This is a genomic window from Pseudomonas sp. GW823-FHT02C05, assembly GCF_058797595.1.
Map to the genome: position 1 here is coordinate 2,261,881 of NZ_JBXAJU010000001.1, position 112,111 is coordinate 2,373,991.

A 112,111-nucleotide genomic window follows, 5' to 3' on the forward strand; every position below is an offset into this window, starting at 1 on the left:
TCGTCAACTGCAACCTGCAACGCCTCGATGGCCCGGTACGGGGCAACGCCAAGGTCATCCAGGAGTTCGAAAGCCTGTATCGCGCCGCCGGCTGGAACGTGATCAAGGTGATCTGGGGCAGCGGCTGGGACGCGCTGCTGGAGAAGGACCGCAGCGGCCTGCTGCGCCAGCGCATGATGGAGTGCGTGGATGGCGACTATCAGAACTACAAGTCGCAGAACGGCGCCTATGTGCGCGAGCATTTCTTCGGCAAGTACCCGCAATTGCTGGAGCTGGTGGCCGATCTCTCGGACGAGCAGATCTGGAAGCTCTCCCGGGGCGGCCACGACCCGCTCAAGGTCTATAACGCCTATGCCGCCGCAGTACGCCACAGCGGCCGGCCCACGGTGATCCTGGCGAAAACCGTCAAGGGCTTCGGCATGGGCGAGGCCGGCGAAGGCCAGAACATCAACCACCAGTTGAAGAAGATGGGGGCCGAGGCAGTGAAGGCCTTCCGTGATCGCTTCGAACTTCCGGTCAGCGATGAGCAACTGGCTGAAATGCCCTACCTCAAGCCCACGGCGGACAGCACGGAAGGCCGTTACTTCGCAGCCTGTCGCAGCCGCCTGGGGGGCTATGTGCCGGCTCGCTACAACGACTGCGCACCGCTGCAGATCCCGGCCCTGGAAGCCTTCGCCACCCAGCTCAAGGACACCGGCGACCGGGCGATCTCCACCACCATGGCCTTCGTGCGCATCCTCGGCACCCTGCTCAAGGACCCGCAGATCGGCAAGCGGGTGGTGCCGATCGTGCCTGACGAGTCGCGCACCTTCGGCATGGAAAGCCTGTTCCGCCAGATCGGCATCCACTCGGCGGTGGGCCAGCTCTATACCCCACAGGATGCCGGGCAACTGAGCTACTACAAGGAGAGCAAGGACGGCCAGATCATGCAGGAGGGCCTGAACGAATCCGGGGCGATTTCCTCATGGATCGCCGCCAGTACCTCCTACAGCAACCACCAGGTCATGACCCTGCCCTTCTACATCTTCTATTCGATGTTCGGCTTCCAAAGGATCGGTGACCTAGCCTGGGCCGCCGGCGATGCGCGGGCCCGGGGCTTCCTGCTGGGCGCCACTTCCGGGCGCACCACGCTGATGGGCGAAGGCCTGCAGCACGACGACGGCCACAGCCATATCCTCGCCTCGGTGATCCCCTGCTGCATCTCCTACGACCCGACCTTCGCCTATGAACTGGCGGTGATCATCCATGAAGGCATGCAGCGCATGTATGTGCAGCAGGAGGATGTGTATTACTACATCACCCTGCTCAACGAAAACTACCCGCAACCGGCCATGCCCGAAGGTGCTCGCGAAGGCATTCTCAGGGGCTTGTACCGCTTCAGCTCAAGCACCGCCCAGGGCGCCAAAGCCCCGCGGGTGCAACTGATGGGCAGCGGCTCGATCCTGCGCGAGGTGATCGCCGCCGGGCAGCTGCTGGAGAAGGACTTCGGGGTGCAGAGCGACATCTGGAGTGCTACCAGCCTCACCGAACTGCGCCGCCAGGGCCTGGCGGCGGAGCGCTGGAACCTGCTGCATCCGCAGCAGCCTCGGCGAGCGGCCTATGTCGAGCAATGCCTGGAAGGCCATCAAGGCCCGCTGGTGGTGGCCACCGACTACATGAAACTGTTCGCCGACCAGATCCGCCCCTTCGTCGAGGGTCGGCGCTTCGTCGCCCTGGGCACCGACGGCTTCGGCCAGTCCGATACCCGGGAAAACCTGCGGCAGTTGTTCGAGGTGGACCGGCATTTCATCGCCCTGGCGGCGTTGAAAGCCCTGGCCAATGACGGGGAGATACCCTACAGCCAGGTCGGCGAAGCCTTGAGCCGCTATCGGATCGACGCTGAAAAAGTCGACCCGAGCTCGGTCTAGGAGCCTTAGTGCCCGCTGCTCGGCAGGGCCGGAATCGGCTCGCTGGGCGGCGGCAGGTTGCTGGCCGGTGGCGGCGTGACGGTTTGTGTGGCGGGCGCTGGCTCGCTGCTGGCTGCCGGCACTATCGGCGCCGCCTCGGCCGGAGGAGCCAGGGGTTGCGAGACCGCAGGCTCAGGCTCGGTGGCGGGTGCCGGCGCGGCCACAGGGGCAGGCTCGACCACTGGCTGCGCCTTGGGCTCGGGCTTGGCTGGCGCCTCGGGCTTGTTCTCGGGAACCCCGAGGTCGGCCTTGGGTTTCTCTTCGATATGCGCCGCCTTCTTCGCTTCCTGGGGCAGGAACAACTCCACCAGGGCGAAATAGCGGTCATAGAACTTGGCCGAGGACACGGTTTCGCTGGCCACCTTGACCATCGAATCATCGGTAGAGCCGATCGGCATCGACACCGAGCCCAGCACGCCCACGCCGAGGCTGGCCGAGTTGTTCACCTTCTTCAGCGCATAGCGGTCCTGCAGGGCGTTGGCGAACATCGTCGAACGCTGGTCGCCGCTGCCGTCCTGGGCACAAACCACGTTGAAGCTGATTTCCAGGTGGGTCTCGCCGGTCTGCTGGAAGCTCTTGTGGCCGCTGACCAGCTTCGGATCGTTGCTGGTGATGATGTAGCCCTGGCTGAGCAGGGCACGCCGCGCGGCCTCACAAGAGGCGGCATCGCTCACCGGGTAATTGCGCGAAAACGTGCCGGAATCATCGAAGCTTTCGTGCTCGTAGATGGCGGTCTTGTGCGACGAACAGCCGGCCACCGCAGACAGCAGCAACACCCCGGCCGTGGCGCGCAGATGAAATGATTTAAACATCGAGAATCCTGAGGAAAACGCTCCGGCGCGTATTGTGCAACAGATCAGCGTCCCGCAGCGCGGGTAATTGGTGCCTTAAATTTCTCATCAGTTTACTGACCACTGTTTGCCGGAAAAAGTCGCTCGCTCAAGTGCTCGATCAACACCCGCAGCTTGGCCGCTGCATGCCGGCTCGAGGGCCACAACACCCAGAAGGCGCCGTTGTGCTCCAGGTATGGGTCGAGCACGGTTTGCAACTCGCCACGGCGCACCGCGGCCTGGACCATGAAGTCCGGCAGGCAGGCAATGCCCAGCCCGCTGCGCGCCGCGTGCTCCACCGCCTCGATGGAGCTGCTGGTCAGGCGAGTGGGCAGCACCGGCTCCGGCGCATCCGCTTGAACCTTGAAGGGCCAGGCCTCGAGCTTGCCGGTGTGGTGAAAGGTATGCCGCAGGCAGGAGTGACTGCGCAATTCCTGCGGGGTCTGCGGCACGCCGCGCTGCTGGAAATAGCCGGGGCTGCCCACCAGCACCATGCGAAAGCGCCCCAGCTGCCGGGCCAGCAACCGCGAGTCCTTGGGGTTGCCGGTGCGCACTACCAGGTCGAAACCCTCTTCCACCACATCCACCATGCGATCGGAGAGGTCGATATCCAGCTCGATCTGCGGATAGCGTTGCATGAACTCGGCCAGTACCGGCATCAACAACCCATGGACCTGCGGCGCGCTGACCCGCAGCTTGCCCACCGGCGCGCTGGAAGAGTCACATAGCTGGAACTCCGCCGCCTCGACTTCGGCGGCGATCCTGCGGCAGCGTTCGAGGAATCCGGCGCCTTCGGCGGTGAGGCTGATGCTGCGGGTGGTGCGATGAAACAGACGCGTCTCCAGGCGCTCCTCCAGACGGGCAATACTTTTGCCAACCGCCGAGGAAGAGACTCCCAGAAGGCGCCCCGCTTCGGTGAAGCTGCGGGTTTCCGCCACCTGCATAAACACCGGGATACTGCCGAGCCAGTCCATCGCGTCGCTCCGAAATTAAGGACACCTGTGTCCGATAAGTTCGGAACCTTAGCCTATTTTTCCGCCATGAACAGCGCCCTACCCTAGGCCCCTCACTTCCGAACCCACCCATCGGGGCCTTTCCATGAGCAATTGCGTCAATGCCTGCGAACCCTTGCAAGTACCTGCCACAACCCACGAACGCCTGCCTGTCGGCGGCCTGCTGGCCCTGGCCACTGCCGGGTTCATCACCCTGATGACCGAAACCCTGCCCGCCGGCCTGCTACCGCAGATGAGTGCCGACCTGGGCGTGTCTGCAGCGCTGATCGGCCAACTGGTGACCGTCTACGCCCTGGGCTCACTGCTGGCGGCCATTCCGCTGATCCTCCTCACCCAGGGCTGGCGGCGCCGGCCCCTGCTGCTGATCGCCATCGGCGGTTTCGCCGTGGTCAACAGCATCACGGCCCTCTCCACCGAATACAGCCTGATCCTGGTGGCGCGCTTCTTTGCCGGAGTCTTCGCCGGCTTGCTCTGGGCCCTAGTGGCAGGTTATGCCAGCCGCATGGTGGCGCCACACTTGCAGGGCCGGGCGATTACCCTGGCCATGCTCGGCGCGCCGCTGGCGCTGTCGGTGGGCATGCCCGCCGGGACCTGGCTGGGCGCCCTGCTGGGCTGGCGCATGAGTTTCGCCGTGATGACTGTGCTGACCCTGGGCCTGATCGGCTGGGTACTGGTGCAAGTGCCGGACTTCCCCGGGCTGCGGGCGCAGAAGCGGCTGTCGCTGAGTCGTGTCCTGACCCTGCCGGGGATCCGGCCGGTGCTGTTCGTGACCTTCGCCTATGTGCTGGGCCACAACATTCTCTACACCTACATCGCGCCTTTTCTTGAGCCGGCCGGGCTTGGCGGGGAAATCGAGCGGGTGTTGCTGGTGTTCGGCCTGGCCGCCTTGCTGAGCATCTGGCTGGTGGGCCTGCTGATCGACCGCTGGCTGCGTGAGCTGGTACTGGCCAGCTGTCTGCTGTTTATCGGCTCGACCCTGCTGCTGGGCCTGCTTGGCGACCGGCCACTGGCAATCTATGGGGCAATCGCTATCTGGGGGCTGTCCTTTGGCGGCATGGCCACCTTGCTGCAGACTGCGCTGGCCAAGGCCGCCGGCGAGCACGCCGATACCGCGCAGTCGATGCTGGTGACCCTGTGGAACCTGGCAATCGCCGGTGGGGGCCTGGGCGGCGCGTTGCTGCTGCAGGGGCCGGGCGTGGCCACCTTCCCCTGGGTGATTGCCGCCCTGTTGCTGGTGACCCTGCTGGTGGCGATGAACGCCCGGCGCCAGGGCTTCCCTGCCCGAGCTTAAAATCCGGCGCCCGGCTCGGGTGGCCGGGGCTCCAGCACCAGGGCTCGTGAAAGAATGCCTAGCCTCGCGAAGCAGGGTTCGCCGGCAAGGCGCCCTCTACCTTCGCCCCTGCACTGGAGCGGGCTTTACGGCTGCGTACCAGCGGCCAGAACAACTCTTGCGTCCAGCTCACGGGTGCCAAGTGTTCGATGCCATAGGCAACGGGCCGGCGCCGAGTGATCTTCGCCGTACCAAACAGCACATCCCAGAGGAACAGCAGGTTGCCGAAGTTGCCCTTGTAATGGGTCACACCATCCTCGGCGCTCAGGCCGTGGTGCGCCGAATGGGTGGACGGCGTAGAAAAGACCCGCTCCAGCAACCACATCAGCGGCCGCAGAAAACCGATGCGGTACAGCTTGTCATCCCAGGCCACACTGCTGTGAGCGGCGAAGATCACCGTCATCTTGAGAATCAGGTAACCGTAGTAGACCGGCGCCAGCCCCAGATAAATCAGCACTCCCGAGAACCAGATGCCGGGCATCAGCAGGTAATAGAAGCTGTTGTTGCGGTAGACGATGCGAATGCTCATGTAGGGCGCCGAATGGTGCGCGCGATGCAACGCGTACAGCGCCGGTACGCGGTGGGTCAAGCGGTGCCACCAGTACTGGGTCATGTCATCGAAGACCAGGAACAGCAGCAGGCCGAGTACCCAGGGGATCTGTACCAGTGCTCCCTTTGCTTCGGGCAGCGATAGCTGCATGAGCGCGCCGCTGGCCCACATCACCAGGGGAAAGGTCACACCGAGCAACAGGCTTGAACCCACCGCCTCGATCAACACATCACGGCGCTGGCCGCGAGGTTGGCCAAAGGCCGAACAGGTGATTTCCAGGAGGATGAAAAACACAAAGATCGCCGAAACGATCAGCAGCGGGTTGTTGGTCAGCAGGTCGTGGTTCATGGCATTCTCGCTCTTATCCTTGTGGGCATCGCCCCACCATTAGAGATCAGCAAGGCAGCCCGCTCTATGCGCGAACTGGACAGAATTCCGCGAGATCCGGCCAAGGGCACGGCCCCGCGTTTCCATCGCGGGCGCCTGGGTGAAGTCCTGCAACGCTTTCTCGATGACCAGAACACCGGCCCCCAGCAGGACTACAACCTGCTGCAGCTGGAGCAGCTGTGGCGCGCCGCGGCAGCGCTGGAGCCGGCCATCGGCCTCAAGCTGTTCGAACGCTTCACTCCCCAGGACTGGCACGTGATCGCCCACGCCAGCCTGTACTGTCCGGATGTCGCCGCGTCCATGGCGTTCTGGGTGCGCTACGCGCCCTTGGGTTCGGATACCGACCGGGTACAGCTGGTGGCGGATACCCGGGGGGCCGGTGTCGAGGTTGATATCGACACATCGGCGCAACTCGGCCGCTACCTGATCGAGCACTATGGCGTCATGTCCATCACTCAGTTGCGCCGGGGCACCGGCCTTGCGGTGCAGCCAGTACTGGCCTGCTTCAGCCATCCACGCCCGGCCTATCACGCGCAGTACCATCACTGGTTCGGCGAGCGGATCGAATTCGATTGCCCGGCCAACCGTTTCTACTTCGACCCGCAAACCCTGCAACTGCCACTGCAAACCCGCCACGCCGGCATGCTGGAACTGCTGAGCGAGGAGCTGGATCGACGGGTGGCCCTGCACCGGCGACAGAGCGGTTGGGCCGCCAAGGTGGCTGCGGCTTGTCGCCAGGCCCTGGCCGCCGGCCACTCACCAACCCTGGAAAGCCTTTGCGCGCAACTGCATCAAACCCCGCGAACGCTGCGGCGACGCCTGGACGAACAGGGGTTGAGCTTTCGCGAATTGCTCGACCAGACCCGCGCCGAGCTGGAAATGCACCTGCAACTGCAAGGCGAATCCCGGGCCCAGATTGCCCTGCAGTTGGGCTACAACGATCAGGCGGCCTACCTGCATGCACGCAAACGCTGGAAGAACGCCCTTGGCTGAGTTTTTTTCCAGCCCAAAAAAAGACCCCGGCATTGCGGCCGGGGTCTTTTCAACACTGTGGGTCAGGCATCAGTAACGCTTGATGTCCGCCTGGTTTTCCAGCTGCTTGCGGTAGGCGGCAAAGTCTTGCTGCCCTACCCGCGAGGCCAGGAAGCGACGGTATTGAGCTTTCTCTTCCTCGGTCGGCGCAGCGGCTTCGTTGACACCATTGAGCTGCAGCACCAACAGGTTGCCATTAGGCAGGGTCACGCTGGTGAAGGTCGGTTTGTCCTTGGACTCAGGCTTGGTCATGCGGAACAGCGCCTGCAGCACGGTCGGATCGATCCCTTCCTGGCCACGGGTCACGGCGTGCGCGACTTTCCAGTCCTGGCCATCCACCGGCTTGTTCAGCGCGGTCTTGCCGTCGCGCAGGCTGGCGATCAGTTCTTCAGCCTTGGTCTTGGCCGCGGCGCTGGCGTGCTCTTTGGCCAATTGCGTGCGAATGGCACTGGCAACGCTTTCCAGTGGCAGTTGCTCAGGTTTGCGGTGTTCCTTGGCACGCAGCACTACCACGGTTTCCGGGTCCAGTTCGATGGCGGTGCTATTGGCACCCTCATCGAGGACTTCGGTGCTGAACGCCGCTTGTATCACGGCGCGGTTGGCTGCGATGCCGTCACCACCTTCACGACCGAATGGCGCGGAAGTGTGGACAGTCAGCTTCAGGTCCTGGGCCGGTTGTGCCAGATCGGACGCTTCGAACGACGAGTCTTCCAGTTGCTTGGTGGCCTCGACGAAACGCTGCTCGACCTGCTGGGTCTTCAGATCCCGGGTCAGCTTGCCCTTGAGGCTGGCGAAGCTTGGCACTTCCGGCGCTTCGACACCCAGCAGCTTGATCAGGTGGAAACCGAAGTCGGTACGTACCGGCGCCGATACCTGGTCCTTGTTCAAGGCGTACAGGGCTTTCTCGAAGGTTGGGTCATAGACGCCAGGACCTGCGAAACCCAGGTCGCCGCCGTTGCTGGCCGAACCCGGGTCCTGGGAGAACTCCTTGGCCAATGCCTCGAAGCTTTCGCCCTTGGCCAGACGTGCCTGGATCTCTTCGATCTTGGCCTTGGCCTGGGCCTCATTCACCTTGTCATTGACTTCGATGAGGATGTGCGCGGCGCGGCGTTGCTCGGACAGGTTGGCAATTTCCTTCTGATACAGCGCTTGCAGGTCCTCGTCCTTGACGCTGACCTGATCGAAGAAGGCGGCCTTCTTCAATTCGATGTAATCAATCACCACCTGGTCCGGAGTCATGAACTCCTTGGCGTGCTGGTCGTAGTACGCCTTGACCTCGTCGTCGGTCAGCTTGACCGCTGCCGGGTCGGCCTTGATGGTCAGGGAAGCGAAATCACGGGTCTGCTTTTCCAGACGGGCGAATGCCAGCACCTGGGCGTCGGTGACAAAACCGCTGCCTGCCAGACCGGCGCGTACCTGGCCGATCAGCATTTCCTGAGTCAGCATCTGGCGAAATTGCAGGCGGGTGTAACCCAGTTGACGGATCACCTGGTCGAAACGTTCGGGGCTGAACTTGCCATCAACCTGGAACTCCGGCGTTTGCAGAATGACCTGGTCCAGCGCACCCTCGGAGAACGCGAACTTGGAATCCTGCGCACCTTGCAGCAACAGCTTGCGGTCGATCAGCCCTTTGAGAGCAGCTTCGCGCAGCATCTTCTCGTCCAGCAGGGAAGCATCGAAGTCTTTGCCCAGCTGCTGCATCAACTGACGACGTTGCATGTCGACGGCCTGGCTCAACTCGTTCTGAGTGATTTCCTCACCGTTGACCTTGGCCGCGTCCTGATTGTGGGTAGTGGCCTTGAAAATGGCATCGAATCCCGTCAACGCCAACAGCGCGACGATAACCCCGATGATGGTTTTGGCAATCCAGCCTTGTGAATTGTCCCTGATATTCTGCAGCATGCGTCCCCCAGAAACGGTTGTACTTCAAGTTGAGCAACCGTGGAGCGTGGGTAGAGTCCGGATAGAAGAAAGGCGCATCCGAGGATGCGCCTTCTCGTAACTGGCGGAGCGGACGAAGGTTAAACCCGCGACCCTCGGCGTGAACCGGTGGTAGACCGGTTGACTAGCGCCCCGCTGCCAGATCAGGCATGACCCCGACCCGGATGGGCAAAGACCCTGAAGAAACTTAGTTAACGGCTTCTTTCAGTGCTTTACCGGCTTTGAAACCTGGCTTTTTAGCAGCAGCGATTTCCAGAGTCTTACCGGTCTGTGGGTTACGACCGATACGCGCTGGACGATCAGTTACGGAGAAAGTACCGAAACCAACCAGCACCACAGAGTCACCGGCCTTCAGAGCGCCAGTAACGGATTCGATTACTGCGTCCAGCGCACGGCCAGCAGCAGCTTTCGGGAGATCAGCAGATGCAGCGATAGCATCAATCAGTTCCGACTTGTTCACTCTAAGTCCCCTTATATATCTATGAGTATGATTCTAAGTTTTTTGGTGAAAGCAAAAACGAGTGCTGAATGGCCTACAGACACTTAAGAGCCGCTTTATAACAAGGGCTCTAAAAAGCTGTCAAGGAAGCCCCCCAGGCTAATGCGTACTAATGCGTGCTAATTCTTTCCTTAGAGTCAGACTCGCGTTTTTCGTCCTTTGCGACTATCTCGGGAGCCACATCCGGCAAGGGCTCCGGCGCGTATTGCAGCGCAATTTGCAGGACTTCGTCAATCCATTTAACCGGTTTAATCTGCAGATCCTGCTTGATATTGTCAGGAATTTCTTTCAAATCGCGAACATTCTCTTCCGGAATGATCACTGTCTTGATTCCACCCCGATGAGCGGCGAGTAATTTCTCTTTCAACCCGCCGATAGCCAATACCTGACCACGCAGAGTGATCTCGCCTGTCATTGCCACATCAGCCCGCACCGGAATGCCGGTCAGCGCCGAAACCAGCGCTGTGCACATGCCTACACCCGCGCTGGGGCCGTCTTTCGGGGTCGCTCCTTCAGGCATGTGGATGTGGGTGTCGCGCTTCTCGTGGAAGTCCAGGGGAATGCCCAGGCTCTTGGCCCGGCTGCGCACCACGGTCAGTGCTGCAGTGATCGACTCGACCATCACATCGCCCAGGGAACCGGTCTTGATCAACTGGCCCTTGCCCGGAACCACAGCGGCTTCGATGGTCAGCAGTTCACCGCCCACTTGAGTCCATGCCAACCCGGTCACCTGACCGATCTGGTCTTGCTGCTCGGCCAGGCCGTAGCGGAATTTGCGCACGCCGAGGAAGTGCTCCAGCAGGTCGGAAGTGACCTTCACCGAGAAGCGCTTTTCCATCGCATGCTCTTTCACCGCCTTGCGGCAGACCTTGGCAATCTGCCGCTCCAGGCCGCGTACGCCAGCCTCGCGGGTGTAGTAGCGAATGATGTCGCGGATCGCATCCGGCTCGAATTCCAGCTCGCCCTTTTTCAGGCCGTTGGCCTGAATCTGCTTGGGCGAGAGGTACTTGACCGCGATGTTGATCTTCTCGTCCTCGGTGTAGCCAGGCAGACGAATCACCTCCATCCGGTCCAGCAAGGCCGGCGGAATATTCATCGAGTTGGAGGTGCAGAGGAACATCACATCGGACAAGTCGTAATCGACTTCCAGGTAGTGATCGTTGAAATTATGGTTCTGCTCGGGGTCCAGCACCTCGAGCAATGCCGAGGCCGGATCACCGCGCATATCGCTGCCCATCTTGTCGATTTCGTCGAGCAAGAACAGCGGGTTGCGCACCCCCACTTTTGTCATCTTTTGAATCAATCTTCCTGGCATCGAACCGATATAGGTCCGACGATGCCCACGAATCTCCGCCTCGTCACGCACGCCACCCAGGGCCATGCGTACGAACTTGCGGTTGGTAGCGTTGGCGATCGACTCCGCCAAGGAGGTTTTACCCACCCCAGGAGGCCCCACCAGGCACAGTACCGGGCCACGAATCTTTTTCACCCGCTTCTGTACGGCGAGGTATTCGAGAATCCGTTCCTTGACCTCTTCCAGGCCATAGTGGTCGGCATCGAGAATATCTTCGGCACGTGCCAGATCGAGACGAACCTTGCTCTGTGCCTTCCACGGCACCTGAACCAGCCAGTCGATATACGAGCGAACAACAGTAGCCTCGGCGGACATCGGCGACATCTGCTTGAGCTTGTTCAGTTCGGCCTGAGCCTTGGTCATCGCGTCTTTTGGCAGGCCTGCGGCATCGATACGCTTTTTCAGCTCCTCGATTTCGTTGTGCCCTTCGTCGCCATCACCCAGTTCTTTCTGAATGGCCTTCATCTGCTCATTCAGGTAGTACTCGCGCTGGCTGCGCTCCATTTGCTTCTTGACGCGACCACGGATGCGCTTTTCCACTTGCAGCAGATCGATCTCGGCGTCCAGCAATGCCAGGACATGCTCGACCCGAGCGGACAGATCGATGATCTCGAGGATTTCCTGCTTCTGCTCGATCTTCAACGCCATGTGCGCAGCCATGGTATCCACCAGGCGGCTTGGCTCATCAATGCTATTGAGGGACGACAGCACCTCGGCAGGGACTTTCTTGCCCAGTTGCACGTACTGCTCGAACTGGGACAGCAGACTGCGAACAAACACTTCCGACTCACGGTCAGGAGCATCGACTTCGTCAATCAGGGAGACTTCGGCACGGCAATGGCCATCAACTTCGCTGAAGCGCTCAACAGCACCACGCTGTTCGCCTTCAACCAATACCTTGACGGTGCCATCAGGCAATTTGAGCAACTGCAAGACAGTCGCAATGGTACCTACGCGATAGAGTGCATCTTCACCGGGATCGTCATCAGCAGGGTTTCTCTGCGCCAGCAAGAGAATCTGCTTGTCGCCCGTCATCGCTGCCTCGAGGGCTTCGATCGACTTCTCGCGCCCCACGAACAGCGGGATAACCATGTGCGGATAAACCACAACATCACGCAATGGCAGGAGAGGCAATTCGATGGTTGTCTTCATGATTTCGCCTCTACGGCGGCCGTAAGGCCGTAAACAGATGGAAGTAAGCTTGAAACCAAGATGGGGGCTGCCTGGAAAAAAAACAAGCTCAAAGACAGCACTTTAAGGCGCTAAAAACAAAGGGGCCCGAAGGCCCCTTCTTTCATTCCAACAGCGCGACGCTTACGCGTCTGGCGCCGCCTTGGCCGTCGGCTCACTGTTCTCATAGATGTACAGTGGCTGGGACTTGCCTTCAATAACGCTTTCGTCGATCACTACTTTACTCACCTCGGACTGCGAGGGGATTTCATACATAGTGTCGAGCAGAACACCTTCAAGAATGGAGCGCAGGCCACGAGCACCAGTCTTGCGTTCAAGGGCTCGCTTGGCGACGGACTTCAAGGCATCGGTACGGAACTCCAGGTCAACACCTTCCATCTCGAACAACTTGGCGTACTGCTTGGTCAAGGCGTTCTTCGGTTCGGTGAGGATCTGAATCAATGCCGCTTCGTCCAACTCATCCAAGGTCGCCAGGACAGGCAGACGACCGACGAATTCCGGGATCAGACCGAACTTGACCAGATCGTCAGGCTCGACTTCACGCAGGGATTCACCGACTTTCTTGCCTTCTTCCTTGCTGCGAACTTCTGCGTTGAAACCGATGCCGCCCTTGGTGGAACGGTTTTGAATAACCTTTTCCAGACCCGAGAACGCACCACCACAGATGAACAGGATGTTACGGGTATCGACCTGCAGGAATTCCTGCTGCGGATGCTTGCGACCACCTTGCGGCGGAACAGAGGCAACCGTGCCTTCAATCAACTTCAACAGGGCTTGCTGAACGCCTTCGCCGGAAACATCCCGGGTAATCGAAGGGTTGTCAGACTTGCGGGAAATCTTGTCGATCTCATCGATGTAGACAATGCCCATCTGGGCCTTCTCTACGTCGTAGTCGCACTTCTGCAGCAACTTCTGAATGATGTTCTCGACGTCTTCCCCCACATAACCGGCTTCGGTCAGGGTAGTGGCATCGGCGATGGTGAAAGGTACATTCAACAGGCGAGCCAGGGTTTCGGCCAACAGCGTCTTACCCGAACCTGTAGGGCCGATCAGCAAGATGTTGCTCTTGCCAAGTTCGACGTCGTCACTCTTCTTGTCACGCTGGTTCAGACGCTTATAGTGGTTGTACACCGCTACTGCTAGAACCTTTTTTGCACGCTCCTGACCAATCACATACTGATCAAGGATGCCGCTGATTTCTTTAGGCGAAGGCAATTTATGCGCGCTGCTCTCGGCCTGTGCTTCCTGCACCTCCTCACGGATGATGTCATTGCACAGGTCGACGCACTCGTCGCAGATAAAGACCGAGGGGCCGGCAATCAATTTGCGCACTTCATGCTGGCTTTTGCCACAGAAGGAGCAATAAAGCAGTTTGCCGTTGTCCTCGCCGTTGCGGGTGTCAGTCATTCGTTCGATCCAAATCCGATAGGCTTGCAACACAAGATGAAGGCTATTGCGGGCTTTTTCAAGCCCGCCACTGATCGGAACAACCGACCATGCCTATTTTGAGCTGCTTATTTTAAGCGGGGCGCTGGTTGATGACTTCGTCGATCAACCCGTACTCACGCGCAGCTTCGGCGCTCATGAAGTTATCGCGATTGGTATCGCGCTCGATTTCTTCCAGGGTGCGCCCGCTATGCTTGGCCATCAGCGTGTTGAGACGCTCACGGATGAAGAGGATTTCCTTGGCATGGATTTCAATATCCGATGCCTGGCCCTGGAAACCGCCCAGTGGCTGGTGAATCATCACTCGGGAGTTTGGCAGGCAGAAACGCTTGCCTGGAGCGCCGGCTGTCAGCAAGAACGCGCCCATGCTGCATGCCTGGCCAATACAAGTGGTTGAAACGTTAGGCTTGATGAACTGCATGGTGTCGTAGATCGACATGCCAGCTGTCACCGAACCGCCCGGGGAGTTGATATAGAGATGGATGTCCTTGTCCGGGTTTTCCGCTTCAAGGAACAGCAGTTGCGCACAGATCAGGTTGGCCATGTAGTCCTCTACAGGGCCCACCAGAAAGATCACTCGCTCCTTGAGGAGGCGCGAGTAGATGTCGTAGGCGCGCTCGCCACGAGCGGACTGCTCGACAACCATCGGGACCAGGCCGCCTGCGGCCTGGATATCAGAGTTCTGCTGAATATACGAATTACGGAACATGCTCTGCAGTCACTCCCAAATAGTCACGTCTTGAATACGCATAAGCCAGCGCGAAGGCTGGCTTATGGTGTGTGCTTCGAACGAGAAGAAAATCAGTCGGCTTGAGGTGCTTCTACCGGCTTGACCGCTTCTTCGTAGGAGACCGATTTGTCGGTCACGCTAGCTTTCTGCAGAACAGTATCCACAACTTGTTCTTCCAGCACAACCGAACGAACTTCGTTCAATTGCTGCTCGTTCTTGTAGTACCAGGACACGACCTGCTCAGGTTCCTGATAAGCCGAAGCCATTTCCTGGATCAGCTCGCGAACGCGGTCTTCATCAGGCTTCAGATCGAACTGCTTAACAACCTCAGCAACGATCAAACCCAGTACCACGCGACGCTTGGCCTGCTCTTCGAACAGCTCGGCTGGCAGTTGATCCGGCTTGATGTTGCCACCGAATTGCTGGACAGCTTGAACGCGCAGACGGTTAACTTCGTTGTCCAGCAGCGCCTTCGGCACTTCGATCGGGTTGGAGGCCAGCAGACCGTCCATGACCTGATTCTTCACTTTGGACTTGATGGCCTGACGCAGTTCGCGCTCCATGTTCTTGCGAACTTCGGCGCGGAAGCCTTCCAGACCTGCTTCCTTGATACCGAACTGAGCGAAGAACTCCTCGGTCAGCTCTGGCAGCTTAGGCTCGGAAACGCTGTTGACAGTCACAGTGAACTCGGCGGCCTTGTTGGCCAGATCCAGGTTCTGATAGTTCTCAGGGAAGGTCAGATTCAAGACGCGCTCTTCACCCGCCTTGGCGCCTACCAGGCCTTCTTCGAAGCCAGGAATCATGCGACCCGAGCCCAGCACCAGCTGGGTACCCTTGGCCGAACCGCCAGCGAAGACTTCACCGTCGACCTTGCCAACGAAATCGATGTTCAGTTGATCGTCGTTCTGCGCAGCACGATCGGCCACTTCAAAACGCACGTTCTGCTTGCGCAGGATTTCCAGCATGTTATCCAGGTCGGCATCAGCCACATCAGCGCTCAGGCGCTCAACGGCGATGTTTTCGAAGCCGGCAACAGTGAACTCTGGGAACACTTCAAAAGTGGCAACGTACTCCAGGTCCTTGCCCTTCTCCAGCACTTTAGGCTCGACCGAAGGAGCGCCGGCAGGGTTCAGTTTCTGCTCGACAACGGCTTCATAGAAGGAAGCCTGGATCACATCACCTACTGCTTCTTGACGCGCATCAGCCTCATAACGCTGACGGATCACGCTCATTGGAACCTTGCCAGGACGGAAGCCTGGAATCTTGGCCTTTTGGGCAGTCTGCTGCAGACGCTTGTTGACCTGGCTCTCGATGCGCTCAGCCGGCACGGTGATGCTCATGCGGCGCTCAAGAGCAGAAGTATTTTCAACAGAAACTTGCATGGATATTCCTCGTTGCACAGACGTTAGCCGGCCGTTTTCCGACCCCAGAATCAAGGGCATGCATTCTAGAGGGTCAAACTCAAGAAGTCACCCTACTGAAAACGGGTAAAAAACCGCCGGCAATGTGAAGGCGGGGACAAAGGATTGAGCCTCGCCATGAGAGCAAATATTGCGAACCAAACCAGGGCCTCTACTTCAACCCTTCTATATATAGAAGGAGTCGTTCAGCACACCCCTGAAAAACGCCAGCCAATAGCTGAAACCCGGAACCCTCAACGACCAAAGGACAACATTCTGCCACTCAACCGGCTCATCGGATGCAGCCATTTAGAGGTATCAAATCCAGAAACGAAAACGGCGCAGCCCTTTTCAGGTGCTGCGCCGTTATCTGCTATTAACTAGCTACTTTATTGGTGCGGACGAAGAGACTCGAACTCTTACACCTTGCGGCGCTGGAACCTAAATCCAGTGTGTCTACCAATTCCACCACGTCCGCGTAACAAGCTTTTAAAGCAAAGGCGCCAGACTATTAATCTGGCGCCTTCTTCGAATATGGGGTGGACGATGGGGATCGAACCCACGACAACAGGAGTCACAATCCTGTGCTCTACCAACTGAGCTACGCCCACCATATTGCGTTACTTGTGCCAAAGCTGCCTAATGGCGCACCCGGCAGGACTCGAACCTGCGACCATCCGCTTAGAAGGCGGATGCTCTATCCAGCTGAGCTACGGGCGCCTTATTAATCTGTATTCTTTAACGATTACAAACTAATTGCTTTCAGTCGTTACGAGTTAAACATCAACTCTGCCCGACCTTCTTAACCAGTGCTAAGCTGTGCCCGACAAGTGCGACGAATGTTATAGACGGTCTGTTAGGTCGTCAACTCTTTTTTGAAAAAAATTCATTTAATTAAAGGGCTTAGGGGAATTTGCAGACCAAGCGCCTTTGCCCTCACGTTCCGACATGCGAGAATGCGTTCTCTTTTTCTCACCCTCTCGATGGTTAATCACGCGTCATGACTGCACAACTAATCGACGGCAAGGCGATCGCCGCTAGCCTGCGCCAGCAGATCGCCAAACGCGTCGCCGAGCGTCGCCAGCAAGGCCTGCGTACTCCAGGCCTCGCGGTGATTCTGGTCGGCAGCGACCCGGCCTCTCAAGTTTATGTCTCGCACAAGCGTAAAGACTGCGAAGAGGTCGGCTTCCTTTCCCAAGCCTATGACTTGCCCGCCAACACCACTCAAGAGGACCTGGCCGGCTTGATCGACCGCCTCAACGATGACCCGAACATCGATGGCGTCCTGCTGCAGTTGCCGCTTCCCGAGCACCTGGACGCTTCTCTATTACTGGAGCGTATTCGCCCGGACAAAGACGTGGACGGTTTCCATCCTTATAACGTCGGTCGCCTGGCCCAGCGCATTCCACTGCTGCGCCCTTGCACCCCCAAGGGCATCATGACCCTTCTGGAAAGCACCGGTGCCGATCTGTACGGCATGGATGCAGTGGTTGTCGGCGCTTCCAATATCGTTGGTCGCCCGATGGCCATGGAGTTGCTGCTGGCCGGTTGCACCGTGACCGTGACCCACCGCTTCACCAAGGATCTGGCTGGTCATGTCGGCCGTGCCGACCTGGTAGTCGTAGCCGCCGGCAAGCCGGGCCTGGTCAAGGGCGAGTGGATCAAGGAAGGCGCAATCGTCATCGACGTTGGCATCAATCGCCAGGACGACGGCAAGCTGGTGGGTGATGTGGTGTATGAAACCGCCCTGCCCCGCGCCGGCTGGATCACTCCAGTACCTGGTGGCGTCGGCCCCATGACCCGCGCCTGCCTGCTGGAAAACACGCTGTACGCAGCCGAATCGCTGCACAGCTGAGTTTGCTGCCCCGCAACAGAAAACCCGCCAATGGCGGGTTTTTTTATTCTGAAATTAAAGGCCACCCGGGCTCTTTATCACCCCTGACTCTTAGCCCACGCCCATTGCTGCGCAAAGCCCTACCGTTCAGGAAAAAAACGTGTTTTTTCTTTATTTTTAAGGGCTTTCGGCTGACCGTGGAAGAACAATCGACAGTTCTTCAGCCATACTCATAAAATGTAACGTTTTTCCCAGAAAGCCCGTTACCCAACGGCATATCCATTCTTTATCGAGTCCGCCCGCGTGAAAATTCGTCTCTCCATTCTCAGCTTGTTGTTTGCTGTGTCCGGCACACTGATCGCGCACAGCGTCGACGCCAGCGAAACCACCGCGGCGCCAAGAGACACTTCACAATTGCATATCGCGTCCGGCAGCGCCCTGCTGCTGGATCTGCAGACCAACAAAGTCATCTATTCCAGCAACCCGGACGTGATAGTCCCCATCGCCTCGGTGACCAAGCTGATGACCGCCATGGTGGTCCTGGACGCCAAGCTGCCCCTGGACGAATACATCTCCATGAACATCAGCGATACCCCGGAAATGAAAGGGGTGTTCTCCCGGGTCAAGCTCAACAGTGAGCTGAGCCGCCGGGACACCCTGCTGATCGCCCTAATGTCTTCGGAAAACCGCGCTGCCGCCAGCCTGGCCCATCATTACCCGGGCGGCTACGCAGCGTTCATCGCAGCAATGAACGCCAAGGCCAAGTCCCTGGGCATGACCCACACCCGCTACGTGGAACCTACAGGCCTGTCGATCCACAACGTTTCCACCGCCCGTGACCTGAGCAAGTTGCTGGTGGCTTCGCGCAAGTACCCGCTGCTCAGCGAACTGAGTACCACCAAGGAAAAGACCGTAGCCTTTCGCAAGCCCAACTACACCCTGGGCTTCCGTAATACCGACCATCTGGTGAACAAGGAAAAATGGGACATCAAGATCACCAAGACCGGCTTTACCAACCAGGCGGGCCACTGCCTGGTGCTGGTCACCAGCATGGGTAATCGCCCGGTAGCGCTGGTGATTCTCGATGCCTTCGGCAAATACACCCACTTCGCCGATGCCAGCCGCATCCGCAATTGGGTCGAAACCGGTAAGAGCGGCTCGGTACCGGACGTCGCCCTGCGCTACAAAGCGGACAAGAACCTGAAGAACCGTCAGGTCGCCGCTCCCCAGGCCTCACACTGATACCCGGCAAAAAACAACGGCGCCCTCAGGCGCCGTTGTTGTCTGTAGCACACTCAATGACTGTCGAGTGCCTTGCTCGCCCGGGCTGCCGCCTGCTCCTGGCCGGCCTGGGCCAATTCATTGACGGCTTTCAACCAACGCTGGCGATCCACCTTGGCCGGCAACTGGTTGGGAGCCTGGATCAGTACCGCAAAGCTGCCGGCACTCTTCCAGGATGACTCGAACTCGCTGAAGCTCATCAGTTGCCGACGGCTTTTCGCCCCACGCAACAGCACTGTCTGCTTGTCGCGGTTGTAGCCGGCCAGTACGGCATAGCGCGGCTCAGCCCAGAATGTCGAACCCTCGGTAAAGCGCACCAGCACCGGGTAACCCGCCGCCACCTGCGTCAGCAACGCCGACAATTGGTTATCCAGGGGATAGACGACCATGCCGTATTCACGCGCCAGGTTCTGCATATTCTGCTGCAACTGCGCCTCGGCACCCGGCAGATGCAATGGCTTGTCCAGCAGACCGGGCGTGATCACCACGCCCTGCTGCGACAGCATGCTGGCCAGTGCACCTGGGCCGCTCTGGTACATCTGGCCACGGAAAGACGGCACGCTGTTGAGTTCGACACGTTCCGGCAGGCGCTGGATGTCAGGCTGCACGCTACCGGCACAACCGGCCAGGGCCAAGACACAGGCGCTGGCCAGCAGCGCCACTCGAAACCGAGGAAATACCCGCACCATCTTTGCTCTCTATTCAGACACCGGGCGACCCGCCTCCGGCTGGGGCCCTGATAATAGGGCGCCCGCGGGCAAGGGTATAGCGTTAGACGCCAGTTAATTGAAAACCATAGAGCGAAGTGTTCGAAGACTCTCGACTATTGGTCAATAGCTTGAAACACACAGGCTACTAGACTGTCGATTGTTAAGAGTGTGTGCCCCGCACGGGGCATAAAGGAGGCACTTATGAGCCTGACAACGACCATCCTGATGCTGATCCTCGGCTGGCTGGCGGTAGCCGCCGCTATGCTCTGGGGCGTGCTGCGCATCACCCGCCGCCACCACCATCAGCCCCGGCAAGCAGCCCCCGCCATCAAGGCTGGAAAGAGCGCCCGGCGTCCTGCCGCTGCCCACTGATCAAGGTTTCCCCTACCCCTGAAACAAAGCGGCCGCCTGACTCCAAGGAGTACAGGCGGCCGCCAGTCATGGCTGCGGATCAAGCGTCGCTATGGGCCGCCTGACGCTTCTGCCGGGCCCGGCGGGCCAGCATGTTGAGACTCTCAATGGCCGCCGAGAAGGCCATCGCCGCATACACATAGCCCTTGGGCACATGGGCGCCGAAACCTTCGGCGATCAGGGTCATGCCGATCATGATCAAGAAACCCAGGGCCAGCATCACCACGGTCGGGTTGTCATTGATGAACTTGGCCAGCGGTTCGGCCGCCAGCAGCATCACCAGCACCGACACCACCACGGCAATGATCATGATCGGCAAATGCTCGGTCATGCCGACTGCAGTAATGATGCTGTCGATGGAGAACACCATGTCCAGCAACAGGATCTGACCGATCGCTGCGGCAAAGCCGATAGCCACGCCCGGAGTCTCGTTCTTGGCCTGCTCAGGTTCAGGGTCCATGCTGTGGTGGATTTCCGTGGTGGCTTTCCACACCAGGAACAGGCCACCGGCAATCAGGATCATGTCCTTCCAGGAGAAACTCTGCCCCATCACTTCAATCACCGGCTCAGTGAGCTGGACGATGAACGCAATGGTACTGAGCAGCGCCAGGCGCAGGATCAAGGCCATGCCGATACCGATGCGTCGTGCCTTGGCCCGGTGCTTTTGCGGCAACTTGTTGGTGAGGATGGAGATAAAGATCAGGTTATCGATGCCAAGCACGATCTCCATCACCACCAGGGTGGCCAGGGCGACCCAGGCGGTGGGGCTTGCAGCGAGCTGTAAAAGGTAATCCATGGGTCAATCCTGACTCGGTTGTATGAAAGATCAGATTTCCTGGGACGCAGGCGCTGGTTTCTTCTCGCTGTCGTCCTCTGGCTTTTCCTTGCCGGTCACGCTCTGAGTCGCATCGCTGAGCGCCTGTTCCGCCGCTTTGTGGGTATCGTCGATGGCCTGCTTGGCCGACTCCGCCGCCTTGCCCAGCATCTGCTGCGCGCTTTTTTCCGCCTGGTCACAACCCGCCAGGGTCAGCATAGACAGGGCCAGCAGCGACGCTGCGCCCAAGGTTTTGAAAGACATGCCGTATTCCTCGATAGATCGGACGGGACCAAGTAGGGCCCCGGCGATAGCGAGGCATTCTAAGGAGAGTGATACTTCAGGAAAATTCGTTTTTTTAGCAGTTATACTTCGCTTTTTACGAACTGAATGTGCCCATGCTCAACTACCGCCAGCTGCATTATTTCTGGGTTGTGGCCAAGACCGGCAGCATCGTCCGCGCCTGCGACCAGTTGAACCTGACCCCGCAAACCATCAGCGGCCAGATCAGCCTGCTGGAACAGACTTACGGCATCGAATTGTTTCGCCGGGTTGGCCGCCAGTTGGAGCTGACCGAAGCCGGACGCCAGGCCCTGCCCTACGCCGAGCAGATGTTCCAGCTCGGGGGCGAGCTGGAAGCCATGCTCCGCGCCCGCCCCGACGAACAGCAGATCCAGTTCCGGGTCGGCGTGGCGGATGTGGTGCCCAAGTCCATCGTCTATCGCCTGATCGCCCCGACCATGGAGCTCAGCGAGCCGATCCGCCTGACCTGTCGCGAAGACAAGCTCGAACGCCTGCTGGCGGACCTGGCCATCCAGCGCCTGGACCTGGTGATTTCCGACAGCCCGATGCCCTCGCACCTGGACATCAAGGGCTACAGCCAGAAGCTAGGGGAATGCGGCATCAGTTTCTTCGCCACCGAGGAGCTGGCGCGGCGGCACGGCGCTGACTTCCCCCGGGGCCTGCACGGCGCGCCACTGCTGATTCCCGGGCAGGAAACCGTGGTCCGCAGCCGCCTGCTGCGCTGGTTCGCCGAGCAACAGTTGCAGCCACGGATCATCGGTGAATTCGACGACAGCGCCCTGATGCAGGCCTTTGGCCAATCCGGCAGTGGAATCTTCATCGCCCCCAGCGTGATTGCCGACGAGGTCATGCACCAGTACGGAGTGCAACTGATTGGCCAGACCGATGCCGTGGCCGAGTCGTTCTACGCCATTTCCGTGGAGCGCAAGGTCAAGCACCCCGGCATCGTGGCCATTACCGAAGGGGCGCGACGGGAATTGTTCACGCCCCTCAATCTCTGATCAGGAAGCGCAGGCACTCGGCGCTTTGAGCTTCATCAGCAGCAGCGCCAGGGCGATCGACAGCAGAATGAAACCCGAGGCCGCGAACCCCAGGCTGCCCAGGCCCAGGGTATCGATCACCCGGCCGCCGACCATTGCCCCCAGGCCAATGCCCAGGTTGGCCCCGGCAATGTTCAACGAAGCGGCGAAGGCCGGCGCCTGGGGAGCCGCCTTGATCAAGCGCACATGGCTCACCAGGAACATCGCCGCCTGGGTCACGCCCCAGATGGCCATGGCCGCTGCCAGCCCCAGGGTCGAATGAATGCTCGGCACCAGGGCTACCATGCCGCCGATCATCAGTGCGCAGAACACCATGGAGGCGATCAGCGGGTGACGGTCCACCGCCCGGCCGCCCAGGGAATTGCCGATCAGGCCCACCGCGCCAAAGCCCATCAGGCACCAGCCCACCAATGCACCGTCGAACCCGGCCAGGCGCTCGAGTATGTCCGCCAGGTAGGTGTAGGCAGTAAACATGCCGCTAAATACCAGGATCGACAGCAGCACATGCCCTTGCATCAGCGGGCTGCGCAGGATGCGAAACTGCGCCCGCAGGCTCACCTGCTCGTTGTGCTGGCGGGTTTGCGGCAGGTAGATAAACAGCAACAGGGCCTTGGCGAACGCCACCACCGCCAGGATGCCGAAGGCGCTGCGCCAGCCGAACGCATCGGCAATCAGGGTGCCCACGGGAATCCCGAACACCGTGGCGCAGACAATGCCGAAGCCGATCTTGGCAATCGCCCGCCCGGCGTAGTCCGGGCCGACGATGTCCACCGCCGTCTCGCTGGCCAGGGCCCAGAACACCGGCAACCCCAGGGCCGGCACCAGCCGCGCCAGGGACATCACCCAGATGTTCGGCGCCAGCGCCGCCAGGGTATTGGCCAGGCCGAACATCACCAGCACGCTGATAAACAGCTTCTTGCGGGGAAAACGCGCGAAGTAGGCGGTCAGAAATGGCCCGAAGGCAGCCACGGTAAAGGCGAACAGGGTCACCAGCAGCCCGGCCTGGGACACACTGACCTGCAGGTCGCGGGCAATCGACGGCAACAGGCCGACGATGATGAACTCCGTGGTCAGCACGGTAAAACCGGCGGCCGACAACAGCAGGATGGGCAACAGCATGCAGAACTCCAGAAACAGCGACAGCAGCGACAGCCCGAAGGGCCCGCTGACTGGATAGAAAAAGGGGATGGCGAATCTTAACAGAGTGCGCCCGGCTCCGGGCAACCACCGCGTGCACGGCTCTGCAAGGGGCAAGTGGCAGATCGTCACATCGACGCGGTAACCCCGGCCTGCTGTGATAAAGTCCGCCCCCTGCTGAAAACAGGCCCTGTCGAGTTCGTCTACCCTTCAAACGTCTCGATCGCCCGTCGCCTTTTCAGACTGCGTCTGTGCCTGGCGGTTCAACCACCGGCGCTGGCGACCGGCAGGCTCCGCACATTAAAAAAAACAGAGATACCGCTATGAGCGCTTCACCCCCTTCCTTTCTGCATTCCCTCAAACGCCTGAGCCTGGTCACGCAGATCGTTATCGGCCTGATCGCCGGTATCGCCCTGGCACTGCTGGCACCGGAGGTGGCGAAATCCACCACCTTTATCGGCAAGGTATTCGTCTCGGCGCTCAAGGCCGTGGCCCCGATCCTGGTGTTCGTGCTGGTGATGGCCTCCATCGCCAACCACAAGCACGGCCAGGAAACCCATATCCGGCCGATCCTGGTGCTCTACCTGCTGGGTACCTTCGCCGCCGCCGTGGTCGCGGTGATCGCCAGCAGCCTGTTTCCTTCCGCCCTGGTGCTGTCGACCCACGACGTGGCCATCAGCGCGCCCGGCGGGATCACCGAAGTGCTGCAAAGCCTGCTGCTGAGCGTGGTGGACAACCCGGTCAGCGCCCTGATGAACGCCAACTTCATCGGCATCCTGGCCTGGGCCATTGGCATGGGCGTGGCCATCCGTCATGCCGGCGAGACCACCCGCACCGTGCTCGATGACCTGTCCAACGGGGTCACTGTCATCGTGCGCGTGGTGATCCGCTTCGCGCCCCTGGGGATCTTCGGCCTGGTGGCCTCGACCCTGGCCACCTCGGGCTTCAACGCCCTGCTCGGCTACCTGCACCTGCTGGCGGTCCTGATCGGCTGCATGCTGTTCGTGGCCCTGGTGATGAACCCGCTGATCGTGTTCTGGAAGATTCGCCGCAACCCCTTCCCGCTGGTGCTGACCTGCCTGCGCGAAAGTGGCATCACCGCCTTCTTCACCCGCAGCTCGGCGGCCAACATTCCAGTCAACCTGGAACTGAGCAAGCGCCTGGGCCTGCATGAAGACACCTACTCGGTGTCGATCCCGCTGGGCGCCACCATCAACATGGCCGGCGCGGCAATCACCATTACCGTGCTGACCCTGGCCGCCGTGCACACCCTCGGTATCGCCGTCGACCTGCCCACCGCCGTGCTGCTCAGCGTGGTCGCGGCCATCTGCGCCTGCGGTGCTTCCGGCGTGGCCGGCGGCTCGCTGCTGCTGATTCCCCTGGCCTGCAGCCTGTTCGGCATTCCCAGCGAAATCGCCATGCAGGTGGTGGCCGTAGGCTTCATCATCGGCGTGCTGCAGGATTCGGCGGAAACCGCGCTGAATTCCTCCACCGACGTACTCTTCACCGCCGCCGCGTGCATGGCCCAGGAAGACAAGGCGCAAGCCGCCTGATCCAACGGCCACAAAAAAGCCCGGCCAGGGTCAACCTGGCCGGGCTTTTTTGTGCGCTACGAGAACCTCGTAGCCAAACGCCTTAGAACGCGCCCATGTAGTCGCGCTTGCCCACTTCCACACCGTTGTGACGCAGGATTGCGTAGGTGGTAGTGACGTGGAAGAAGAACTGCGGCAGGCCGTAGGTCAGCAGGTAGGACTGGCCACTGAAGCGCTTCTCTTTCGGGGTGCCCGGACGGGTCACGATCTCGATACCTTCCTTGCCATCGATCTGCGCCGGCTGGATGCCGTCGATAAAGGCCAGGACCTTGGCGATCAGCGCCTGCAGGTCGGCGAAGGTGGTTTCAGTGTCGTCGTACTTGGGCAGCTCGACTTCGGCCAGGCGCGCCGATACGCCCTTGGCGAAGTCCACGGCGATCTGCACCTGGCGCACCAGCGGGAACATGTCCGGGTACAGGCGCGCCTGCAGCAGGGCGTTGGGCTCGATGTTCTTCGCCGTGGCGTGGGCTTCGGCCTTGTGCAGCACGTCGCTCAAGGCATTGAGCATTTGCTTGAAGACAGGAACGGAAGCGGCGTACAGGGAAATAGTCATGACAGTCTCGACAGGGAATGGCGGGAATACAGCGAGCAGCGATTATAGCCACAGCACGCCAGCACGGGGCCTTTATCCGCAGTGCTCCTGGCGATACACGCTGGGGGCCACGCCGAACCAGCGCTTGAAGCTCTGGGAAAAACTCGACAGGTCACTGAAGCCAAGCCTTTCGGCAACCTGGGACAGGCTCAGCCGCGGATTGCCCAGCAACTCCAGGGCCCGGGCGCCTCGATGCCCGGCCAGTACCTGCCGATAGCAGGTGCCCTCCTCCTGCAAGCGTCGCTTCAAGGTCCGCACGCTGGTGCACAGCAGCCGGGCCATGGCCGGCAAGTCCGGTACGCTTGCCGCCGGCAGGGCATCCAGGTGCTGGCGGACCAGCGCGGCAACCCCCTGATGGGCCTGTCGCCGCTCCAGCAACTGCGCGCACATCTGCTCGCACATGGCCACCGTCAGCGGGTTGGCCTGGGGCAAGGGCCGGTGCAGGAAACGCCGGTCGAATGCCAGGGTATTGGCGTCGGCCCGATAGTCGGCGGGCACCCCGAGAATCTGCGCCGGCTCGTCCCCTTCCAGCTCAGGGCTGACACTGCGACCGAAACGCAGCAGGCGAAAATCCGCACCGACTATTTCCTGCATCAGCGTCGCGGCGGCCGCCATGTCCCGCTGTAACAGGAACTGCGCCAACAAGGGGTCCGCCACCCGAGGCTCGGCAAAGGTCAGCACCCCGAGCCCCGGCTCCAGCCGGTAACCGATCTCGGCAAAGGCATAGGTCAGCGGCAGGAAGCGCAAGGCCAGGGCCAGGGCATCCGCCGGGGTGGCGCTGCTGATCAGGCCGTAGCCGAACAGGCCATAGGTGGAGAAGTGATAACGCGCACCCACTGCATACCCCAGGCCCCGGGGCTGGCCGAGCAGCGCCAGCAGGTTACTGGCCAGGCGCAACTCCTGGGCCGCCGACAGCAGGCTGTTGGGGTTTTGCAACTGCTCCCGGGACAGCCCGCAACCGGCCAGCAACCGCGCTGGCGCCAAGCCCTTTTCGCAGCCGAAACCGAGCAGCAGCAAGGCGCTGGACGGTCCCCGGGTGAACGACTGAGTGCTCATGGGCGCGGCTCGTGAAGAAAGGTGTTGGCCCAAATACTAAAGCACTTGTCCCGTTACAGCATGGGGTCCACGGTTTATTCCCCGCATGCTTCACTGATCGGGGCTGCACCGCAGAAACAAGGAAGTGGCCCCGGGAGCATCAACCCTGCGCCGCACAACAATAACAACGAGGTCGTCATGCGCGAATTCGCACCTGCTACACACCCCGCCCCCGACTCGGCCACACCGCTGGAGGCCATCATCATCGGCAGCGGCTTTGGCGGCCTGGGCATGGCCATCGCCCTGCGCAAGGCGGGCGTGCACCGTTTCGTCATTCTTGAAAAAGGCCAGGACGTGGGCGGCGTCTGGCGCGACAACAGCTATCCCGGCGCTGCCTGCGACGTGCCCTCGCACCTGTATTCGTTTTCCTTCGAACCCAACCCGCACTGGTCCCGGGTGTTCGCGCCCCAGGCAGAAATCCATGGTTACCTGCAACATTGTGCCGGCGTCTATGAGCTCAAACCCCATATCCGCTTCGGCGCCGAGGTGCGCCATGCCGAATTCGATACCGCCAATGCCTGCTGGCATGTCACCTGCGCCGATGGCCAGCGCCATGCCGCCCGCCTGCTGATCAGCGCCACCGGCCAGTTGAGCCGCCCGGCCCTGCCCGACCTGCCGGGCATGGCCAGCTTCCGCGGCCGGGTCTTCCACTCCGCCCACTGGGATCATGACTATCCCCTGGCGGGCAAGCGGGTGGCGGTGATCGGCACCGGCGCCTCGGCCATCCAGTTCGTCCCGGAGGTTGCCAGGCAGGTGGCCGAACTCAAGGTCTTCCAACGCTCACCGGCCTACATCATGCCCAAGGCCGACCGCCCCTACAGTGCCGAGGAAAAGCAGCGCTTCCTGCGCCAACCCTGGAAGATGAAGCTGGTGCGTGCGGCCCACTACCTGCACTTCGAATCCCGGGCTTTGGGCTTCACGCGCCTGCAGGGCCTGACCAAGTGGGTGGTCGGTGGCCCGTTCAAGAAGCTGCTGCACACCTCGGTCGCCAGCCCCGAACTGCGCCGCCAGATGACCCCGGACTACCCCATCGGCTGCAAGCGCATCCTGCTGTCCAACGACTACCTCAAGACCTTCGACCTGCCCCATGTGCACCTGCTGACCCGAGGCATCCGGCAGATCACCGAGCACGGCATCGAAACCCTGGACGGCGAGGAACACGCCGTGGACGCGATCATCTATGGCACCGGTTTCGCCGCCACCGAGTTCCTCTCGCCCATGCGCATCACCGGACGCGACGGGCTCGACCTGAACCAGGCCTGGCAAGGTGGCGCGGCGGCCTACCTGGGCATCAGCGTGCCGGGTTTTCCCAACTTCTTCATGCTCTACGGGCCCAACACCAACCTGGGCCACAACTCCATCATCCATATGCTGGAAAGCCAGATTTCCCACGTCATGCAGGCCCGCCAGGCCCTGCTGGACAGCGGCGCCAGCCATGTGGAAGTGGACGAGCAGCGCCACCAGCGCTTTCAACTGGGCATCCAGCGCCGCCTGGCCACTTCGGTGTGGAGCGGCTGCAAGAGCTGGTATGTCGACGAACGGGGGCACAACAGCACCAACTGGCCAGGCTTCACCTGGTCCTACCGCTGGCTGGCGCGCTACGCCGGGCTGGCGGCCTATCGCCTGTCCAGCCCGCTGGACACCCAATCCCCAGCCTGCGACGGGCAACGCATAGCCGCCCCCCGGGACTGGTTGGAGCGGGCCAACGCAGCCTTCCTGCGGGTTTTCCTGCGGGTCAGTTTCAGGGCCTTGATCGGCCCGCCCCGGCCCCTGGCCAGCCAGCGCAAGATAGTCGACCGGTTGTCATGGCTGATGCCCGGCTGCCTGGGCGTGAACCGCCGGAGCATGCAGCTGGACGGGCTCTCGTTGCAGATTGTCGAACCCGGAACCAGGGCGCCCAAGGGGGTGATTCTCTACCTGCACGGTGGCGCCTTCTGCCTGGGCAGCCCGCGCTCTCACTACAGCGTCACCAGCCGCCTGGCCAGGGACAGCGGCTGCGCGGTGTGGGTGCCGGACTACCGGCTGGCCCCGGAACACCCCTACCCCGCCGCGCTGGAGGATTGCCTGGCCTGTTACGACGCGATCCGCGCCCAGCTCTGCCCGGCGGACAAGCTGCTGATTGCCGGCGACTCCGCCGGCGGCGCCCTGGTGCTGGCCCTGGCCCTGTCCCTGAAGGAGCGTGGTGACGGGATTGCCGCCGGGCTGATGCTGCTGTCGCCGGTCACCGATCCGGACCTGGGCGGCGCCAGCATGCAATCGCGCCAGGAGGCCGACCCGATGATCCGCCGCGACTGGCTGGAGCAAGCCCTCAAGGCCTACGCAGCGCCCGTTCAAGCACTGAGCCACCGCCCCCTGGAAGCAGACCTGCGCGGCTTGCCACCGATGCTGATCCAGGTGGGCGACCAGGAACTGCTGCTATCCGACTCCACGCGCCTGGCTGAGCGTGCCAGGCAGTCCGGGGTGGCTTGCCAGTTGAAAATCCACCAGGGCCGCTGGCACGTGTTCCAGTTGCAGGCGTTCTACCTGCGCTCCGCGAGAAACGCCCTGCTGGGCCTCGCCCGGTTTGCCCGCCAGTGCCTGGAGACCGCGGGCCAAACCCCGCAGGCAGCCGACTCACCCCGTACGACACAGCCTGCAACAGATCCGCAACCCAGCTGAACCGGCCGCCCTCGCCCAAAGCATGGTGGCGGGGGCGGCCCGGTCAACCGGCGCCGGCGCGGGCCGCGCCAAGTTCTGATGGCAAGATCCGGGTTCTGGAGGTAAAACAGAGCCCCTCGAAAGCGGCCGACCCGGCCACGCAGAAAACCCGGACGCTGTTCCAGCGCCCGGTGGCGTTTTTTTTCACGATCCATCCATCAGTGACCAAGGGACCAGCACTTATGAGCAGCGAGCACGACACACCCGGTGAAGCACTGCGCTTGAGCAGTACCGATATCCGCATCCTGGGTTCGTTGATCGAAAAGCAGGCCACCAGCCCGGAAACCTATCCCCTGACCCTCAACGCCCTGGTGATTGCCTGCAATCAGAAAACCAGCCGCGAACCGGTGATGAACCTGACCCAGGGTCAGGTCGGGCAAAGCCTGCGTGCCCTCGAAGCCCGGGGCTTCACCCGCCTGGTGATGGGCAGCCGCGCCGATCGCTGGGAACAGCGCCTGGACAAGGCCCTGGAACTGGTGCCGGCGCAACTGATCCTGTGCGGCCTGATGTTCCTGCGTGGCCCGCAGACGGTCAACGAACTGCTGACCCGTAGCGGGCGCATGCATGATTTCGAAGACAGCGAACAGGTCCTGCACCAGCTCGAACGCCTGATTGCCCGGGGCCTGGCCCTGCACATTCCGCGGCAGGCCGGCCAGCGCGAAGACCGTTATACCCACGCCCTGGGTGACCCGGCGGACATCGAGGCAATCCTCGCCGCCCGCAGCAACCCGGTTGAGCGCAGCGCCGGCGGCGCGGTTTCAGTGGAACGCATCGAAGAACTGGAAGCGCGGATCGCTGCCCTGGAAGAGCGCCTGGCCCAACTCGAAGGCTGAACCCCGGAGCCGCTGCCGCAGGCTGCGATCGACCTCGAAGGGGGCTTCAGGTCCCTGCTGGCCTTGTCGCGGCCTGCGGCAGCGGTGACAGGGCTTCGGGCTCAGGGGCGGGCGAAGGCCACGGCCTTCTGGAACTGCTCTTCGCTCGGGCGCACCCCGGTATAAAGCACGAACTGCTCCAGCGCCTGGATGGCAATCACTTCCAGCCCGGTGATGACCTGCTTGCCCTCGGCCCGGGCCCGCAGGATCAACGGCGTCTCCGGCGGCACCGCCACCACGTCGAACACCGTCTGCGCCGCCTTTATCGCCTCGGCGTCGAACGCCAGCTGCTGCGCCTCTGGCCCGCCGCTCATGCCGATCGGGGTGACGTTGATCAGCATCTGCGGCCGCAGGCTGCCCAACTCGGCCTGCCACTCATAACCCAGGGAGCTGGCCAGGGCGCGCCCGGCCACTTCGTTGCGGGCCACGATCACCCCGTTGGCATAACCACCATCACGCAAGGCACTGGCCACGGCCTTGGCCATGCCGCCGCTGCCGCGCAGGGCAAAGCTCGACTCTCGAGGCACCCCGTGGCCCGCGAGCAATTGCGCCACGGCGATGTAGTCGGTGTTGTAGGCCTTGAGATGGCCGTTGGTGTTGACGATGGTATTGATCGAGGCAATGGCCCGGGCCGAGGCATCCAGCTCATCCACCAGGGCGATGCAGTCTTCCTTGAACGGCATGGACACCCCGCAACCGCGGATGCCCAGCGCCCGGATCCCGGCGACGGCGCCGGGCAGGTCCTGGCTGCTGAAGGCCTTGTAGTAGAAATTGAGACCCAACTGCTCATACAGGTGGTTGTGAAAACGCAGGCCGAAATTCCCCGGGCGCCCGGACAAGGACATGCACAACTGAGTGTCTTTGTTGGGGTTCATTTGCATATCGGTTTCCTCGCTCGGCACTTTCAGATGGACGGGATTGGTCTGGCGCGCCGCTTGGCCTGATCATATCGGCGCGTGTTCACCGGCCTTCGCCACCGCCCAGGGATGACGGTAAAGAGACCGGTACAGACCTTACACAATATTTACTCAGCGGCTGTGCAGATTTCGCAGGAACCGCTGTCTTAGAAGTATCCCCGCGTCAGTTCTTGAGTCTGGTGCAGACCATAAACGCTGGGGTTGAACCGAGGAATGACCATGATCTCCAAAATCCCCAAGATAGCCTTGCTCATTGGTGCACTCGCTGTCGCAGGCCAGGCTTCAGCCCACGGTGGTGGTGGCTGGGTCGGGCCCGCCGCCTTGGGTGCTGTTGTCGGCGCTGCCGTAGTGGGTTCGGTGATCGCCAACCAGGATCGCCCGGTCTATGTGCAGCAAGCGCCGGTGTATGTCCAACCGCAGCCGGTCTATGCCGCACCGCCACCACCGGTCTACTACCAGCCGGCACCGGTCTATGTGCAGCAACCGGTCTACTACCGCCCGGCACCGGTGTACTACGGGCCACCTCGCGGTTACTACGGCCACCCGCATTACTACTACGGCCCGGGTCCCGGCCGCTGGTAAGCACTGGCAGAATCAAACAACAGGCCCCGCCCCCAAAGCGGGGCTTGTTGCATTTTGCCACTATCCGAATGTCTGAATAATTCTCAAGCATGTCGTGACTGGAACAGTATTTGCGTTTAAATCCGGCAATAGTGTACTGATCCCACGGCTGCGGTGAGCGACATGCGACTGTCATGTTTGTGTCATTCAAGGACGACAAGATCGACACAGTCCGCTCGCCACAGGCCCATAACAACAAGGACGAATCCATGCCCACGCAAAACCCGCACCGCGTCGCCGGCCTCTGCACCTCCAGCCGGGTGTACGACGCCCTGACCGAACTCAAGCACCTGGAAGGCCACCGCAGCGCCAAGTTCCTCTCGCTGCTGGCCCAGAACCTGGTGCGCAAGGGCCTGCTCAACGAGCAGGAAGTGCTGCACATGCTCGACCAGGTGGTGGACTGAACTGCCGGCTGCGGTAGCACCGGCATCAATGTCCACTATCAGATTGGGTGATTTTTCGTAGCACTTGGGGCTTTGTAAGGTAACCCCCTCAGATCGAGGAGGTTGTCATGCCCAAGGTTCAGATCATGTCCGTCATTGGCAGCGCGGTCCCCGCATCGCTCAGGGAACTGGGGTTGCTGGCTTGCTGGTACCTGGTGCGCGACGGCGAGATGGTCAGCGGCCCGCTGACCTCCCTGCCCGCCGCCCAGGCCCTGTCCCGGCAACTGGCGCTGCGCATCGTCCAGCCCTAGGGCAACTGCACCCGGGGCCGGGTCTCGACGAACAGGGCCCAGCTGGACATGAACAGCGCGGCAATCAGGGGCCCGATGACAAAGCCGTTGAGGCCGAAGATCGCCAGCCCTCCCAGGGTCGAGATCAGGATCAGGTAGTCCGGCATCTTGGTGTCCTTGCCCACCAGGATGGGCCGCAGCAGGTTGTCCACCAGGCCGATCACGAACACCCCGAACAGCCCCAGCACCACCCCTTGCCAGATCGCTCCGCTGATCAGGAAGTAGGCCGCCACCGGCCCCCAGACAATCCCCGCCCCCACGGCCGGCAACAGTGACAGGAACGCCATCAGCACCGCCCAGAGCAAGGCGCTGGGAATTTCGAGGAACCAGAAGATCAAGCCCCCCAGGGCGCCCTGGGTCACCGCCACCAGCACATTGCCCTTGACCGTGGCCCGCACCACTCGGTTGAACTTCAATTGCAGGCGGCGCTTCTGGTATTCCGCCAGGGGCACGGCGGTGCGGATCTTGCGCACCAGCTCCGGGCCGTCGCGCAGAAAGAAGAACAGCAGGTAGAGCATGATGAAGAAGCTCACCACGAACTCGAAGGTGCCCTGGCCGAAGCTGAAAGCCTGGGTCGCCAGGTACTGGCTGCCCTGCATCGCGCTCTTGACCACCTTCTCCTGCAGCCCCTTGAGTTCGCCCAGGCCGAAGCGGTCCAGCAGGTGCTGGAAGTACGGCGGCAGGCTGTGCTTGAACTGAGCCAGGTAGGCGGCGATATCCAGCTGGCCGCTTTCGATTTTCTTGTACAGCTCGGCCCCCTCCTGCACCAGCAGCACGCTGGTGATGATCACCGGCAGAATCGCGATCACCAGGCAGATCAACAGGGTGCACAGGGACGTCAAGTTGCGCTGCCAGCCGAAGCGGGCCTGCAGCCGACGCTGCAAGGGGGCGAAGACAATGCCCAGGATCACTGCCCAGAACAGCGCACCGTAGAACGGCAGCAGAATCCAGATAAAGGCCAGGGTCACCAGTGCCAGCAATAGCAGCAGGCTTTTGTTTTGCAGGTTGGTTTGGTTCATCTACAGGTCCAGGTCTGTCACGCGGAAAATCAGCGTCCTGAGGCTTAGTCCCCGGCCGCGGCGCCGAGTGCCGTTTTTTCTGCTGTCGGCATAGATCCAGATCAATGAATACCCTAGCGCACTGGCTTACCCTCGCGACCTTTTGCGACCGACAGCCCCATGACGCTCCTCGCCAAACCCGAACTCCTGGCCCCCGCCGGCACCCTGAAGAACATGCGCTACGCCTTCGCCTACGGCGCCGACGCGGTGTACGCCGGCCAGCCGCGCTACAGCCTGCGGGTACGCAACAACGAATTCGACCATGCCAACCTGGCCCTCGGCATCCGCGAGGCCCAGGCCCAGGGCAAGCGCTTCTACGTGGTGGTCAACATCGCCCCACACAATGCCAAGCTCAAGACCTTCCTCAAGGACCTGGCGCCGGTGATCGAGATGGCCCCGGATGCGCTGATCATGTCCGACCCGGGGTTGATCATGCTGGTACGCCGGCACTTCCCGCAGATGCCGATCCACCTCTCGGTGCAGGCCAACACGGTGAACTGGGCCAGCGTCGAGTTCTGGCAACAGCAGGGCCTGACCCGGATCATCCTGTCCCGGGAACTGTCCCTGGAGGAGATCGAGGAAATCCGCCAGCAGGTGCCGGGCATGGAGCTGGAAGTCTTCGTCCACGGGGCGCTGTGCATGGCCTACTCCGGGCGTTGCCTGCTGTCGGGCTACATGAACAAGCGCGACGCCAACCAGGGCACCTGCACCAATGCCTGCCGCTGGAAATACAGCGCCCAGGCGGCCACCGAGAATGCCGTGGGCGACATCGTGCAGAGCTACCAGCCGGAGCCGACCCTGGGCCTGGGCGCCCCCACCGACCAGGTGTTCCTGCTGCAGGAAGCCAATCGCCCGGGCGAGCTGATGCCGGCCTTCGAGGACGAGCACGGCACCTACATCATGAACGCCAAGGACCTGCGGGCGGTGCAACACGTGGAGCGCCTGACCCGCATGGGCGTGCACTCGCTGAAGATCGAGGGGCGCACCAAGTCGCACTTCTATTGCGCACGCACCACCCAGGTCTATCGCCGGGCCATCGACGATGCCGCCGCTGGCCGCGAGTTCGACCGCCAGTTGATGAGCGATCTGGAGTCCCTGGCCCAGCGCGGCTACACCGAGGGTTTCCTGCGCCGGCATGTGCATGACGAGTATCAGAACTACCAGAACGGCAGCTCGGTGTCGGAGCGCCAGCAGTTCGTCGGTGAACTGACCGGCGAACGCCGCGACCGCCTGGCCGAAGTGAAGGTGAAAAACCGTTTCGCCCTGGGCGATCACATGGAACTGATGACCCCTCGGGGCAATTTCCACTTCGACCTGCACCAGTTGCAGAACGCCAAGGGCGAAGCCATCGAAGTGGCGCCAGGTGACGGCCATACGGTGTACCTGCCGATCCCTGATCAGGTGGACCTGCGCTTTGGCCTGCTGATGCGCGATATCAGCGCCTGAGCCGTGCAGGTAACACCCTGATGTAGCTGTTGACGGGGGCGGTGGGACCTTCTGGTGGGCTGCCTAAAGACCGCCACGCAAGGCCCTTCGGGCCTTTTCGCAGCCTCGCAGGCTTGGCAGCGGCTACACCAGCCACCGGCGCCCCGCCCTCAGATACGGAATTGTCCCACCAGCCGCCCCAGGCGCTGGCCCAGGTCCGCCAGGCTGCGGGAAGTCTGGGCGCCGCGCTGGGTTTCATCGGCCACACTGTCCACCGCCACGGCGATCTGATGCACGCTGCGATTGATCTCCTCGGCCACCGCGGTCTGTTCTTCCGCCGCACTGGCAATCTGCGCGTTCATCGAATTGATGGTGCCGATCAACTGGGCCATGGTGTCCAGCGACGCCCCGGCTTCGTTGGCCTTCACCGAGGTGCCGTCACCGGCATCGCTGGAACGGCGCATGGCGTCCACCGCCACCCGGGTGCCCTGCTGCAGGCGGTCGATCATGCCCTGGATTTCCTGAGTGCTCTGCTGGGTGCGGCTGGCCAGGGCCCGTACTTCGTCGGCCACCACCGCAAAACCGCGCCCGGCCTCCCCGGCCCGAGCCGCTTCGATGGCGGCGTTCAGGGCCAGCAGGTTGGTCTGCTCGGCGATCGAGCGGATCACGTCCAGCACGCTGACAATCGACGTCACGTCCTGCTGCAGGCTGTCCAGGGAAGTACCGCTATTGCGGATATCGCTGACCAGCGCATGGATCTGCTGGATGCTGCCATCCACCACGCGCTTGGCCGCCTGGCCCTCTTCATCGGTCTGCTGGGCGGCAACGGCTGCGCCCTGGGCACTGCGGGCCACCTCGTGGGCTGCGGAGGACATTTCGTTGATCGCCGTGGCCACCTGATCGGTCTCGTGGCGCTGGCGCTCCATGGCCTGTTCCGAACGCTGGGCCTGATCCGAGACCTGGGTCACCAGTTCGGTGAGCTGGCCGGTCATCTCGGTGATCTGCCGCACCAGGCCGTGGATCTTGTCGACAAAGCGGTTGAACGAGCCGGCCAACTGCCCCAGTTCGTCCTGGCTGGTAATGGCCAGGCGCCGAGTCAGGTCGCCCTCGCCGGCGGCGATATCGTCGAGGTTGGCTTTCATCAGGTTCAGCGGGCGCAGCATGGTGTTGGCCACCAGCATGCCCAGGGCGGCGATCACCACCAGCACCACCGCGGCGATCCCGAGGATGCTCAGGACCATGCCTTCCATGCGCTGGTTGACGCTGCTCTGCACTGCGGCGACCTGGGCGTCGATGCCATCGAGGTTGACCGAGGTGCCCAGCACCATGTCCCACTTGGGCAGGTACTCGGTGTAGCCCAGCTTGGGCACCAGCACGTCGCTGCCCGGCTGGGTCGAGCTGTATTGCACATAGTGGCTGCCGTCCTTGCCGACCCGCACCAGCTCGCGGTTGACGTACACCCCATTGGGGTCGCGGTTGTCCTTGAAGCTCTTGCCCACGCCGTCCGGGCTGTTGCCCTTGAACAGGCGCACAGTCTCGGAGTCGTAGCCGAAGAAGTAGCCGTCCTTGCCATAGCTGATATTGGACAGCAGCTTGACCACTTCGGCCCGGGCGGCCTGATCGCCCTGCGCCGCCGCATCGTAGAGCGGCTTGACGGTAGTCAGCGCGACTTCCACATAACTCTGCAGGGTGGCCTTGGCTTCAGTCAGCAGCCGGTTGCGGGTTTCCTCGACTTCCTTCTGTGCCTGCTGGCGCAGCATGAGCACGGTGCTCAGGCTGATCACCAGGGCGAACAGCAGTACCGGGAGTACTGCCAGGGACAGGACTTTGGCCTTCAGGCTCAAGCGCATAGGGGGCTCACTCTTGGTTTTTTATTGGCGTGATATGCCGTTAACGGCACGCCAAAAAAAAAGTTGAGCCTGAACCCCTAGGAGCCGGCTTGCCGGCGAAGGGGCCCTCGAGCCTTGCACCGACCTTGCCGATGCCTTCGCTGGCAAGCCAGCTCTTACGACAACCCCCGGCTTCTACGAGAGCGAGATGATCAGAGGACCATGGCCGCCACCCAGCCGAAGGCCAGCAGCGGCAGGTTGTAGTGCAGGAAGGTCGGAACCACGGTGTCCCAGATGTGGTGGTGCTGGCCGTCGATATTCAGGCCCGAGGTCGGTCCCAGGGTCGAGTCCGAGGCCGGCGAACCGGCATCGCCCAGGGCACCGGCGGTGCCGACGATGCAGACGATGGCCAGCGGGCTGAAGCCCAGTTGCACACACAAAGGCACGAAGATCGCCGCGAGGATCGGCACCGTGGAGAACGACGAGCCGATGCCCATGGTCACCAGCAGGCCCACCAGCAGCATCAGCAAGGCGCCCACGCCCTTGCTGTGGCCGATCCAGGCCGCCGAGGCCTGGACCAGGGAATTGACCTCGCCGGTGGCCTTCATCACTTCGGCGAACCCCGAGGCGGCGATCATGATGAAGCCGATCATGGCCATCATCTTCATGCCTTCGGTGAACAGCTCGTCAGTCTCGCGCCAGCGCACGATGCCCGACACCGAGAAAATCAGAAAACCGCACAAGGCACCGATAATCATCGAGTCCAGCAGCAGCTGGATCACGAACGCCGCGACTATGGCCGCCGCGGCCACCAGCAGGGTCCGCGGGTTGTACTGCACCGCCACCTGCTCGACCTTCTCGATGCGGTCCAGGTCATAGACGCGCTTCTTGCGGTAGCTGAAGAACGCCAGCAGCAAGCCGCAAAGCATGCCCAGGGCGGGAATGCCCATGGCGTGGGTGACGTTGACCTGGCTGATATCGACGCCGCTGCGGGCCACGTTGGCCAGGAGGATTTCGTTGAGGAAGATGTTGCCGAAACCCACCGGCAGGAACATGTAGGGGGTGATCAGGCCGAAGGTGATCACACAGGCGATCAGCCGGCGATCCAGTTGCAGCTTGGTCAGCACATACAGCAGCGGCGGCACCAGCAGCGGAATGAAGGCAATGTGGATCGGCAGGATGTTCTGCGAGGCAATCGCCACCACCCACAGCAGGCCGATCAGCAGCCACTTGACCTGGCCGCCGCCGTTGGCGTCCTGCCGGTCCACCAGCAGCAGGATCTTGTCCGCCAACGCGTGGGCCAGCCCGGATTTGGCAATCGCCACGGCGAAAGCACCGAGCAAGGCGTAGGACATGGCCACGGTGGCACCGCCCCCCAGGCCGCTATTGAAGGCCTTGAGCGTGGCCTCGATGCCCAGGCCGCCGGCCAGGCCGCCCACCAGGGCGCCAATGATCAGGGCGATCACTACATGCACGCGGGACAGGCTGAGCACCAGCATTACGCCAACCGCGGCAATTACTGCGTTAATCATCGTTACCTCATTACTGCGCCGCTAAAAATGGCGCAAAAGCCTGTGACCGACCGGAAGGCAGCGGGCTGCCGACATCGAAATGAAAGAGGTTCTTATTAGGGGGGCGCACTTTGCAGCAGCCGACCCGGCTTGTCAAAACCCCGCACCCCGCCGCCCGCAGGAGCGAGCTTGCTCGTAAAGCCCCCAAGACCAACCCCGTACCCGTGGTGAGGGAGCTTGCTCGCACTGGGCTGCACAGCAGCCCCAGCGCCTCGCGGTTTATTTCGAACAAGCGTTTAAAGAACGCCATTGGTCGGCCGCTACAGTGCAAAGTCTCAGATATTTATCGAATAAAGGACGTCTCCATGTCGCTCAGACAACTTTCCATCCAATGGAAAATCACCTTGCTGGCCGGACTCTGCCTGTTGGGCATCGTGTCGCTGTTGGTGGGGCTTTCGCTGTATCGCATGGAGCACAGCTCCGAGCTGGTGAAGGCCTCGAGCATGGAGATGCTCAACGAAGCCGCCCAGGCGCGGATCGAGGCCCAGGGTGAAGTCCAGGCACTGGGCATTCGCCAGCAATTCATGGACGCCTATCAATACGGCCACGGCTTCTCGCGTCAGGTGCTGTTCCTGCGGGAACAGGCCGAGAAACGCTTCCTCGACGCCTTCGACCTGCGCGAGGACCTGACCCGCCAGGTCAAGTCGGCGCTGCAGGCCAACCCCGACTTGCTGGGCCTGTCCCTGGTGTTCGAAGCCAACGCCCTGGACGGCAAGGACGAGTTGTTCGGCGGCCAGAGCGAACTGGGTAGCAACGAAAAGGGCCGCTTCGCCCTGTACTGGTCCCAACCCACCCCGGGCAAGCTGACCTCCATGTCACTGCCCGAAAGCGACATGAGCGACACCCGCACCGGCCCCAGCGGCCAGCCGGCCAACGCCTGGTTCACCTGCCCGCGCAGTACCCTCAAGCCCTGCGTGATCGAACCCTACTTCTATGACATCGACGGCCAGAAGGTGCTGATGACCAGCATCGTCTTCCCGCTGATGGTGGACGGCAAAGTCATCGCTTCGCTGTCGGTGGACATCAACCTCAACAGCCTCCAGGCCATCAGCCAGAGCGCCAGCAAGCGCCTCTATGCCGGCCAGACCAACGTCAGCATCCTGAGCCCGGTGGGCCTGCTGGCCGGCTACAGCCCGGACGCCAGCAAGCTCAGCCAGCGCCTGGACAGCGTCGACACCACCAACGGCGCCGAGCTGATCCGCCTGCTGGCCAACAGCACCCAGACCCAGAGCCTGCACAGCAACCGTGAACTCAAGGTGCTGGCGCCCTTCACCCCGATCCCCGGTGGCAAGGCCTGGGGCGTACTGCTGGATGTTCCGGAAAAAGTCCTGGTAGGCCCGGCCGAAGCCCTGAAAAGCGAGCTGGATGCGCGCAACAACAGCGGCACCCTGATCGAGCTCGGCCTGGGCCTGCTGGCCGCGGTGGTGGGCCTGTTGCTGGTGTGGCTGATGGCCCGCAGCGTGACCCGGCCGATCCTCGGCGTGGCCCACATGCTCGAAGACATCGCCAGCGGCGAAGGCGACCTGACCCGACGCCTGGCCTACGACAAGCAGGACGAACTGGGCCAACTGGCCGGCTGGTTCAACCGCTTCCTGGACAAGCTGCAGCCGATCATCGCCGAGGTAAAACGCTCGGTGCAGGACGCTCGCGGCACCGCCGACCAGTCTTCGGCCATCGCCACCCAGACCAGCGCCGGCATGGAGCAGCAGTATCGCCAGGTGGACCAGGTGGCCACCGCTTCCCATGAAATGAGCGCCACCGCCCAGGACGTGGCCCGCAGCGCGGCCCAGGCCGCCCAGGCCGCGCGGGATGCCGACCAGGCCACCCGCCAGGGCCTGAACGTGATCGACCACACCACCCGCAGCATCGACTTGCTGGCCGCCGACATGAGTGCCGCCATGACCCAGGTCGAAGGCCTGGCTGCCAACAGCGAGCAGATCGGCACGGTACTGGAAGTGATCCGCTCGATTGCCGAGCAGACCAACCTGCTGGCCTTGAACGCGGCCATCGAAGCCGCTCGCGCCGGGGAAGCCGGCCGCGGCTTCGCGGTGGTGGCCGATGAGGTGCGCAACCTGGCCCAGCGCACCCAGGAGTCGGTGGAAGAAACCCGCCTGGTGATCGAGCAACTGCAGAACGGCACGCGGGAGGTGGTGGGTTCGATGAACAACAGCCATCGCCAGGCCCAGGGCAGCGTCGAACAAGTGGGCCAGGCGGTCACCGCCCTGCGCCAGATCGGCGATGCGGTAACCGTGATCAGCGACATGAACCTGCAGATCGCCAGCGCGGCCGAACAGCAGAGCGCGGTGGCCGAAGAGATCAACAGCAACGTGGCGACCATTCGCGATGTCACCGAATCGCTGTCGGAGCAGGCCAATGAATCGGCGCGGGTCAGCCAGTCGCTCAACAGCCTGGCCAACCAGCAACAGAGCCTGATGGACCAGTTCCGCGTCTGACCCCGCTGCCGCAGGCTGCGATAGCCGCCACGGGCGCCGAACCTGGCGCCCGGCAAGTTCAGCGCCTGGGCAGCTCGATCTCTACCCGCAAGCCGCCCCACTCGCTTTCCCCCAGGTTCAGGGTTCCACCGCAGGCGTCGACGATGTCGCGCACGATGCCCAGGCCCAGCCCATGGCCGTGGGTCTGTTCATCCAGGCGCGTGCCCCGGCCGAATACCTCATCGCGCCGCGCTTCGGGAATGCCCGGGCCGTCGTCGTCCACCGCCAGGCAGAAGCCCTGCGGCCGCTCTTCCACGCTCAGGCGCACCTGGGCATCCGCCCATTTGCAGGCGTTGTCCAGCAGGTTGCCCAAGAGCTCCAGCAGGTCTTCCCGGTCCCAGGGCAGGCGCAGCCCCGGTGGCGCCTGGTAGCTCAGTTCCAGGTGCTGGCCATGGATCATGTTCAAGGTCGCCAGGAGCCCCGGCAGCTCGGCATCGCACTCGAACAGCACCCCGGGCAGCGCATCCCCCGCCAGCCGCGCGCGGTTGAGTTCGCGATTGAGGCGCTGCTGCACCTGCTCCAACTGTTCCTGGAGCATCCTGCGCACCTCGGGGTGGCCGTCGAGCCTGGGGCTCGACGCCAGGCTCAGGAGCACCGCCAGCGGGGTCTTCAAGGCATGGCCCAGGTTGCCCAGGGCATTGCGGGAACGGTTGAGGCTGTCTTCGGTATGGGCCAGCAAGTGGTTGATCTGCGCCACCAGGGGCTCCAGTTCCACCGGCACCTGGGCATCCAGTTGCGAACGCTGGCCCTGTTGCAACTGGGCGATCTGCTCGCGGGCGGTTTCCAGCGGGCGCAGGGCGCGGCGCACGGTCAGGCGTTGCAGCAGCAGGATCAGCAGCAGCCCGGCCAGCCCCAGCCCCAGCCCGATCTGGCGCATGCGCTGGAAGCTTTCACGCACCGGGGTGTAGTCCTGGGCCACGCTGATGGAGATCGACTGCCCGAGGCGCTTGTAGTCGCTGCGCAGCACCAGCAGTTGCTGGCCCTCCGGCCCCAGTTGCAGGTTGCCCTGCAGGCCGGCGCGCTCCAGTTGCGGCAGTTCCTGGTCCCACAGCGAGCGCGAGCGCCAGTGCACATCGGCAAAATCGATACGGAAATAGTGCCCGGAAAACGGCCGCTGGTAGGCCGGCGACAGACGTCGTTCATCCAGCTGCAGCCCCTGAGGGCCGCGCACCAGGGCCAGCAGCAGGCTCTCGCTGTCGTTGCGCAGGCCGGCTTCCAGGTAGCGTTGCAGGCCCACCTCGAACAGCCAGAGGCTGGTCTGCGCCAGCACCAGCCCGACCACCACCATCACCGTGATCAGGCCCAGGCTCAGGCGGCGCTGGATCGATCTCACGAAGTGGTTCCGCCGAACAGATAACCCTGGCCGCGGCGGGTTTCGATCACACTGCGGCCCAGCTTGCGCCGCAGGTGGTTGACGTGAACTTCGAGGACGTTGGAGTCGCGCTCGGTTTCACCGTCGTAGAGGTGTTCGGCCAGGTGGCTTTTGGAAAGGATCTGCTGCGGGTGCAGCATGAAATAGCGCAACAGGCGGAACTCCGCGGCGGTCAGCAAGACATCCTGGCCGTCGCGGACCACACATTGCCGGCCCTCGTCCAGGTGCAGCCCGGCGGCCTGCAGGGTCTGCTGGTTGGCCTGGCCATGGGAGCGGCGCAGCAGGGCCTGGACCCGCAGGTGCAGCTCTTCGGGATGGAACGGTTTGCTCAGGTAATCGTCGGCGCCGGCCTTGAGCCCCTCGATGCGCTCGGCCCAGGAGCCGCGGGCGGTGAGGACCAGCACCGGCGTTGCCAGGCCATCGGCGCGCCACTTTCGCAGCACCTCCAGGCCCGGCACCCCGGGCAGGCCGAGGTCGAGGATGATCAGGTCATAGGGTTCGCCGGCGCCCTGGTACAGCGCGTCGCGGCCGTCGGCCAGCCAGTCCACGGCGTAGCCCTGGCGGTTCAGGCCTTCAAGCAGTTCATCGGCCAGGGATACGTGGTCTTCCACCACAAGCAGGCGCATCAGTCGTCTTCCTCATCTTTCAACAAACGCCCGGTGGCGGCTTCCAGGTCCAGCTCGCGAACCACCCCGTCCACAGTCAACAGCTCGACTTCATAGATGTACACATCGTGCTTTTCTTCCAGCTCGGCCTCCAGCAGCTTGGCCCCGGGGTAACGGTCCATGGCCTGCTTGAGCAGTTGCTCCAGGGGCAGGATCACCCCTTGCTGGCGCAGGCGCAGGGCCTCGTCCTGGTCCAGGTCGCGGGCCATGGCCAGGGAGCAGAACAGCAGCAGCGCCAGGGCTGCACGGCTGCCGGCGGTGCGCAGAGTGCGGTTCATTAGGTGTCCTGATGATCCTTGAGTACCTGGCCGCTCACGGCGTCCAGTTCCAGGTCCCATTCCAGCCCCTGCGGGTCGCGCAGTTCAACCTGGTAGATGTACTTGCCGTACTCTTCTTCCAACTCGGTTTCACTGATGCTCGCCCCAGGATGCCGGGACAGGGCCGTGGCATTGAGTTTTTCAAAGGACACAATGGTACCAGCGTCGCGCAGTCTCAGGGCTTCGTCCGGCCCCAGGTCGCGGGCGTGGGCCAGGCTGGCGGTCAGGGCGACAAGGCTGGCGCCGAACAGCGCGGCAAGGGTCTTCATGGCAGTTCTCCAAAGTCGGTGGCCAAAGGCCGATGCCGCAGACCATACCCAAGGCAACTTAATTGAAACTGAATGGCCAGCATGGGTCTGACACAGGTTTCACTCGGCCCGCGGCCCCAGGTGTCTCTATACTCGGCGGCTGATTCAAGAGTGAGCCCGGTATGACCGCCATCCATATCAAGTTTCCCGCCCTGACCCTCAAGGCCGGCCCCCGCGCCCTGGCCCGCATCCGCCAGCAAGGCCTGCACCCCCGTGAAGTCGGCACCTTGCCCGGCGCCGCCGGCGGCCCCAAGGCCCTGGGCATCCAGGGCCTGGACCTGGCGCTGTTCGGTGAATGGCTGCCATCGGCGCCCCGGGAACGCTCGCTGATCGGCGCCTCGGTGGGTTCCTGGCGCTTCGCCAGCGCCTGCCTGCCGGACGCCGCCGAAGGCATCCGCCGCCTCGGCCAGTTGTACAACGCCCAGAGCTTTGCCAAGGGCGTGACCATGGCGCAGATCAGCCAGAGCTCCCGGCGCATGCTCGAGGACCTGCTGGAGGGCCGCGACGCTTCGATCCTCGACAACCCTCACTACCGGCTGAACATCATGGTGGTCAAAAGCCACGGCCTGCTCGCCGACGACCATCGCGGGCGCCTCGGCCTGGGGCTGTCCTCGGTGATCGCCGACAATCTGCGGGGCCGCGCGCGCCTGGCCCGGCACTTCGAGCGCCTGGTGCTGCACGACCCGCGCCTGGCCCCGCCCTTGCACACCCTGGAAGACTTCCCTTCGCGCTTCGTGCCCCTGGACCGCGGCAACCTGCGCCAGGCGCTGCTGGCCTCGGGCTCGATCCCCATGGTCATGCAGGGCGTGCGCGATCTGCCCGGCGCCGGGGCCGGCACCTTCCGCGACGGCGGCCTGCTGGACTACCACCTGGACCTGCCCTACAGCGGCAGCGACATCGTGCTCTACCCGCACTTCACCGACCGGGTGATCCCCGGCTGGTTCGACAAGACCCTGCCCTGGCGCCGGGCCAGCCCCGAACGCCTGCGGGACGTCTTGCTGCTGGCGCCGTCGAAGGAATACCTGGCGCGCTTGCCCTACGGCAAGTTGCCGGACCGCAACGACTTCAAGCGCTTCATGGGCAATGACGCCGGCCGGCAAAAATACTGGCGCAGCGCCATGGACGAAAGCCGGCGCCTGGGGGACGAGTTCCTCGAACTGGCGGCGCAGAATCGCCTGGGCGAACGCCTGCAAAGCCTGTGAGACTGCCCCAGGCCGCGCACTGACCCTTTAGTCAGGGTTTTTCCGCAAGCGCCGGGGCAAGCTGATAAACTCGCCGCCTGCCTCAACTCGCCCCCGGGCGATAGCCATCTGACAGAGCTGACCGACACTGTGGAAATCTTCAAAGAATTTACCTTCGAATCCGCCCACCGCCTGCCTTTCGTGCCCGAGGGCCACAAGTGCGGCCGCCTCCATGGCCACTCGTTCAAGGTGGCGATCCACCTCAGTGGCGAGGTCGATGCACACACCGGCTGGATCCGCGACTTCTCGGAAATCAAGGCGATCTTCAAGCCGCTGTACGAGCGCCTGGACCACAACTACCTGAACGACATTCCCGGCCTGGAAAACCCCACCAGCGAAGTCCTGGCCAAATGGATCTGGAATGAGCTCAAGCCCCTGCTGCCGGAGCTGAGTGCGATCCGCATCCACGAAACCTGCACCAGCGGCTGCATCTACCGCGGCGAATAAGCCCACCGAAGAAACCACCCCACGGGGTGGTTTTTTTATGCCTATGATTGCCCCACCCCGCCGTTACCCGAGCACTCGCGCCCATGCCGCCGACCATTCGCCCCGCTGCCCTGCCCGACCTCGCCGCCATCGAAGGCATCGCCAAGCGCGCCTATGCGCCCTATATCGCGCGGATCGGCCGGGAACCGGCGCCCATGCTCGAAGACTATTCGTGCCTGGTGCTGGCCCGGCAGGTCTGGGTCCTGGAGGAGCAGCAGGCAATCGCCGGTTTCGTTGTCCTGCTGGACGCCCATCAAGCCCTGCTGCTGGACAACCTGGCGGTCCACCCCGAGGCACAGGGCCGGGGCCATGGCCGGCAACTGCTGGCCTTTGCCGAACAACAGGCCGTGGCCGCCGGTCACAGTTGCGTGCGCCTGTACACCAACGCAGCCATGAGCGAGAACATCGCCCTGTACAGCCGCCACGGCTACGTGGAAACCCACCGCGCCGTGGAGCACGGCCTGCACCGGGTGTACATGAGCAAGCCACTGGACTGAACCCAGGAGCCCTCTCCATGCCTCCACGTATCTACCTCGCCGGCTTCGATGTGTTTCGCGCCGACGCCCCGGCCCATGGCGAATACCTCAAGCAACTGTGCAGCGCCCAGGGCCTGCACGGCCTGTTTCCCCTGGATAACCAGGCGCCACCTCGCCTCACGCCAGAAGCCACCGCGCAGTGGATCTACCGGCAGAACCTGCAGATGATCCGCGGCTGCGATGCATTGCTGGCCAACCTGAATGACTTTCGCGGCCTGGAGCCGGATTCCGGCACCGCCTTCGAAGTGGGCGCGGCGGTCGCCCTGGGCAAACCGGTGTGGGCCTACTTCGAAGGCCCCGCCACCCTGCGCCGGCAGGTGCCCCACGATCACGCCGGGCGCGACGCCCAGGGCTTTGCGGTGGAGGACTTCAACCTGCCGCGCAACCTGATGCTGGCCTGCAGCTGGAGCGGCCGCAGCAGCAGTGTGGAAGCCGCCATCTTCGACCTCGGGTGCTGGCTGAGCGCTTCCCCTCCATCGGGCTGAGATAGCCGGCAACGTCACTTTCTGCCGAAAACGACCACCCCGGACAAAAGCCTTGTCTTGTTGCGAAAGCCGATGTTATGTTTCTAACACGAGATACAAAAATGAAACACAAATAACATTTCCAGCGAACGCCCGGCGAGATGGTCATGGACAAGAACAGTTTCCAAGTCACCCTGGAACAGCAGTTTGCAAGCCTGACCCCCACCGGCAAGCGCATCGCCACGTACCTGCTGGCCAACCTGCAGCAGTTGCCCTTCGAGACCGCCGACAGCATCGCCCAGCAAGCCGGCACCACGGGGATTTCCGTGGGGCGCTTCCTGCGCTCGCTGGGCTATCGCAACCTGGATGACGTCAAGCAAGGCCTGCGCGGCGATGCCCCGGCCTCCTGGCTGATCACCGATCGGCTCGGCGCCTTTCGCAGCGAAGCCCATCAGGACGATGCCCTGGAGCGCTCGATGCATCGCGAGATCGAGGCCATCCAGCATGTCTATGGCCTGGCCCGCAGCCAGCCCTTCGCCGCCATCGTGCAACAGATCGTCGAGGCCGACGCGGTGTTCATCATCGGCATCCAGTCGACCCGGGGCATCCTCAACGCCTTCCACAGCCACCTGGAATACATCCGGCCCAAGGTCTACTACGTGGACGGGCTTTCAGGCATCTACGCCGAGACCCTGAACTCCGGCTTTGCCAAGCCCTACGCGATCATCTCCGACTTTCGCGCCTACTCCAGCATCACCCAGACCTTCTGCGAAGTGGCCAATGCCAACGCCCTGCCCCTGGCCCTGGTCACCGACCTGCAGTGCCCCTGGGCCCGGGACTACCCGCTGGACCTGCTGCAACTGAAAACCGATGTCGGCCAGTTCTGGGATTCCCTCGCGCCCCTGACCTGCCTGTTCAACCTGATGGTGTCCGCCGTGGCCGAGGGCTATGGCGAGCGCCTGGACCAGCGCCTGGCCAAGAACCGACAGTTGCAGGAAGCCTTCGGCCAGTTCGAGTCCTGACCTTCAAGCGTTAACCCAGATGGAGTGAGTGAGTGAACAACAGCCCCCTTGTCGAAATCGACGCCCAGCGCCATCAGCTTCAGATCGACCTGATCTACGCCAGCGCCGACAACCTGGCCGGCCAGGTGATCTATCGCAACGCCCGCTGCCTACTGCACAGGGACGCCGCCGCCTGCCTGTACAAGGCCAGCCAGCTGGCACGCATGGCCGGCCTGGGCCTGCGCATCTACGACGCCTACCGCCCGGCCTACGCCCAGCACCTGCTGTGGCAGGCCCTGCCCAACCCGGACTACGTGCGCGACCCGCGCCTGGGCTCGCACCACACCCGGGGCGTGGCCGTGGACCTGACCCTGGTGGATGAAACCGGCGAGCCGCTGGACATGGGCACCGCCTTCGACGCCATGGAGCCCAAGTCGCACCAGTTCTACAGCGACCTGCCGCCCCAGGTGCAGCGCAACCGCCTGATGCTGCTGGGGATCATGCTCAGCGCCGGCTTCGAGGCGATCCCCACCGAGTGGTGGCACTACGAGCTGCCCAACGCCGAGGACTTTCCCCTGATCCAGGAGCACGACCAGCCCTTCGAACACTGATTTCCCGCTCCCCACCGGCCACAACAACAGGCAGCTAACTGCCCCAAGCCGGTCGTACTGCAACACCGCTTCAGCTCCAACTGCCCGGTTATAGCTTTTATAAAAAACCTGACGAACTTCCCAACATCGAATGATCAAGGAAACCGGCATGACCCCTACTCTGCGCAATTACCCTGATGTGCGTCTGTCCACCCGTGTCGCCCTGTCGCTGCTGTGCGCCGCCCTGAGCCTGGGGGCCTGGCAGGCGGCCAGCGCCGCTGCGCCCAAGGACACCCTGATGATCGGCAAGGCCGCCGACCCGCAGACCCTCGACCCGGCCGTGACCATCGACAACAACGACTGGGCCGTGACCTACCCGGCCTACCAGAAGCTGGTGACCTACAAGGTCGAGAACGGCAAGGGCAGCACCGAAGTCCAGGGCGACCTGGCCGAGAGCTGGAGCACCTCCGCCGACAACCTGACCTGGGATTTCAAGCTCAAGCCGGGCAACAAGTTCGACGACGGCAAGCCGGTGGACGCCGCCGCGGTGAAGTTCTCCTTCGACCGCCTGATGCAGCTCAAGCAAGGCCCGTCCGGGGCCTTCCCGGATGACATGAGCGTGGCCGTGGTCGACCCGCTGACCGTGCGCTTCACCCTGAAGAAACCCTACGCGCCCTTCCTCTACACCCTGGCCCACAACGGCTGCGGCATCATCAACCCGGACGTGGCCAACAAGGGCGAGGACGTCAACGCCTACCTCTCGACCCACACCGCCGGCTCCGGGGCCTTCCGCCTGAGCAACTGGCAGAAGGGCCAGGCGCTGACGCTGGAACCCAACAGCTATTACGCCGGCCCCAAGCCGAGCCTGAACAAGGTGGTGATCAAGATCATCAGCGAGGCCTCGGTGCGCCGCCTGCAACTGGAACGCGGCGACCTGGACATCATCGAGGACATGCCCGAAGACCAGCTCGGCACCCTGGCCGGCAAGCCAGGCATCGTGATCCAGACCTTCCCCTCGCTGCGGGTCAACTACCTGTACCTGAACAACAAGCGTGCGCCCCTGGACAACGTCGAAGCGCGCCAGGCACTGGTCCAGGCCATCGACTACAAGGGCATCGTCGACGGCATCCTCAAGGGCCAGGCCAAGCTGATGAACGGGCCGATCCCCGACGGCATGTGGGCCCACGACCCGAGCCTGCCGCTGATGCAGCAGAACCTCGACGGCGCCAAGGCCAGCCTGGCCAAGGTCCCGCAGAAAATCAGCAACCTGACCTACCTCTACTCGGACAAGGACGCCAACTGGGAGTCCATCGGCCTGACCCTGCAAGCGGGCCTGGCGCCCCTGGGCATCAACCTGAAGATGGAGAAGCTGGCCAACGCCACCATGCGTGAACGGGTGGGCAAGGGCGACTACGACGTGGCCATCGGCTCCTGGAGCCCGGACTTCGCCGACCCCTACATGTTCATGAACTTCTGGTTCGACTCCAGCCTGCAGGGCTTGCCGGGCAACCGCTCGTTCTACAGCAACCCCGAGGTGGACAGCCTGATCCGCGAGGCGGCGGCCACCAACGACACCGCCAAGCGCATCGAGCTGTACCAGAAGGCGCAGAAGATCGTCCTCAAGGACAACGTCTACGCCTACCTGTACCAGAAGAACTACAGCCTGCCGATGCGCGATTCGGTGAAGGGCTACGTGTTCCACCCGATGCTGGAACAGGTGTTCAACATCGCTGAAATCAGCAAGTAGGACCGGCCCTGCGTTCCCCGTCGCCGGCCCCTGAAACGGGGTGGTGCCGGGTTGCCGTGTCCCCGGCGAGGGGCCGTCGTGCCCCCTGCCGTTCGTCAAGCGTTAACGAGGTTGCCTCATGGCCTTCCTGAATATGTTGCGCAAACGCCTGCTCGGCCTGTTGCTGGTCGTGGTCGGGGTTTCGCTGATTACCTTCACCATCTCGCACCTGATTCCCGGTGACCCGGCGCGGCTGATCGCCGGCGACCGGGCCAGCGATGCCATCGTGCAGAACATCCGCCACCAGCTGGGCCTGGACCTGCCGCTGTACCAGCAGTACGGGCGCTACATGCTCGACCTGCTGCACGGCGACCTGGGCACCTCGATCCGCACCAGCCGCCCGGTGCTGGAGGACCTGCAGAGCTTCTTCCCGGCAACCCTGGAGCTGGCCCTGGCCGCCCTGCTGCTGTCGGTGCTGGTGGGGGTGCCGCTGGGGGTGCTGTCGGCGGTCTATCACAACCGCTTCATCGACCAGATCGCCCGCACCCTGGCGGTCACCGGCATTTCCACCCCGGCGTTCTGGCTGGGGCTGGGGCTGATCGTGCTGTTCTACGGCCACCTCGGCTGGCTGCCCGGCAGCGGGCGCCTGGACGAAGGCCTGGAGCCGCCGCCCACGGTCAGCGGCTTCTACCTGATCGACTCGCTGCTGGCCGGGGACATCCCACTGTTCCTCAATGCCCTGCAGCACCTGATCCTGCCGGCAGTGACCCTGGGCTTCGTCAACCTCGGGGTGGTGGCGCGGCAGATCCGCTCGGCCATGCTCGACCAACTGGGCGAAGACTACATCCGCACCGCCCGGGCCTACGGCCTGTCGCGCTGGGCGGTGATCCTGCGCCACGCCCTGCCCAACGCCCTGATCCCCTCGGTGACGGTGCTTGGCCTGACCCTGGGCGATTTGCTGTACGGCGCGGTGCTGACCGAGACGGTATTCGCCTGGCCGGGCATGGGCGCCTACGTGGTGAAGTCGATCCAGGCCCTGGATTTCCCGGCGGTGATGGGCTTCGCGATCCTGGTGTCGTTCATTTATGTGCTGCTGAACATGGCGATCGACCTGCTGTACCGGGTGATCGATCCGCGCATTGGCGAGGTAAGTTGAGATGTCCGCTCCCTTGAACATTCCCCTGCCACAACCCACCGCGCAGGCCAGCGGCTGGCGCACCCGCCTGGCCTACCTGGGCTACCGCGTGCGGCAAAGCCCGCTGACCATCGCCGGGCTGTGCATGACCCTGCTGGTGCTGCTGTGCATGGCCTTCGCCCCCTGGCTGTCGAGCCATGATCCCAATGCCCTGAACCTGGCCCAACGCCTGGCCGCTCCCAGCGCCGCCCATTGGTTCGGCACCGACGAAGTGGGCCGCGACCTGTTCAGCCGGGTGCTCCACGGCAGCCGCCAGTCGGTGGGCGTGGGCCTGTTCGTGGCCTTCGCCTCGTGCCTGGCCGGGGGCCTGTTGGGCTGCCTGTCGGGGATCATCGGCGGGCGCTTCGACAGCCTGATCATGCGCCTGATGGACATCATGCTCTCGGTGCCATCGCTGGTGCTGATCATGGCCCTGGCCGCCGCCCTGGGCCCGAGCCTGTTCAACGCCATGCTGGCGATCACCCTGGTGCGCATTCCGTTCTATGTGCGCCTGGCCCGGGGCCAGGCCCTGAGCATCCGCCAGATGGGCTACGTCAAGGCGGCCCAGACCTACGGCGCCGGGCGCTGGCACATCGTCAGCTGGCACGTGGGGCGCAACGCCATGCCGCCGCTGCTGGTGCAACTGAGCCTGGACATCGGCAGCGCCATCCTCATGGCCTCGGCCCTGGGCTTCATTGGCCTGGGTGCGCAGCAGCCCACCGCCGAATGGGGGGCGATGGTGGCCACCGGGCGCAACTTTATCCTCGACAACTGGTGGTACTCGACCTTTCCCGGGCTGGCGATCCTGTTCACCGCCACCGGTTTCAACCTGCTGGGTGACGGCATCCGTGACCTGCTCGACCCACGGCAACAGGGGAAATGACCATGAGCTCATCCGCCGTTCTCAACATCGACAACCTGAGCCTGGAATTCCCCGCCTACCGCAGCAATGTGCAGGCCCTCAACGGCGTGTCGCTGCACGTCAACCCGGGGGAAATCGTCGGCGTGGTCGGCGAATCCGGCTCGGGCAAGTCGGTGACCGCCATGCTCAGCCTGCGGCTGCTGCCCGAGCGCAGCTACCGCATCACCTCCGGCAGCCTGAGCCTGCTGGGCCGCGACATGCTCGCCACCCCGGAAAAACAGCTGCTGCAGATCCGCGGCCGCGATGCGGCGATGATCTTCCAGGAGCCGATGACCGCCCTCAACCCGACCCGGCGCATCGGCCGGCAGATGCTCGACGTGATCATCCATCACCAGCGCCTGAGCCAGGAACAGGCCCGGGCCAAGGCCATCGACCTGCTGCGCGACATGCACATCGCCGACCCCGAGCAGGTGCTGCAGGCCTACCCCTTCGAGCTGTCCGGCGGCATGCGCCAGCGGGTGATGATCGCCCTGGCGTTTTCCTGCGACCCGCAGTTGCTGATCGCCGATGAACCCACCACCGCCCTGGACGTGACCGTGCAGCGCCAGGTGCTGCTGTTGCTGCGCGAGAAAGCCCGGCAACGGGGCACCGCGATCCTGCTGATCACCCACGACATGGCGGTGGTCTCGCAGTTCTGCGACCGGGTCTATGTGATGTACACCGGCGCCGTGGTGGAGCAAGGCAGTACTGCCCAGGTCATGCTTGACCCGCAGCACCCCTACACCCGCGGCCTGCTCAGCGGCCTGCCGGAGCAAGTGCGCCCCGGCGAGCCGCTGCTGACCATTCCCGGGCAGGTGCCCAACCTTGCTCACCTGCCCGGCGGCTGCACCTTCCGCGAGCGCTGCAGCCAGGCCGTGGCGGTGTGTGCCCAACGGCCGCCGCTGCATTCGATCAACGCCAGCCAGCAGCACAAGAGCGCCTGCTGGCTGGCTGCCCCGGAGTCCGCCCAATGAATGCTTCGCAACCCCGGGCCGGCAGCGAGCCGCTGCTGCGCCTCAACGATGTACAGGTGCGCTTTCCCCTGAGCAACGACTGGCTGGGCCGGCCGCGGGCCTTCGCCCATGCCCTGAACGGCATCGACCTGGAACTGCGCCCCGGGGAAACCCTGGGCATCGTCGGCGAATCCGGCTGCGGCAAGAGCACCCTGGCGCAACTGCTCATGGGCCTGGTCAAGCCCAGCAGCGGCGACCTGCGCTGGGCCTACGCCAGCGACCGCGAGCGCCACAGCCACGTGCAGATCGTGTTCCAGGACCCGCAGTCGTCCCTCGACCCGCGCCTGCCGATCTGGAAGATCATCACCGAGCCGCTGTTCGCCCTGGGCAACACCCCAATGGCGCAGATGCGCGAGATCGCCGCCAAGGTGGCGCAGCAGGTAGGCATCCGCGGCGAATACCTGGAGCGCTACCCGCATCAGTTCTCCGGCGGCCAGCGCCAGCGCATCGCCATTGCCCGGGCCCTGGCGTCGAACCCGGACATCATCGTCCTCGATGAACCGACCTCGGCCCTGGACATCTCGGTGCAGGCGCAGATCCTCAACCTGCTGGCGGACCTGCAACGCAGCCGCGGCCTGACCTTCGTGCTGATCTCCCACAACGTCTCGGTGGTCCGGCACATGGCCGACCGGGTGGCAGTGATGTACCTGGGGCAGATCGTGGAGCTGGGCAGCGCCGAACAGGTGCTGGAGCGCCCGCGCCACCCTTACACCCAACTGCTGCTGGATGCAGTGCCGCGCCTGGGCGCCCCCCTGGCGGACAGCCAGCTCTCGGCGCCCACCGAACTGCCGGGCAACCGCAAGCTGCCCGCCGGCTGTTTCTTCTTCGACCGCTGCAGCCGCCGCGGCCCGGGCTGCGAGCTGCCGCAACAGCTGCTGGGCGATGCGACGCAGCAAGTGCGTTGCCATCGGCAACAGCTCACCGGGTGATCCCACCGCGCCACGCCGCCGGCCACGGCGTGGTGCTTGCTCCCGGCGCGCCCAGGGCTTAAAACAAGCGCCTTCTCTCTGACGTTGCAGGAACCTCTCTCATGGAAAGCAGCTGGCTGACCCACGCCAAACGCCTGCAAGCCATCGCCTCCACCGGCCTGCATTTTTGCCGCGACGTGCATGATCGCGAGCGCTACCAGGAAGTCGCCGAGATCGCCCACGACATGCTCGCGCAGCTGGGCAACGTGCCCCTGGAACGCATCAACGAACTGGTCTCGGACTTCGCCCAGCGCTACTCGACGCCGATGGTGGAAGTGCGCGGCGCGCTGATCGAGGACGGCAAGATCCTCCTGGTGCGCGAGCAGCACGACGGCCTCTGGGCCCTGCCCGGGGGCTACGCCGATGTGGGCCTGTCGGCGGCGCAGAACATCATCAAGGAAATCCGCGAAGAAGCCGGGCTGCAGGTTTCGGTGCGCCAGCTGTACGGCCTGCGGCACAAGGCCAAGGGGCCCTACAAGCCTGATCACCGGGACTTCTACAAGCTCTACTTCCTCTGCGAACGGCAAGACGCCGAGGCCCCGATGGCCGGCAGCGAAACCAGCGACGCGGCGTTCTTCGCCCCGGACCAGTTGCCGCCGCTGTCCCAGGGACGCACCGTGGAACGGGATATCCAGGAGGCCTTCGACTTCCACGAAGGCCGGCGCAGCGTGGCCCTCTTCGACTGAGCGTGACGGCGTTAATGTAAAGCACCCTTGACATGAAAAAGCGCCTCCCCTAATGTAAAGGACACTTTACTAAAAGGAGATCGCCCATGGGCACCAAACGCTATTTCAGGGAATTCGGCCTGGCCTTGCTGGCCTACATCGCCTGCGTGCTGCTGAGCAGCCACTGGCTGGCGGACATGAACCCGGGCCCGGGCAAGATCGCCCTGGCCCTGGTGCCGGTGATCCCCATGGTGGCCATGGCCCTGGCGGTGGTGCGCCAGTTGCGACGCATGGACGAACTGGCCCGGCGCATCCAGCTCGAAGCCCTGGGCCTGTCCTTTGTCTGCACCGCGCTAATCACCTTCAGCTACGGCTTCCTGGAAACCGCCGGCCTGCCCCGGCTCTCGATGTTCTACGTATGGCCCGTGATGGGGCTGGTCTGGGCCCTGGCCACGGTGGCCGGCGTGCGGCGCTACCGATGAACAACCAACTGCGCGAACTGCGCACCCGGCAAGGCTGGTCCCAGGCCGAACTGGCCACCCGCCTCGAGGTGTCACGGCAGACGGTGAATGCCATCGAGACCGGGCGCTACGACCCCAGCCTGCCCCTGGCGTTCAAGATTGCCCGGGCCTTCGAGATGCCCATCGAAAGCATTTTCAGCCCCGACGAGGACTGAACCGCCGGTGAACCAATCTGGCCCAAGGGTGCACCGCTTTCGCCCCCGGGCCACAGGCACCCGGTGCAGGGGCACGGGCATCGGCTATAACTGCTGGGGCGCCCGGCCCTGCCGTCAAGGATTGGCACGGCGCCTGCAACAGCGTGGCATCACTGCGACCAGGGACAGGCCCATGACCCAGCACGAACCCGGCAACGACTACCCCTTGAGCGAAGTTCCGCAGCACGCCCGCAAGGGCCTGGCCTCCATGGCCATGGTGCTGCTGGGCTTCACCTTCTTCACTGCCACCATGTTCGCCGGCGGCAAGCTGGGGGTGGCCTTCGACTTCACCACCCTGCTGGTGGTGATCCTCGTCGGCAACCTGCTGCTGGGGATCTACGCCGCCAGCCTCGGCTACATCGCCTTCAAGAGCGGGCTGAACACGGTGCTGATGGGGCGCTTCTGCTTCGGCGAACGGGGCAGCAAGCTCAGCGACCTGATCCTGGGTTTCACCCAGATCGGCTGGTACGCCTGGGGCACCGCCACCGCCGCGGTGGTGCTGGGCAAGTATTTCCAGCTGGATCCGGGTGCGGTACTGGGGCTGATGCTGCTGTTCGGCATGGCCTTCTGCGCCACCGCCTACATCGGTTATCGCGGCCTGGAGATCCTGTCCTGGATCGCGGTGCCGGCCATGGGCCTGCTGTTGCTGCTGTCGATGTGGGTGGCCACCCGGCAGATCGGCGGCCTCGACGGTTTGCTGAGGGTCACGCCAAGCGCCAGCCTGGACCTTTCCAGCGCCATCACCCTGGTGTTCGGCACCTTCGTCAGCGGCGCCACCCAGGCCACCAACTGGACCCGTTTTTCCCGCTCGGCGCGGGTGGCGGTGAGCGCCAGCCTGATCGGCTTCTTTATCGGCAACGGCCTGATGGTGCTGATCGGTGCCTACGGCGCCATCGTCTACCAGCAGCCGGACGTGGTCGAAGTGCTGCTGCTCCAGGGTTTTGCCATGGCGGCCATGGCCATGCTGCTGTTGAACATCTGGAGCACCCAGGACAACACCATCTACAACTTCGCCGTGGCCGGCTGCAACCTGTTGCGCACCGACCGGCGCAAGACCGTGACCCTGGTGGGCGCGCTGATCGGCACCCTGCTGGCGATGCTCGGCATGTACGACCTGCTGGTGCCCTACCTGATCCTGCTGGGCACGGTGATTCCGCCGATTGGCGGGGTGATCATGGCGGACTTCTTCTACCGCTGGCGTGGCCGCTACCCGCGCCTGGCCGACAGCCAGTTGCCGGCCTGGAACTGGCCGGGCCTGGCCGCCTATGGCCTGGGCACCCTGGCGGCCTTCTGCTCGCCCTGGGTCGCGCCGCTGGTGGGCATCGGCGTGGCCAGCCTGAGCTATGTCCTGCTCAGCGCCTGGCTCGGCGCCCGCACCAGCGCCACCCTCGACGCCCGGGCCTGAACCCGGGCCTTGCCCTCCCGGCGCGTTCCGGGTCTATCATGACCCGCCCCGAACCACCTGCCTGCTTCGACCGGTACCGGTTGAAGCACAGCCCAATGACCGAGGGACAAGGGCCGCCGCCCGGATCCCACGGCTGAACCGCTGATTGCCCGACCCGAGGAACCGCTCCGATGCTGATCACCAACGCCCGCCTGCGCCACCGTGAAGGCCTGCACCAACTGCACCTGGAAAACGGCCGCATCGCCCGCATCGTCCAGCAGGGCCCGGACGCCCCCACCGCCGCGCCGGCCTTCGGCCCCGAGCACCTGGATGCCGGCGGCAACCTGGTGGTGCCGCCCTTCGTCGAACCGCACATTCACCTGGACGCCACCCTCACCGCGGGCGAGCCGCGCTGGAACATGAGCGGCACCCTGTTCGAAGGCATCGAGTGCTGGGGCGAACGCAAGGCCACCATCACCGCCGAAGACACCCGCGCCCGCGCCCACAAGACCATCCGCGCCCTGGCCGCCCACGGCATCCAGCATGTACGCACCCATGTCGACGTCACCGACCCGGACCTCACCGCCCTCAAGGCCATGCTCGAAGTGCGCGAGCAAAGCGCGCACCTGATCGACCTGCAGATCGTCGCCTTCCCCCAGGAAGGCATCGAATCGTTCCGCAACGGCCGCGAGCTGATGGAAGAAGCCATCCGCCTGGGCGCCGATGTGGTGGGCGGTATCCCCCATTTCGAATACACCCGGGACCAGGGCGTGAGTTCGGTGAAGTTCCTCATGGACCTGGCCGAACGCAACGACTGCCTGGTGGATGTGCACTGCGATGAAACCGACGACCCGCACTCGCGCTTTCTCGAAGTGCTGGCCGAAGAAGCCCGCAGCCGCGACATGGGCTCCCGGGTCACCGCCAGCCACACCACCGCCATGGGCTCCTACGACAACGCCTACTGCGCCAAGCTGTTCCGCCTGCTGGGGCATTCCGGCATCAGCTTTGTCTCCTGCCCCACCGAGAGCATTCACCTGCAGGGGCGCTTCGACACCTTCCCGAAACGCCGTGGCGTGACCCGGGTGAATGAGTTGCTGGAAGCGGGAATGAACGTGTGCTTTGGCCAGGACTCGATTGTCGACCCCTGGTACCCCCTGGGTAACGGCAACATCCTGCGGGTGCTGGAAGCCGGCCTGCACATCTGCCACATGCTCGGTTACCGCACCCTGCAGAGCGCCCTGGATCTGGTCACCGACAACAGCGCCAAGGCCCTGGCCCTGGGCGAGGGTTACGGCATTGAAGAAGGTCGACCGGCGAACCTGCTGATCCTCTCGGCCGACAGCGACTACGAAATGATCCGCAGCCAGGGCTTGGCGCTATACTCGATCCGCCACGGCAAGGTGCTGATGCAGCGGCAGATGGCCCAGGTGCAACTGGCCGGCGACTGACCCGTGGCGATGCTTACTTGACCCGAAACGGCTGGGCCGCCATGAACGCCACCGGCAACAGCGGCAGGGCGAGGATCGTCAATACGCCGTCTGCGGTGAGGGTCACCGGCGTCAGCAGCACCTGCCCGACCTTGCTCTTCTCCCGGTACGCCGAGAAGTACAGGGTGTAGGTGCTGTTCAACGCGTTGGCCGGATAGGCGCTGATATCCCGCTTTGACTCAAAGCGGCTGCCGCGAATGGCATAGCGGTGCAACAGGGCGTTCTGCGACCTTGCAACAACGAAGCCCAACGCCTGGGCTGCATCGATCTGCTGGGCGTCGAGCTGGTCCAGCCCGGGTATCCTCAGGACCAGCTCACCCTCCAGGTTCTGCCACGCATTGACGAGGATCTGCGAAAACTCGGCCTGCATTTTCCCATGCAGGTCCGACTTGATGGCCTTCAGCAACTCAGGATCGACCATTACGAAGTAGTGATACTGCTTGCCAAGAATGACGAAGCTCTTCGCGTCCGCCGTGATGTAGAACTGGCTGACGGTTTCCGTATAGACCTCATTGCTGGCCCGGCTTTCGTACAGCCTGCTGGTCAGACAGCCGCCAAGGCTGCCAGCGACCGCAGCCCCCAGGGCCATAACCGTGCCTTTGAGCAAAGCTCGGCGAGGCGTTCCTTTTTGCATGTCGAGTCCTTTCGGTAAATGTGGGCTGTATCGAGCGACCAGCCGCGACTGCCGCCACGCTATAGAAACTCCAGCCGTTTTGCACTCCGCCACCGCGACTCCGGCGTCCTCACTCAGCCAGTGCCAGCGCCGTGCCGAACAGGCTCACCCGGGTCAACACCCCGTCGGTCTCTTGCAACATCAAGGGCGCGGTGCCGCCCGGCATCAGCACTTCGACCCGTCCGGCCTTGACCCAGCCCACCCGCCAGGCCGCGCAAGCCACAGCGCTGGCACTGGTGCCGGAAGACGCGGTCGGCCCTTCGCCGCGTTCGAACACCCGGGCGACGATGCGCTGCGCCGACTCGCGCATCGCCCATTGCAGGTTGACCCCTGCCGGGCACGGTTCGCCGCTGCCCAGGGGCAAGGCAAAAGCAGTGGCCGTCAGCCCTTCGGCCAGGGGCGCTTCGAGCATCTGCGGGTTGCCGGGCAAGGCCTCGGCATCCTCCAGCAGGGTCACGCAGTGCGGGTTGCCGATGCGCACGAACTGGCTGTGCTCCCACCGCGGGTCGAGTGCCTGCAACGGCGCCACCCGGCTCAGCTCGCGACCGTTCAAGGTCACCGCCTCGACGCCAATGGCGGCCACCGCCTCGGGCCCGAAGGACGGCTGGCCGAGGTCCAGCCAGAACCCTGGCACCCCCGCCACCCGGGCCGGCTCCACCACGGTGGCCACCGGCGAGGTACCGGTGGGCTGGTCATGGTGCACCTGCAACAGGGTTGGCCCCTGCTCGGCCAGCAACCCCTGCTCGGCCAGGGCCTGGGCAAAGATGGTCAGGCCATTGCCACTGCGCTCGGCCAGGGTGCCGTCGGTGTTGACGATCAGCAGATCGAAGGGCGCCACGTCCTGGAACGGCCCCACCAGCAGACCATCGCTACGGTGGGCCTTGGCCCCCGGCGGGCGGGTGCCCGGAGCCCAGTCACAGAGGGCGGCGATGGCCTGCTCGCTCCACAAGCGCCGGTCCCGCGCGGCCTGGGCGGCGCTGCTGGGCAAGGCGACCCCCAGGCTGCGCAACCGCGCGGGTGTCACCACCCCATAGATGTTGCCCCGTGCATCGTAGAACGCCGCCATCACACCGCCTCCTGGAAAACCGAGCCGCTGACATTACGGAGAAACCGGCGGCTCGACCAGAGGCCTGGAGACTCCCGGTGAGCGCGCGGGGCATCGCCACGCCTCGGCTCAGCGGATCGGCAGGGCCATGGGGCGGATCGGCGCGGCGTCCGCGCCACGCAACTTGAGCGAGGCACCGATAAAGGCGAACTGGTAGACCTTGTCCCGGGCCAGCCCTTCCAGGTTCACCAGCTCCATGATCGGCGCGCCCTGCATCGCCAGCAGGTAAGTGTGCAGCGGCAGGTAGTTGCCCTCGACCTCGGACGGGAAGGTTTCAAAGCTCAGGTTGTCCGCCCCCACCACCATGGCGCCGCCCTCTTCCACCAGGAACTTCGCCGCGTCCAGGCTCAGGCCCGGCGGGTTGGCCATGTAGCGCTGGGCATTGTCGTAGTCACGCATGCGCCCGGTGCGGATCAGCACCACGTCGCCCTTTTCCAGCGCCACCTTCTGCCTGGCCAGGGCCTGCTGCAGGTCGGCGCGGGTGACCCGGTAGCTGTCCGCCAACTGCTCCAGGCCCTTGGCCGCGGGCACATCGATCAGCACACCGCGAGCAATGATCGGCGGCAGTTTTTCCGCACCAGTGACGTTCCAGCCGCGGTCCCCCAGGTGCTGGTCGGCGCGGTAGCCGTTCCAGATCTTGCCGTTGAGGCCGAAGTGGTTCAGGGCATCGATATGGGTGCCCATATGGGCGTACATCGACACCGCCGAACCGCTGTAGCTGACGTGCTGGTTCATTGGCTCGCCCACTTGCATCGGGTCGGCGATCACGTTGCCGTGGGGGGTGTGGGTCATCCACATCTGGTAAGGCGGGTCGCCGGCGGCCTGCCAGCTGGGCATGCCGACAAAGTAATCCACCGCCAGGTCATAGGCCTGTTCACCAGTGACCCGGGCCATGATCGCCGCCCGGGACTGGGGGGTGATCAGGTTCAGGCGACCGATCTCGTCCTTGGGGCCCCATGGGCTGATGCCCACCTCGGGCCGGGCCGCCTCGGCGGCACTGCACAGCCCGCTGACCAGGGACAGGGCCAGTAGCCCGGAAACCATCTTCGACATTGCGCGAATCGCCATGACAACACTCCTGTGAAATGAGGTGCCCATGGTATTGAGTGGCAGATCAGAGATAATCAGCCATTTCGTGGATACATATTCAACCCGGGAGAAACAATATGGATGTGTTGTTGGCCATGCGCACCTTTCGCCGGGTGGCGGAACGCTCCAGTTTCAGCCAGGCCGCCACCGACCTCGGGCAGTCCACGGCGGCGGTGAGCAAGCAGGTGCGCCAGTTGGAAGAGCGCCTGGGCAGCCTGTTGATCCTGCGCACCACCCGACGCATGAGCCTGTCGGAGGCCGGGCAGCGCTACTTCAGCGAGTGCTGCCACCTGCTGGACGAACTGGACGCCCTGGAGCGGGCCACCCAGGCCGGCCTGCACGAACCCGGCGGGCGCCTGCGAGTGAATGCGCCACTGTCCTTCGGGCTCAAGGTGCTGTCGCCGATCCTGGTGGCCTTCATGCAGCGCTACCCGCAATTGCAGGTGGACCTGACCCTCAACGACCAGGTGCTGGACGTGGTGGGCGAAGGCTTCGACGTGTCGCTGCGGATTCGCCGGCAACTGGAGGACTCCTCGCTGATCGCCCGCCAGCTGGGGCAGGTGGAGCAGATCATCTGCGCCGCGCCGGCCTACCTGCAGGCCGCGGGCACGCCGGCAAGCATCGCCGACCTGCATCAGCACCGCTGCCTGGCCTACCGCCTGGCGGAACACCCGGGGCGCTGGCACCTGCAAGGCCCGGAAGGCCAGACGCGGCTGGAGCTGCCGGTGCATTTTTCCGCGGACAACAGCCTGCTGCTGGCCGACATGCTGGTGGCCGGCCTGGGCATCGGCGCCCTGCCGGGCTTTGTCGCCCAGCCATTGCTGGACAGCGGCCAACTGCTGCGGGTGCTGCCGGACCAGCACCTGCCCGGGCGGCATATCTATGCGCTGTACCCCAGCCAGCGGCACCTGTCGCAGAAGGTCCGGGTGTTCGTGGATTTCCTGGTGGAAGCGCTGCAGGCCCCCTGAACCTCAGCCGGCCGTGGGCACTTCCAGGCCGACCTTGACCCGGTTCATCGCCACCAGGGTCTTGAAGCGCTTGACGTTGGGGTTGTCGAAGAACAGTTCGCGGGTCAGCTGGGTGTACTGGGCCATGTTGCGCACGCAGAAAATCAGCACGAAATCGCACTCGCCGGCCACGTAGTAGCACTGCTGGACCTGGGGGCAGGCCTGGAAGTTGCGCTTGAGGGCGTCGATCTGGTCGATGCGCTCACTCTCCACTTGCACCTCGACGATGATGCTCAGTTCGTGCCCCAGGGCATCCGGCGCGACGATGGCGCTGTAGCGCTCGATCACCCCCTCGTCGCAGAGGCGCTTGAGCCGCCGGTTGACCGCCGCGGTGGACAGGTTGACCCGCAGCCCCAGCTCGCTTTGCGCGGTGCTGGCGTCACGTTGCAGCTCGGCGAGCAGCTTCAGGTCGTAGGCGTCGAGGCTGGCATTCATGGGCAGGAAAACTCCGGGAAGGAACGGCACGCACTGCAACGTTTTTGTGCACAGCCGCCGATTATGCGAAACAAACCGCCGGCCTGCGCAAATTTATTTCACCCGCAACCCTGTGCAGAAGCACTGCGCTGCGGATTTCTGCAACCTTCGAGGGCCAGATTTGTCACAATCCCCACCCGGCCGCCATCACGCCATGGGGGCATCAGGCGGCCGGCAGCGAGTTCGATCGCCAAGGATTTTTATGACTGCCAGCAACACCCACTTCCAGGCCACCCCCGGCCGCCTCGAACAGATGTCCACGCGCATCGCCTTTTTCATCGCCGGCTTCGGCATTGCCGCCTGGGCCCCGCTGGTGCCCTACGCCAAGGCCCGGGCCGGGCTCGACGAAGGCACCCTGGGCCTGTTGCTGCTGTGCCTGGGGGTGGGCTCGATCCTTGCGATGCCGATTGCCGGCGCCCTGGCCGGGCGCTTCGGCTGCCGCAAAGTGATGGCCGGCGGCACCCTGCTGATCTGCCTGGCCCTGCCCTTGCTGGCCACCCTGACCTCGATTCCGCTGCTGATGGCCGCGCTGTTCATGTTCGGCGCCGGGCTGGGCGGCGTGGATTCCACGGTCAACCTGCAAGCGGTGATTGTCGAGCGGGCCAGCGGCAAGACCATGATGTCGGGCTTTCACGGGCTGTTCAGCCTGGGCGGGATCGTCGGCGCCGCGGGGGTCAGCGCCCTGCTCGGCCTGGGCCTGTCGCCACTGGGCGCGACCCTGGTGGTGATCGCCCTGATGCTGCTGGCGCTGCTCAAGGCCGCGCCGCACATGCTGCCCTATGGCAGCCAGAGCTCGGGCCCGGCCTTTGCCGTGCCCCATGGTGTGGTGCTGTTCATCGGCTGCCTGTGCTTCGTGGTGTTCCTCGCCGAAGGCGCGGTGCTGGACTGGAGCGCGGTCTTCCTCACCGCCGAGCGCGACCTGGATGCCGCCTACGCCGGCCTGGGCTACGCCGCCTTCGCCCTGACCATGACCCTGGGCCGCCTGACGGGCGATGCCATCGTCCATCGCCTGGGCGCGCGCCGGGTGATCATCATCGGCGGCACCACGGCCGCCGCTGGCCTGTTGCTGGCGACCCTGGCCCCGGCCTGGGAGGCGGCGCTGGTGGGTTATGCCCTGGTGGGCGCGGGTTGCTCGAACATAGTGCCGGTGCTCTACACCGCCGTGGGCAAGCAGAACGTCATGCCCGAAAGCATCGCCGTGCCGGCCATCACCACCCTGGGTTACGCCGGCATCCTGGCCGGGCCGGCGGTGATCGGCTTCATTGCCCATGGCAGCAGCCTGAGCGCGGCCTTCGGCCTGATCGCCGTCCTGCTGCTGGCGGTGGCCGCCAGCGGCAAGGTACTCAAGGTCTGAGCCACTTAAGCACAGCATTGCACCAGGGATTCGCCGCCCTCCCTGTAGGAGCTGGCTTGCCAGCGAAGGGGCCGCCAGCCATGGCCCATCCTCCAGAACCTGTGCCGCTCGGGGATTCGCCGGCAAGCCGGCTCCTACAGGCGCCACCCTCCCTGCAGGAGCTGGCTTGCCAGCGAAGGGGCCGCCAGCCATGGCCCATCTCCCAGAACCTGCGCCGCTCTGGGATTCGCCGGCAAGCCGGCGCCTGTTGCGGAGGTCAGAAGCCGACGCTGGCCTGGACAAAGAAGGTCCGGGGCGCGCCCACGTAGATCCCCGAGTTGTTGTCGCTGGAACGGGTGAAGTACTGGCGGTCGAAGACGTTCTTCACGCCGGCCCCCAGCTTCAGGTTCGACAACTGCGGCCCGAAGTCATAGCCACCACGGATGTTCCACAGCACATAACCCGGCATGTCGCCGTACCGGCCATCGGCGCTGCCATCGGTGATGTAGTTGCCGTTGAAGCTGCCGTTGGCGTTCACCCCGGTGCCCGGCGAGTGCTGCTTGGACTGGGCGAAGGCGTCGATGTTGTAGGTCCAGCGGTCAATGTCGTAACGCAGGCCGACAGTGGCCACCTGGCGCGAGTAGAACGGCAGGTCGCGGCCCTTGAAGCCGGGGATCTCGCCTTCATAGCTGGCGCGGGTGTAGGTGATGCCGGCGTTGGCGGTCAGGCCGTCAAGGCGCGGGTCCAGGGCTGCCAGGTCGTAATGCATCGAGGCTTCCAGGCCCTGGTGCTTGGTGGCCCCCAGGTTGGTCCAGCCCACGTCGTTGCTGATGTATTGCAGCTCGTCGTCGAAGTCGATGTAGAACAGCGTCACTTCACCGCCCCATACATCATCGTTGTAGCGGGTGCCGATCTCGTAGGTCTTGGCCTTCTCCGGGCTCAGGCCGTTGGCGGTCTGGTCGCCCTTGCCGCCCTGGCCCAACTGGAAGTACTGCAGGCTGCCAAAGGAAGTCTCGTAGTTGGCGAACAGCTTCCAGGCATCGGACAGGTGATACATCACGCTCAGGGCCGGCAACGGTTCGTTGCTGTCGATGCTGCGGCGCTTCTCCTGCACTCGCACGCCGTTGGTGCCCGGGACCGGCCGGTCGTGCCAGTTGGTGCTGATGTCCTCGAAGCGGATGCCCGGGGTGATGGTCCAGTTGCCGACGTCGATCTTGTCGTCGATGTAGTAGGCATTGGCCTCGGTGCCGCCGGTACGGTCCTGGTAGACATGGCCGTCGGAATCCGCGGTGAGCACCGGCTGGTTGTTCACCAGGGCCACGCGGCTGGCCTGTTCATGCATGCCTTCCTTGAGGTAGCGATAACCCACGCTGACTTCCTGGGTGGTGGGCCCCAGGTCGAACACATGGGACACCCGTGGCTCGATGCCGAAGGTGTAGTAGGTGCGCGGGTAGGAGACCAGGGTCTTCTGGTCGCTGGCGGCAATGTTGCTGCCGCGGAAGCTGTCGGAGTAGTAGGTCAGCACTTCGAACTGGGTGCGGTCGTCGACCTGGCGCTGGTACTTGAAGGACACATCCTTGCGCCGGCCGCTGAAGTTGTCCCAGTCGCGATCGGAGTCGTAGGGCTTGGCGTCGTACTGCTTCTGGGTCAGGCCGCCGGGCATGTCGGCGGTGGCGTCGTAGTAATGCAGGTTGAACCAGAACTCGTCCTGCTCGGTGGGTGCCCAGTGGGTCTTGAGGATCACGTCGTCGATGTCGTTGCCGTTGTTGCCCTCGCGGTAGCCATTGCCGTTGACCCCGGAATACAGCAGCGCCACCCCCAGGCCGTTGTCCGCAGTGCCGCCGAGGAAAGCCGTGTCGATGTGCTTCCAGCCGCCCTGCCGGGAGGTTTCCAGGGTGGTGCCGATTTCCCCGGTGGCCTTTTCCGGAATCGCCCGGGTCACGAAGTTGATCACCCCGCCGACGTTCTGCGGCCCGTAGCGTACGGAACCGGCGCCGCGCACCACATCGATGCTGTCCAGGTTGCCGGAGGAAATCGGCGCCATGGACAACTGCGGCTGGCCATAGGGTGCAAAGGCCGCCGGCACGCCGTCGATCAGCACCGTTGAGCGCGGCGACAGGCGCGAGGTCAGGCCGCGCACGCCGACGTTCAGGGAAATATCGCTGCCACCGGTGCCGTTGGCATCCTGGACCTGCACCCCGGGCACCCGGCGCAGCACGTCGCCGACGTTCATCGCGCCCTGCTCCACCATGGCCTCACGGCGGATCACTGTGCGTGCACCGGGGTGGTTCTGGACCTTTTGCACATCGGCATCGCCCAGCCAGTCGCCCACCACGCTGATGCTGCTGGTGCCCAGTTCCAGGGCACCGCCCGTGGCTGCCGGAGCCGGGCTCAGGGTCACCGAACCACCGTCGATCCGGTATTGCAGGCCACTGCCCTGGAGCAACTGGCCCAGGGCCTGTTCCGGGGACAGGTTGCCGTCCACCGCCGGGGCCTGCTTGCCGGCCACCAGCTCGGGGCTGAAGAACACCTGCAACGAGGTCTGCAGGCCCAACTGGCTCAGGGCCTGGCCCAGCGGCTGGGCCTGGATGTGAATGGCGGCGGCTTGCCCGGCCTGGGCCTGGGGCAAGGCCGCACTGACCGCCAGGGCCAGGGCCAGGGGCAGCCAGCGGCGCGCGGGCAACGGGGATACGGCGGGAGAAACGGCTATTTTTTTCACGTCGGCGGCAGTCCTGTCGATCACACTAAGGTGCGTCTGTTAATGCAAACCAGTTGCAGTTGGACAAGAAGACGATGAGCTGAAAAAAAACCTGAATCTAACGTGAAAAAATTTCCTGGCTACCGTCGGCAAGGGTCCGCACCTCCACCGGCAGGATGCTCGGCAGGGCCTTGAGCAGGGCCTGGGTGTCGTCGGACTTGAACACGCTGGTCAGGCGCAGCTCACCCACTGCGGCGCTGGCCACCCGCAGGGGCTGTTCGCGATAACGCGAGACTTCGGCCACCACCTCGGCCAGGGAGGCGTTGTTGAATACCAGCTTGCCGCTGCGCCAGGCCGTGAGCGCCTCGGGGTTCACCGCGTAGGCCTGAGCCACCTTGCCGTGCTCATCGACATGGGTGCCCTGGCCCGGGGTCAGGGCAATGAAATCATCCGCCGCGGCGTCGCGCCCCTGCACCTTGACCCGGCCCTGCTCCACCGCCACCCGGGTCTGGCGCTCATCGCGGCGCACATCGAAGCGGGTGCCGGTGACCGTGACCTTGCCCGCTCCCGCCGCCACCACGAAGGGCCGATCCGTGTCGTGCTCGACGTTGAACAGGGCTTCGCCTTCCACCAGCTCGATCAGCCGCTGGTTCCGGGCATAACGCACCTGCAGGTGGCTGCGGCTGTTCAGGTCGATCTGCGAGCCATCGGGCAAGGCCACATGGCGGCGCTCGCCCAGGGCGGTCACGAATTGCGCACTGTAGGAAACCGGCTGGTTGAGGCCACTGAACAGCCCCAGGCCCACGGCCAGCGTCGCCACCCCGGCAGCCAGGGCAAAGCGCAGCAGCGGGCGCCGCCGGGCCTTGGCCGGCGGGGTGGCGCACAGCGCTTGCAGGCGCGCCCTGGGCACCAGGTCGGTGGCCGCCCACAGGGCTTCGAGCAACTGGAACTCGTGCCGGTGCTGCGGATCCTCGGCCAGCCACTGCTGGAACCGCAATTGCTGCTCCGGGCTCACCTCGGGCTCCTGCAGCCGCGTGAACCAGGCCGCCGCCTCGTCACGAATCCTGGCCTGCGCGCTGGCGCAATCGCGGCTGTCCATCATGCAAATTCCTGTTTGGCAGAGGGTGAGAAATCGCCACGACTGATCATGGGGCCGACCCGTCCAGACGGTCGCGCAGATGCCGCAGGGTGCGGATCATATACTTTTCCACCATGTTCTTTGACAGCCCCAGGCGCTCGGCGATCTCGGCCTGGGTCAGGCCCTCGATCTTCTGCCAGACAAACACCTTGCGACAGTTGACCGGTAACTCGCCAAGCGCCCGTTCGATGGAATCGGCCAACTGGATCGCGTGCATGAAATGCTCCGGGTCGCCGCTGGGCGACACGCTGAGGTGGACCCCCTGTTCTTCCAGGGCACCACGCCGGTCTTCTCGGCGAAAGGCATCCACGGCGATATTGCGCGCGGTCTGATGCAGGTAGGCGCGCGGCTGCTGCACCGTGGCGACATCGGATTCCAGCACCCGGACAAAGGTGTCGTGGGCCAGGTCCTCGGCCTGCTGGCGATTGCGCAAGCGCCGGGTCCAGGTGCCGATCAACTCTTCGTAGTGCTCGAAAAAGCCTGGTCTGCGGGGCGGCTTGGCTGTCATCGCGGGGCGCTGGGGAAGTGGGGCGTGAATAGTAATGCTTCGCATTAATGCAGGCAATGGATTCACCGCCCACCTCGCGCCCGGCGGTCGGCCCTAGCGGCTGTACCAGCGCGGCGACTCGACAAACAGGTGAGTCTGCCCCGCCACCAGCCAGTCCCCCAGGCACTGTTGCAGGTGGGCCAGGCAATGCACGGCCAGGTAGATTTCGTGGTACGGAATGACCATCAGGCGCAGGCTCAGGCCCATGGGCCCGCCTTGTACAATCGGTTCATCTCGGCGCCCTTGTTTTATTTATACCGAACAATTAACCGATATAATGAACGGCGAAATTTATCTGCGTCAAGAGAATCAAGGATGATTTAATAGAGATATGAACGATAAAACGAACGACCCAACCTCCCTGTCGCCCATCGGCCTGCTGGCCATGGCCATCAAGCGCGAGCGCCTGAACGCTGGTTTCTCCGTTTCGGAACTGGCCAAGCGGGCTGCGGTGGCCAAGTCCACCCTGTCCCAGCTGGAAGCCGGGCTGGGTAACCCGAGCATCGAGACCCTGTGGGCCCTGGCCCAGGCCATGGGCTTGCAGGTGACGCGGTTTTTCCAGCAACCGGCGCATCAGCTGAAAGTCATCCGTGCCCACGAAGGCACCACCGCCCATGCCGAGGATGCCCACTACGCGGCGACCCTGCTCGATGACTGCCCGCCGGGGGCGCAGCGCGACCTGTATCGCCTGAAGGCGCAACCCGGCCAGGCGCGCCAGTCCAAGGCCCACCTGCCGGGCACCGTGGAACACCTGGTGATCTGCAGCGGGCGGGCCCTGGCCGGGCCTGCGGACAGCCCGGTGAGCCTGGAGGCCGGCGACTACATCCGCTACAGCGCCGACCTGCCCCACGTGTTCCAAGCCCTGGAGGCCGACACCACGGCGATCCTGGTCATCGAACATCGCTAGAGCCCGGGCATTTATCTGCAGGGCCAAGTCTGGAATCATGGCCCCCCGCCTCAACAGGAGTGAGCATCAATGCCGTATTTCTCCCGCCGCGCGCCCCTCCTCGGCCTGCTGCTGGCCAGCCTTGCTGCCCAGGCCGCCCCCAAGCAGGACCAGGACCTTCACATCTACTACAGCATGGTCCCCGGCCAGTTCATGCTGATCGGCAAGGAGCCCGATGGCGGGCCGACCTATTCGGGCACCGCGGTGATCCGCTACGAGAACCAGGCCCTGACCCTGGTCAAGACCATCGACGGCAAGACCACCACCGCCACCGGCAAAGTGGAACGGGCCACCATGGCCGAGGCCGATGTGCTGCGTTTCAGCTGGCCGGGGCACAACGCCACCTGCCTGGTGCGCGGCGACCTGGACAACTACTCACGCTTGAGCTGCTACTGGACCCGGGACGGGGTGGACCACAAGGAGCCGGGGCTGGAGGCCTATTTCCCCACCGAAACCTGGCCCGGCCATCAGGACTGAAACCCGCCCTTCTGTGCTCCCCCACTTTAGCGAGCCACGCCATGATCCAGATCGTCGAATACAGCAACCCCCACCATCGCCAGCCCGTGATCGACCTGTGGAACCGCAGCTTCGGCTACGACACGGCCCACAACACCCCGAGCCTGGCCATCGACCGCAAGCTTGCGGTGGATGACGCTCTGTTCTTCGTCGCCCTGGACCAAGGACAGGTCATAGGCACCCTGATGGCCGGCTATGACGGCCACCGCGGCTGGCTCTACGCCCTGGCGGTGGACCCGCAACAGCGCCGGCTCGGCACTGGCCGAGCCCTGGTGCGCCATGGCGAACAAGCCCTGCAGGGCCGCGGCTGCCTGAAGATCAACCTGCAGATCCTCAGCAGCAACGCCGCCGTGCAAAGCTTCTACCAGGCCCTGGGCTATCAGGTCGAACCGCGGATCAGCATGGGCAAGGTGATCAGCGCCAACCTCCCCGAACACCTGCGTGGCTAGGGGCCGCCGCCCCGCCCTCACCAGTTGTGCCGGTTGCTGCGCGGTGGCGCCAGCAGTTGCTGGGCCAGGCTGGCGGCCGCCAGCGGCGAGGCACTGTGCAACAGCGGATAACCCCAGAACTTTTCATAGGTATCGGCAAAGGCCTCGACCCCGGCCTGGGCCTCGGGCTCCGGGGCGATGACGATCATGGCCTTGATCCAGCGACGGATCGCCGCCTTGTTGCGTTTCATCCATAACGCCCCCTGCTTGAGCAATGCCTTGCTCTGCTCGGTGTTGCGCTGCGCAGGATCGGGCATGGCATCGCTCATCAGGACGAAGGCCTGACCGCGCTGCATCAACGCCTCCAACTGCTGGAACGGCTCGACTCCCGGCTGCCCGGCGCCTTTGGCGGGGCGCATCCAGACCAGGGGAAAATGCTGATGATCGAAGTACATGGGAACACCTCAAGAAAGCTGACAAACAAGAATTGTTATCATCTTCCCGTATGAACCTGTCCGCATCAGTCGAGATTGACAAATTATTGATCAATCCGGCCAAACGACCGCAGTGATGGAGGTGGCCGTGGCGGTCTTGCAGGCGCTGGTGTGCGTCAAGCAAGGCCCTGCGCAGCCTCGCTGGCTCGGCGGCTACAGGGGTAGGTCGTGCTCCAGGGCCTGGCGGCGTTCGGCAAAGAAGCGCCCCGGCGGCTGGCCGACGGCTTTCTTGAACATGCGGATAAAGGCGCTGGCGCTCTCATAGCCCAGGGTCAGCGCGACCCGTTCCACCGAGTCGCCCCGGCCCAATTGCTTGAGCCCCAGAAGAATGTGCAACTGGCGCTGCCAGCGGCCGAAGCTCAGGCCGGTCTCGGCCACAATCAGACGGCTCAGGCTGCGTTCGCTGAGGCCGATCTGCTCGGCCCATTGCCCAAGGCTCAGGCGGCGTTCCGGCTGTTCAAGGATCTGCCCGGCCAGGCGCCGCAACTGTTCATGCCGGGGCATGGGCAGGTGGATCTGCTCCCGGGGCGCCGCCGCCAGCTCGTCCAGGGCCACGGCCATCAACCGCCCCTCGGCACCCTGCTGGTCATAGAGATAGGGCAATTGCGCGCAGCGTTGCAGCAGCTCCTGCAATAGGGGCGACACTGCCAGGGTGCAGCAGGCCTGCGGCAGTGAGCGGGCATGCTCGGGTTCGACGAACAGGCAATAGCCCAGGGCGTTCTCCAACCCCTGGACCCGGTGGTCGGTGGCGCTGGGGATCCATACCGCGCATTGCGGCGGGGCCAGCCACAGGCCCTCGGCGCTCTCGCAACTGAGCACGCCGGACAATGGGAACAGCAGCTGGGCCTTGCGGTGGCTGTGCCACGGCCGCTCCCAGCGCTGTTCCTGAGTCGAGATGCGCAAGGCGCACACCGGGCACGCAATCGCATCCGGATCCTCGGGCTGATCCTGTTCGTTCAAGACGGGCATCCACCTTCCTCCACGGCATCGGGCCATGCCCGCCATCAAGCCGACGGCCAGGCATGCCCTGCAAGGTCGAGGATTGTGCCGGGCCCCTGGGGGTTAGCCAAGAACCGCGGGGCACGCCGCTCTTCATCCCTGCGCCCTAGCGGTAGTAGCCATAGCGATAGCAGCAGCCGTGGTAGTGCCCGGGGTAAACCACGCAACCGCCCAGGGAGAGCATGGTGGCCATGACAATCAGCAGTGCAATGCGACGGGACATGGTGAATTCCTCATGGGTTCAGTGATACGACCGGCAAGCGCCACTGGCGACCATCGCCAGCCGTGGCTGCACGGTTACTGATTCAACGGCGTAGCGCGCAGAGATCCGTCGCCGCCCCTGCACAAATATTTCCAGCCGCCGCTGCCCGCGCCCTGCCCCCGCCAGCTGAACCCGGGTTGAACCGGGCGTGGATAAAAATTTCATTTGCCCGCGACGGATTCCCAGCCCATCTATCGTTGAACCCATCAGCTGCGTTCATCAGCGAACGCAGACCTGAAGGAGTCATCATGAAGCTTGTCCGTTCCCTGCTGCGTCTGCGCACGTTGCTGCTGATCCCCCTGGCACTTGGTGCGCTGGCAAGCACGCCCTCCTATGCCGAAACCATCATCATCCAGCAGGCACCACCGCCCATGCGCTATGAGCCGATGCCGGTGGCCCGCCCCGGCTACGCCTGGGACCGCGGCAACTGGCGCTGGCGCGGGCACGGCTACGTCTGGGTGCCCGGCCACTGGCAACCGGTGATGCAGCGCGGGCGCTGGATGCCCGGCCATTGGCAGGCCCATGGGCCGCGCTGGTACTGGGTCGAAGGCCGCTGGGTGCGCTGATGCCGTGATGCCCTGGACTACCCCGTTAGCGCACCGAGACTTGCCCACTTGAACGAAACCGACCCGGATCTGGAGTTGCTCAAACGCATCGGCAACAACGACGCGCAGGCCGTGAAGGAAATGGTCACGCGCAAGCTGCCGCGCCTGCTGGCCCTGGCCAGCAGGCTGCTGGGGGATGCCGACGAAGCCCGGGACATCGCCCAGGAGAGCTTCCTGCGGATCTGGAAACAGGCCGCCAGTTGGCGCAGCGAACAGGCACGGTTCGACACCTGGTTGCACCGGGTGGCGCTGAACCTGTGCTACGACCGCCTGCGCCGGCGCAAGGAACATGTGCCGGTCGATAGCGAGCACGCCTGCGAGGCCCTGGACACCCGCCCGGCGCCCGATGAACAACTGGAGGCCAGCGCGCAGAGCCGGCGCATGGCCCAGGCCCTGGACCAGCTGCCGGATCGCCAGCGCGAGGCGATCGTCCTGCAGTACTACCAGGAACTGTCCAACACCGAGGCCGCGGCGCTGATGCAGATCAGCGTCGAAGCCCTGGAAAGCCTGCTGTCGCGGGCCCGGCGCAACCTGCGCAGCCACCTCGCCGAGGCCCCCGGCGCGGACCTCTCAGGAAGGAGAAAACCATGACCCCCGAACGCTTCGTGCACCTGGCCGACGCCTATGGCGCCGACCTGCAACGCTGGCCCAGCGCTGAACGCGCCGCCGCCCAGGCCCTGCTCGACTGCGGTGATGCCCAGGCCGTGGCAGCCCTGCGCCAGGCGCACTGGCTCGACAGCCAGCTGGACCGCTACCAGGTGCCCGCACCGAGCCCGGCCCTGGCCCAGCGCATCATCGCCGCCGCGCAGCAGCCCGGCGCGCCGTTCTGGAGCCGCTACGCCGGCTGGCTGGCCTCCCTGGGCTGGGTCGGGGTCGGCCTTACCGGAGTCGCCGCCGGCATGCTTGCGGTGGCCCTGAGCCTGCCGCTGTCGACCTCCGCCGAGGCCCTGCCCAGCGTGTTCGACCAGAGCGATGCGGAATTCGTCCTGAGCATCAATGCCGAGGAGGCCGAACAGTGAGCCTGTCCATGCGTGCGCTGAAAACCTGCCTGGTGCTGTCGCTGCTGATCAACGTGTTCCTGATCGGCGGCGTGGCCGGCGGCCTCTATCAGTGGCTTGGCCACCCCAAGCCGGCCCAGGCCCTGGCGGTACCCCAGCACGGCCTGCGCCAGGCCATGGCGCAGATGCCGGAAGAGCGCCGGCGCCAGTTGCGCCAGTTGCTGCGCCAGACTCGCATCGATAGCCAGCCGCTGATCATCGCCGGGCGCGAGGCGCGCCAGGCGGTGGTGCGTGAACTGGGGGCCGAACCACTGGACCGCAATGCCCTGGATGCCCAACTGGGCAAGTCCCGGGATGCCGACATCGCCCTGCGGGCCCGGGTCGACGAGGTCCTGGCCGACTTTGCCGGCAGCCTGTCGCTCAAGGAGCGCCAGCAACTGGTGGACGCCATGTACCTGCGGGGCCCGGGGAAAAACCGCGCAGCCAATAGAGATTGAAGGCCCGGCGACGGATTTCGCCCCGGGCCACGTTCAACCCTCAACCGCCCGCGATGGCCGCGGGCCCACTGCCCCCTCAGGAAACCGCCCATGCTTCGTACGATCCAAAGCATTCTCATCGCCACCTTGCTTGGCACCACCCTGGCAGGCTGCGTGGTGGCCCCGGCCCATCCTCGCCGGCCGCCACCGCCGCCGCCCATTGTCGAGGTGATTCCGATGGCGCCGGCGCCGAGCTATCACTGGGTTGCCGGGCATTACCGCTGGCACGCCGGCCAGTGGGTCTGGACACCGGGGCATTGGCGCTATTGATGGCTAGCCGGCCACCGCTTCCAGCAGCCAGGCCTTGAACGCGCCCATGGCCGGGGTTTCGGCCCGGGACTGCAGGCGGGTCAGCCAGTAGCTGCCGGTGACAATGCCGATGTCGAAGGGCTGCACCACCGCGCCACTGGCCAACTGGCGCTGGAACATCAAGGGCGGCGCCAGGGCCACGCCCAGGCCTTGCAGCGCCGCTTCGAGCATGCCCAGGGACGAGTCGAAGACCACGCTCTGGGGCAACAGGCTGTTGGCCCCCAGCCCCGCCGCCTGGAACCACTGCGGCCATTCGTCGGTGCGGTAGGAGCGCAGCAAGGTCTGCCCCAGCAGGTCCGCCGGGCTGTGCAACTGGCGGGCAAGTTCCGGCACGCACAAGACCGACAGTGGCGCCTGCAACAACGCCAGCGCCTCGATGCCGTGCCAGGCCCCGGTGCCAAAGCGGATGGCATAGTCCAGGCCCTCCGCCGCCACGTCCACCCGGTTATTGTTGGTGCTCAGGCGCAGGTCGACATAGGGATGGCGTGCCTGGAAGTCCTCCAGCCGCGGCAGCAGCCAGCCCACGGCGAAGGTGCCCACCGCGCCCACCGTCAGCACTTCACGATAGTGCCCACCCTCGAATCGTCCCAGGGTCTGGGCGATGCGGTCGAAGCATTCGCGCAGCACCGGCAGCAGGGTCTCGCCTTCGCTGGTGAGCATCAGGCCCCTGGGCAGGCGCTTGAACAGGGTGACGTTGAGCTGGGCCTCCAGGCTCTTGACCTGGTGGCTGACCGCCGCCTGGGTCACGCACAGCTCGATGGCCGCACGGGTGAAACTCAAGTGCCGGGCCGAGGCTTCGAAAGCCCGCAGCGCATTCAGGGGCAGATGGGGACGGAGCATGGGCATTCCCTAGTTTTTCTAATGGCTCGTGCGAAATATGGTCGTTTGTCGATGTGCCGTAAACTGCCTACATTGGCCTCGCTCGCGCAGCACCGGCCACGCCCTCCTGTGCCAGGAAGGCTTCGCGGGCAGGCCGCCCGGAGCGTTCCCACGAAGAACGCCGGGGCCGCAAAGCCGCTGGGACAAACGCGGCGTACATAACCAGAACCCAGGGAAACCAACCAATCATGCGGCACACAACCTTGACCGGACTAAGCGTCATCAGCGCCTGCGCACTGCTACTGGGCGCCTCCAGCGCCTTCGCCGAGACCACCGCGGACAGCGCTCTGAAAACCACCGTGGACGCCACCATCCGCCCGCTGATGCACCAGCAGGGCATTCCCGGCATGGCGGTGGCGATCATCGCCAACGGCAAGCGACATTACTTTAACTACGGGGTTGCCTCCAAGGACAATCAACAGCCGGTGGACAACGACACCCTGTTCGAGGTGGGTTCGGTGAGCAAGACCTACACCGCCACCCTCGCCGGCTACGCCCAGGCCAGCGGCAAGCTGGCCCTTGAGGACCACGCCAGCCAGTACCTGCCGGCCCTGCGCGGCAGTGCCTTCGACGGCATCAGCCTGCTGCAGCTGGGCACCTACACCGCCGGCGGCCTGCCCTTGCAGTTCCCCGACGAGGTGCAGGGTGAAGACAAGACCCTGGACTACTACAACACCTGGAAACCCACCTTCAGCCCCGGCACCCAGCGCCAGTATTCCAACCCCAGCATCGGCCTGCTCGGCTACCTGGCCGCCCGCAGCCTGGGCCAGCCCTTCGACCGGCTGATGGAGCAGACGCTGTTTCCCAAATTCGGCCTCCAGCACAGCTACATCCATCTGCCCAAGGACCAGCTGGGGCACTACGCCCAGGGCTACGACAAGCAGAACCGGCCGATCCGCCTCAGCCCCGGGCCGCTGGACGCCGAAGCCTACGGGGTCAAGACCAGCGCCCCGGACCTGCTGCAATTCATTGCCGGCAACCTGCAACCGGGCCAGTTCGACCGCCCCCTGCAACAAGCCATGGTGGCGACCCAGAGCGGCTACTACCAGGTCGGCGACATGACCCAGGGCCTGGGCTGGGAGCGCTACGCCTACCCGGTGCCCCTGGCGCGCCTGCTGGCGGGCAACTCATCGGCCATGGCCCTTGAGCCGCACCCGGTGCAATGGCTGACCCCGGCCGCAGCCCCCAAGGCCGACGCGCTGTACAACAAGACCGGTTCCACCAGCGGTTTCGGCGCCTATGTAGTGTTCGTGCCGAGCCAGCAGATCGGCATTGTCCTGCTGGCCAACAAGAACTACCCCAACGAGGAACGGATCAAGGCCGCCCACGCCATCCTCACGGCCCTGGAGACAGGGAAGTAATCAACCGGGCAGCCCCTCCGGCGCCTGCGCCTGCCCGCAACGCCACCTGACCTTCGGTCACGTGGCGTTTTTTCTGTTGCCTCGTCCAGAGTGGCGCCTAGACTCAAACCAGCCCCCTCGACCGCGCACTCGGGCCAGGCCAGCCACTGGCCCGGCGCTTGCGGCGCCGGGCCTGATTCAAGGTTCGCGCTGAACCTTCTGCCAGGCTTTCCGGTCGATAACTGCAACCTGGCCAGGCTTGCCGGCGCTGCTGCGCCGGACATCGCCCGGGCACCACAGCCGCTGGAGAAACGTCCGTGATATCGACCCTGCAGATCGCCAGAATCAAAGCCTGGGGCGCCCATGGCTTCACCGCCACCGGGGTGGTCAGTGCCTTGCTCGCCACCCTGGCACTGTTCGACAACCAGCCCAAGGCCTGCCTGCTATGGCTGGGGGTGGCGCTGCTGGTGGATGGCGTCGACGGCTCCCTGGCGCGCAAGGTCAAGACCAGCTCGGTGCTGCCCAACATCGACGGCTCGGTGCTGGACCTGGTGATCGACTACCTGACCTATGTGTTCATCCCGGCGCTGTTCATCTACCGCTACATTCCCCTGCCGGAATACAGCGCGCTGCTGGCCACCTCGCTGATCCTGCTGTCGTCGCTGCTGTGTTTCTGCAACGTCAACATGAAGAGCCACGACAACTACTTCCAGGGCTTTCCCGCGGCCTGGAACGTGGTCGCCCTGTGCTTCTATCTGATCGAGCCCGGCCCCTGGCTGAGCCTGCTGAGCATCTTCGCCCTGGCCCTGCTGACCGCCACCCGGGTGCAGTTCCTGCATCCGTTCCGGGTACGCAAGTGGATGGGGCTGAACATCATCGTGACCTTCGTCTGGCTGCTCAGCGGCGCATTGCTGATCCTCAGCCACCCGCTGCACAGCCCGCCGATCATGGGCTTGTGGCTGGCAGCCTCGGCCTACTTTCTCGGCGTGTGCCTGTGGCGTTCGGCCCAGGAATGGTTCAGCAAGGCCAGCTGAACCAGTGCCCCGCGAACCATTGCCGGGGCCCGGCAAGCATGCAAGACTCCTGCGCCCAAGCCTCTGCAGCAGAGGCTTGGCGACTATTTGCCCGCCGCCCGCCGCGGATGAGTACCAGGCCAGCCCCCCATGACCCACCTTCCCTTGATCGACCTCTACCCCATCAGCGACAGCCCTCCGGATGAGCGGGAACGGCTGTATCACGAGGCCGCGCTGAAGAACAACTGGCCAACCCGGCCCTTGCGCGTGCAACAGACCGTGCGTAACGCCAGGGACTTTGTGCTGCACACCCTGGGCCACTACGGCGGTTCGGGCGTGGTCAACGAATTCCGCCGCCAACTCCAAGTGCACCCCCAGCTCAGGCAAGCCAAGGCGGCCATGCCCTACCTCAAGGATTCCGCACCGCTCAAGGAGTATCAAAGAGCATCTGGCAAGTTCACTGCGGACACCTTGAATACCGAGGTCAGGCACTTCGGACGGTTTATCGCCCCCGGCCAGGTGCTGTTCCACGGTGGTTCCTGCCGCCCGAGCGAAGTAGCAACCTTCGTCACCAACAAACCGCTCTCGACCTCTTTGTGCCCTCAAATTGCCGCCTGGCATGCGTACAACGACCTGCTCCCGGCCCCCAACCCAGCCCCGGCGATCTGGATCCTCAGCGCGCCCTACGGCAACCGCAAGGCCGTGGTCTATCGCAAAGGCGGCGCCGGCATGGAACATGAACAGGAAGTACTGATCGAAGCAGGCTCCACCATCAGCCCCACGCGTTGCTTCAACGTGCGCACCGCCAGCGCCAATGTCCTGGTGATCGAAGCCAGCCTGAGTTGAAACGGGTGCCTACGGCACCTCGGGCTGGCCGATCGCCGCGCTCAGGGCCAGGGCCAGTTCCGCCACCGAGTAGGGCTTTTGCAGGAATACGAATTCCCGGGTCTGGCCCTGGGCCAGGGCCGGGCTGTAGCCGCTGGTGAGGATGACCGGCAACCGCGGATAGTCGCAACGGATCCGGCTGGCCAGTTCGATACCGCTCATGCCCGGCATCACCACATCGGAAAACACCGCCTGGAATCGGGTCCGCTCCTCGCCCAGGCGGCGCAGGGCCTCCGCCGCGCTGGTGGCCCATTCGGTCTGGTAGCCCAGCTCGTTCAGGGACTGGGCCAGCAGCACGCCGACTTCGGGATTGTCCTCCACCACCAGCAGGGTCATGCCCTGGCCGTCGATCATGGGCACCACCGCCTGGGTTGGCGTCGGCAAGCCGGCCAGGGCCTCCGCGCGCGGCAGGTACAGGGTAAAGCACGTGCCCTGCCCCGGCTGGCTGTGCACCGCCAGGCCGCCGCCCGATTGCTGGGCGAAACCGAACACCTGGGACAAGCCCAGGCCGGTGCCCTTGCCCACCTCCTTGGTGGTGAAGAAGGGTTCGAAGATCCGTTCGATCTGCTGGGGGTCGATGCCGGCGCCGGTATCAGTCAGGGATACCGCGACAAAGTCCCCGGCCTGGGCACCCTGGCTGGCACTGGGGGGAATCTGCGCCACCCGCTCCACAGCCACCACCAGCAAGCCTTCGCCCTGCATGGCATCCCGGGCATTGACCGCCATATTGATCAGCGCCGTGTCGAACTGGCCGGCATCGGCGTGGATGTAGCAAGGCTGCTGCGGCAACTCGATACGCAGTTCGATGCAGGCGCCGATCAGTGGATTGATCATCTGCGCCAGCAACTGCACGCTGGCGCCGACGTCGAAGGTCTCCGGGCGCAGGTTCTGCTGGCGGGCATACGCCAGGAGCTGGCCGGTGAGCTTGCTGGCGCGGTCGACGGTGTCGGAAATCGCCTTGATGTACAGCTGCCGGCGCTCCTCGCTGAGGTTGCGGCGCAACAGGTCGGTGGAAGAGCGGATCACCGTCAGCAGGTTGTTGAAGTCGTGGGCCACGCCACCGGTCAGTTGCCCCACCGCCTCCATCTTCTGCGCCTGGCGCAGGATGTCCTCGGTCTTGCGCAGCGCCTGGGCGGCCTCGCGCTCGGCCTGCATGTCACGGCCCACGGCGTGAATGTGGTGCGGGTCCGGCACAGCGCTCCAGGCCATCCAGCGATAGGAACCGTCGCGGTGGCGAAAGCGGTTCTCGAAGCGCGAAAAGCTCTCGCCCCGGGACAGATCGGCCGCCGCCCCCGCTGCGGCCAGGCTGTCCTGGGGGTGGATGAAATCGTAGAAACTGCTGCCTTCCAGTTCCTCGCGCTCCCAGCCCAGAAGCTGGGTCCAGGCCGGGTTGACGGCGACGATGCGGCCATTGAAGTCCGCCACCAGCATCAGGTCCGTGGACAGCTGCCAGATCCGGTCGCGCTCCTGGGTACGCTCCTGGACCCGCTGCTCCAGAGACTCATTGAGCCGCCGCAGTTCCTCCTGCGCCTCGCGGGTGGCGCTGATGTCCCGGGAAATGCAGAGGATCTTCTCCGGCTGGCCGGCCGCGTCGAGCATCGGCGTAACCTGCACATCCCACCACTTGGTGCGCCCCTGGAGGGTATCGGCGGCGCCCTGGAACCGCGCCGAGCGACCCTGGCGCGCGGCAGCAATGGCATCCCGGGCCTCCTGGTGGCCCTGGCCCTGCCAGAAGTCCGGCCAGGGACAGCCCCGCACCGCATTGAAATCACTGACCTCCATGACCCGCAGGCCACCTTCGCTCATGAACGACAGCTGGCCATCGAGGTCCAGCACCTTGATGCAGTCGTTGCTGGCGGCCAGCACCCGGGTATTGAGCTCGCGGGTTTCGCGCAGGTGCGCCTCGGTCTGCCGGGCGTGCCGGGCCAGCAGCACGCGATCGGTGGTCTCCACGGTGTGGCACAGCACTCCGAGCACCTGTTCGTCGTCCTCGTCATACACCGGGCTCATGGAGAACGACCACCAGGTCAGCTCTTCGCCAGGGTAGCGCTGCATGTTCACCGGCAGGTCTTCGTGGCGGCAGGAGTAACCGAGAAACGCCTGCTCCACCATCGGCTGGACATCCGGCCAGGCATCGGCCCAGAGGGTCTGGATGGTCTGCCCCAGGGCATTGGCCAGGCGCGGGCCGAGGACCGGGCGGTAGGCATCGTTGAAGAAGAACTGCATCTGCGGCCCCCACAGCAGGTACAGGCTCTCCGGGGACTCGAGCATCTGGCTCAAGGTACTGCGCAGCAGGCCGGGCCAGCCTTCACGAGGGCCCACCGCGGTCTGCGACCAGTCGAAGCGACGGATTGCAGCACCGATCTCGCCGCCGCGGGAGGTCTTGGGCGCTGCACCACGAGGTGGGGAAGTAGTCATGAACACATCACAGAAAAGGAAAAAGGCAACACTGCCATCCAATGGCCAGCGCAGGATAACTGACCCCGTGGATCCGCAGAAGTTGGCAACCGGCAACGCTGATTCGACAACGGCGGCCAAAGTGCCCGGCGAATGCCTTTAAACCCGCGCCGGCCTGGGGCATTCTGCACCGGCATTGCCACCTGCCCGCCGAGAACTGCGCGATGAATACCACCACCTTGCTGCTCTACACCTCCAGCTGTTTTATCGGTGCCCTGATTCCCGGGCCGACCTCACTCCTGGCCATGGCCAACGGCACCTCGCGCAATCGCCAGCTGGTGGCGGTAGGCATGGCCGGTGCGGCGCTTTCGGATGTGCTGATCATCGCTGCCGTGGGCCTCGGGCTGGGGGCCATGCTGATGGCCTCGCAGCAGTTGTTCATGGCCTTGAAATGGCTCGGGGTGTGCTACCTGGCCTGGCTCGGCATCCAGCTCTGGCGCAGTGCGCCCCAGGCCCTCGGAGCCCAGCAGGTGCAGGCCGGGTCACGGCGCGCAGAGGTGTTCCGGCGCAGCTTCTCGGTGGCCATGACCAACCCCAAGGTGCTGCTGTTCTTCACCGCGTTCCTGCCGCAGTTCGTCGACCCCGCCCAGCCGGTCCTCATCCAGTACGCCACTCTAGCGCTGGTCACTGCGGTGGTGGAGGTGCTGGTGATGGGGCTGTACGCCGCGGGTGGCGTGCAGGCGGCGAAGTTCCTGACCGCCAGCGGCATGCGCCGGCTCAATCAATGCTGCGGTGCGGCGATGCTGGCGCTGGCGGGGTTTCTAGCGCTGTATCGGCGCAGCTGAAACGCCGCGCCAGGTTTCAGAAGGCCAGCTTGTAACCGATGGAAAACAGCATGACCGCCAGGCACGGGCGCAGGATCTCGTCGGAAATGCGCCCGGTCATGTGGCTGCCGATCCAGATCCCGGGCAAGGAGCCCATCAGCAGGAAACCCAGCAGGTGCCAGTCCATGTTGCCCATGCTGGCGTGGCCCAGGCCTGCCACCAGGGTCAGGGGCACGGCGTGGGCGATTTCAGTGCCCACCAGGCGCTTGGTGGCCAGGAACGGATAGAGGATGAACAGCGCCACGGTGCCCAGTGCACCGGCGCCGATGGAGGTCAAGGCAACCATGGTGCCCAGGATCACCCCGGTGACCACGGTCAGGCCATTGAGCCCGCCGGGGCTGGGCTGGTAGTCGCTGCCATGGCGCTGGGCGAAGGCCATGAGTTTCTTCTTGAAGACAATGGCCAGGGCCGTGAGCAGCAGGACGAACCCCAGCCCCTGCTTGATCACCGCGTTCAGGGCCTGGGGATCGGTGTCGAGATTCTTCAGGAACCACAGGGTCAGCGCCACCGCCGGCACGCTGCCCAGGGTCAGCCAGCCGGTGATGCGCCAGTCGATGTTGCGGTTCTTCTGGTGCACCAGCACCCCACCGGATTTGGTGATGGCCGCGTACAGCAGGTCGGTGCCCACGGCCGTGGCCGGGTTGATGCCGAACCAGAGCAGGATCGGGGTCATCAGCGAACCGCCCCCCACACCCGTCATGCCTACGATGAAACCCACTACCAGGCCCGCGACTACAAAACCGAAGTTACCCACATCCATCAATAAAGCCCTACAAATCACGCGGCCAGGTCAAAAACTGGCGGCAGCATAGCGGCTAAAGCTTATGTCCATTTATATGAATAAAATCTAACGTTATAACCAGGACCATTTTTTTCATGCACAAGGCGCATGGAAGCCCCTGCGCAATTGCAGCCGCCACATGCCCCGGCACCCCTGGCACGCGGCTAAAAAAAACACTTGCCGAAAGACGCCGAACGCTCTGCGCTGCACATCAGGGCCGCGGCATCCGGTATTCTGCCTGACGCTTGCCGGGGCACCCGGCCTGGCACTCCCCCTGGCTCGTGCCCCACACCCGATTCCAAGGAAGGCCCATGACCTCTGCCGACACCTCGTACCAGATCGAGCACCAACGCATCCGCTTCAGGCGCCAGAGCCTGCAACAGGAAGCCCCCGAAACCGGCGCACCCGGCCGGGGCAACTGGGGGCTGGCACTGTCCGGTGGCGGCATTCGCAGTGCAACCTTCGGCCTTGGGGTGCTGCAGGCCATGGCCCGGGCTCCGGCCCCCGTCGTGGCGCAACCACAGCCTGCGGGCGCGCGCGAACACAGCCTGCTGTCGCGCATCGACTACCTGTCCACGGTCAGCGGCGGTGGCTATATCGGCAGTTTCTTCAGCAGCCTGTTCCTCCCCGGGCGCCTGCAGCCGCAGGCTCCCCAGGACCCGGTGGCCCATGCCGCCCACAGCGCCTACCAGGCCCTGCGCTTCGAGCCGCCGGGGCGCATCAGCACCGGCGTCGACTACGCCACCCGGCCACCGGGCCAGGGCCCCGCGGCCTGGCTGCGGGAAAACGGCCGCTACCTGACCCCCACCGGCTCCGGTGACATGCTCTACGCCCTGGCCATGACCTGGCGCAACTGGCTGTCGCTGCAGGCCATGATCGGCCTGCCCATCGTGCTGCTGCTCAGCCTGCTGAGCCTGTTCCAGGTCCTGAGCCAGGCCAGCCTGCTGCTCTGGCCGCTGATGGCCGGCGTGCTGTTCGCCCTGCCCTGCGCCGTGGCGTACTGGCTGGTCATTCCCCAGGGCGACCTGGACCGGCCGCCGAGCATGGGCAACGCGGCGTACCGGATCATGCTCGGTATAGTCATCGGCCTGTGGCTCAGCGGCGCCTTGGCCTACTGGCTGGCCCAGTGGCAGGCAGTGGGCGCCCTGACCCTGGGCTGTGCCCTGGTGGGCAGCTGCGCCTTGCTGATCACCCGGCAACTGGTGCGGCGCCTGGCCGACAACCGCGACCCGGCCAAGGACAACGCCTGCGCCAACAGCGTGCGCAACTATCGGGTGCAGATCACCCGCGCCCTGGGCCGGGCGATGGCCGCGGTGGCGGTGCTGGGTTTTCTCGCCCTGCTGGTGACTGCGGCCCAGGCGCTGTACAGCTACCTGCACGACCTGAGGGCCCTGGGCAGCCTGCTGTTGCTGGTGGGCCTGGTGTGGCTGGTGCGGCGCCTGGCCCTGCTCAAGGATGAAAAACGCCTGCCGGGCTGGATGCACAAGCTGCCGCTGGACGTGCTCGCGCTGATTGCCGGCGGCCTGCTGCTGAGCCTGCTGTGCCTGTGCTGGGGCTTGCTGGTGCAGTGGATCGCCCACGACGGCGGGGTGGTGTCCGGCGACCACGCGGTGGCCTGGCGGCTGGCGGCGCTGAGCCTGCTGGCGGCCGTGCTGACCCACATCAGCGGGCGCTTCATCGGTTTCCTTAATACCTCATCGCTGCAGGCCTTCTACTCGGCGCGGCTGATCCGCGCCTACCTGGGCGCCTCCAATGGCCGACGCTTCAACGGCCCGGCCGCACAGCGCCGCACCTACATGAGCGTGGCCGAGCCCATGTCCAGCGACGACTTGTCGCTGCAGCAGTACTACGCCAGCCCCAGTGCCGGCCCGGTGCACTTGATCAACGTCACCATGAACCTGACCGTCGACCCGGCCGAACAACTGGTGCAGCGCGACCGCAAGGGCAAGCCGCTGTGCATCGCGCCGAACTGGGCACCCGACAGCCCGGCCCCCAGCGCCGAATGCCCGGCAGAACGCTACATTCTCGATGGCACGGCCTATCGTCGCGACCTCGACCATGGCCCGGCCTCGGAGATCATGAGCCCGCTGACCCTGGGCCAGTGGATCGGCGTCTCCGGCGCCGCCTTCAGCACCGGCCTGGGCCGCGCCACCAGCCTCGGCATGTCGCTGGTGCTGGGGCTGGCCAACGTGCGCCTGGGCATCTGGTGGCCCAGCCACTTCCTCGACCCCGGGCAACAGCACTGGGTGCCCCGGGACCTCAAGCCCTGGACCCGCTACGGCACCCAGGCCTACCTGTTCTATGAACTGACCGCGCGCTTTCACGGCTACCGCCGCGACTACCAGTACCTGTCAGACGGCGGGCACTTCGAAAACACCGGTACCTACGAACTGCTGCGCAAGGAGCGCAAGGTGGAATTGATCGTCACCTGCGACGCCGGCTGCGACCCCGACTACCAGTTCGACGACCTGGCCAACCTGGTGCGCCTGGCGCGCATCGACCAGGCGCTGGAGATCCGCGAAGACCAGGGGGTTCTGAGCCATCCGCAGCTCAAGACGGTGTTTGCCAGCCTTGAGGAATTCCGCCAGCCACCGAGCGCCGAGAACCAGAAATGCGCCCTGCTGCTCAACGTCCATGCCCACTCCCCGGGCAGTGACGATGACCTGTGCCAGACGCCCCACTGCCGGATCCTGGTGCTCAAGCCTCGGCTGATCGCCGGGCTGACGCCGGACGTGCTGAACTACGCCCGGACCAATCCGGGCTTTCCCAACCAGAGCACCGTGGATCAGTTTTTCGACGAGGCGCAGTTCGAGAGTTACCGGCAACTGGGCCTGAGCATTGGCCAGGCAGTCTTCGGCACCCAGTGCCAGCCCAGCGAGATTGCCCAGGCGTTGTGGCGGTATCTGCAATAGCCCCGGCAGCACCGGGGCCTGCCGGTCAAGGGGTCTTGTGCCGCTTCACCGCTTCCAGCCATTGCGCTTCAAGGCGTTCCTGGTGCGGGTCGATGCCATGCTCGGCCAGCAGCGCCAGATGCCGCTCCACCTCACCGTGCATCTGCCCGTGGGCGCTGGAGTTGGCGTCCAGCTGGTGCATCTGGATCAGCCCCAGGTGATAGAAGCGCAGCAGCTTGAGGGCCGCAGGATCACCCGCCGCCACCCCGGCGGTGACCTGGTGCATGACGTTGGTCACCCGCATCAGGCTGCGCTTGAGGCGCCAGCCATAGACCGCCGCCGCCATCCACGGCTTGCTCCAGAACACACTGCGCAACAACGCCGCGCTGATCAGCAGGCCGGTGAATACACCTGCCGCGTTCCACAGCAGGTTGTCCCCGCCGGGCTGGCCGAACAGCGCCACCGCCGCGCTGGAAAACAGCATGGCCAGGGCAATGAACACCAGCACGATGATCAAGGTGCTGCGCCGGGTTTGCCGACGGTAAGTCTCAGGGTCCTGCGGGGTGATGACGAACATGGGCGCGACGGGCTCCAATGGCTGAACGTGAGTGGCTGGCGCGCATTATCACCGCTGGACCGGCCGCCGGTGGGTTAAACGGGAAAAATATCCCATTAGGCTGATCCAGGTCGGTGTATTCCCCTGCCCCCGCGTCAACGCCGCTGCAACGACCGCCCCAGGCGCCGCCAGCCCAGCACGCCCACCGCCAGGCCGAGCACCGCCATCAGGGCGTGGACCCTATTGGGTAGCGCGGCCGGCAGGCCGTTGTGGTAGTCGAGCATCACCTTGCGCGGCCCGGGTCAGCTTGAGGCAGCCGATATACAGCATCACCACCTCGCAAATAAACCACAGGGCCATGAACAAGCAGGCAACGGCGCCCAGCCAGGGTGCCAGAGGCACCGATAACGCTTCATCACGGGCAACTCGCGAAGGCGCGGGGCGCCACCGGGCGCCCCGCTGGCTACCGTCATCCTCGCCCGGTAGCCAGGGCAATGCCCGGGCTGAGGTTGGCCGCTGGTGGGGTCAAAACGAAGACTTCAGTTCTGACTCTGCACCTTCACCGCCAGGATGCTCCCCGGCATCGAGTACAGCGCCCGTTCGGTGGTGCTGCCGATCAAGCGGCCAAAGCCGGTGCGGTGCACCGTGCCCATCACCACCACGTCCACCAGGTATTCGTCGACGAACTGGGCGATGCCCGGCACCGGCGGGCCCATGATGAAGTGGCGGAATTCCTGGGGCACGTTGTGCTCATCCCCCAGGCGTTCGAATTCCTTGTGCAGGGAGTCGCGCAGCTCGTCCAGGCAGTTGACGCTCCAGGCGGTGGACGCCACCGGCGCCACGCCATCGAGCATCGGCATCAGGTCGTAGGCGTACAGCAGGTGCAACTGGGCGTCGCATTGCAGGGCCAGGGCGTGGGCGGTCTGGATGATCTGGGTATTGAGCCCGCGGATCTGGGTGTCGGACTGGGCCGGGTCCACCGCGGCGACAATCCGCCGGGGCAGCTTGTGCGGCGCGTCGTTGACCAGGTGCACCGGCACCGGCGCCTCGCGCAGCAGGTGGCAATCCAGCGGGGTGACGAACACGCGCTTGAGGGCCGACTCCAGGGTCACGTCCTTGATCAGCAGGTCAGGCCGGAACTCGTCGATGTAGGCGAGCATGTCCTTGAGCACTTGGGTGCTCCAGATCACCTGGGTGGTGACCTGCACGCCCTCCTCGGCCATCCACTGCGCTTCCACCTGCAACCAGCGCTCGTGGCGCTGCAGGTAGGCTTCGCGCTCGCTGTCTTCCAGGTGTTCTTCCCACAGGTAGGTGCGCGCCGGCGGTTCGACGAACACCAGGGCGTGCAGCGCCGCGCCGCTGGCCCGGGCCAGGGCAACGGCACGGCGCGCCGCGGGGGATTGGTGCTGCTGTGGATCGGCGATCAGCAACAGACGCTGGTACTGGCTCATGGTGCTCCTCCTTGGGCGATACGTGAGCTTGAGTGTGGAATGCCGTGCTGCCGGGCGCCTTGATCGGTATCAAGGGCGCCCGGTGGCACGGGTCATGGGGTGATGGCGATCTTCATCACGCCGTCGCGCTGGCTGGCGAACAGCTCGTAGGCGGCCTCGATATCGTCGAGCTTGAAGCGGTGGGTCACCAGCGGCTTGAGGTCCACCTGGCCACTGGCGACCACCTCCATCAGCCGGCGCATGCGTTCCTTGCCGCCCGGGCACAGGGTGCTGAGGATGCTCAGGTCGCCCAGGCCGGCGGCATAGGCATCCAGGGGAATGCGCAGGTCGCTGGAATAGACCCCCAGGCTCGACAGCTTGCCCCCCGGGCGCAGCACCCGCAGCGCCGACTCGAAGGTGCCCTGGGTGCCCAGGGCCTCGATCGACACATCGACCCCGCGACCGTCGGTGAGGTCCATGATCTGCTTGACCACGTCGCCCTGCTTGAAGTCCACCACATGGGTCGCCCCCAGCCCGCGCGCCACGCTCATGCGCGCGGCCACGGTGTCGACGCCAATGATGGTGGTGGCACCCTTGAGCCTGGCTCCGGCCACCGCGCACAGGCCGATGGGGCCCAGGGCGAACACCGCCACGCTGTCGCCGATGTTCACCTCGGCACGCTCGGCGCCGGAGAAACCGGTGGACATGATGTCCGGGCACATCAGCACTTCTTCATCGCTCAGGCCGTCGGGGATCGGGCACAGGTTGGCCAGGGCGTCCGGCACACGCACGTATTCGGCCTGGCAGCCATCGATGGTGTTGCCGAACTTCCAGCCGCCCGTGGCGCGGAAGCCGTGGCGGGTGTCCGGGCCGTCCTGGGAGCCGCAGCCGCAGAGGCAGGCGTAGCTCTGGCCGCTGGGGGTGATGGCCCCGGCGATCACTCGCTGGCCCTCGTGGAAGCCGCGCACCTGGGAGCCCAGGCGCTCGATCACCCCCACCGGCTCGTGGCCGATGGTCAGGCCCTTGGCCACCGGGTATTCACCCCGCAGGATGTGCACGTCGGTGCCGCAGATGGTGGTGGTGGTGATCCGCACCAGGGCGTCCAGCGGACCGATTTCGGGGATGTCCTTGTCTTCCAGCACGATGCGGTTCTTCTCCACGAATACCGCTGCTTTCATCTTGGCCATGTTACCGATCTCCATTGCCGGGAAGGGGTCTGCGCGAATCCGCAGGTCTGCTGACAGACTGCGCGGATACCCCGGGGAAGGGCTTGATCATGGTCAAACAATGGCCCCTTGGCGGCCGCTGGGGCGACCGTGTGTCGCAAACTCGCCCTTCAGCCCTGCTGCCGGCGCCGCATCAGGCACAACAACAGCGCCGCAACCCCGCACAGGCCCAGGGTCGGCCCCAGGGCCTGGCCCCAGCCCACCAGCAGCAACCCGGCGCCAATCAGCAGGTAGTAGAACAGGCCGAACCCGGCCCCGGCGCTGCCCAGCCGGTCGCTGTAGGCCGCCAGCGCCGAGCCGAGGATATTGGGGATGGCCAGGCCGAAGCCCAGCACCACGCCGAGCATGGGCAGCAGCAACCACAGGCTGTGCCCAAGCGCTGTCACCCCGAGGCCACCCAGGGTCACCGCCAGGGCCGCCAGCCGCAGCAGGGTGTCACCGGACCAGCCCCGCCCCAGCAGCCGACGATTGAGCCAGGCCCCCAGCCCCGAAGCCAGGGCCAGGCCCGCACCGCTGTAACCAAAGCCCTGCTCGCCCCACCCCAGGTCGCGAAACAGGAACGGCCCGAGGCTGTAGTAGCTGAGCAAGGCCACATTGAACAGCGCCACCAGCAGCGCCGAGCGCCAGATGCCCGGGTCCCTGAGCATGTGCCACAAGGTCCCGGCCAGGGGCGCCAGGTGCGGCGCCGGCGCACGGGTTTCCGGCAAGGCCCGGGCGCACCAGCCGAGCAAGGCCAGGGCCAGCACCAGCAACCCGGCCAGCGCGCCCTGGTAGCCCCAGGCCCGCACCAGCCCGGCGCCACTGAACAGGCCAATGGCCGGGCTGGCCGCCAGGACCATGCCCACCAGGGAAAACACCCGCACCAGTTCACTGCCGCGAAACAGGTCGCGCAGCAGGGTCTGGGTCACCACCGAGCCCGCCGCCACGCCCAGGGCGGCGAGGGCCTGGCACAGCAACAACGCGGTAAAACTCTGCACCTGCAATTGCAGCCCGATGGCCAGGACGTACAGCGTCAGGCCACCCAGCAAGGCCGGGCGCCGGCCCCAAAGATCGCTCAAGCGCCCCCACAGCAGCACCCCCGGGGCAAACCCCAGGACAAACACCGAAAGACTCTGGGCCGCTTGCGCGGGGGCCACGCCAAAGGCCCGGCCAAGATCGGCCAGGGCCGGGCTGTAGAGGGTCTGGGCGAGCTGCGGGAACATCAGCAGGGCCAGGGCCAGGGGCAACAGGGAACGGGGATTCATCAGGCAGTGCTCGGCAAAAAAAACATGCCGGCGATTCTAGGCAGCGGCGCCTGGCGTATTATCGCAACCCTGCCAACAAACATTGGAAGTACGCCAATCATGGCCTGGCTCGAACCACAGGCACTCTTCGACCCCGACCGCTTCGACGCCCCCCTGCTGGGCATCGCCGCGACCCTCGGCGACCACGACTCCGGCCTGCACCGCCACCGCCGCGGGCAATTGCTGTACACCCGCCAGGGCTGCACGCGGATCACCCTGGACCATCGCCTGTGCCTGCTGCCGCCCTCGCGGGCGGCGTGGATTCCGCCGGGGGTCACGCACCGCGCGCAAATGCAGCAGAGCGTGGACTACCGTTCGCTGTACTTCAGCGCCGAACTGAGCCGGCGCCTGCCGGCCGAAGTGGCGGTGATCGAAGTCAGCCCGTTGCTCCAGACCGTGCTGGAACCCATGGCCCAGGCCGCCTTCGACTGCGACTGGAGCCAGGGCCGCTACCCGCACCTGCTGGGCCTGTGCATCGAGGAAATCCGCCAGGCCCTGCACCAGCCCCTGTCGCTGCCCCTGCCCCGGGACAAACGCCTGCAACCGCTGCTGGCGAACCTGGAGCAACTGCCGCCGCAATTGCAGGTACTGGCCACCCGGGTCGGCGCCAGCAGCCGCACCATCGGCCGGATCTTCCAGCGTGAAACCGGCCTGAGCTACCAGCAATGGCGCCAGCAGTGGCGGCTGATGCGCGCCATCGAACTGCTCGCCACAGGCCGCAGCATCGGCTACAGCGCCTGCGCACTGGGCTTTGCCAGCGACAGCATCTTCATCGCCTTCTTCAAGGCCATGACCGGCACCACGCCGCGGGCGTATTTCAAGTAAGGCCGCACGTTTCATTCCTGGGGGATGTGGCGAAAGCCCACCGCTACAGCACGGGTCGAGGTGGGGCTACGTTACGTGCCGCACGCACCCAGGCCCATGACCGCTATCGGGGAGCTTGAGGAGACCAATGCCGTCGCGGCCCAGCGCCTTGGCGAGGCAGGGCGGGAGATCGCCAGGCAAGGCCCTCCGGGCCTTTGCGCAGCTTCGCAAGCTCAGCAGCGGCTACAGGGCCAGTGCTGATCGGCGATTTTTGTAGCCACTGTTGCAGGCGGCGAACGGCTACGCGCAGACGCGGCGATGCCAGGGGTATTGTCAGGCCAGGGCCGGGCCGGGGCTTGGGGTGGCCGGCGCCTCAGGTGCGGCTGCGCAGCCATTGCAGGAAACCCTTCCTGGGCACTGGCTTGGGCGCAGCCTGGGACAGGGTCTGGGCCATGTGCCGGCGAAAATCCAGGAGGTTCTTCATGGCCTCGTTGATGTCGTGGCGCGCATCCAGGCAGGGCTTGAGGAACTCGTTGTCGATGCGGTAGAGGCTGCAGAAGGTCTTGGCCGCAAACTGCGCCACTGTGGCTTGATCGGCCACCACGCCGGCTTCGCCGATGACCTCCCCCGGCCCCATGCGCCCAGCCTCGAAGGGCTTGCCGTCGCGTTGCATGGTCACCGAAACCACCCCGGATTCGATGATGAACAGGTGATCGCTGACCTCGCCCTGGGCCAGGATGGTCTCGCCGGCACGGTAGGTCTGCAGGTGCATGTTCTGGCTGAAGGTGTCCTTCTCATCCTGGCGCAGGGTGGAAAAGATGCTCGATGCGTCCAGCAGTGCCCGGGGCCGCGACAGGGTCGCCGCCTGGGCCGGCTCGGCGGCGGACAGCAGGCCGATGCCGCTGGCCTGCAAATGGCGGAAGGCCAGGTCGAACAGCTGGTTGCGCACCTCGCGCTTGTGCCCCATGTCGGCGACAAAACCGCTGATCTCGTATTCCGCGCCACTGCTGCTGGTGCTCTTCATCGCCACGCTGGCCGCCGGGGTACTCAACAGCAGGCGGCAGCCCAGGGTGGCCCGTTCCAGGGCCTCGATGACTTTCTGCGGGCGCGCGTGGGGGCTGACCTGCACGCTCACCGACAGGCCATGAACATCCACCGGCCGGCTGAAATTGGTGATCTTGGCCTTGGACGCCAGGGAGTTGGGGATCACCACCATGCTGCCCTGAGAGGTCTGCAGCCGGGTGGCGCGCCAGTCGATGTCCAGCACCCGCCCCTCGGTGCCGTCGATGGCGATCCAGTCATCGATCTGGTAGGGCTTGGTGGTGTTGAGGACGATCCCGGAAAACAGGTCGCTGAGTGTGCTTTGCAGCGCCAGGCCGACGATGATCGCCAAGGCCCCGGAGGTGGCCAGCACGCCCTTGACCGGCAGTTCCAGCACATAGGCCAGGGCGGCGATGATGGCGATGAGGAAGATCACCGCGCCCATCAGGTCCTGCAGCAGGCGCCCGGTATGCCCCACCCGCTGCATCATCAGGGTGCCCAGCAACACCGTCAGGGTCCGCGCGCCAAACAGCCACCAGCCAATTTCCAGGCCGGTGGCGGCCAGGTGCAGGGGCACGTCGTCGGGCCAGGGCGCGGCCTGCATCGGGTTCATGCCCTGGTTGAACAGCATCAGGCTGTAGAGGGAAAAGATCAGCACCCGTACCGCCAGCTTCCAGTAGTCGCCACGGCTGCCGATCAGGCGCCAGAGCAGCATATCCAGGAACAGCAGGAACAGCGCGGCCAACAACGGATGATCGCTGAACAGGGAAGACATCGAGGCACTCCGGCATGACGAAGACGGCACGATCGCACGAAAGACGCAGGAGCAGGTATAGCTGGAAAAGCCCGGGGCGTGCGCCCCGGGCCGGGATCGGGCGACGGGCGCAGGGCCCGCCGCGACTCAGGGATTACTGGCCCTGGGTCAGGGTGTTGTAGCTGGTCATCAGGTTGCGGTAGTCGGGGATGTGGTTGGAGAACAGGGTGCCCAGGCCCTCGATGTCGTTGCGCCAGTCGCGGTGCAGCTCGCAGGCCAGGCCGAACCAGGTCATCAACTGGGCGCCGGCATTGGACATGCGGTTCCAGGCCGAATCGCGAGTCAGGGCATTGAAGGTGCCGGAAGCGTCGGTAACCACGAAGACTTCAAAGCCTTCTTCCAGGGCCGAGAGCGCCGGGAACGCCACGCACACTTCGGTAACCACGCCGGCGATGATCAGTTGCTTCTTGCCGGTGGCCTTGATCGCCTTGACGAAGTCCTCGTTGTCCCAGGCATTGATCTGGCCCGGGCGGGCGATGTACGGCGCATCGGGGAACAGCGCCTTGAGCTCCGGCACCAGGGGGCCGTTGGGGCCGGTTTCGAAACTGGTGGTGAGGATGGTCGGCAACTTGAAGTACTTGGCCAGGTCGGCCAGGGCCAGCACATTGTTCTTGAAACGATCGGGCTCGATATCGCGGACCAGCGACAGCAGGCCGGCCTGGTGGTCTACCAGCAGAACGGCGGCGTTATCCTTGTCCAGACGCTTGTATGCAGTGGTCATGTGAAGTCCTCGCTAATGATCGATGCCGGAAGACCCGGCTTGGATGAAACCCGTGGCACGCTCCGCCGGGGTAACGGCGGGCGTCGGGGAGTAGCACGCGACTGGCAAAGCCTAGTGGCCAATGCCCGCCGCGCCAGTGCAACCGGTCAGTGACCGGTTGCGTCCATCTGGCCGAAGCGTCCCGATTGGAAATCGACGAAGGCCTGATGAATCTCTTCTTCGCTGTTCATCACGAACGGGCCGTGGCCGACGATGGGTTCGTCGATGGGCTCGCCGCTGAGCAACAGCACGATCGCGTCGTTGTTGGCCTCCAGGCTGATGTCCTGGCCGTCACGCTCCAGCAGCGCCAGCTGACCTTCGCGCACCAGCTCCTGGCCATTGACCTGCACCGTGCCGCGCAATACCACCAGGGCGCTGTTACGCCCCGAATGCAGGGGCAGGTCCAGGTGCTTGCCGGCTTGCAGGCGGATGTCCCAGACGTCGATCGGGGTGAAGGTCCGTGCGGGGCCCCGGTGGCCATCGAACTCGCCGGCGATCAGGCGCAGGCTGCCGGCATTGCCCGGCAGCGGGACCTGCGGGATGTCCGCCGCAACGATGGTCTGGTAACCGGGCGCCGCGAGCTTGTCCTTCGCCGGCAGGTTGACCCACAACTGGACCATTTCCAGGTTGCCGCCACGCCGGGCGAAGTCCGTGGAATGGAACTCCTCATGGAGGATCCCCGAGGCCGCGGTCATCCACTGCACATCGCCAGGGCCGATCTTGCCGCCGCTGCCGGTGGAATCCCGGTGCTCCACCTCGCCGTCATAGACGATGGTTACGGTTTCGAAACCGCGATGGGGGTGCTGGCCGACGCCGCGCCGGGCGCTGGTGGGGCTGAACTGCGCGGGGCCGGCGTGATCCAGCAGCAGGAACGGGCTGATGTGCTGGCCCAGGTTGTCGTAGGAAAACAGGGTACGGACCGGGAAGCCGTCACCGACCCAATGGGGCCGTGGACTGGTGTAGATGCCGATGATGTTTTTCATGTCGTCCTCCAGAACTATCTGATGGACACACCTTAAAACTCAGACCATTGCCGCGCTAGACTGCAAAAATCACCCTTAGCGTTCTATCTGGAGAACGATCTTGGAAGATCTGAACACCCTCTACTACTTCACCCAGGTGGTGGAGCACCGTGGCTTTGCCGCCGCGGGACGGGCCCTGGACATGCCCAAGTCCAAGCTCAGCCGACGGATTTCCCAGTTGGAGGAACGCCTTGGAGTGCGCCTGATCCATCGCACCAGCCGCCACTGTTCGCTGACCGAGATCGGCCAGGAGTACTACCAGCGCTGCCTGGCCATGCGGGTGGAAGCCGAGGGCGCGGCGGAAGTCATAGAACGCAACCGCTCCGAACCCCAGGGTCTGGTACGCGTGGCTTGCCCCACGGCCCTGCTCAATTCCTGGGTGGGGCCGATGCTTACCCGCTTCATGCTCAAGTACCCCCTGGTGGAACTGTTCATCGAGAGCACCAACCGCCGGGTCGACCTGATCCACGAGGGCTTCGACATCGCCCTGCGGGTGCGCTTCCCGCCCCTGGAAAACACCGACCTGGTGATGAAGGTGCTGGGCAACAGCACCCAGTGCCTGGTGGGCCACCCGGATTTTCTCCAGCGCCTGTCGGGCCCGGCAACACCGGCCGACCTCAGCGGTTTGCCGAGCGTGCACTGGGGTGCGGCGCAACGTGAATATCAATGGCAATTGCTGGGCCCGGACGGCGCCGAGGCACTGATCCGCCACCGACCGCGGATGGTCACCGACGACCTGCTGGCGCTGCGCCATGCAGTGCTGGCGGGCATCGGCATCGCCCACCTGCCCAAGGTGGTGGTGCGTGAAGACCTGGAAGCCGGGCGACTGCTGGAACTGGTGCCCGACTGGGCGCCAAGGTGCGGCATCGTGCATGCGATCTTCCCCTCGCGCCGAGGGCTGCTGCCTTCGGTACGCAGCCTGATCGACTTTCTCGGGGAGGAATTCAGCCACAGCGACATGGCCTGAGGCTCAGAAGCAAGCGCCTGGAGCGGCCAGGCGGTGGCGGTTGGGCAGCCTCCCTGTGGGGTTCGTGCCTGGGTTGCGCGATTCGCCGGCAAGCGGGTTCCTACAGGGGCAGGTGGATTCGTGAACGCGGGGCAATATTCCTTTGTGCCGGCGGCGGTTTTTCTCAGCAACGCAGGTACGGATACTGCCGGCCAATCCCACTGCAATGCCCGGAGTGACCCATGTCTGTACCCGCCTTTGGCCTCGGCACCTTCCGCCTTCAGGGCCAGGTGCTCATCGATTCCCTGAGCAGCGCCCTGGAACTGGGCTATCGCGCCATCGATACCGCGCAGATCTACGACAACGAAGCCGATGTCGGCGCCGCGGTGGCCGCCAGCGGCATTCCCCGCGACCAGCTGTTCATCACCAGCAAGATCTGGATCGCCAACCTGTCCCGGGAGCGCCTGATCCCCAGCCTCAAGGAAAGCCTGCACAAGCTGCGCACCGATTACCTGGACCTGACCCTGATCCACTGGCCCTCGCCAGACAACCAGGTGCCGGTGGCGGAGTTCATGCAGGCCCTGCTGGAAGCCAAGACCCAGGGCCTGACCCGGCAGATCGGCGTGTCCAACTTCAGCAATGCCTTGCTGCAGCAAGCCATTGATGCCGTCGGGGCCGAGCAGATCGCCAGCCACCAGGTGGAATTGCACCCCTACCTGCAGAACCGCAAGGTGGTGGAATTCGCCCGCAGCCAGGGCATTCACATCACCTCCTACATGACCCTGGCCTATGGCGAAGTGCTCAAGGACCCACTGATCCTGCAGATCGCCCAGGCACGCCAGGCCACCCCGGCCCAGGTGGTGCTGGCCTGGGCCATGCAGTCGGACTATGCGGTGATCCCCTCCTCCACCCGCCGGGCCAACCTGCAAGGCAACCTCGCAGCCTGCGCCTTGACCCTGAGCAGCGCGGAGCTTGAGAGCATCGCCGGCCTGGAGCGCGGCCAACGCCTGACCAGCCCGGCAGGCATCGCCCCGCAGTGGGACTGAAGCGCGAACGGCGCTGACAATAACGCCAAACGGCATCCCTCGGGATGCCGTTTGGCGTGGGGTGCGCAAACCTCGGTCAGTTCGGGCTGCCCCAATGGCCATGCAATTGCGCCAGCCGCTGCCGGGAAGGCCCGGCGGCCTCGGGCAATGGCGGGTCCACCCATAGCATCAGGCGCTTGATCGCCGCGCTGTCCGGCCATTCGGCCGGGCTGACATGCACCTTGCACCATCGGCTGCCGGAAGTGGCGGCAAGATGCTGGGTGCCGTAGATCAGGGCTTGCTCGATATGCGGGTGGTCCAGGCAGAAAGCCAGCAGGTCGAAATCGCTGCGGACAGCCAGGTTGGCGTTGATGATCAGCAGGTCGAACGACTCGCAGGAATACTCCACCAGCGTCAGCAGTTCCTCCAGCCTGTGCACAGGGGCCACTCGGTAATAATTCAGTTGATTCAGGGCTCTTTCGATCTGCATGCGACGAAAGTGCTGATCATCGGCAATCAATATGCGCAATGCTCTGTTGGACATTTTTCTGATCCTGCTGACAAGACTTCGGCACTGCGAATACCGGCCCTACTCCCGGGCCGCTGGAAGGCTAAGCCAGTGCGTGGAGGTTGGCTCTAGGAACAACCTGAAAGTCGCTGCCAAGGGCGCCCCGGCGGACGGCGCTCTACCCCGGCCGCCTGGCGCTCGCGGCTCGTCCTCCAGCCCCGCTGTGCAACCGCGCCCTACCATAACCACCGGCCACGGTTTTTAGCAGGGGCCAGCCCGCGGAAAAGTCTTGTTGTCCGGTAAGCCCCTTCCGAGAGAAACCGAGCCGTATCTCATGCCTCCCCTGGGCGGAGGCGAAAAATGCTCATTCGGTGGTGCTCGGGCTCCAGAACGCCTGCTGCACCCAGGGCGATGTGGACAGCCGGGCCACCAGCGCATCCAGTTCGTCACCGTCCACCGAGGTGGTCGCCAGGGTCGCCTCGATCTCCACATCCTCCGTACCGAAGGCGTGCACATCAACGTCGCTGGCGGGGTAGTTGCAGCGCGCCAGCTCCGCTTCCAGCAGGGCGAACACTGCCTTCTGCTTCGAGCGGTGGGCGATCACGTAGACGATATTGGTGACCTCGGCGGACACCACGTCCAGGGGCTGGCGGTTGATGTTGTTGACGATGGGCCGCAGCAGGGTATTGGCGGCCAGCACGAACAGGGTGCCCAGCAGTGCCTCGAGGATCAGGTCGGCACCGGCGCAGGCCCCCACCGCCGCCGAGGCCCAGAGGGTGGCGGCGGTATTCAGCCCACGGACATTACCCTCCTCGCGCATGATCACCCCGGCGCCGAGAAAGCCGATGCCGGAGACCACGTAGGCCACCACCCGCACCGCCCCTTCGGCGCCCCCCAGGCGGTTGGCCATGTCGACGAAGATCGCGGCCCCCACCGCCACCAGCACATTGGTGCGCAAACCCGCGGTGCGCTGGCGGTACTGGCGTTCGAAGCCGATCAGGCCACCGAGGATAAAGGCGGCGCTGAGGCTGACCAGGGTATCGATCAGCGAGTCCAGGTTGATGTTGTGCAGGGCTTGCATGGCGACTGTCCTTGAGCGAAGGGCATGAATGGCACCAGAGGACTCTAGCAGCGGTCCATGAACGTCTCATGGCCTGCAGTGATGCAAGGCTGACCGTAGGAGCTGGCTTGCCAGCGAAGAGGCCCGTGAGGACGCCTTCGCCCGCGGGGTAACTCTCGCTGGCAAGAAAGCCTTCGCCAGCAAGCTGGCTCCTACAGGGCAGCATTACTGCCAGCCGAAGCGCCGCACGTAGAAGCCCTTCACCGCCTGGGTCAGGGCCATGTAGGCCAGCAGGATCAGCGGCAGGAACACGAAGTACAGCGACGGCAGCGCCTGCAGCTTGAAGTAGTGCGCCAGCGGGCCCATCGGCAGGAAGATCCCCACCGCCATGATGACGCCAGTCATCACCATCAACGGCATGGCCGCGCGGCTCTGCAAAAACGGAATCTTCGGCGTGCGGATCATGTGCACGATCAGGGTCTGGGTCAGCAGCCCCACCACGAACCAGCCGGACTGGAACAGCGTCTGGTGGTCCGGGGTATTGGCGTCGAACACGTACCACATCAGGGCAAAGGTGGTGATGTCGAAGATCGAGCTGATAGGCCCGAAGAACAGCATGAACCGCCCCACATCCGCCGGCTGCCAGCGCTGGGGTTTTTTCAGCATTTCCTCATCGACGTTATCGAAGGGAATGGCGATCTGGGAAATGTCGTACAGCAGGTTCTGCACCAGCAGGTGCATCGGCAGCATCGGCAGGAACGGAATGAAGGCACTGGCCACCAGCACCGAGAACACGTTGCCGAAGTTCGAGCTGGCGGTCATCTTGATGTACTTGAGCATGTTGGCGAACGTCCGGCGCCCTTCCAGCACGCCCTCCTCCAGCACCATCAGGCTCTTTTCCAGGAGGATGATGTCCGCCGCTTCCTTGGCGATGTCCACCGCGCTGTCCACGGAAATGCCGATGTCGGCGGTGCGCAACGCCGGGGCGTCGTTGATGCCGTCGCCCATGAAGCCCACCACGTGGCCGTTGGCCTTGAGCAGGCGGACAATGCGCTCCTTGTGGGTCGGGGTCAGCTTGGCGAACACGTTGGTGGTTTCCACCGCCTGGGCCAGTTGCTCGTCGCTCATGCGCTCGATGTCGTTGCCCATCAGCAGGCCCTGCTGCTCCAGGCCCACTTCGCGGCAGATCTTCGCCGTCACCAGTTCGTTGTCACCGGTCAGCACTTTCACCGCAACGCCATGTTCGGCCAGGGCCTTGAGGGCCGGCGCAGTGCTTTCCTTGGGCGGGTCGAGGAATGCCACGTAGCCGATCAGGGTCAGCTCGCACTCGTCCGCCAGGCTGTAGGTATCGCGCCCGTCGATCATCGGCCGTGCGGCCACCGCCACCACCCGCAGCCCCTCTTCGTTGAGGTCGGCGGTCACCTGGCGGATCCGCGCCAGCAGGCTCTCGGTCAGGGCTTCCTCGGCTTCGCCATGGCGTACGTTGCGGCACACCGCCAGCACTTCCTCCACCGCCCCCTTGCAGATCAGCAGGTGCGGCCGGTCCTGTTCCGCCACCACTACCGACATGCGCCGACGGGTGAAATCGAAGGGGATTTCATCGACCTTCTGGAATGCCGTGCCGACCTTGAGCTCGCGGTGCACTTCGACGTGCTCCAGTACCGCCACGTCCAGCAGGTTCTTCAGCCCGGTCTGGTAGTAGCTGTTGAGGTAGGCCATTTCCAGCACGTCGTCGGAATCCTCGCCCCAGACGTCCACGTGCCGCGCCAGGAAGATCTTGTCCTGGGTCAGGGTGCCGGTCTTGTCGGTGCACAGCACGTCCATGGCGCCGAAGTTCTGGATCGCGTCCAGGCGCTTGACGATGACCTTCTTGCGCGACAGGAACACCGCGCCCTTGGCCAGGGTCGAGGTGACGATCATCGGCAGCATTTCCGGGGTCAGGCCGACGGCGATCGACAGCGCGAACAGCAGCGCCTCCATCCAGTCGCCCTTGGTGAAGCCGTTGATGAACAGCACCAGGGGCGCCATGACGAACATGAAGCGGATCAGCAGCCAGCTGACCTTGTTGACCCCGCTCTGGAACGAGGTGGGCGCGCGGTCGGTGGCGCTGACACGCTGGGCCAGGGCGCCGAAATAGGTGCTGTTGCCGGTGGTCAGGATCACTGCCGTGGCGGAACCGGAGACCACGTTGGTGCCCATGAACAGGATGTTGTCCAGGTCCAGGGGGTTGCTGGTGTCGGCGTCCTGCTGGCGGGGGAATTTCTCCACCGGCATGGATTCGCCGGTCATGGCCGCCTGGCTGACGAACAAGTCCTTGGCGCTGAGCACCCGGCAGTCGGCGGGAATCATGTCGCCGGCCGAGAGCACGATCAGGTCGCCGGGCACCAGTTGCTTGATCGGCAACTCGATGCGCTGAGCGCCCTTGACCTCGGCGGCGGCCCCCAGCAGGCGGCCGAGCATCGGCGCGGCCTGGGGCGCCGACCCTGGGCGCATGACCGTGGCGGTGTTGCTGACCATGGCCTTGAGGGCATCGGCGGCCTTGTTCGACTTGGCCTCCTGCCAGAAGCGCAGCAGGGTCGAAAGCACCACCATGGAGAAGATCACCGTGGCCGCCTTCATGTCTTCGGTCAGCCAGGAAATCACCGCCAGCAGGGTCAGCAGCAGGTTGAAGGGGTTCTTGTAGCAGTGCCACAGGTGGGTCCACCAGGGCAGCGCCTGCTCGTGCTCGACCTCGTTGAGGCCGTGACGCTCACGCAGGGCATCGGCCTCCTCGGTGCTCAGGCCGTCGGTGTGGCTGCCGAGCCGGTCGAGCAGTTGCGCGGCATCGCTGTTGGCCGCCGCCACCAGGGTTTGCGCCAGGGTCGGCGGCACGTCGCGACTGACGCTGGCATCGCTGAAACTTTCCAGCAGTGCCAGGCGGCGGAAGTGCCGGGCGAAATGCCGGGTCCGCAGGAAGCCGGCAAAGAACTCTTTCAACAGGGTGAGCTTCATGGTGATGACTCCTGCAGCAACGGCGTAGGGAAAACCGCAGGCAGGTACGATCGGGCGTTGCCGGAGGGTAATCCTCCATGCATGCCTGATCCGCAGGTCCTGGACCTGCGCGTCGATGCCACCACAACACGGCAGCCGGCCGGGTCGAAGGGGAAATAGAAGTCGCCAGGAAGTGGCGTCGGGAAGCGAACCATAGAAGTTCGCGATCGGGATGCCGCATCTCGCTGGACGGCGAGACAGCGGCAGGAAAAAGGCTGCGCGCTATCTTGCCGGGACTGCGCCGGTTACTGAAACCGGCCGACTCCTGTCACTCGAACAAGTACCCACACTGGGCCTCCACTGATTGAAAACGCGCGCAGCTTACGCCGCACTATTTGCAGAGTAAACCGGAGGGAAACCCTGGCAGAGGGAATCGAAAAGTTCTTCAGCCAAGGTTCAGGAATGCCTTCGCCAGCGAGCCGGCTCCTACAAAAAACACCCGGGATAGCCCCGAATGGCAGGAGCCGGCTTGCCGGCGAAGAGGTCCGCAAGAACGGAGGTGGCGCCGATCAGCTGGCGGTGGCCAGCAGCATGTCACGCACCGAACGGCTGTGACCGCGGCTCTTGCCGTGTTCGTAGAGCGAATCGGCAATCTCCTGGGCACGGATCGGCAGCACCGACAGCAAGGTGTCGCTCAGGCCATGGCTCGCCTGGCTGAAGCCCTGCATGTAGACGCCGGCCTTGCAGCGTTCGTCGGTAATCACGCGATAGTGCCGATCCACTTCAAAATCACCCAGGTACTCCTGGAGCGGTGCCAGCAATTGACGGTGCATCTGGCGCTCATAGCCAGTGGCGAGTACTACCGCGTCATAGTGTTCAGTGGTGCAGGCCCCGGTGGCGCTATTGCGCAGTACCAGCTCGATGCCGTGATCGGTAGCGACGGCTTTTTCCACCAGGGTCAGGGTACGGAACGCGTGGCGGGCGATACCCGAAACCTTCTGGCGATAGAAGATTCCGTAGATGCGCTCGATCAAGTCGATGTCCACCACCGAGTAATTGGTGTTGTGATACTCGTTGACCAGGCGCTCACGCTCGCTGCTCGCTTGCTGGAACACCAGGTCGGTGAATTCCGGCGAGAACACTTCGTTGACGAAGGGACTGTCGTCTGCGGGCTTGAGTGCCGAACCACGGATAATCAAGTCCACCTGTACCGAAGGGAAGCTGTCATTCAGGTCAATGAAGGCTTCTGCTGCACTCTGGCCACCACCAATGATCGCGACCTTCATCTTCTTGCCGGCCACACAGGGTTGTTCAGCCATGCGCTCCAGATACCGGGAATGATGGAAGACCCGACGATCGCCCTTGAGCGCCTTGAAGGTATCGGGAATCCGCGGGGTGCCACCTGCGCTGACCACCACCGAGCGGGTGCTGCGGGCGAACTCTTCCCCCTGGGAATTACGCGAAATGACCCGCAGCGCCTCGACCTGCTGGTTGTGCAACAGCGGCTCGATAGCCAGGACCTCTTCGTCGTAGCGGCTCTGATCCTTGAATTGAGCGGCTACCCAGCGCAGATAATCGTTGAACTCCATTCGGCACGGGTAGAAGGTCCCGAGGTTGATGAAGTCGACCAGGCGCCCATGGTGCTTGAGGTAGTTGACGAAGGAATAGGGGCTGGTGGGGTTGCGCAGGGTGACCAGGTCCTTGAGGAAGGAAATCTGCAACTCGCTCTGGGCCACCAGGGTATTGCCGTGCCAGCGATAATCGGCCTGTTTGTCGAGAAATAGCACGTCCAGAGGACCCTGAACCTGGCCGCGCTCCTCCAGCGCAATGGCCAGCGCCAGGTTAGAGGGACCAAAACCGATACCAATCAAATCGTGAACGATGGCCGATGCCATTGCCTGTGTCATGTCCAGTGTCCTCTGGAGAAGCCCCTCAACGTGGGGAATTACGCCGGTGACCTCGCCGGCCCATGCAGGCCAGCAGGTCGTCTGTTGAGTAGGAACGAGGACGATGAAAAAAAATTTAACCGCCTGGTGGTGTTGCCTTCAGACAAAAGCAAGCTGCCGGTACGTCAGATTCAGTGCAGGGCTCTGCCCGGTTGACGAACACCGCTCGTCACTGAGCATCCCACTGGCGCAGGCGCGACCGGCAATGCTTCATGGCATTGACGATGTGTTTCTCCACCAGGCTGCGGGAAATCCCCAGCTGTTCGGCGATCTGCGGGTGGGACAGGCCTTCGAGCTTGCGCAGCAGGAAGCTCTCGCGACACAGCCGGGGCAGCTCGGCCAGGGCCCGCTGCAGCATTTCCAGGCGCTGGCCGTGATCCAGGCTGGTCTGCGGCGAAGGGTTGAAGTAACGCTCTTCGTTGTCCAGCACCTCCAGGGGCTCGGACTGGCGCAAGGCATTGCGCCGATGGCCGTCGATCACCAGGTTCAGGGCCGTGCGATAGAGAAACGCCCGCGGCTGCTCGATGGGGGTATCGCTGGAGCGCTCCAGGACCCGCACATAAGCGTCATGCACCACATCCTCGGCCACCTGGCGATTGCCCAGCTTGGCGTTGAGGAAGCACATCAGCTCGCGATAGTAGTTTTCCAACAGGGCTCCCGAGCGCCCACTGGGGCGGTTCTGTCCTTGAGCAAGTCCGGCCATGGCCGATTGCACCCGGTAATTCGTGATGGCTGTTTAGTAGCGGCGTAATTTATAGTAATTCTCATATAGATTTAAAGTAGCGCAGCACCGCGGTGGGTTTATTTTCAGTGTTCCGACAGCTGTAACGCCATGTGTCGGCAGTTAAATTCCCCCCCCGGCATCTCGTTTACCTGACAGCTCCCCGTCTCTGCCGTTCCTGCGGCAGCCGCAAGCCTGGCTGCCCCTTGTGCAGCTGGCCGTTGTGACGGGCCGATATCCCCTGGCCGGAACCCTGCATGAAACGTCCTCGCCCTACCCGACGCGCCCTGCTTGCCGCACTGTGTGTGATCCCCGTTGTTGCCATCGCTGCCTGGAAGTTCATCCCGGCAGGCCGTGACCAGTTCACCACCGTGCAAGTGAGCCGCGGCGATATAGAAAGCAGCGTCACCGCCCTGGGCACCTTGCAGCCACGCCGCTACGTGGATGTGGGCGCCCAGGCGTCCGGGCAGATCCGCAAGATCCACGTCGAATCCGGTGATCAGGTCAAGGAAGGCCAGTTGCTGGTGGAGATCGACCCCTCCACCCAGCAGGCAAAACTCGACGCCAGCCGTTTCTCCATCGAGAACCTGCAGGCCCAGTTGCAGGAGCAGTACGCCCAGAACCAGCTGGCCCGGCAGAAGTACCAGCGCCAGCAGAACCTGGCGGCCGGCGGCGCCACCCGCGAGGAAGACGTACAGACCGCCCAGGCCGAACTCAAGGCCACCCAGGCGCGGATCGACATGTACAAGGCGCAGATCCGCCAGGCCCAGGCCAGCCTGCGCAGCGACCAGGCCGAACTGGGCTACACGCGCATCTATGCGCCCATGTCCGGCACCGTGGTCGCGGTGGACGCCCGCGAAGGCCAGACCCTCAACGCCCAGCAGCAGACCCCGTTGATCCTGCGTATCGCCAAGCTGTCGCCCATGACCGTCTGGGCCGAAGTCTCGGAAGCCGATATCGGCCACGTCAAACCCGGCATGCACGCCTACTTCACCACCCTGAGCGGCGGCAACCGGCGCTGGACCAGCACTGTGCGGCAGATCCTGCCGATCCCGCCCAAGCCCCTCAACGAATCCAGCCAGGGCAGCGGCAGCCCCAACAGCACCAGCAAGAGCGGCAGCGGCCGGGTGGTGCTCTACACCGTGCTGCTGGACGTGGACAACGCCGACAACGCCCTGATGGCGGAAATGACCACCCAGGTGTTCTTCGTCGCCAATCAGGCAAAAAATGTGCTCACCGCCCCCATCGCCGCCCTGCACGGCAGTACCGAGCCGGACCTGCAGATGGCTCGGGTAGTGGCCAAGAACGGCTCGATCGACGAACGCAAGGTCCGGGTCGGCATCAGCGACCGCCTGCGCATCCAGATCCTCGACGGCTTGAACGAAGGTGATCATCTGCTGATCGGCCCGGCCAACAGCAGCGGGGGTTGAATGCAGACGCCTCTGATCGACCTCAGGAACATCCGCAAATCCTACGGCGGCGGCGACAGCCCGCAGGTCGATGTCCTGCGGGGCATCGACCTGTCGATCCACGCCGGCGAGTTCGTCGCCATCGTCGGCGCCTCGGGCTCCGGCAAGTCGACGCTGATGAACATCCTCGGCTGCCTGGACCGCCCGACCTCGGGCGAGTACCTGTTCGCCGGGGAGAACGTGGCTCACCTGGACAGCGACGAACTGGCCTGGCTACGCCGCGAAGCCTTTGGCTTCGTGTTCCAGGGCTACCACCTGATCCCCTCGGCTTCGGCCCAGGAAAACGTCGAGATGCCGGCCATCTACGCCGGCACCCCGGCCGCCGAACGCCACGCCCGCGCCGCCGCCCTGCTGGAGCGCCTGGGCCTGGCCAGCCGCAGCGGCAACCGCCCGCATCAATTGTCCGGTGGCCAGCAGCAGCGAGTGTCCATCGCCCGCGCCCTGATGAACGGCGGCCACATCATCCTCGCCGACGAACCTACCGGCGCCCTGGACAGCCACAGCGGCGCCGAAGTCATGGCCCTGCTGGACGAACTGGCCAGCCAGGGCCACGTGGTGATCCTCATCACCCACGACCGCGAAGTGGCGGCCCGGGCCAAGCGCATCATCGAGATCCGCGACGGCGAGATCATCAGCGACACCGCCACCAGCGATCCCTCGGTACAACTGAGCGCCAACACCGGCGCCCTGCAAGCCGTGGACCTGCGCCAGCGCCTGGCCGACGGCAGCGAGCCCACCGGTGCCTGGAAAGGCGAATTGCTGGAAGCCATACAGGCCGCCTGGCGGGTGATGTGGATCAACCGCTTCCGCACCGCCCTGACCCTGCTGGGGATCATCATCGGCGTGGCCTCGGTGGTGGTGATGCTGGCGGTGGGCGAAGGCAGCAAGCGCCAGGTGATGGCGCAGATGGGGGCGTTTGGCTCGAACATCATTTATCTCAGCGGACACGCGCCCAACCCGCGCGCGCCGCAAGGCATCATCAGCCTCGACGATGTCGCCGCCGTGGCCACCCTGCCCCAGGTCAAGCGCATCATGCCGGTCAATGGATCGGAAGCCGTAGTGCGCTTCGGCAATGCCGATCACATGAGCTATGTCGGCGGCAACGACACCAACTTCCCGCATATCTTCAACTGGCCGGTAGTGGAAGGCAGCTACTTCACGGAGGCCGACGAACATGCCGGCGCCGCAGTGGCAGTGATCGGCAAGAAGGTCCGGGAGAAACTGCTAAAAGATGTCGCCAACCCCATCGGCCAGTACATCCTGATCGAAAACGCGCCCTTCCAGGTGGTCGGCGTGCTGATGGGCAAAGGTGCAAGCTCCGGCGACCAGGACAGCGACGACCGTATCGCCGTGCCCTATTCCGCCGCCAGCACTCGACTGTTTGGCAGTCGCAACCCGGAATACGTGGCCATCGTCGCCGCCGATGCCGGCAAGGTCAAGGAAGCCGAACAAGCCATCGACCAACTGATGCTGCGCCTGCACAACGGCAAGCGCGACTATGAACTGACCAACAACGCCGCGATGATCCAGGCCGAGGCCCGGACCCAGAACACCCTGTCGCTGATGCTCGGCGCCATCGCCGCGATCTCGCTGCTGGTGGGCGGCATCGGGGTGATGAACATCATGCTCATGACCGTGCGCGAACGCACCCGGGAAATCGGTATTCGCATGGCCACCGGTGCCCGCCAGCGCGACATCCTGCGCCAGTTCCTCACCGAAGCGGTGATGCTCTCGGTGGTCGGCGGCCTGGCCGGCATCGGCGTGGCCATGCTCATCGGCGGCATCCTGATCCTCAGCGAAGTGGCGGTGGCCTTCTCCCTGGCCGCAGTGCTCGGCGCCTTCGCCTGCGCCCTGGCCACCGGTGTCATCTTCGGCTTCATGCCGGCCCGCAAAGCTGCCCGGCTCGACCCGGTCACGGCCCTTACCAGTGAATGATCGATTGATGAAAGCATCCCTGACCCTTGTTGCTGCCAGCATCTTGCTGGCGGCTTGCAGCGCCCCCGGATCACGCCCGGACAGCGGCCTGCAAGCCCCTACCACCTGGCATGCAAGCGCCTCCCCCGCGGCCCAGGCCGACCACCGGCAATGGTGGAGCCAGTTCGCCAGCCCGGACCTGGACCGCCTGATCGCCCAGGCCCGCGATGGCAGCTTCGACCTCGCCGCAGCCATGGCGCGGGTACGCCAGGCCCAGGCCAGCGCGGTGATCGCCGGCGCGCCACTGCTGCCCGAGCTCAAGGGCGGGCTCAACGCCAACCGGCAGAAACTGCTGCGCGGCAAGGGCTACAGCCAACTGGACGCCACCAGCGACAGCAAGGCCGTGGACTATTTCGACGCCAGCCTCGGCGCCAGCTACGAGATCGACTTCTGGGGCGGCCGCCACGCCGCCCGCGACAGCGCCCTCCTGGGCGTCAAGGCCAGCGAATTCGACCAGGCCACGGTGGAACTGACCCTGCTCAGTGGCGTGGCCAACAGCTACACGCAGGCGCTGGCGCTGAGCGAACAAAGCCGAATCGCTCGGCTGAACCTGGACAACGCCCTGAGCGTGCTCAAACTGGTGCAAACCCGCTACGACTCGGGCTCGGCCACTGCCCTGGAACTGGCCCAGCAACGCAGCCTGGTCGCCGCCCAGCAACGTCAGTTGCCACTGGTGCAGCAACAGGCCGAGGAAGCACGGATCACCCTGGCCGCCCTGCTCGGGCAACCGGTGCAGGACCTGCGCCTGGGCAACCAGGGCTTCGCCGAGCTGCAATGGCCGAACATAAACGCCGGAGTCCCCAGCGACCTGTTGACCCGGCGCCCGGACATTGCCAGCGCCGAAGCCAGACTGGCCGCAGCCCAGGCCGATGTCAAAGTGGCGCGGGCGGCCATGTTGCCCAGCGTGACCCTGAGCGCCAGCCTCGGCTCCGGCGCCAGTCACGCCCCGGATCTGCTGCGCAGTCCCTTCTACAACCTCGGCGCGGGGCTGGTGGCACCGATCTTCAACGCCGGGCGCCTGAGCGCCGAACGGGACAAGGCCACGGCCCAGCAGGAAGAACTGCTGGAAAGCTATCGCGGGGCGATCATCAATGGTTTTGCCGATGTGGAAAAAGCCCTCAACAGCATTCGCGGCCTGGACCAGCAACGCCAGTGGCAGAGCGAGGAGTTGAATCAGGCGCAACGGGCCTTCGAGATTGCCCAGAGCCGCTACCAGGCAGGCGCCGAAGACCTGCTGACCGTGCTGGAAACCCAGCGCACCCTGTACGCCGCCCAGGATCAGAACGTGCAACTGCGGCTGTCACGGCTGCAGTCGAGCATTGCCCTGTACAAGGCCCTGGGTGGCGGCTGGAATCAATGAATCACCAAAGGCTCGCATGGCCAGCGGTATCACCACTGGCCATCGTCGCAGCGACGGCCAGGGCGCTGATGACCTAGAATCGTCCGACCACCCACAGACGCGAGCAACGCCCCCACCATGCCCCTTGGAACCGAGCTGGACGCCGCCCTGGCAGACGTGCTGTCGATGCTGAAAAGAGCATTCCCGAACGGAGTCAGCCCAACCGATTACCCTCCTCTTCTGGCAGTGCTGTATGAACATCTGTCAGATCGGAACCTGGCGAATGTCATCTCGCAGCTCACCCACAAGGACCCGGATCTGGTGCTCAACGAGATCTACGAGGCCGTGACCAGCAAGAAACCGAAAGCTCAGGACATAGAATCGCTAGCTCGGCTCCTGAACCATCACGGAGCGTCTGAAACACTGGCCGACACCTGATGCCTCGCCCCTCAAGAAGACCAGGACAATGAACTTCAGTGAATTTGAACAACTGCTGAATGCCAAGAAGAACCTCCATCCGATCTGGTTTGAGCTCCCTTCGGACAGCGCCGCCACCGAGGAGGACATCACCGAGGCTCAAAATGACCTGGCGCTGCGACTTCCTGTCGAGTACCGCCAGTTCCTGCTGAAGCATGGGGGCGGCTACTTTGCCTTGGGAATCGTCTACTCACTGGACAGAGACAGCGATTTCAACCTGGCCAGAATCAATCGACAACACCCACTGATTGGCAAGTGTCATCTGTTGTTTTCAGAGAACGGCTGCGGCGACTTCTACGGCTTCCGGATTGAAAATAACCAATGCCTGGCAGAGGTGTGCATTTTTGATCATGAAACCCAAGCATGGCAGCAGACCGGATACCCAGAACTGTTCAGCTTCCTGGCCGAAGTGGCCCTTTCGATCTGAACACCCCTAGCAACGACCTCCAGACTCGAAGTTCGCGATCAGTCCGGCGCCACTACAGCAGCCGCTGCCTGACCTTCAAATGCCGCGCATACCAGGGCCGGCGCGGCACCTTGCGCAGCAGATCGGCCAACTGCTTTTCATCCTCGATAAAGGTGATGCGCAGGGCCAGCTTCATGGTTTCCGGGTCCATCTCCACGGTCTTTCCGGTCTGCAATCCAGGGATAGTGCTGCAACCGTGGGTCACCGGCCCCAGCCAGGGATCGCCGGCCTCGACCCAGCGCCCCGGGGCGAACCAGGGCACGCCATTGACTTCCAGACGCTTGAGCTCGCCGGGATGGAAACGCTCGTGGGCGCGGAACCAGTCCTCCAGGCGGTCGTCGATCCAGCCATGGAAACGCCAGAACACCGGGCTGACATGGGAAGAAAACGGGTCGCCGAGAAAGTCGTTTTCCGGCTGGTACCAGCGCGGGGAAAAGTCCGCCGGATCGCGGGCCATGGGCACCGGTGCACCGCTGGAAGGATCACGCGGCACCGAGGCCCAGCGCATGTGTAGCCAGTCGTGCAGGCCCAGTTCAATCTCCGAGCCGAACTGACCCAGGGTCAGGTTCGCCAGGTAGCGCGGGTTGCGGTACTGCGACTCCCAGACCTGGAAGTTGCTGTGGTAGGTCTCGCCGGCCTTGATGTCGCTGACCCACTGGCTGTAGTCGTCATCGTCATCGGCCAGCCACGCCGGGGGCAAGGAACCGCCGTCATAGTTGTCAAAATAGCGGGCGAAGCCCAGGCGATCACGCAGCAGTTCCGGCTGCGGCAGGGGGAAATGCTGCCAGGACGGCAAATCCTGCATGGAACGCGCCGTGCCCAGCATGTGCCGGTGCATGAAGAAGAAATCGATGCCCGAGCCGTTGCGATCCTTCTTCGGACCGCGCGCATCGCGCTCCTGCCCCCGGGGACCGGGCTGCCAGCCGATGCCGCGCAGGGCGTCACGCTTCTCTTCGGAAAGCCGGTGCCACTTGTCCCGGGTCGCGTGCCACAGTTGGTGGAACAAACGATGCTCGGGCGACACCAGCCAGGCCTGCAGCGTCGGGTTCAGGCCGATACGCTGGCGAGCCTCGGGAAACATCTGCTTGGTGGCGACAAAGCGGTTATCCAGGGCAGGCAACGCCAGAGGCCGGTCCAGGCGCTCGACACGGCCACTGAGGGTGCCGCTGCCGGCATTGGCGAAATCGGCCCAGACCTCATCCAGGCTCATCTTGAATTCATAGGCGGCGGCGCCGTCCGCCGCCGAGACCGGAACCAGGCGCCAGTACATTTCACCCGGCTGCGGGCTCACCAGATCACCGACAATCCGGTAACGCGGCTCGGCCGCGCCACGCAGGCCTTCGGCGGTGTCCAGGTAGCCGCGCAGGCCGCGACCGCGCTGGGCGATGTCGAGGAACAGCTCCAGCCCCTGGCGCGGCAAGCCGTCGAGCCCGGCATCGGCACCTTCGAAGCGAATGCTCCAGACGCCCCGCAATTGGTCCGCCAAGCGTTGCCCGGCGGTGTCTGCCAGGTCCACCGTGGCTTCGCCCGGGGTGACGGGAAACTCTTCCTCACGCGTCAACTCGCGATGCACGTAAAACGCCGCCGGCACTGCAGCGCCAGTCAGCGCCAAGCCCGCCATGAACCCTCGTCGAGAAATCGTCATTGCCCTACCTGTGTCAGCCCTGATGCAGGCTTTATCCAAGCTAGAACGTTTATTGCCCCAGGAAATTTACCGCCCGCGCAGGAGGCTTAAATTTCCTCGTCACTGGCTCGTTCTTCCCAGATAGCAAAGGCCCCTGTGCCTGCACCTTGACGGCGAATCCGACTGAGATGGCAATGACAAAACCACGTTCGAAGAAGGCTCTTTACATTGGCCTGCCGCTGGCCCTGGCGATTGGCGCCGGCGCCGGCTTCCTGGCCTGGGACTACTGGTTCAGGGACAACCCCGGCTACCCGGTCAAGGTGATGAAGCAGGCAGAAGAACTGCAGGAGCGCATCCTCTCCTTCGACAGCCACATTACCGTGCCCCTGGATTTCGGCAGTGCCGGCAACGAGGCCGACAAGGACGGCAGCGGCCAGTTCGACCTGGCCAAGGCCGGACGCGGGCGCCTGTCCGGCGCAGCCCTGACGATCTTTGGCTGGCCGGAAATCTGGAACGGCCCAAATGCCCCTCATCGCCCAACGGCGGGCTTTGTCGACGCCGCGCGTAATGAACAGGAAGCTCGCTACAAGATTCTCACCGGCATGGTCCGCGATTTCCCCAACCAGGTGGCCATCGCCCACACCCCGGAAGAGTTCCGCCGCCTCAATGGTGAAGGCAAGTTCGCGGTGTTCCTCAGCATGCTCAACGCCTACCCGCTGGGCACCGATCTCAACCAGCTCGATCTCTGGACTGCCCGTGGCATGCGCATGTTCGGTTTCAGCTATGTAGGCAACAACGCCTGGTCCGATTCCTCGCGGCCACTGCCGTTCTTCAACGACACCCCGGATGCCCTGGGCGGGCTGTCCGACCTGGGCCAGCAGGCCGTGCGCCGGCTCAACGATTTGGGGGTGATCATCGACGTGTCGCAGATGTCGAGCAAGGCCCTGGAGCAAGTCAGCCAGCTCAGCCGCGCGCCCTTCGTCGCTTCGCACTCGGCGCCCCGGGCCCTAGTGGATATCCCGCGCAACCTCAGCGACAAGGAAATGCAGTTGATCAAGGACAGCGGCGGCGTGGTGCAGATCGTCGGTTTTCCCACCTATATCCGCCCCCTGAGCCAAGCGACCCGGGACAAGCTCAACGCCCTGCGCGCCCGCTTCGACCTGCAACCCTTGACCGGGCTGGAAATGGCCCTGATGCCCGGCGACGCCATCATCACCGTGTGGCCCGAGCAGCGTTTCGGCGAGTACGCCGGCGAGCTGTACAGCATCGTCGAAGCAGAACCCAAGGCCACCCTCAAGGACTTCGGCGACGCCATCGACTACGCGGTGAAGAAGATCGGCATCGACCACGTCGGTATCAGCTCGGACTTCAACGACGGCGGCGGCCTGGACGGTTGGAAGGACGTCAGCGAGGGCCGCAACATCACCGCCGAACTGCTGCAGCGCGGCTACAGCGAAGCAGATATCGCCAAGCTCTGGGGCGGCAACTTCCTGCGAGTCTGGGAGCAGGTGCAGAAGTCCGCCAAGCCCCTGGCCAACCACTGATCCTCCCCTTTTGCCAACCAGTGAAATGAGCTCATGACCGATCGCCGTACATTTCTCAAACAGGCCGGCATCCTCGCCGCCGGCCTGCCTCTGGGCGCCGGCGCCCTGGCAGCGTCCGGCACTAGCGCTAGCGCCCCGGCGCCCACGCCCAAGGACCCATGGGCGCAACTGCGCCTGCTGTTCGATCAGGACC

The 112,111-nt window shown here is 64.3% G+C and carries 106 protein-coding genes, 3 tRNA genes and 1 pseudogene (2 of these 110 running past the window's edge); 57 read left to right on the top strand and 53 right to left on the bottom strand.

Going from position 1 to position 112,111, the window contains the following annotated elements; translation table 11 throughout:
* Positions 1-1,907, top strand: the 3' portion of a protein-coding gene (aceE, locus tag AC1RGE_RS10120; protein WP_492584141.1) for a pyruvate dehydrogenase (acetyl-transferring), homodimeric type. 769 nt of this gene lie to the left of the window's left edge; 1,907 of the gene's 2,676 nt are visible here — the last part of the coding sequence; the start codon falls outside the window, past its left edge; the stop codon is at positions 1,905-1,907.
* A 5-nt stretch (positions 1,908-1,912) separates the two neighbouring features.
* Here aceE and AC1RGE_RS10125 read toward each other — a convergent pair whose 3' ends face one another.
* Together AC1RGE_RS10125 and AC1RGE_RS10130 are read right to left on the bottom strand one after the other, a co-directional pair.
* Positions 1,913-2,758, bottom strand: coding sequence for a DUF2242 domain-containing protein (locus AC1RGE_RS10125; RefSeq protein WP_011062265.1), 846 nt, complete (start codon positions 2,756-2,758; stop codon positions 1,913-1,915).
* 92 nt (positions 2,759-2,850) lie between these two features.
* Positions 2,851-3,750 (bottom strand): LysR family transcriptional regulator, encoded by a 900-nt coding sequence (locus tag AC1RGE_RS10130; protein WP_011062266.1) that lies wholly within the window; start codon positions 3,748-3,750, stop codon positions 2,851-2,853.
* A 124-nt stretch (positions 3,751-3,874) separates the two neighbouring features.
* Here AC1RGE_RS10130 and AC1RGE_RS10135 point away from each other — a divergent pair, with 124 nt between their 5' ends.
* Positions 3,875-5,080 (top strand): MFS transporter, encoded by a 1,206-nt coding sequence (locus AC1RGE_RS10135; RefSeq protein WP_047337323.1) that lies wholly within the window; start codon positions 3,875-3,877, stop codon positions 5,078-5,080.
* A 58-nt stretch (positions 5,081-5,138) separates the two neighbouring features.
* On the opposite strand, the gene AC1RGE_RS10140 is transcribed toward AC1RGE_RS10135, so the two are convergent.
* On the bottom strand, positions 5,139-6,017 hold the full coding sequence (locus AC1RGE_RS10140) for a sterol desaturase family protein (protein WP_492584143.1): 879 nt from the start codon (positions 6,015-6,017) through the stop codon (positions 5,139-5,141).
* Between the two features lie 66 nt (positions 6,018-6,083).
* Between AC1RGE_RS10140 and AC1RGE_RS10145 the strand changes: the two genes are divergently transcribed.
* Positions 6,084-7,049 (top strand): AraC family transcriptional regulator ligand-binding domain-containing protein, encoded by a 966-nt coding sequence (locus AC1RGE_RS10145; RefSeq protein ID WP_492584145.1) that lies wholly within the window; start codon positions 6,084-6,086, stop codon positions 7,047-7,049.
* A gap of 69 nt (positions 7,050-7,118) precedes the next feature.
* On the opposite strand, the gene AC1RGE_RS10150 is transcribed toward AC1RGE_RS10145, so the two are convergent.
* From AC1RGE_RS10150 to AC1RGE_RS10190, 9 genes are all read right to left on the bottom strand, one after another.
* Positions 7,119-8,990, bottom strand: a complete 1,872-nt coding sequence (locus AC1RGE_RS10150) for a SurA N-terminal domain-containing protein (RefSeq protein WP_015636349.1) — start codon at positions 8,988-8,990, stop codon at positions 7,119-7,121.
* A gap of 226 nt (positions 8,991-9,216) precedes the next feature.
* Complete coding sequence (locus tag AC1RGE_RS10155; RefSeq protein WP_011062271.1) at positions 9,217-9,489, bottom strand: HU family DNA-binding protein; 273 nt, start codon at positions 9,487-9,489, stop codon at positions 9,217-9,219.
* 148 nt (positions 9,490-9,637) lie between these two features.
* A complete protein-coding gene (lon, locus tag AC1RGE_RS10160; protein ID WP_011062272.1) occupies positions 9,638-12,034 on the bottom strand; it encodes an endopeptidase La in 2,397 nt (798 codons plus the stop codon).
* A 162-nt stretch (positions 12,035-12,196) separates the two neighbouring features.
* Positions 12,197-13,480 (bottom strand): ATP-dependent Clp protease ATP-binding subunit ClpX, encoded by a 1,284-nt coding sequence (clpX, locus tag AC1RGE_RS10165; protein ID WP_011062273.1) that lies wholly within the window; start codon positions 13,478-13,480, stop codon positions 12,197-12,199.
* A gap of 112 nt (positions 13,481-13,592) precedes the next feature.
* The gene (clpP, locus tag AC1RGE_RS10170; RefSeq protein ID WP_011062274.1) at positions 13,593-14,228 is read right to left on the bottom strand and encodes an ATP-dependent Clp endopeptidase proteolytic subunit ClpP; all 636 of its coding nucleotides are present in this window, start codon (positions 14,226-14,228) and stop codon (positions 13,593-13,595) included.
* A 92-nt stretch (positions 14,229-14,320) separates the two neighbouring features.
* Entirely contained in the window at positions 14,321-15,631 is a 1,311-nt protein-coding gene (tig, locus tag AC1RGE_RS10175) for a trigger factor (RefSeq protein WP_011062275.1), read from the bottom strand.
* Positions 15,632-16,042: 411 nt separating this feature from the next.
* Positions 16,043-16,127 (bottom strand) — tRNA-Leu (locus AC1RGE_RS10180).
* Between the two features lie 57 nt (positions 16,128-16,184).
* A tRNA-His gene (locus AC1RGE_RS10185) sits at positions 16,185-16,260 on the bottom strand.
* Positions 16,261-16,292: 32 nt separating this feature from the next.
* Positions 16,293-16,369, bottom strand: a tRNA-Arg gene (locus tag AC1RGE_RS10190).
* A 280-nt stretch (positions 16,370-16,649) separates the two neighbouring features.
* On the opposite strand from AC1RGE_RS10190, the gene folD reads away from it, so the two are divergent.
* Complete coding sequence (gene folD, locus AC1RGE_RS10195; RefSeq protein ID WP_011062276.1) at positions 16,650-17,504, top strand: bifunctional methylenetetrahydrofolate dehydrogenase/methenyltetrahydrofolate cyclohydrolase FolD; 855 nt, start codon at positions 16,650-16,652, stop codon at positions 17,502-17,504.
* 282 nt (positions 17,505-17,786) lie between these two features.
* Positions 17,787-18,725, top strand: a complete 939-nt coding sequence (gene pbpG, locus AC1RGE_RS10200; RefSeq protein WP_011062277.1) for a D-alanyl-D-alanine endopeptidase — start codon at positions 17,787-17,789, stop codon at positions 18,723-18,725.
* Between the two features lie 53 nt (positions 18,726-18,778).
* Here the strand turns inward: pbpG and AC1RGE_RS10205 are convergent, their stop codons facing one another.
* Positions 18,779-19,453: a peptidase C39 family protein gene (locus AC1RGE_RS10205; protein ID WP_011062278.1), complete on the bottom strand. Its 675-nt coding sequence runs from the start codon at positions 19,451-19,453 to the stop codon at positions 18,779-18,781.
* A gap of 222 nt (positions 19,454-19,675) precedes the next feature.
* On the opposite strand from AC1RGE_RS10205, the gene AC1RGE_RS10210 reads away from it, so the two are divergent.
* The gene (locus AC1RGE_RS10210; RefSeq protein WP_011062279.1) at positions 19,676-19,846 is read left to right on the top strand and encodes a hypothetical protein; all 171 of its coding nucleotides are present in this window, start codon (positions 19,676-19,678) and stop codon (positions 19,844-19,846) included.
* A gap of 79 nt (positions 19,847-19,925) precedes the next feature.
* Here AC1RGE_RS10210 and AC1RGE_RS10215 read toward each other — a convergent pair whose 3' ends face one another.
* Together AC1RGE_RS10215 and AC1RGE_RS10220 are read right to left on the bottom strand one after the other, a co-directional pair.
* Positions 19,926-20,681 (bottom strand): TerC family protein, encoded by a 756-nt coding sequence (locus AC1RGE_RS10215; protein ID WP_011062280.1) that lies wholly within the window; start codon positions 20,679-20,681, stop codon positions 19,926-19,928.
* Between the two features lie 30 nt (positions 20,682-20,711).
* Entirely contained in the window at positions 20,712-20,963 is a 252-nt protein-coding gene (locus AC1RGE_RS10220) for a hypothetical protein (RefSeq protein ID WP_011062281.1), read from the bottom strand.
* Between the two features lie 134 nt (positions 20,964-21,097).
* On the opposite strand from AC1RGE_RS10220, the gene nhaR reads away from it, so the two are divergent.
* Positions 21,098-22,003 carry a transcriptional activator NhaR gene (gene nhaR / locus AC1RGE_RS10225; RefSeq protein WP_011062282.1) on the top strand — a complete coding sequence of 302 codons (906 nt, stop codon included), beginning with the start codon at positions 21,098-21,100 and terminating at the stop codon, positions 22,001-22,003.
* Here nhaR and AC1RGE_RS10230 read toward each other — a convergent pair whose 3' ends face one another.
* Positions 22,004-23,161, bottom strand: coding sequence for an MFS transporter (locus AC1RGE_RS10230; RefSeq protein WP_019092848.1), 1,158 nt, complete (start codon positions 23,159-23,161; stop codon positions 22,004-22,006).
* A gap of 341 nt (positions 23,162-23,502) precedes the next feature.
* On the opposite strand from AC1RGE_RS10230, the gene sstT reads away from it, so the two are divergent.
* Positions 23,503-24,732 carry a serine/threonine transporter SstT gene (gene sstT, locus AC1RGE_RS10235; RefSeq protein WP_011062284.1) on the top strand — a complete coding sequence of 410 codons (1,230 nt, stop codon included), beginning with the start codon at positions 23,503-23,505 and terminating at the stop codon, positions 24,730-24,732.
* 82 nt (positions 24,733-24,814) lie between these two features.
* Here sstT and AC1RGE_RS10240 read toward each other — a convergent pair whose 3' ends face one another.
* Entirely contained in the window at positions 24,815-25,324 is a 510-nt protein-coding gene (locus AC1RGE_RS10240) for a DUF1993 domain-containing protein (RefSeq protein WP_011062285.1), read from the bottom strand.
* 72 nt (positions 25,325-25,396) lie between these two features.
* Positions 25,397-26,419: an AraC family transcriptional regulator gene (locus tag AC1RGE_RS10245; RefSeq protein ID WP_492584147.1), complete on the bottom strand. Its 1,023-nt coding sequence runs from the start codon at positions 26,417-26,419 to the stop codon at positions 25,397-25,399.
* A gap of 177 nt (positions 26,420-26,596) precedes the next feature.
* Between AC1RGE_RS10245 and AC1RGE_RS10250 the strand changes: the two genes are divergently transcribed.
* Complete coding sequence (locus AC1RGE_RS10250; protein ID WP_492584149.1) at positions 26,597-29,116, top strand: flavin-containing monooxygenase; 2,520 nt, start codon at positions 26,597-26,599, stop codon at positions 29,114-29,116.
* Positions 29,117-29,337: 221 nt separating this feature from the next.
* Entirely contained in the window at positions 29,338-29,988 is a 651-nt protein-coding gene (locus AC1RGE_RS10255) for a YceH family protein (protein WP_011062288.1), read from the top strand.
* Positions 29,989-30,089: 101 nt separating this feature from the next.
* On the opposite strand, the gene AC1RGE_RS10260 is transcribed toward AC1RGE_RS10255, so the two are convergent.
* Positions 30,090-30,908, bottom strand: coding sequence for a shikimate 5-dehydrogenase (locus tag AC1RGE_RS10260; RefSeq protein ID WP_011062289.1), 819 nt, complete (start codon positions 30,906-30,908; stop codon positions 30,090-30,092).
* A 249-nt stretch (positions 30,909-31,157) separates the two neighbouring features.
* On the opposite strand from AC1RGE_RS10260, the gene AC1RGE_RS10265 reads away from it, so the two are divergent.
* The 3 genes from AC1RGE_RS10265 (at position 31,158) to AC1RGE_RS10275 (ending at position 32,259) form a co-directional block, all read left to right on the top strand.
* Positions 31,158-31,526, top strand: coding sequence for a hypothetical protein (locus tag AC1RGE_RS10265; RefSeq protein WP_015636359.1), 369 nt, complete (start codon positions 31,158-31,160; stop codon positions 31,524-31,526).
* A gap of 248 nt (positions 31,527-31,774) precedes the next feature.
* On the top strand, positions 31,775-31,969 hold the full coding sequence (locus AC1RGE_RS10270; protein ID WP_011062291.1) for a hypothetical protein: 195 nt from the start codon (positions 31,775-31,777) through the stop codon (positions 31,967-31,969).
* 107 nt (positions 31,970-32,076) lie between these two features.
* Positions 32,077-32,259, top strand: coding sequence for a hypothetical protein (locus tag AC1RGE_RS10275; protein WP_492584151.1), 183 nt, complete (start codon positions 32,077-32,079; stop codon positions 32,257-32,259).
* Here AC1RGE_RS10275 and AC1RGE_RS10280 read toward each other — a convergent pair.
* Complete coding sequence (locus tag AC1RGE_RS10280) at positions 32,256-33,317, bottom strand: AI-2E family transporter (protein ID WP_346625185.1); 1,062 nt, start codon at positions 33,315-33,317, stop codon at positions 32,256-32,258. The genes AC1RGE_RS10275 and AC1RGE_RS10280 overlap by 4 nt on opposite strands.
* A 159-nt stretch (positions 33,318-33,476) precedes the next feature.
* On the opposite strand from AC1RGE_RS10280, the gene trhP reads away from it, so the two are divergent.
* Positions 33,477-34,802 carry a prephenate-dependent tRNA uridine(34) hydroxylase TrhP gene (gene trhP / locus AC1RGE_RS10285; protein WP_019092843.1) on the top strand — a complete coding sequence of 442 codons (1,326 nt, stop codon included), beginning with the start codon at positions 33,477-33,479 and terminating at the stop codon, positions 34,800-34,802.
* Positions 34,803-34,951: 149 nt separating this feature from the next.
* On the opposite strand, the gene ctpM is transcribed toward trhP, so the two are convergent.
* Entirely contained in the window at positions 34,952-36,631 is a 1,680-nt protein-coding gene (gene ctpM, locus AC1RGE_RS10290) for a methyl-accepting chemotaxis protein CtpM (protein ID WP_011062295.1), read from the bottom strand.
* Between the two features lie 191 nt (positions 36,632-36,822).
* Positions 36,823-38,139 (bottom strand): Na+/H+ antiporter family protein, encoded by a 1,317-nt coding sequence (locus tag AC1RGE_RS10295; RefSeq protein ID WP_170866353.1) that lies wholly within the window; start codon positions 38,137-38,139, stop codon positions 36,823-36,825.
* A gap of 566 nt (positions 38,140-38,705) precedes the next feature.
* Here AC1RGE_RS10295 and AC1RGE_RS10300 point away from each other — a divergent pair.
* Together AC1RGE_RS10300 and AC1RGE_RS10305 are read left to right on the top strand one after the other, a co-directional pair.
* A pseudogene (locus AC1RGE_RS10300) lies at positions 38,706-39,776 on the top strand (cache domain-containing protein); the annotation flags it as partial.
* 102 nt (positions 39,777-39,878) lie between these two features.
* Positions 39,879-40,634 (top strand): methyl-accepting chemotaxis protein, encoded by a 756-nt coding sequence (locus AC1RGE_RS10305; RefSeq protein ID WP_401402980.1) that lies wholly within the window; start codon positions 39,879-39,881, stop codon positions 40,632-40,634.
* Between the two features lie 58 nt (positions 40,635-40,692).
* On the opposite strand, the gene AC1RGE_RS10310 is transcribed toward AC1RGE_RS10305, so the two are convergent.
* Genes AC1RGE_RS10310 through AC1RGE_RS10325 form a run of 4 tightly spaced genes read right to left on the bottom strand, consistent with a single transcriptional unit; the run spans position 40,693 to position 43,296 of the window.
* Entirely contained in the window at positions 40,693-42,006 is a 1,314-nt protein-coding gene (locus AC1RGE_RS10310; protein WP_011062298.1) for a sensor histidine kinase, read from the bottom strand.
* A complete protein-coding gene (locus AC1RGE_RS10315; protein WP_492584153.1) occupies positions 42,003-42,671 on the bottom strand; it encodes a response regulator transcription factor in 669 nt (222 codons plus the stop codon). Before AC1RGE_RS10315 ends, AC1RGE_RS10310 begins: the two co-directional genes overlap by 4 nt.
* Positions 42,671-42,988 (bottom strand): PepSY domain-containing protein, encoded by a 318-nt coding sequence (locus AC1RGE_RS10320; protein WP_011062300.1) that lies wholly within the window; start codon positions 42,986-42,988, stop codon positions 42,671-42,673. The genes AC1RGE_RS10315 and AC1RGE_RS10320 overlap by 1 nt, the downstream gene beginning before the upstream one ends.
* Complete coding sequence (locus tag AC1RGE_RS10325; protein ID WP_011062301.1) at positions 42,988-43,296, bottom strand: PepSY domain-containing protein; 309 nt, start codon at positions 43,294-43,296, stop codon at positions 42,988-42,990. The genes AC1RGE_RS10320 and AC1RGE_RS10325 overlap by 1 nt, the downstream gene beginning before the upstream one ends.
* A gap of 161 nt (positions 43,297-43,457) precedes the next feature.
* Here AC1RGE_RS10325 and AC1RGE_RS10330 point away from each other — a divergent pair, with 161 nt between their 5' ends.
* From AC1RGE_RS10330 to codA, 16 genes are all read left to right on the top strand, one after another.
* Complete coding sequence (locus tag AC1RGE_RS10330) at positions 43,458-44,537, top strand: patatin-like phospholipase domain-containing protein (protein WP_103290751.1); 1,080 nt, start codon at positions 43,458-43,460, stop codon at positions 44,535-44,537.
* A 129-nt stretch (positions 44,538-44,666) separates the two neighbouring features.
* On the top strand, positions 44,667-45,023 hold the full coding sequence (queD, locus tag AC1RGE_RS10335; RefSeq protein WP_011062303.1) for a 6-carboxytetrahydropterin synthase QueD: 357 nt from the start codon (positions 44,667-44,669) through the stop codon (positions 45,021-45,023).
* Between the two features lie 83 nt (positions 45,024-45,106).
* Positions 45,107-45,559 (top strand): GNAT family N-acetyltransferase, encoded by a 453-nt coding sequence (locus AC1RGE_RS10340; RefSeq protein ID WP_015636367.1) that lies wholly within the window; start codon positions 45,107-45,109, stop codon positions 45,557-45,559.
* Between the two features lie 17 nt (positions 45,560-45,576).
* Positions 45,577-46,083, top strand: coding sequence for a nucleoside 2-deoxyribosyltransferase (locus AC1RGE_RS10345; protein ID WP_011062305.1), 507 nt, complete (start codon positions 45,577-45,579; stop codon positions 46,081-46,083).
* 140 nt (positions 46,084-46,223) lie between these two features.
* Positions 46,224-47,084 carry a MurR/RpiR family transcriptional regulator gene (locus AC1RGE_RS10350; RefSeq protein ID WP_015636369.1) on the top strand — a complete coding sequence of 287 codons (861 nt, stop codon included), beginning with the start codon at positions 46,224-46,226 and terminating at the stop codon, positions 47,082-47,084.
* Between the two features lie 32 nt (positions 47,085-47,116).
* Positions 47,117-47,674 carry a D-alanyl-D-alanine dipeptidase gene (gene ddpX, locus AC1RGE_RS10355; RefSeq protein ID WP_492584155.1) on the top strand — a complete coding sequence of 186 codons (558 nt, stop codon included), beginning with the start codon at positions 47,117-47,119 and terminating at the stop codon, positions 47,672-47,674.
* Positions 47,675-47,822: 148 nt separating this feature from the next.
* Positions 47,823-49,400, top strand: coding sequence for an ABC transporter substrate-binding protein (locus AC1RGE_RS10360; protein WP_492584157.1), 1,578 nt, complete (start codon positions 47,823-47,825; stop codon positions 49,398-49,400).
* Between the two features lie 118 nt (positions 49,401-49,518).
* A complete protein-coding gene (locus AC1RGE_RS10365) occupies positions 49,519-50,535 on the top strand; it encodes an ABC transporter permease (protein ID WP_011062309.1) in 1,017 nt (338 codons plus the stop codon).
* A gap of 1 nt (position 50,536) precedes the next feature.
* A complete protein-coding gene (gene ddpC / locus AC1RGE_RS10370; protein WP_015636372.1) occupies positions 50,537-51,436 on the top strand; it encodes a D,D-dipeptide ABC transporter permease in 900 nt (299 codons plus the stop codon).
* Positions 51,433-52,428, top strand: a complete 996-nt coding sequence (locus AC1RGE_RS10375) for an ABC transporter ATP-binding protein (RefSeq protein WP_492584159.1) — start codon at positions 51,433-51,435, stop codon at positions 52,426-52,428. Before ddpC ends, AC1RGE_RS10375 begins: the two co-directional genes overlap by 4 nt.
* Positions 52,425-53,396, top strand: a complete 972-nt coding sequence (locus AC1RGE_RS10380) for an ABC transporter ATP-binding protein (RefSeq protein ID WP_342402374.1) — start codon at positions 52,425-52,427, stop codon at positions 53,394-53,396. Before AC1RGE_RS10375 ends, AC1RGE_RS10380 begins: the two co-directional genes overlap by 4 nt.
* A 101-nt stretch (positions 53,397-53,497) precedes the next feature.
* Positions 53,498-54,121 carry an NUDIX hydrolase gene (locus AC1RGE_RS10385; RefSeq protein WP_011062313.1) on the top strand — a complete coding sequence of 208 codons (624 nt, stop codon included), beginning with the start codon at positions 53,498-53,500 and terminating at the stop codon, positions 54,119-54,121.
* Between the two features lie 86 nt (positions 54,122-54,207).
* The gene (locus AC1RGE_RS10390) at positions 54,208-54,582 is read left to right on the top strand and encodes a hypothetical protein (RefSeq protein WP_011062314.1); all 375 of its coding nucleotides are present in this window, start codon (positions 54,208-54,210) and stop codon (positions 54,580-54,582) included.
* Positions 54,579-54,776, top strand: a complete 198-nt coding sequence (locus tag AC1RGE_RS10395) for a helix-turn-helix transcriptional regulator (RefSeq protein WP_011062315.1) — start codon at positions 54,579-54,581, stop codon at positions 54,774-54,776. Before AC1RGE_RS10390 ends, AC1RGE_RS10395 begins: the two co-directional genes overlap by 4 nt.
* A 172-nt stretch (positions 54,777-54,948) precedes the next feature.
* Positions 54,949-56,220, top strand: coding sequence for a cytosine permease (gene codB, locus AC1RGE_RS10400; RefSeq protein ID WP_065363197.1), 1,272 nt, complete (start codon positions 54,949-54,951; stop codon positions 56,218-56,220).
* Positions 56,221-56,390: 170 nt separating this feature from the next.
* A complete protein-coding gene (codA, locus tag AC1RGE_RS10405) occupies positions 56,391-57,647 on the top strand; it encodes a cytosine deaminase (RefSeq protein ID WP_492584161.1) in 1,257 nt (418 codons plus the stop codon).
* A 13-nt stretch (positions 57,648-57,660) separates the two neighbouring features.
* On the opposite strand, the gene AC1RGE_RS10410 is transcribed toward codA, so the two are convergent.
* From AC1RGE_RS10410 to AC1RGE_RS10420, 3 genes are all read right to left on the bottom strand, one after another.
* On the bottom strand, positions 57,661-58,320 hold the full coding sequence (locus AC1RGE_RS10410) for a hypothetical protein (protein ID WP_492584163.1): 660 nt from the start codon (positions 58,318-58,320) through the stop codon (positions 57,661-57,663).
* A 109-nt stretch (positions 58,321-58,429) separates the two neighbouring features.
* A complete protein-coding gene (locus AC1RGE_RS10415) occupies positions 58,430-59,425 on the bottom strand; it encodes a diaminopimelate epimerase (protein WP_492584165.1) in 996 nt (331 codons plus the stop codon).
* A 108-nt stretch (positions 59,426-59,533) separates the two neighbouring features.
* Positions 59,534-60,532 (bottom strand): cyclase family protein, encoded by a 999-nt coding sequence (locus AC1RGE_RS10420; protein WP_019092926.1) that lies wholly within the window; start codon positions 60,530-60,532, stop codon positions 59,534-59,536.
* A 98-nt stretch (positions 60,533-60,630) separates the two neighbouring features.
* Between AC1RGE_RS10420 and AC1RGE_RS10425 the strand changes: the two genes are divergently transcribed.
* Positions 60,631-61,521: a LysR family transcriptional regulator gene (locus tag AC1RGE_RS10425; RefSeq protein WP_019092925.1), complete on the top strand. Its 891-nt coding sequence runs from the start codon at positions 60,631-60,633 to the stop codon at positions 61,519-61,521.
* A gap of 3 nt (positions 61,522-61,524) precedes the next feature.
* Here the strand turns inward: AC1RGE_RS10425 and AC1RGE_RS10430 are convergent, their stop codons facing one another.
* Positions 61,525-61,995: an Lrp/AsnC family transcriptional regulator gene (locus tag AC1RGE_RS10430; protein WP_011062321.1), complete on the bottom strand. Its 471-nt coding sequence runs from the start codon at positions 61,993-61,995 to the stop codon at positions 61,525-61,527.
* A 241-nt stretch (positions 61,996-62,236) separates the two neighbouring features.
* Here AC1RGE_RS10430 and AC1RGE_RS10435 point away from each other — a divergent pair, with 241 nt between their 5' ends.
* Complete coding sequence (locus AC1RGE_RS10435) at positions 62,237-63,388, top strand: MFS transporter (protein ID WP_011062322.1); 1,152 nt, start codon at positions 62,237-62,239, stop codon at positions 63,386-63,388.
* A gap of 256 nt (positions 63,389-63,644) precedes the next feature.
* Here AC1RGE_RS10435 and AC1RGE_RS10440 read toward each other — a convergent pair whose 3' ends face one another.
* The 4 genes from AC1RGE_RS10440 to AC1RGE_RS10455 form a co-directional block, all read right to left on the bottom strand.
* Positions 63,645-66,086, bottom strand: coding sequence for a TonB-dependent siderophore receptor (locus tag AC1RGE_RS10440; RefSeq protein ID WP_492584167.1), 2,442 nt, complete (start codon positions 66,084-66,086; stop codon positions 63,645-63,647).
* A gap of 97 nt (positions 66,087-66,183) precedes the next feature.
* Entirely contained in the window at positions 66,184-67,167 is a 984-nt protein-coding gene (locus AC1RGE_RS10445) for a FecR family protein (protein ID WP_125063518.1), read from the bottom strand.
* A 43-nt stretch (positions 67,168-67,210) separates the two neighbouring features.
* Positions 67,211-67,711, bottom strand: coding sequence for an RNA polymerase sigma factor (locus AC1RGE_RS10450; RefSeq protein ID WP_019094679.1), 501 nt, complete (start codon positions 67,709-67,711; stop codon positions 67,211-67,213).
* Positions 67,712-67,804: 93 nt separating this feature from the next.
* Entirely contained in the window at positions 67,805-67,957 is a 153-nt protein-coding gene (locus tag AC1RGE_RS10455; protein ID WP_011062326.1) for a hypothetical protein, read from the bottom strand.
* 124 nt (positions 67,958-68,081) lie between these two features.
* Here AC1RGE_RS10455 and AC1RGE_RS10460 point away from each other — a divergent pair, with 124 nt between their 5' ends.
* The 3 genes from AC1RGE_RS10460 to AC1RGE_RS10470 all read left to right on the top strand — a co-directional run bounded on the left by AC1RGE_RS10460 (position 68,082) and on the right by AC1RGE_RS10470 (position 69,661).
* Positions 68,082-68,657 carry a helix-turn-helix domain-containing protein gene (locus tag AC1RGE_RS10460; RefSeq protein WP_370059399.1) on the top strand — a complete coding sequence of 192 codons (576 nt, stop codon included), beginning with the start codon at positions 68,082-68,084 and terminating at the stop codon, positions 68,655-68,657.
* Between the two features lie 69 nt (positions 68,658-68,726).
* Positions 68,727-69,173, top strand: coding sequence for a hypothetical protein (locus AC1RGE_RS10465; RefSeq protein WP_015636386.1), 447 nt, complete (start codon positions 68,727-68,729; stop codon positions 69,171-69,173).
* A 41-nt stretch (positions 69,174-69,214) separates the two neighbouring features.
* Positions 69,215-69,661, top strand: coding sequence for a GNAT family acetyltransferase (locus AC1RGE_RS10470; RefSeq protein WP_011062328.1), 447 nt, complete (start codon positions 69,215-69,217; stop codon positions 69,659-69,661).
* A gap of 17 nt (positions 69,662-69,678) precedes the next feature.
* Here AC1RGE_RS10470 and AC1RGE_RS10475 read toward each other — a convergent pair whose 3' ends face one another.
* Both AC1RGE_RS10475 and AC1RGE_RS10480 read right to left on the bottom strand, forming a co-directional pair.
* Positions 69,679-70,095, bottom strand: coding sequence for a hypothetical protein (locus AC1RGE_RS10475; RefSeq protein ID WP_011062329.1), 417 nt, complete (start codon positions 70,093-70,095; stop codon positions 69,679-69,681).
* A 192-nt stretch (positions 70,096-70,287) separates the two neighbouring features.
* Positions 70,288-71,103 (bottom strand): AraC family transcriptional regulator, encoded by an 816-nt coding sequence (locus AC1RGE_RS10480; protein ID WP_492584169.1) that lies wholly within the window; start codon positions 71,101-71,103, stop codon positions 70,288-70,290.
* A 540-nt stretch (positions 71,104-71,643) separates the two neighbouring features.
* On the opposite strand from AC1RGE_RS10480, the gene AC1RGE_RS10485 reads away from it, so the two are divergent.
* The 5 genes from AC1RGE_RS10485 (at position 71,644) to AC1RGE_RS10505 (ending at position 73,804) form a co-directional block, all read left to right on the top strand.
* Entirely contained in the window at positions 71,644-71,961 is a 318-nt protein-coding gene (locus AC1RGE_RS10485; RefSeq protein WP_041119210.1) for a YXWGXW repeat-containing protein, read from the top strand.
* Positions 71,962-72,009: 48 nt separating this feature from the next.
* Complete coding sequence (locus AC1RGE_RS10490) at positions 72,010-72,591, top strand: RNA polymerase sigma factor (RefSeq protein WP_015636390.1); 582 nt, start codon at positions 72,010-72,012, stop codon at positions 72,589-72,591.
* Complete coding sequence (locus AC1RGE_RS10495; RefSeq protein WP_011062333.1) at positions 72,588-73,019, top strand: hypothetical protein; 432 nt, start codon at positions 72,588-72,590, stop codon at positions 73,017-73,019. The genes AC1RGE_RS10490 and AC1RGE_RS10495 overlap by 4 nt, the downstream gene beginning before the upstream one ends.
* Positions 73,020-73,027: 8 nt before the next feature.
* Positions 73,028-73,495: a periplasmic heavy metal sensor gene (locus AC1RGE_RS10500; RefSeq protein WP_011062334.1), complete on the top strand. Its 468-nt coding sequence runs from the start codon at positions 73,028-73,030 to the stop codon at positions 73,493-73,495.
* Between the two features lie 90 nt (positions 73,496-73,585).
* Positions 73,586-73,804 carry a YXWGXW repeat-containing protein gene (locus AC1RGE_RS10505; RefSeq protein ID WP_011062335.1) on the top strand — a complete coding sequence of 73 codons (219 nt, stop codon included), beginning with the start codon at positions 73,586-73,588 and terminating at the stop codon, positions 73,802-73,804.
* Between the two features lie 3 nt (positions 73,805-73,807).
* Here the strand turns inward: AC1RGE_RS10505 and AC1RGE_RS10510 are convergent, their stop codons facing one another.
* Positions 73,808-74,683: a LysR family transcriptional regulator gene (locus AC1RGE_RS10510; protein ID WP_011062336.1), complete on the bottom strand. Its 876-nt coding sequence runs from the start codon at positions 74,681-74,683 to the stop codon at positions 73,808-73,810.
* 227 nt (positions 74,684-74,910) lie between these two features.
* Here AC1RGE_RS10510 and ampC point away from each other — a divergent pair, with 227 nt between their 5' ends.
* The 3 genes from ampC to AC1RGE_RS10525 all read left to right on the top strand — a co-directional run bounded on the left by ampC (position 74,911) and on the right by AC1RGE_RS10525 (position 77,921).
* Positions 74,911-76,083: a class C beta-lactamase gene (gene ampC, locus AC1RGE_RS10515; protein ID WP_123577731.1), complete on the top strand. Its 1,173-nt coding sequence runs from the start codon at positions 74,911-74,913 to the stop codon at positions 76,081-76,083.
* Between the two features lie 296 nt (positions 76,084-76,379).
* Positions 76,380-77,096, top strand: a complete 717-nt coding sequence (gene pcsA / locus AC1RGE_RS10520; protein WP_011062338.1) for a phosphatidylcholine synthase — start codon at positions 76,380-76,382, stop codon at positions 77,094-77,096.
* 129 nt (positions 77,097-77,225) lie between these two features.
* Positions 77,226-77,921 carry a hypothetical protein gene (locus AC1RGE_RS10525; protein WP_401261914.1) on the top strand — a complete coding sequence of 232 codons (696 nt, stop codon included), beginning with the start codon at positions 77,226-77,228 and terminating at the stop codon, positions 77,919-77,921.
* A gap of 9 nt (positions 77,922-77,930) precedes the next feature.
* On the opposite strand, the gene AC1RGE_RS10530 is transcribed toward AC1RGE_RS10525, so the two are convergent.
* Positions 77,931-80,378, bottom strand: coding sequence for a PAS domain-containing protein (locus AC1RGE_RS10530; RefSeq protein ID WP_011062340.1), 2,448 nt, complete (start codon positions 80,376-80,378; stop codon positions 77,931-77,933).
* A gap of 203 nt (positions 80,379-80,581) precedes the next feature.
* On the opposite strand from AC1RGE_RS10530, the gene AC1RGE_RS10535 reads away from it, so the two are divergent.
* On the top strand, positions 80,582-81,202 hold the full coding sequence (locus tag AC1RGE_RS10535; RefSeq protein ID WP_103290761.1) for a LysE family translocator: 621 nt from the start codon (positions 80,582-80,584) through the stop codon (positions 81,200-81,202).
* A 16-nt stretch (positions 81,203-81,218) separates the two neighbouring features.
* On the opposite strand, the gene AC1RGE_RS10540 is transcribed toward AC1RGE_RS10535, so the two are convergent.
* Positions 81,219-82,001: a sulfite exporter TauE/SafE family protein gene (locus AC1RGE_RS10540; protein ID WP_011062341.1), complete on the bottom strand. Its 783-nt coding sequence runs from the start codon at positions 81,999-82,001 to the stop codon at positions 81,219-81,221.
* A 332-nt stretch (positions 82,002-82,333) separates the two neighbouring features.
* Between AC1RGE_RS10540 and AC1RGE_RS10545 the strand changes: the two genes are divergently transcribed.
* Entirely contained in the window at positions 82,334-84,934 is a 2,601-nt protein-coding gene (locus tag AC1RGE_RS10545; RefSeq protein ID WP_492584171.1) for a hypothetical protein, read from the top strand.
* 25 nt (positions 84,935-84,959) lie between these two features.
* Here the strand turns inward: AC1RGE_RS10545 and AC1RGE_RS10550 are convergent, their stop codons facing one another.
* The 5 genes from AC1RGE_RS10550 to AC1RGE_RS10570 all read right to left on the bottom strand — a co-directional run bounded on the left by AC1RGE_RS10550 (position 84,960) and on the right by AC1RGE_RS10570 (position 89,369).
* Positions 84,960-85,490 (bottom strand): DUF3087 domain-containing protein, encoded by a 531-nt coding sequence (locus AC1RGE_RS10550; RefSeq protein ID WP_492584173.1) that lies wholly within the window; start codon positions 85,488-85,490, stop codon positions 84,960-84,962.
* A gap of 134 nt (positions 85,491-85,624) precedes the next feature.
* Positions 85,625-85,753, bottom strand: coding sequence for a hypothetical protein (locus AC1RGE_RS10555; RefSeq protein WP_492584175.1), 129 nt, complete (start codon positions 85,751-85,753; stop codon positions 85,625-85,627).
* 255 nt (positions 85,754-86,008) lie between these two features.
* Positions 86,009-86,920 carry a universal stress protein gene (locus AC1RGE_RS10560; RefSeq protein WP_492584176.1) on the bottom strand — a complete coding sequence of 304 codons (912 nt, stop codon included), beginning with the start codon at positions 86,918-86,920 and terminating at the stop codon, positions 86,009-86,011.
* A gap of 92 nt (positions 86,921-87,012) precedes the next feature.
* Positions 87,013-88,086 (bottom strand): NAD(P)-dependent alcohol dehydrogenase, encoded by a 1,074-nt coding sequence (locus AC1RGE_RS10565; protein WP_053152835.1) that lies wholly within the window; start codon positions 88,084-88,086, stop codon positions 87,013-87,015.
* A gap of 149 nt (positions 88,087-88,235) precedes the next feature.
* A complete protein-coding gene (locus AC1RGE_RS10570; RefSeq protein WP_053159565.1) occupies positions 88,236-89,369 on the bottom strand; it encodes an MFS transporter in 1,134 nt (377 codons plus the stop codon).
* A 99-nt stretch (positions 89,370-89,468) separates the two neighbouring features.
* Between AC1RGE_RS10570 and AC1RGE_RS10575 the strand changes: the two genes are divergently transcribed.
* On the top strand, positions 89,469-90,233 hold the full coding sequence (locus tag AC1RGE_RS10575) for an AraC family transcriptional regulator (protein ID WP_492584178.1): 765 nt from the start codon (positions 89,469-89,471) through the stop codon (positions 90,231-90,233).
* A gap of 352 nt (positions 90,234-90,585) precedes the next feature.
* Here AC1RGE_RS10575 and AC1RGE_RS10580 read toward each other — a convergent pair whose 3' ends face one another.
* The 3 genes from AC1RGE_RS10580 to AC1RGE_RS10590 form a co-directional block, all read right to left on the bottom strand.
* Complete coding sequence (locus AC1RGE_RS10580; protein ID WP_019094668.1) at positions 90,586-92,028, bottom strand: mechanosensitive ion channel family protein; 1,443 nt, start codon at positions 92,026-92,028, stop codon at positions 90,586-90,588.
* A 133-nt stretch (positions 92,029-92,161) separates the two neighbouring features.
* Positions 92,162-92,788, bottom strand: coding sequence for an isochorismate family cysteine hydrolase YcaC (ycaC, locus tag AC1RGE_RS10585; protein WP_011062354.1), 627 nt, complete (start codon positions 92,786-92,788; stop codon positions 92,162-92,164).
* 146 nt (positions 92,789-92,934) lie between these two features.
* Entirely contained in the window at positions 92,935-93,810 is an 876-nt protein-coding gene (locus AC1RGE_RS10590; protein WP_011062355.1) for a pirin family protein, read from the bottom strand.
* Positions 93,811-93,907: 97 nt separating this feature from the next.
* Here AC1RGE_RS10590 and AC1RGE_RS10595 point away from each other — a divergent pair, with 97 nt between their 5' ends.
* Together AC1RGE_RS10595 and dkgB are read left to right on the top strand one after the other, a co-directional pair.
* On the top strand, positions 93,908-94,816 hold the full coding sequence (locus AC1RGE_RS10595; RefSeq protein ID WP_026020155.1) for a LysR substrate-binding domain-containing protein: 909 nt from the start codon (positions 93,908-93,910) through the stop codon (positions 94,814-94,816).
* A 221-nt stretch (positions 94,817-95,037) separates the two neighbouring features.
* The gene (gene dkgB / locus AC1RGE_RS10600) at positions 95,038-95,841 is read left to right on the top strand and encodes a 2,5-didehydrogluconate reductase DkgB (RefSeq protein ID WP_492584180.1); all 804 of its coding nucleotides are present in this window, start codon (positions 95,038-95,040) and stop codon (positions 95,839-95,841) included.
* Positions 95,842-95,917: 76 nt separating this feature from the next.
* Here dkgB and AC1RGE_RS10605 read toward each other — a convergent pair whose 3' ends face one another.
* The 5 genes from AC1RGE_RS10605 to AC1RGE_RS10625 form a co-directional block, all read right to left on the bottom strand.
* Positions 95,918-96,364, bottom strand: coding sequence for an ANTAR domain-containing protein (locus AC1RGE_RS10605; protein WP_123472799.1), 447 nt, complete (start codon positions 96,362-96,364; stop codon positions 95,918-95,920).
* Positions 96,365-96,692: 328 nt separating this feature from the next.
* A complete protein-coding gene (locus AC1RGE_RS10610; protein WP_015636409.1) occupies positions 96,693-97,409 on the bottom strand; it encodes an MgtC/SapB family protein in 717 nt (238 codons plus the stop codon).
* Positions 97,410-97,613: 204 nt separating this feature from the next.
* A complete protein-coding gene (gene mgtA / locus AC1RGE_RS10615) occupies positions 97,614-100,379 on the bottom strand; it encodes a magnesium-translocating P-type ATPase (protein WP_019094664.1) in 2,766 nt (921 codons plus the stop codon).
* A gap of 548 nt (positions 100,380-100,927) precedes the next feature.
* The gene (locus AC1RGE_RS10620; RefSeq protein ID WP_492584182.1) at positions 100,928-102,265 is read right to left on the bottom strand and encodes a lysine N(6)-hydroxylase/L-ornithine N(5)-oxygenase family protein; all 1,338 of its coding nucleotides are present in this window, start codon (positions 102,263-102,265) and stop codon (positions 100,928-100,930) included.
* 208 nt (positions 102,266-102,473) lie between these two features.
* Positions 102,474-102,956, bottom strand: coding sequence for a sigma-70 family RNA polymerase sigma factor (locus AC1RGE_RS10625; RefSeq protein ID WP_026020154.1), 483 nt, complete (start codon positions 102,954-102,956; stop codon positions 102,474-102,476).
* A 326-nt stretch (positions 102,957-103,282) separates the two neighbouring features.
* Here AC1RGE_RS10625 and AC1RGE_RS10630 point away from each other — a divergent pair, with 326 nt between their 5' ends.
* The 5 genes from AC1RGE_RS10630 to AC1RGE_RS10650 all read left to right on the top strand — a co-directional run bounded on the left by AC1RGE_RS10630 (position 103,283) and on the right by AC1RGE_RS10650 (position 108,711).
* Complete coding sequence (locus AC1RGE_RS10630) at positions 103,283-104,455, top strand: efflux RND transporter periplasmic adaptor subunit (RefSeq protein WP_015636412.1); 1,173 nt, start codon at positions 103,283-103,285, stop codon at positions 104,453-104,455.
* Positions 104,456-106,429 carry a MacB family efflux pump subunit gene (locus AC1RGE_RS10635; protein WP_492584184.1) on the top strand — a complete coding sequence of 658 codons (1,974 nt, stop codon included), beginning with the start codon at positions 104,456-104,458 and terminating at the stop codon, positions 106,427-106,429. It begins immediately after the preceding gene.
* A gap of 7 nt (positions 106,430-106,436) precedes the next feature.
* On the top strand, positions 106,437-107,828 hold the full coding sequence (locus AC1RGE_RS10640) for an efflux transporter outer membrane subunit (protein ID WP_492584186.1): 1,392 nt from the start codon (positions 106,437-106,439) through the stop codon (positions 107,826-107,828).
* Between the two features lie 117 nt (positions 107,829-107,945).
* Positions 107,946-108,245 (top strand): DUF3349 domain-containing protein, encoded by a 300-nt coding sequence (locus tag AC1RGE_RS10645; RefSeq protein ID WP_342402292.1) that lies wholly within the window; start codon positions 107,946-107,948, stop codon positions 108,243-108,245.
* A gap of 28 nt (positions 108,246-108,273) precedes the next feature.
* Positions 108,274-108,711 (top strand): SMI1/KNR4 family protein, encoded by a 438-nt coding sequence (locus AC1RGE_RS10650; RefSeq protein ID WP_401261878.1) that lies wholly within the window; start codon positions 108,274-108,276, stop codon positions 108,709-108,711.
* 52 nt (positions 108,712-108,763) lie between these two features.
* Here AC1RGE_RS10650 and pvdP read toward each other — a convergent pair whose 3' ends face one another.
* Positions 108,764-110,395 (bottom strand): pyoverdine maturation tyrosinase PvdP, encoded by a 1,632-nt coding sequence (gene pvdP / locus AC1RGE_RS10655; RefSeq protein WP_401261876.1) that lies wholly within the window; start codon positions 110,393-110,395, stop codon positions 108,764-108,766.
* A 173-nt stretch (positions 110,396-110,568) separates the two neighbouring features.
* On the opposite strand from pvdP, the gene pvdM reads away from it, so the two are divergent.
* Positions 110,569-111,918 (top strand): pyoverdine-tailoring dipeptidase-like protein PvdM, encoded by a 1,350-nt coding sequence (gene pvdM, locus AC1RGE_RS10660; RefSeq protein WP_123397513.1) that lies wholly within the window; start codon positions 110,569-110,571, stop codon positions 111,916-111,918.
* Positions 111,919-111,951: 33 nt separating this feature from the next.
* Positions 111,952-112,111: the start of a pyoverdine-tailoring periplasmic protein PvdN gene (gene pvdN / locus AC1RGE_RS10665; RefSeq protein WP_492584188.1), read on the top strand. 1,127 nt of this gene lie beyond the right edge of the window; only the first 160 of its 1,287 coding nucleotides appear in the window; the start codon lies at positions 111,952-111,954; its stop codon lies beyond the right edge, outside the window.

Coding starts and splice junctions, on each gene's coding strand:
- AC1RGE_RS10340 (WP_015636367.1), top strand. CDS start 45,107: ATGCCGCCGACCATTCGCCCCGCTGCCCTGCCCGACCTCGCCGCCATC.
- AC1RGE_RS10220 (WP_011062281.1), bottom strand. CDS start 20,963: ATGTCTTTCAAAACCTTGGGCGCAGCGTCGCTGCTGGCCCTGTCTATG.
- dkgB (WP_492584180.1), top strand. CDS start 95,038: ATGTCTGTACCCGCCTTTGGCCTCGGCACCTTCCGCCTTCAGGGCCAG.
- AC1RGE_RS10135 (WP_047337323.1), top strand. CDS start 3,875: ATGAGCAATTGCGTCAATGCCTGCGAACCCTTGCAAGTACCTGCCACA.
- sstT (WP_011062284.1), top strand. CDS start 23,503: ATGAGCGCTTCACCCCCTTCCTTTCTGCATTCCCTCAAACGCCTGAGC.
- codA (WP_492584161.1), top strand. CDS start 56,391: ATGCTGATCACCAACGCCCGCCTGCGCCACCGTGAAGGCCTGCACCAA.
- AC1RGE_RS10455 (WP_011062326.1), bottom strand. CDS start 67,957: ATGGGCCTGAGCCTGCGCCTGATGGTCATTCCGTACCACGAAATCTAC.
- AC1RGE_RS10590 (WP_011062355.1), bottom strand. CDS start 93,810: ATGAAAAACATCATCGGCATCTACACCAGTCCACGGCCCCATTGGGTC.
- AC1RGE_RS10485 (WP_041119210.1), top strand. CDS start 71,644: ATGAAGCTTGTCCGTTCCCTGCTGCGTCTGCGCACGTTGCTGCTGATC.
- AC1RGE_RS10535 (WP_103290761.1), top strand. CDS start 80,582: ATGAATACCACCACCTTGCTGCTCTACACCTCCAGCTGTTTTATCGGT.
- AC1RGE_RS10565 (WP_053152835.1), bottom strand. CDS start 88,086: ATGGCCAAGATGAAAGCAGCGGTATTCGTGGAGAAGAACCGCATCGTG.
- AC1RGE_RS10130 (WP_011062266.1), bottom strand. CDS start 3,750: ATGGACTGGCTCGGCAGTATCCCGGTGTTTATGCAGGTGGCGGAAACC.
- AC1RGE_RS10560 (WP_492584176.1), bottom strand. CDS start 86,920: ATGAGCCAGTACCAGCGTCTGTTGCTGATCGCCGATCCACAGCAGCAC.
- AC1RGE_RS10545 (WP_492584171.1), top strand. CDS start 82,334: ATGACCTCTGCCGACACCTCGTACCAGATCGAGCACCAACGCATCCGC.
- AC1RGE_RS10150 (WP_015636349.1), bottom strand. CDS start 8,990: ATGCTGCAGAATATCAGGGACAATTCACAAGGCTGGATTGCCAAAACC.
- folD (WP_011062276.1), top strand. CDS start 16,650: ATGACTGCACAACTAATCGACGGCAAGGCGATCGCCGCTAGCCTGCGC.
- AC1RGE_RS10470 (WP_011062328.1), top strand. CDS start 69,215: ATGATCCAGATCGTCGAATACAGCAACCCCCACCATCGCCAGCCCGTG.
- AC1RGE_RS10425 (WP_019092925.1), top strand. CDS start 60,631: ATGGATGTGTTGTTGGCCATGCGCACCTTTCGCCGGGTGGCGGAACGC.
- AC1RGE_RS10205 (WP_011062278.1), bottom strand. CDS start 19,453: ATGGTGCGGGTATTTCCTCGGTTTCGAGTGGCGCTGCTGGCCAGCGCC.
- AC1RGE_RS10525 (WP_401261914.1), top strand. CDS start 77,226: ATGACCCACCTTCCCTTGATCGACCTCTACCCCATCAGCGACAGCCCT.
- AC1RGE_RS10620 (WP_492584182.1), bottom strand. CDS start 102,265: ATGACACAGGCAATGGCATCGGCCATCGTTCACGATTTGATTGGTATC.
- lon (WP_011062272.1), bottom strand. CDS start 12,034: ATGAAGACAACCATCGAATTGCCTCTCCTGCCATTGCGTGATGTTGTG.
- AC1RGE_RS10315 (WP_492584153.1), bottom strand. CDS start 42,671: ATGCGCCTGCTTGTGGTGGAAGACCACGTATCCCTGGCCGATGAACTG.
- AC1RGE_RS10385 (WP_011062313.1), top strand. CDS start 53,498: ATGGAAAGCAGCTGGCTGACCCACGCCAAACGCCTGCAAGCCATCGCC.
- ddpC (WP_015636372.1), top strand. CDS start 50,537: ATGTCCGCTCCCTTGAACATTCCCCTGCCACAACCCACCGCGCAGGCC.
- AC1RGE_RS10480 (WP_492584169.1), bottom strand. CDS start 71,103: ATGCCCGTCTTGAACGAACAGGATCAGCCCGAGGATCCGGATGCGATT.
- AC1RGE_RS10445 (WP_125063518.1), bottom strand. CDS start 67,167: ATGATGGACAGCCGCGATTGCGCCAGCGCGCAGGCCAGGATTCGTGAC.
- AC1RGE_RS10610 (WP_015636409.1), bottom strand. CDS start 97,409: ATGCAAGCCCTGCACAACATCAACCTGGACTCGCTGATCGATACCCTG.
- nhaR (WP_011062282.1), top strand. CDS start 21,098: ATGCTCAACTACCGCCAGCTGCATTATTTCTGGGTTGTGGCCAAGACC.
- AC1RGE_RS10375 (WP_492584159.1), top strand. CDS start 51,433: ATGACCATGAGCTCATCCGCCGTTCTCAACATCGACAACCTGAGCCTG.
- AC1RGE_RS10555 (WP_492584175.1), bottom strand. CDS start 85,753: ATGCTCGACTACCACAACGGCCTGCCGGCCGCGCTACCCAATAGGGTC.
- AC1RGE_RS10575 (WP_492584178.1), top strand. CDS start 89,469: ATGGCCTGGCTCGAACCACAGGCACTCTTCGACCCCGACCGCTTCGAC.
- AC1RGE_RS10570 (WP_053159565.1), bottom strand. CDS start 89,369: ATGAATCCCCGTTCCCTGTTGCCCCTGGCCCTGGCCCTGCTGATGTTC.
- AC1RGE_RS10605 (WP_123472799.1), bottom strand. CDS start 96,364: ATGTCCAACAGAGCATTGCGCATATTGATTGCCGATGATCAGCACTTT.
- AC1RGE_RS10390 (WP_011062314.1), top strand. CDS start 54,208: ATGGGCACCAAACGCTATTTCAGGGAATTCGGCCTGGCCTTGCTGGCC.
- AC1RGE_RS10330 (WP_103290751.1), top strand. CDS start 43,458: ATGACCGCCATCCATATCAAGTTTCCCGCCCTGACCCTCAAGGCCGGC.
- ctpM (WP_011062295.1), bottom strand. CDS start 36,631: ATGCGCTTGAGCCTGAAGGCCAAAGTCCTGTCCCTGGCAGTACTCCCG.
- codB (WP_065363197.1), top strand. CDS start 54,949: ATGACCCAGCACGAACCCGGCAACGACTACCCCTTGAGCGAAGTTCCG.
- clpX (WP_011062273.1), bottom strand. CDS start 13,480: ATGACTGACACCCGCAACGGCGAGGACAACGGCAAACTGCTTTATTGC.
- AC1RGE_RS10505 (WP_011062335.1), top strand. CDS start 73,586: ATGCTTCGTACGATCCAAAGCATTCTCATCGCCACCTTGCTTGGCACC.
- AC1RGE_RS10255 (WP_011062288.1), top strand. CDS start 29,338: ATGAGCAGCGAGCACGACACACCCGGTGAAGCACTGCGCTTGAGCAGT.
- AC1RGE_RS10240 (WP_011062285.1), bottom strand. CDS start 25,324: ATGACTATTTCCCTGTACGCCGCTTCCGTTCCTGTCTTCAAGCAAATG.
- AC1RGE_RS10410 (WP_492584163.1), bottom strand. CDS start 58,320: ATGCAAAAAGGAACGCCTCGCCGAGCTTTGCTCAAAGGCACGGTTATG.
- AC1RGE_RS10510 (WP_011062336.1), bottom strand. CDS start 74,683: ATGCTCCGTCCCCATCTGCCCCTGAATGCGCTGCGGGCTTTCGAAGCC.
- AC1RGE_RS10420 (WP_019092926.1), bottom strand. CDS start 60,532: ATGGCGATTCGCGCAATGTCGAAGATGGTTTCCGGGCTACTGGCCCTG.
- AC1RGE_RS10415 (WP_492584165.1), bottom strand. CDS start 59,425: ATGGCGGCGTTCTACGATGCACGGGGCAACATCTATGGGGTGGTGACA.
- AC1RGE_RS10500 (WP_011062334.1), top strand. CDS start 73,028: ATGCGTGCGCTGAAAACCTGCCTGGTGCTGTCGCTGCTGATCAACGTG.
- AC1RGE_RS10450 (WP_019094679.1), bottom strand. CDS start 67,711: ATGACAGCCAAGCCGCCCCGCAGACCAGGCTTTTTCGAGCACTACGAA.
- AC1RGE_RS10475 (WP_011062329.1), bottom strand. CDS start 70,095: ATGTACTTCGATCATCAGCATTTTCCCCTGGTCTGGATGCGCCCCGCC.
- pvdM (WP_123397513.1), top strand. CDS start 110,569: ATGACAAAACCACGTTCGAAGAAGGCTCTTTACATTGGCCTGCCGCTG.
- AC1RGE_RS10210 (WP_011062279.1), top strand. CDS start 19,676: ATGAGCCTGACAACGACCATCCTGATGCTGATCCTCGGCTGGCTGGCG.
- AC1RGE_RS10580 (WP_019094668.1), bottom strand. CDS start 92,028: ATGTCTTCCCTGTTCAGCGATCATCCGTTGTTGGCCGCGCTGTTCCTG.
- AC1RGE_RS10540 (WP_011062341.1), bottom strand. CDS start 82,001: ATGGATGTGGGTAACTTCGGTTTTGTAGTCGCGGGCCTGGTAGTGGGT.
- AC1RGE_RS10260 (WP_011062289.1), bottom strand. CDS start 30,908: ATGCAAATGAACCCCAACAAAGACACTCAGTTGTGCATGTCCTTGTCC.
- AC1RGE_RS10215 (WP_011062280.1), bottom strand. CDS start 20,681: ATGGATTACCTTTTACAGCTCGCTGCAAGCCCCACCGCCTGGGTCGCC.
- AC1RGE_RS10325 (WP_011062301.1), bottom strand. CDS start 43,296: ATGAAGACCCTTGCCGCGCTGTTCGGCGCCAGCCTTGTCGCCCTGACC.
- AC1RGE_RS10305 (WP_401402980.1), top strand. CDS start 39,879: ATGGAGCAGCAGTATCGCCAGGTGGACCAGGTGGCCACCGCTTCCCAT.
- AC1RGE_RS10495 (WP_011062333.1), top strand. CDS start 72,588: ATGACCCCCGAACGCTTCGTGCACCTGGCCGACGCCTATGGCGCCGAC.
- AC1RGE_RS10550 (WP_492584173.1), bottom strand. CDS start 85,490: ATGTTCGTCATCACCCCGCAGGACCCTGAGACTTACCGTCGGCAAACC.
- AC1RGE_RS10275 (WP_492584151.1), top strand. CDS start 32,077: ATGCCCAAGGTTCAGATCATGTCCGTCATTGGCAGCGCGGTCCCCGCA.
- AC1RGE_RS10265 (WP_015636359.1), top strand. CDS start 31,158: ATGACCATGATCTCCAAAATCCCCAAGATAGCCTTGCTCATTGGTGCA.
- AC1RGE_RS10320 (WP_011062300.1), bottom strand. CDS start 42,988: ATGAACCGCACTCTGCGCACCGCCGGCAGCCGTGCAGCCCTGGCGCTG.
- AC1RGE_RS10230 (WP_019092848.1), bottom strand. CDS start 23,161: ATGCTGTTGCCCATCCTGCTGTTGTCGGCCGCCGGTTTTACCGTGCTG.
- AC1RGE_RS10645 (WP_342402292.1), top strand. CDS start 107,946: ATGCCCCTTGGAACCGAGCTGGACGCCGCCCTGGCAGACGTGCTGTCG.
- tig (WP_011062275.1), bottom strand. CDS start 15,631: ATGCAAGTTTCTGTTGAAAATACTTCTGCTCTTGAGCGCCGCATGAGC.
- AC1RGE_RS10435 (WP_011062322.1), top strand. CDS start 62,237: ATGACTGCCAGCAACACCCACTTCCAGGCCACCCCCGGCCGCCTCGAA.
- AC1RGE_RS10125 (WP_011062265.1), bottom strand. CDS start 2,758: ATGTTTAAATCATTTCATCTGCGCGCCACGGCCGGGGTGTTGCTGCTG.
- AC1RGE_RS10635 (WP_492584184.1), top strand. CDS start 104,456: ATGCAGACGCCTCTGATCGACCTCAGGAACATCCGCAAATCCTACGGC.
- AC1RGE_RS10380 (WP_342402374.1), top strand. CDS start 52,425: ATGAATGCTTCGCAACCCCGGGCCGGCAGCGAGCCGCTGCTGCGCCTC.
- trhP (WP_019092843.1), top strand. CDS start 33,477: ATGACGCTCCTCGCCAAACCCGAACTCCTGGCCCCCGCCGGCACCCTG.
- AC1RGE_RS10140 (WP_492584143.1), bottom strand. CDS start 6,017: ATGAACCACGACCTGCTGACCAACAACCCGCTGCTGATCGTTTCGGCG.
- pvdP (WP_401261876.1), bottom strand. CDS start 110,395: ATGACGATTTCTCGACGAGGGTTCATGGCGGGCTTGGCGCTGACTGGC.
- ampC (WP_123577731.1), top strand. CDS start 74,911: ATGCGGCACACAACCTTGACCGGACTAAGCGTCATCAGCGCCTGCGCA.
- AC1RGE_RS10245 (WP_492584147.1), bottom strand. CDS start 26,419: ATGAGCACTCAGTCGTTCACCCGGGGACCGTCCAGCGCCTTGCTGCTG.
- AC1RGE_RS10345 (WP_011062305.1), top strand. CDS start 45,577: ATGCCTCCACGTATCTACCTCGCCGGCTTCGATGTGTTTCGCGCCGAC.
- AC1RGE_RS10465 (WP_015636386.1), top strand. CDS start 68,727: ATGCCGTATTTCTCCCGCCGCGCGCCCCTCCTCGGCCTGCTGCTGGCC.
- AC1RGE_RS10270 (WP_011062291.1), top strand. CDS start 31,775: ATGCCCACGCAAAACCCGCACCGCGTCGCCGGCCTCTGCACCTCCAGC.
- AC1RGE_RS10640 (WP_492584186.1), top strand. CDS start 106,437: ATGAAAGCATCCCTGACCCTTGTTGCTGCCAGCATCTTGCTGGCGGCT.
- AC1RGE_RS10650 (WP_401261878.1), top strand. CDS start 108,274: ATGAACTTCAGTGAATTTGAACAACTGCTGAATGCCAAGAAGAACCTC.
- AC1RGE_RS10460 (WP_370059399.1), top strand. CDS start 68,082: ATGAACGATAAAACGAACGACCCAACCTCCCTGTCGCCCATCGGCCTG.
- AC1RGE_RS10530 (WP_011062340.1), bottom strand. CDS start 80,378: ATGACTACTTCCCCACCTCGTGGTGCAGCGCCCAAGACCTCCCGCGGC.
- AC1RGE_RS10365 (WP_011062309.1), top strand. CDS start 49,519: ATGGCCTTCCTGAATATGTTGCGCAAACGCCTGCTCGGCCTGTTGCTG.
- AC1RGE_RS10350 (WP_015636369.1), top strand. CDS start 46,224: ATGGTCATGGACAAGAACAGTTTCCAAGTCACCCTGGAACAGCAGTTT.
- clpP (WP_011062274.1), bottom strand. CDS start 14,228: ATGTTCCGTAATTCGTATATTCAGCAGAACTCTGATATCCAGGCCGCA.
- AC1RGE_RS10145 (WP_492584145.1), top strand. CDS start 6,084: ATGCGCGAACTGGACAGAATTCCGCGAGATCCGGCCAAGGGCACGGCC.
- AC1RGE_RS10395 (WP_011062315.1), top strand. CDS start 54,579: ATGAACAACCAACTGCGCGAACTGCGCACCCGGCAAGGCTGGTCCCAG.
- AC1RGE_RS10250 (WP_492584149.1), top strand. CDS start 26,597: ATGCGCGAATTCGCACCTGCTACACACCCCGCCCCCGACTCGGCCACA.
- AC1RGE_RS10430 (WP_011062321.1), bottom strand. CDS start 61,995: ATGAATGCCAGCCTCGACGCCTACGACCTGAAGCTGCTCGCCGAGCTG.
- AC1RGE_RS10360 (WP_492584157.1), top strand. CDS start 47,823: ATGACCCCTACTCTGCGCAATTACCCTGATGTGCGTCTGTCCACCCGT.
- mgtA (WP_019094664.1), bottom strand. CDS start 100,379: ATGAAGCTCACCCTGTTGAAAGAGTTCTTTGCCGGCTTCCTGCGGACC.
- AC1RGE_RS10630 (WP_015636412.1), top strand. CDS start 103,283: ATGAAACGTCCTCGCCCTACCCGACGCGCCCTGCTTGCCGCACTGTGT.
- AC1RGE_RS10280 (WP_346625185.1), bottom strand. CDS start 33,317: ATGAACCAAACCAACCTGCAAAACAAAAGCCTGCTGCTATTGCTGGCA.
- ycaC (WP_011062354.1), bottom strand. CDS start 92,788: ATGACCACTGCATACAAGCGTCTGGACAAGGATAACGCCGCCGTTCTG.